The organism is Bacillus sp. PK6-025 (genome assembly GCF_056530265.1).
In genome coordinates, this window is record NZ_CP096509.1 from 2,551,511 (window position 1) to 2,666,853 (window position 115,343).

77 protein-coding genes and 1 other annotated feature (2 of these 78 running past the window's edge) are annotated in these 115,343 nt (G+C 46.6%); of the genes, 18 read left to right on the forward strand and 59 right to left on the reverse strand.

Translation table 11 applies throughout. The features are described 5' to 3' along the window. On the forward strand, positions 1-421 hold the 3' portion of the coding sequence (locus M1D67_RS13180) for an esterase/lipase family protein (RefSeq protein ID WP_023855948.1). 206 nt of this gene lie to the left of the window's left edge; 421 of the gene's 627 nt are visible here — the last part of the coding sequence; its start codon lies beyond the left edge, outside the window; it ends in the stop codon at positions 419-421. Between the two features lie 149 nt (positions 422-570). Here M1D67_RS13180 and M1D67_RS13185 read toward each other — a convergent pair whose 3' ends face one another. Next, positions 571-783 (reverse strand): hypothetical protein, encoded by a 213-nt coding sequence (locus tag M1D67_RS13185; protein WP_023855949.1) that lies wholly within the window; start codon positions 781-783, stop codon positions 571-573. Positions 784-1,052: 269 nt separating this feature from the next. Here M1D67_RS13185 and nikA point away from each other — a divergent pair, with 269 nt between their 5' ends. From nikA to M1D67_RS13215, 6 genes are read left to right on the forward strand one after another with little or no spacing between them, the layout of a single operon-like run. Further along, positions 1,053-2,582, forward strand: a complete 1,530-nt coding sequence (nikA, locus tag M1D67_RS13190) for a nickel ABC transporter substrate-binding protein (RefSeq protein ID WP_309539387.1) — start codon at positions 1,053-1,055, stop codon at positions 2,580-2,582. Then, positions 2,579-3,520 (forward strand): nickel ABC transporter permease, encoded by a 942-nt coding sequence (gene nikB / locus M1D67_RS13195; RefSeq protein ID WP_020452058.1) that lies wholly within the window; start codon positions 2,579-2,581, stop codon positions 3,518-3,520. The genes nikA and nikB overlap by 4 nt, the downstream gene beginning before the upstream one ends. After that, the gene (gene nikC, locus M1D67_RS13200; RefSeq protein WP_479831330.1) at positions 3,517-4,347 is read left to right on the forward strand and encodes a nickel transporter permease; all 831 of its coding nucleotides are present in this window, start codon (positions 3,517-3,519) and stop codon (positions 4,345-4,347) included. The genes nikB and nikC overlap by 4 nt, the downstream gene beginning before the upstream one ends. Position 4,348: 1 nt before the next feature. Beyond that, positions 4,349-5,188 (forward strand): ATP-binding cassette domain-containing protein, encoded by an 840-nt coding sequence (locus tag M1D67_RS13205; protein WP_023855951.1) that lies wholly within the window; start codon positions 4,349-4,351, stop codon positions 5,186-5,188. Beyond that, the gene (locus tag M1D67_RS13210; protein WP_020452061.1) at positions 5,188-5,973 is read left to right on the forward strand and encodes an ABC transporter ATP-binding protein; all 786 of its coding nucleotides are present in this window, start codon (positions 5,188-5,190) and stop codon (positions 5,971-5,973) included. The genes M1D67_RS13205 and M1D67_RS13210 overlap by 1 nt, the downstream gene beginning before the upstream one ends. A 15-nt stretch (positions 5,974-5,988) precedes the next feature. Continuing rightward, positions 5,989-7,317 carry an MATE family efflux transporter gene (locus tag M1D67_RS13215; protein ID WP_025811203.1) on the forward strand — a complete coding sequence of 443 codons (1,329 nt, stop codon included), beginning with the start codon at positions 5,989-5,991 and terminating at the stop codon, positions 7,315-7,317. A 50-nt stretch (positions 7,318-7,367) separates the two neighbouring features. Here M1D67_RS13215 and M1D67_RS13220 read toward each other — a convergent pair whose 3' ends face one another. From M1D67_RS13220 to M1D67_RS13230, 3 genes are all read right to left on the reverse strand, one after another. Next, on the reverse strand, positions 7,368-8,009 hold the full coding sequence (locus tag M1D67_RS13220; protein WP_020452063.1) for a FusB/FusC family EF-G-binding protein: 642 nt from the start codon (positions 8,007-8,009) through the stop codon (positions 7,368-7,370). Between the two features lie 211 nt (positions 8,010-8,220). After that, positions 8,221-8,559 carry a YolD-like family protein gene (locus tag M1D67_RS13225; protein ID WP_020452064.1) on the reverse strand — a complete coding sequence of 113 codons (339 nt, stop codon included), beginning with the start codon at positions 8,557-8,559 and terminating at the stop codon, positions 8,221-8,223. A gap of 15 nt (positions 8,560-8,574) precedes the next feature. After that, a complete protein-coding gene (locus M1D67_RS13230) occupies positions 8,575-9,837 on the reverse strand; it encodes a Y-family DNA polymerase (protein WP_195258087.1) in 1,263 nt (420 codons plus the stop codon). Positions 9,838-10,112: 275 nt separating this feature from the next. On the opposite strand from M1D67_RS13230, the gene M1D67_RS13235 reads away from it, so the two are divergent. Beyond that, positions 10,113-10,325, forward strand: a complete 213-nt coding sequence (locus M1D67_RS13235) for a YqzH family protein (RefSeq protein ID WP_023855954.1) — start codon at positions 10,113-10,115, stop codon at positions 10,323-10,325. 84 nt (positions 10,326-10,409) lie between these two features. Further along, positions 10,410-11,648 (forward strand): MDR family MFS transporter, encoded by a 1,239-nt coding sequence (locus M1D67_RS13240; protein ID WP_023855955.1) that lies wholly within the window; start codon positions 10,410-10,412, stop codon positions 11,646-11,648. A gap of 51 nt (positions 11,649-11,699) precedes the next feature. On the opposite strand, the gene M1D67_RS13245 is transcribed toward M1D67_RS13240, so the two are convergent. From M1D67_RS13245 to M1D67_RS13335, 19 genes are all read right to left on the reverse strand, one after another. Further along, positions 11,700-12,083, reverse strand: coding sequence for a VOC family protein (locus tag M1D67_RS13245; protein ID WP_023855956.1), 384 nt, complete (start codon positions 12,081-12,083; stop codon positions 11,700-11,702). Between the two features lie 14 nt (positions 12,084-12,097). Then, positions 12,098-13,057 carry a type I pantothenate kinase gene (coaA, locus tag M1D67_RS13250; protein ID WP_020452068.1) on the reverse strand — a complete coding sequence of 320 codons (960 nt, stop codon included), beginning with the start codon at positions 13,055-13,057 and terminating at the stop codon, positions 12,098-12,100. A 242-nt stretch (positions 13,058-13,299) separates the two neighbouring features. Continuing rightward, complete coding sequence (locus M1D67_RS13255; RefSeq protein ID WP_479831331.1) at positions 13,300-14,265, reverse strand: ABC transporter permease; 966 nt, start codon at positions 14,263-14,265, stop codon at positions 13,300-13,302. After that, complete coding sequence (locus M1D67_RS13260) at positions 14,243-14,905, reverse strand: ATP-binding cassette domain-containing protein (protein WP_023855958.1); 663 nt, start codon at positions 14,903-14,905, stop codon at positions 14,243-14,245. Before M1D67_RS13260 ends, M1D67_RS13255 begins: the two co-directional genes overlap by 23 nt. Before the next feature lie 115 nt (positions 14,906-15,020). Beyond that, positions 15,021-15,509, reverse strand: coding sequence for a hypothetical protein (locus tag M1D67_RS13265; protein WP_023855959.1), 489 nt, complete (start codon positions 15,507-15,509; stop codon positions 15,021-15,023). Between the two features lie 491 nt (positions 15,510-16,000). Continuing rightward, positions 16,001-16,612 carry a bacitracin resistance undecaprenyl-diphosphatase BcrC gene (gene bcrC / locus M1D67_RS13270; protein WP_023855960.1) on the reverse strand — a complete coding sequence of 204 codons (612 nt, stop codon included), beginning with the start codon at positions 16,610-16,612 and terminating at the stop codon, positions 16,001-16,003. Positions 16,613-16,733: 121 nt separating this feature from the next. Beyond that, entirely contained in the window at positions 16,734-17,420 is a 687-nt protein-coding gene (gene bcrB / locus M1D67_RS13275) for a bacitracin resistance ABC transporter permease subunit BcrB (protein WP_229029997.1), read from the reverse strand. A gap of 40 nt (positions 17,421-17,460) precedes the next feature. After that, complete coding sequence (bcrA, locus tag M1D67_RS13280; RefSeq protein WP_023855962.1) at positions 17,461-18,381, reverse strand: bacitracin resistance ABC transporter ATP-binding subunit BcrA; 921 nt, start codon at positions 18,379-18,381, stop codon at positions 17,461-17,463. Between the two features lie 79 nt (positions 18,382-18,460). Then, a complete protein-coding gene (locus tag M1D67_RS13285; RefSeq protein WP_479831332.1) occupies positions 18,461-19,495 on the reverse strand; it encodes a sensor histidine kinase in 1,035 nt (344 codons plus the stop codon). Then, positions 19,482-20,198 (reverse strand): response regulator transcription factor, encoded by a 717-nt coding sequence (locus tag M1D67_RS13290; RefSeq protein WP_025811198.1) that lies wholly within the window; start codon positions 20,196-20,198, stop codon positions 19,482-19,484. The genes M1D67_RS13285 and M1D67_RS13290 overlap by 14 nt, the downstream gene beginning before the upstream one ends. A gap of 158 nt (positions 20,199-20,356) precedes the next feature. Then, entirely contained in the window at positions 20,357-39,436 is a 19,080-nt protein-coding gene (gene bacC, locus M1D67_RS13295) for a bacitracin non-ribosomal peptide synthetase BacC (protein WP_479831333.1), read from the reverse strand. A 113-nt stretch (positions 39,437-39,549) separates the two neighbouring features. Continuing rightward, positions 39,550-47,364, reverse strand: a complete 7,815-nt coding sequence (gene bacB / locus M1D67_RS13300) for a bacitracin non-ribosomal peptide synthetase BacB (protein ID WP_479831334.1) — start codon at positions 47,362-47,364, stop codon at positions 39,550-39,552. A 117-nt stretch (positions 47,365-47,481) separates the two neighbouring features. Continuing rightward, positions 47,482-63,246, reverse strand: coding sequence for a bacitracin non-ribosomal peptide synthetase BacA (gene bacA / locus M1D67_RS13305; RefSeq protein WP_479831335.1), 15,765 nt, complete (start codon positions 63,244-63,246; stop codon positions 47,482-47,484). A 335-nt stretch (positions 63,247-63,581) separates the two neighbouring features. Beyond that, positions 63,582-64,286 (reverse strand): thioesterase II family protein, encoded by a 705-nt coding sequence (locus tag M1D67_RS13310; RefSeq protein WP_025811196.1) that lies wholly within the window; start codon positions 64,284-64,286, stop codon positions 63,582-63,584. 46 nt (positions 64,287-64,332) lie between these two features. Further along, positions 64,333-65,598 (reverse strand): MFS transporter, encoded by a 1,266-nt coding sequence (locus M1D67_RS13315; RefSeq protein ID WP_105980396.1) that lies wholly within the window; start codon positions 65,596-65,598, stop codon positions 64,333-64,335. Between the two features lie 459 nt (positions 65,599-66,057). Next, positions 66,058-66,567, reverse strand: a complete 510-nt coding sequence (locus M1D67_RS13320) for a DUF3189 family protein (RefSeq protein ID WP_023855132.1) — start codon at positions 66,565-66,567, stop codon at positions 66,058-66,060. Between the two features lie 53 nt (positions 66,568-66,620). Next, positions 66,621-67,343 carry a poly-gamma-glutamate hydrolase family protein gene (locus M1D67_RS13325; RefSeq protein WP_026579336.1) on the reverse strand — a complete coding sequence of 241 codons (723 nt, stop codon included), beginning with the start codon at positions 67,341-67,343 and terminating at the stop codon, positions 66,621-66,623. A 427-nt stretch (positions 67,344-67,770) separates the two neighbouring features. Then, positions 67,771-68,553, reverse strand: coding sequence for an SDR family NAD(P)-dependent oxidoreductase (locus M1D67_RS13330; protein WP_025811193.1), 783 nt, complete (start codon positions 68,551-68,553; stop codon positions 67,771-67,773). A gap of 9 nt (positions 68,554-68,562) precedes the next feature. Further along, complete coding sequence (locus tag M1D67_RS13335) at positions 68,563-69,516, reverse strand: MBL fold metallo-hydrolase (RefSeq protein ID WP_023855135.1); 954 nt, start codon at positions 69,514-69,516, stop codon at positions 68,563-68,565. 145 nt (positions 69,517-69,661) lie between these two features. After that, positions 69,662-69,863 (forward strand) — a binding site (T-box leader). 44 nt (positions 69,864-69,907) lie between these two features. Between M1D67_RS13335 and proC the strand changes: the two genes are divergently transcribed. Then, a complete protein-coding gene (gene proC, locus M1D67_RS13340) occupies positions 69,908-70,729 on the forward strand; it encodes a pyrroline-5-carboxylate reductase (protein ID WP_025811192.1) in 822 nt (273 codons plus the stop codon). A gap of 63 nt (positions 70,730-70,792) precedes the next feature. Here proC and M1D67_RS13345 read toward each other — a convergent pair whose 3' ends face one another. Then, the gene (locus M1D67_RS13345) at positions 70,793-72,397 is read right to left on the reverse strand and encodes a M20/M25/M40 family metallo-hydrolase (protein ID WP_245117945.1); all 1,605 of its coding nucleotides are present in this window, start codon (positions 72,395-72,397) and stop codon (positions 70,793-70,795) included. A gap of 136 nt (positions 72,398-72,533) precedes the next feature. Here M1D67_RS13345 and namA point away from each other — a divergent pair, with 136 nt between their 5' ends. Both namA and M1D67_RS13355 read left to right on the forward strand, forming a co-directional pair. Beyond that, positions 72,534-73,604: an NADPH dehydrogenase NamA gene (gene namA, locus M1D67_RS13350; RefSeq protein WP_479831336.1), complete on the forward strand. Its 1,071-nt coding sequence runs from the start codon at positions 72,534-72,536 to the stop codon at positions 73,602-73,604. Between the two features lie 119 nt (positions 73,605-73,723). After that, a complete protein-coding gene (locus M1D67_RS13355) occupies positions 73,724-74,485 on the forward strand; it encodes an alpha/beta fold hydrolase (RefSeq protein WP_033155092.1) in 762 nt (253 codons plus the stop codon). A gap of 36 nt (positions 74,486-74,521) precedes the next feature. Here M1D67_RS13355 and rpmG read toward each other — a convergent pair whose 3' ends face one another. Together rpmG and rnz are read right to left on the reverse strand one after the other, a co-directional pair. After that, positions 74,522-74,671 (reverse strand): 50S ribosomal protein L33, encoded by a 150-nt coding sequence (rpmG, locus tag M1D67_RS13360; protein WP_003183271.1) that lies wholly within the window; start codon positions 74,669-74,671, stop codon positions 74,522-74,524. Between the two features lie 116 nt (positions 74,672-74,787). Next, on the reverse strand, positions 74,788-75,711 hold the full coding sequence (rnz, locus tag M1D67_RS13365; RefSeq protein ID WP_020452090.1) for a ribonuclease Z: 924 nt from the start codon (positions 75,709-75,711) through the stop codon (positions 74,788-74,790). 232 nt (positions 75,712-75,943) lie between these two features. Between rnz and zwf the strand changes: the two genes are divergently transcribed. Next, a complete protein-coding gene (gene zwf / locus M1D67_RS13370) occupies positions 75,944-77,407 on the forward strand; it encodes a glucose-6-phosphate dehydrogenase (protein WP_031304722.1) in 1,464 nt (487 codons plus the stop codon). A 37-nt stretch (positions 77,408-77,444) separates the two neighbouring features. Here zwf and M1D67_RS13375 read toward each other — a convergent pair whose 3' ends face one another. The 12 genes from M1D67_RS13375 to M1D67_RS13430 all read right to left on the reverse strand — a co-directional run bounded on the left by M1D67_RS13375 (position 77,445) and on the right by M1D67_RS13430 (position 91,080). Next, on the reverse strand, positions 77,445-79,409 hold the full coding sequence (locus tag M1D67_RS13375) for a TRAP transporter permease (RefSeq protein WP_479831337.1): 1,965 nt from the start codon (positions 79,407-79,409) through the stop codon (positions 77,445-77,447). After that, entirely contained in the window at positions 79,402-79,920 is a 519-nt protein-coding gene (locus M1D67_RS13380) for a DUF1850 domain-containing protein (protein ID WP_479831338.1), read from the reverse strand. Before M1D67_RS13380 ends, M1D67_RS13375 begins: the two co-directional genes overlap by 8 nt. A gap of 101 nt (positions 79,921-80,021) precedes the next feature. Beyond that, entirely contained in the window at positions 80,022-81,011 is a 990-nt protein-coding gene (locus M1D67_RS13385; RefSeq protein ID WP_023855143.1) for a TAXI family TRAP transporter solute-binding subunit, read from the reverse strand. A 245-nt stretch (positions 81,012-81,256) separates the two neighbouring features. Continuing rightward, positions 81,257-81,970, reverse strand: coding sequence for a GntR family transcriptional regulator (locus tag M1D67_RS13390; protein ID WP_020452095.1), 714 nt, complete (start codon positions 81,968-81,970; stop codon positions 81,257-81,259). 119 nt (positions 81,971-82,089) lie between these two features. Next, positions 82,090-83,505 carry a glycoside hydrolase family 1 protein gene (locus M1D67_RS13395; RefSeq protein ID WP_023855144.1) on the reverse strand — a complete coding sequence of 472 codons (1,416 nt, stop codon included), beginning with the start codon at positions 83,503-83,505 and terminating at the stop codon, positions 82,090-82,092. 15 nt (positions 83,506-83,520) lie between these two features. After that, on the reverse strand, positions 83,521-84,837 hold the full coding sequence (gene celB / locus M1D67_RS13400; RefSeq protein ID WP_035338357.1) for a PTS cellobiose transporter subunit IIC: 1,317 nt from the start codon (positions 84,835-84,837) through the stop codon (positions 83,521-83,523). A gap of 39 nt (positions 84,838-84,876) precedes the next feature. Continuing rightward, complete coding sequence (locus M1D67_RS13405; protein ID WP_145930192.1) at positions 84,877-85,209, reverse strand: PTS sugar transporter subunit IIA; 333 nt, start codon at positions 85,207-85,209, stop codon at positions 84,877-84,879. 5 nt (positions 85,210-85,214) lie between these two features. Further along, positions 85,215-85,523 (reverse strand): PTS sugar transporter subunit IIB, encoded by a 309-nt coding sequence (locus tag M1D67_RS13410; RefSeq protein ID WP_020452099.1) that lies wholly within the window; start codon positions 85,521-85,523, stop codon positions 85,215-85,217. A 147-nt stretch (positions 85,524-85,670) separates the two neighbouring features. Beyond that, the gene (locus M1D67_RS13415) at positions 85,671-87,332 is read right to left on the reverse strand and encodes an alkaline phosphatase (RefSeq protein WP_479831339.1); all 1,662 of its coding nucleotides are present in this window, start codon (positions 87,330-87,332) and stop codon (positions 85,671-85,673) included. A 139-nt stretch (positions 87,333-87,471) separates the two neighbouring features. Continuing rightward, positions 87,472-88,257 (reverse strand): glucose 1-dehydrogenase, encoded by a 786-nt coding sequence (locus tag M1D67_RS13420; protein WP_020452101.1) that lies wholly within the window; start codon positions 88,255-88,257, stop codon positions 87,472-87,474. Between the two features lie 115 nt (positions 88,258-88,372). After that, on the reverse strand, positions 88,373-89,782 hold the full coding sequence (gndA, locus tag M1D67_RS13425; protein ID WP_020452102.1) for an NADP-dependent phosphogluconate dehydrogenase: 1,410 nt from the start codon (positions 89,780-89,782) through the stop codon (positions 88,373-88,375). An 86-nt stretch (positions 89,783-89,868) separates the two neighbouring features. Beyond that, on the reverse strand, positions 89,869-91,080 hold the full coding sequence (locus M1D67_RS13430) for a DNA polymerase IV (RefSeq protein ID WP_229029996.1): 1,212 nt from the start codon (positions 91,078-91,080) through the stop codon (positions 89,869-89,871). A gap of 125 nt (positions 91,081-91,205) precedes the next feature. On the opposite strand from M1D67_RS13430, the gene M1D67_RS13435 reads away from it, so the two are divergent. Together M1D67_RS13435 and M1D67_RS13440 are read left to right on the forward strand one after the other, a co-directional pair. After that, positions 91,206-91,493 (forward strand): hypothetical protein, encoded by a 288-nt coding sequence (locus M1D67_RS13435; protein WP_020452104.1) that lies wholly within the window; start codon positions 91,206-91,208, stop codon positions 91,491-91,493. Positions 91,494-91,583: 90 nt separating this feature from the next. After that, complete coding sequence (locus M1D67_RS13440) at positions 91,584-92,369, forward strand: membrane protein insertase YidC (protein ID WP_229078641.1); 786 nt, start codon at positions 91,584-91,586, stop codon at positions 92,367-92,369. A gap of 134 nt (positions 92,370-92,503) precedes the next feature. Here the strand turns inward: M1D67_RS13440 and M1D67_RS13445 are convergent, their stop codons facing one another. After that, positions 92,504-93,622 carry a tripeptidase T gene (locus tag M1D67_RS13445; protein ID WP_023855148.1) on the reverse strand — a complete coding sequence of 373 codons (1,119 nt, stop codon included), beginning with the start codon at positions 93,620-93,622 and terminating at the stop codon, positions 92,504-92,506. 19 nt (positions 93,623-93,641) lie between these two features. Next, positions 93,642-95,171 (reverse strand): acyl-CoA carboxylase subunit beta, encoded by a 1,530-nt coding sequence (locus tag M1D67_RS13450; RefSeq protein WP_020452107.1) that lies wholly within the window; start codon positions 95,169-95,171, stop codon positions 93,642-93,644. A gap of 90 nt (positions 95,172-95,261) precedes the next feature. Here M1D67_RS13450 and prli42 point away from each other — a divergent pair, with 90 nt between their 5' ends. After that, positions 95,262-95,363, forward strand: coding sequence for a stressosome-associated protein Prli42 (prli42, locus tag M1D67_RS13455; protein WP_230368212.1), 102 nt, complete (start codon positions 95,262-95,264; stop codon positions 95,361-95,363). Between the two features lie 141 nt (positions 95,364-95,504). On the opposite strand, the gene M1D67_RS13460 is transcribed toward prli42, so the two are convergent. The 5 genes from M1D67_RS13460 to M1D67_RS13480 all read right to left on the reverse strand — a co-directional run bounded on the left by M1D67_RS13460 (position 95,505) and on the right by M1D67_RS13480 (position 99,434). After that, entirely contained in the window at positions 95,505-96,464 is a 960-nt protein-coding gene (locus tag M1D67_RS13460; RefSeq protein ID WP_020452108.1) for an aromatic acid exporter family protein, read from the reverse strand. A gap of 72 nt (positions 96,465-96,536) precedes the next feature. After that, complete coding sequence (gene artM, locus M1D67_RS13465) at positions 96,537-97,259, reverse strand: arginine ABC transporter ATP-binding protein ArtM (protein WP_023855151.1); 723 nt, start codon at positions 97,257-97,259, stop codon at positions 96,537-96,539. Further along, positions 97,252-97,914 (reverse strand): arginine ABC transporter permease ArtQ, encoded by a 663-nt coding sequence (artQ, locus tag M1D67_RS13470; protein WP_020452110.1) that lies wholly within the window; start codon positions 97,912-97,914, stop codon positions 97,252-97,254. Before artQ ends, artM begins: the two co-directional genes overlap by 8 nt. Before the next feature lie 86 nt (positions 97,915-98,000). Continuing rightward, positions 98,001-98,768, reverse strand: a complete 768-nt coding sequence (gene artP, locus M1D67_RS13475) for an arginine ABC transporter substrate-binding protein ArtP (RefSeq protein WP_023855152.1) — start codon at positions 98,766-98,768, stop codon at positions 98,001-98,003. Between the two features lie 228 nt (positions 98,769-98,996). Continuing rightward, positions 98,997-99,434 carry a BrxA/BrxB family bacilliredoxin gene (locus M1D67_RS13480; RefSeq protein WP_023855153.1) on the reverse strand — a complete coding sequence of 146 codons (438 nt, stop codon included), beginning with the start codon at positions 99,432-99,434 and terminating at the stop codon, positions 98,997-98,999. A 184-nt stretch (positions 99,435-99,618) separates the two neighbouring features. Here M1D67_RS13480 and M1D67_RS13485 point away from each other — a divergent pair, with 184 nt between their 5' ends. Beyond that, complete coding sequence (locus tag M1D67_RS13485; protein WP_020452112.1) at positions 99,619-100,521, forward strand: YegS/Rv2252/BmrU family lipid kinase; 903 nt, start codon at positions 99,619-99,621, stop codon at positions 100,519-100,521. A 25-nt stretch (positions 100,522-100,546) separates the two neighbouring features. Here the strand turns inward: M1D67_RS13485 and M1D67_RS13490 are convergent, their stop codons facing one another. The 8 genes from M1D67_RS13490 to M1D67_RS13525 all read right to left on the reverse strand — a co-directional run bounded on the left by M1D67_RS13490 (position 100,547) and on the right by M1D67_RS13525 (position 110,619). Continuing rightward, entirely contained in the window at positions 100,547-101,827 is a 1,281-nt protein-coding gene (locus tag M1D67_RS13490) for a dihydrolipoamide acetyltransferase family protein (RefSeq protein WP_020452113.1), read from the reverse strand. A gap of 23 nt (positions 101,828-101,850) precedes the next feature. After that, positions 101,851-102,834 carry an alpha-ketoacid dehydrogenase subunit beta gene (locus M1D67_RS13495; RefSeq protein ID WP_020452114.1) on the reverse strand — a complete coding sequence of 328 codons (984 nt, stop codon included), beginning with the start codon at positions 102,832-102,834 and terminating at the stop codon, positions 101,851-101,853. A 12-nt stretch (positions 102,835-102,846) separates the two neighbouring features. After that, complete coding sequence (locus M1D67_RS13500) at positions 102,847-103,839, reverse strand: thiamine pyrophosphate-dependent dehydrogenase E1 component subunit alpha (RefSeq protein ID WP_020452115.1); 993 nt, start codon at positions 103,837-103,839, stop codon at positions 102,847-102,849. Between the two features lie 22 nt (positions 103,840-103,861). Next, a complete protein-coding gene (lpdA, locus tag M1D67_RS13505; RefSeq protein WP_020452116.1) occupies positions 103,862-105,283 on the reverse strand; it encodes a dihydrolipoyl dehydrogenase in 1,422 nt (473 codons plus the stop codon). Next, entirely contained in the window at positions 105,273-106,379 is a 1,107-nt protein-coding gene (gene buk, locus M1D67_RS13510; protein ID WP_020452117.1) for a butyrate kinase, read from the reverse strand. The genes lpdA and buk overlap by 11 nt, the downstream gene beginning before the upstream one ends. Before the next feature lie 38 nt (positions 106,380-106,417). Beyond that, complete coding sequence (gene bcd, locus M1D67_RS13515; RefSeq protein ID WP_020452118.1) at positions 106,418-107,512, reverse strand: branched-chain amino acid dehydrogenase; 1,095 nt, start codon at positions 107,510-107,512, stop codon at positions 106,418-106,420. 3 nt (positions 107,513-107,515) lie between these two features. Then, positions 107,516-108,427 carry a phosphate butyryltransferase gene (gene yqiS / locus M1D67_RS13520; protein ID WP_023855157.1) on the reverse strand — a complete coding sequence of 304 codons (912 nt, stop codon included), beginning with the start codon at positions 108,425-108,427 and terminating at the stop codon, positions 107,516-107,518. 125 nt (positions 108,428-108,552) lie between these two features. Beyond that, complete coding sequence (locus M1D67_RS13525) at positions 108,553-110,619, reverse strand: sigma-54 interaction domain-containing protein (protein ID WP_103749551.1); 2,067 nt, start codon at positions 110,617-110,619, stop codon at positions 108,553-108,555. Positions 110,620-110,772: 153 nt separating this feature from the next. Between M1D67_RS13525 and M1D67_RS13530 the strand changes: the two genes are divergently transcribed. Beyond that, entirely contained in the window at positions 110,773-111,027 is a 255-nt protein-coding gene (locus M1D67_RS13530; protein WP_075213165.1) for a DUF2627 domain-containing protein, read from the forward strand. A 110-nt stretch (positions 111,028-111,137) separates the two neighbouring features. Here M1D67_RS13530 and M1D67_RS13535 read toward each other — a convergent pair whose 3' ends face one another. From M1D67_RS13535 to spo0A, 6 genes are all read right to left on the reverse strand, one after another. After that, positions 111,138-111,863 carry a glycerophosphodiester phosphodiesterase gene (locus M1D67_RS13535; protein ID WP_075213166.1) on the reverse strand — a complete coding sequence of 242 codons (726 nt, stop codon included), beginning with the start codon at positions 111,861-111,863 and terminating at the stop codon, positions 111,138-111,140. 134 nt (positions 111,864-111,997) lie between these two features. Next, a complete protein-coding gene (locus M1D67_RS13540; protein ID WP_020452123.1) occupies positions 111,998-112,618 on the reverse strand; it encodes an N-acetylmuramoyl-L-alanine amidase family protein in 621 nt (206 codons plus the stop codon). 35 nt (positions 112,619-112,653) lie between these two features. Further along, complete coding sequence (locus M1D67_RS13545) at positions 112,654-112,959, reverse strand: membrane lipoprotein lipid attachment site-containing protein (RefSeq protein ID WP_025811172.1); 306 nt, start codon at positions 112,957-112,959, stop codon at positions 112,654-112,656. A gap of 499 nt (positions 112,960-113,458) precedes the next feature. Further along, positions 113,459-114,028, reverse strand: a complete 570-nt coding sequence (locus M1D67_RS13550; protein ID WP_020452125.1) for a serine O-acetyltransferase — start codon at positions 114,026-114,028, stop codon at positions 113,459-113,461. A 129-nt stretch (positions 114,029-114,157) separates the two neighbouring features. Next, positions 114,158-114,454 (reverse strand): antimicrobial peptide LCI, encoded by a 297-nt coding sequence (locus M1D67_RS13555; RefSeq protein WP_020452126.1) that lies wholly within the window; start codon positions 114,452-114,454, stop codon positions 114,158-114,160. A 341-nt stretch (positions 114,455-114,795) separates the two neighbouring features. After that, positions 114,796-115,343: the 3' portion of a sporulation transcription factor Spo0A gene (gene spo0A / locus M1D67_RS13560; protein WP_003183361.1), read on the reverse strand. It continues 253 nt past the right edge of the window; 548 of the gene's 801 nt are visible here — the last part of the coding sequence; its start codon lies off the right edge, out of view; it ends in the stop codon at positions 114,796-114,798.

A 115,343-nucleotide genomic window follows, 5' to 3' on the forward strand; every position in this document is an offset into this window, starting at 1 on the left:
CAACTTTATCGATAAAACAGGAAATAATAAAATTAATGCGCCGACATTATCCGAATACATCAAGCATGTGCTGAATCAAACAGGAGCATCAAAAGTCGATATTGTCGCCCACAGCATGGGCGGGGCCAATACGCTCTATTATATTAAAAATCTGGACGGAGCAGATAAAGTCGGACATGTCGTTACCCTTGGGGGTGCTAACCGGCTGGTTACAAACACGGCGCCTCAGGGAATCGCTCCGAATGACAAAATCTCATACACTTCGATTTACAGCACAAGCGACTATATCGTCTTAAACAGCCTCTCCAAACTTGGTGGTGCAAACAATGTGCAAATCTCAGGCGTAAGCCATGTCGGCCTTTTGTTCAGCAGCAAAGTGAATGCCTTGATTAAAGACGGGCTGACCGTCAACGGGAAGTAAAAGTGAAGGAACCTTGAAGAGCTAAATTTCTTCAAGGCTCCTCCTCATTTATCGGGACTGTCTTCCCGCCCGGCAAAAATAAAAAGGACTCTAAATAAACGCCATTTCCGATCGTTCATTCAGTGTCCGTCAACCCCGTCGATATATGATTATTCCACAATGATTTCAAAGACTCTTTGTTCGAGATTGTATTTAGCGTCTTGGAATGTAAATTTATAATCATCTGCGTCGGCATCAGGTGAAAGCCAAGCTCCGTATTTTCTGATCGTCTGGACGATGCTTTCGAGTTCAGCAGGAGTGAAGTCACCTATGTCTGTGCCTTCGGTTTCAGCGGTATGGCGTATTTTTACTGTAATCATCATCGCTTTATGGCTCCTTTCACTTGCTGTTTGAACATCTTATTAACAGCATATTTTTTTCCCCTGTAAATCGTTCCATTAACTCCCTTGTTTCAAATTATTCGGGCTTTCTTTTTTGCAGACCTATTTTATATGGAAAAGCTGGCCGGGCTCCGAAAAATTTGTCCCCGCACTTTCGTCAAACACGAACAAACATTCCTTTACAACAAAGGAAATATCCCCTATGATAATGAAGGTAAATCGAAATCATTACTACTTGGGGGTATTAACCGATGGCTTACATAGCAAAACGCATGATCATACCGATTGTTTTTCTCTTCATTCTCGCTTCCTGCTCCGCCGGAGGCGCTGACTCAGCGAAAGGAGATGAGAAGAAACTCACCTTTCTTTTCAATATTCCAAGTCAAACCCTTGACCCGAATCTCGATGTCAATTATACGGCTGTCCGCGCCGGCATCAGCGAAACGCTCGTCAAAATCAGCGCTGACCTTTCCATCGAACCTTGGCTTGCCAAGGATTGGGAAAGTAAAGACGGACAAACATGGGTCTTCACCCTTAAAGACAATCTGACGTTTCAAAATGGCAAAAAAGCGGATGCCAAAGCGGTAAAAGCGTCTTTAGAACGGACGATACGCGAGAGCAAAGCGATGAATAACGCCTTAAAAATTAAAGAAATCAAAGCTGCAGGACAAACATTGACGATTACAACAAAGGAGCCTTTTCCCGAATTCCCTTCAGAATTGGTTCATCCAAACACATCGATCATTGACGTCAGCGCAGCAAACATTTCTCAACAGCCCGTTGGGACGGGCCCTTTTCAAGTTTCCTCTTTTGAGGCCGGCCATAAAATAGAGTTAGAACGGTATGACGATTATTGGGACGGCAAACCGAAGCTGAAGCACGTCACATTTTCGTTTAATGAAGACGCAAACGCCCGCGTCATGGCTCTCCAATCAAAAGATGCCGACATTATTTACAGACCGAGCGTGGAGGATATTGACCAAATTCAAAAAGATTCATCGATTACCGTTAATTCGGTGCCGAGCTTGCGCGTTCACCAGATTCTCTACAATACAAAGAAGGATCATTTCGCTGACCGTCACCTGCGCCGCGCCTTCGACGCATTACTGGACCGCAAAGAAATCGCTGAAAGCATTTTGAACGGGCATGCTCAGCCGGCAGACGGACCTTTCTTAGCGGATTTCCCGTTTTCCGCCGGTACGGTTCAAAAGCCGAGCGGACTGGAAGCGGCAAAAGCTGAGCTGAAAAAAGCCGGCTACGAGCTTGAAAACGGCAAAGCCGTGAAGGACGGAAAAGCCTTATCTTTTACACTGCTAACCTATCAGTCTCGTCCGGAATTGCCTTTAATCGCACAAATTCTTGAATCAAATGCGAAGGAACTGGGCATTTCGATTAAGATTCAACAAGTCGAAAATATCGATGAGTATTTGGCGAAGAACGATGATTGGGATTTGGCGACATACAGCTCGATGACCGCGCCCAGAGGCGATGCCGGCTATTTGCTGAACACCGCCTATATGCCGAATGGCGCTTTAAACTACAGCGGCATCGAAAATCAAACCTTGATCAAATGGATTGAGAAATTCAACCGCACAATCGACAAAGAGAAGCGGGACCGCCTTGCTAAAAAAGCAGCTGAATTGATCGAGAAGGAGACATTGAACTCTTTTATCGTCACTCCCGAAAACATCACGGCATACCGAGACGGTGTATTAAATTGGGAAACGAGCAAAAGTGAGTATTATATGCTGACGAAAGATTTGGATGTGAAAACGAAATGAAGCAGATCGCTAAGCGGCTGTTTGAACTGGTTCTATTCTTATTCCTGCTTTCGTTTATCAGCTTTGTATTTATGAAAGCGGCTCCCGGTGATCCGGTGAAACAGATGCTTCGCGTAGATGATGTAGCGGTAACAGACGAGCAGATCGAGGCATTCAAAGAGGAGCTCGGTTTGGACAAACCGGTTTATATTCAATATTGGAACTGGTTTAAACGCTTTTTCCAATTTGATTTGGGAAAATCCTATACAACACACGAACCCGTCATCGACGAGCTCAGCCGGAAATTCCCGGCGACATTGCTTCTGACCGGCGCATCGCTTCTCGTCATGCTGCTGATCGCCGTGCCGGTCGGAACGCTTTCCGCTTTATACCGGGATCGGTGGATCGATCATCTCGGCCGCTTGCTCGCTTTAGTGGGAGCCGCGCTCCCAAGCTTTTGGCTCGGATTGATACTGATCGATCTCTTCTCCGTCAGGCTGAATTGGCTGCCGTCGATGGGAGCCGGAACGTTTAAACATTTGATTCTCCCCTCTCTCACGCTCGGGATCGCGATGTCGGGCGTTTATGTCCGCCTTGTACGGTCAAGCTTGATCGAAAGCCTTGGTCAGGATTTCATCAGATCAGCCAGGGCGCGCGGTATCAGCGAGGCGAGAATTTTCTTCTTTCACGCGTTTCGCCACTGTCTTGTCCCTGTCATCACGATATTCGGGGTCAGCCTCGGCAGCCTGCTCGGCGGCACGGTGATTATTGAAGTCCTGTTTGCATATCCCGGCGTCGGCAAGCTTGTCGTTGACGCCATCGTTCAGCGTGATTATCCGATCATTCAGGGGTACATTCTTTTCATGGGGATCACGGTTGTCCTGATCAATCTTTTGGTCGACCTCTCCTATCGGTACCTCAATCCGGAAATTCGCTTAAAGGAGGCTGGACGCCGATGAGAAAAAACGTCAAACTTATATTCCGAACCAAAATAGGACTGTGGTTCGTGCTGCTGTTTTCCGCGGCGCTGTTCACCGTTCCCTTCTTTTTGCCGTTCGATCCGCTCCGCACAGATATGGCCAACCGTCTCCAGCCGATCAGCTTGCAGCACTGGCTCGGGACAGACCATTTGGGCAGAGATATATTTTCCCGAATGATCGCCGGTGCGAAAGCGACGGTCGGCACCGCCTTGGCCGCGATTCTGATCTCCGTTTTCATAGGCGTTCCCGTCGGGCTTGTCTCCGGCTTTTTCGGCGGACGGCTGGATCGGATGATCATGAGAATCGTTGACGCGGTCATGGCGTTTCCGGACTATATTGTCGCGATTGTTTTAAGCGGTTTGCTTGGCCCCGGTCTGATGAACTTAATATTGGCCGTCGTCGCTGTCAAATGGGTCGGCTATGCAAGGCTGGTCCGCAGCACGGTGTTTTCGGAAAAACAAAAAGATTACATCGCCTTGGCCGAGCTGACGGGCTTAGGCTCCGGGGCGATTTTAAAAAAGCACTTGCTGCCCCATGTTCTCGGCAACGTTTCCGTACTTGCGACACTTGATATCGGAAAAACGGTGTTAATGATTGCTGCCCTGTCCTATATCGGACTGGGTGCTCAGCCTCCATACCCGGAATGGGGCGCCATGCTGAATGACGGAAAACATTACTTTTTGCATGCGCCTCAGCTTATGGTGATTCCCGGTCTTGCGATCATGTTCATCGTTCTGTTGTCCAACCTGTACGGTGATCGTTTAAGGGACAGGTTTGACGTTAAACACAAGAAAGGAGTTTCTTAGCATGCCGATGTTATCCATTGAGGGCTTATCAATCAGCTCCCGACAGCACACCATTGTCAAAAATGCCTCCTTCTCGATCCATGAAGGGGAATGGTTCGCGCTGCTCGGGGAAAGCGGCAGCGGAAAAAGCCTGACCGCTTCGGCCATAGCCGGGCTGCTTCCGGACGGACTAACGGTGTCCGGCGGAGATGTGATATTTGAGGGCCGCCAGATGCTTCAAGCCGGCCGCAAAGCGCTCCGACGCATGCGCGGAAAGGATATCGCCTGTATTTTTCAGGACTGTCACGGAGCATTCACCCCTTTTATACGGATCGGCAAACAAATTGACGAAATGGTCAAAACGCATACCGATTGGTCTAAAAACAAGCGAAGAGAAGCGATTCTCCGCGCTTTTCGGGAGGTTTCTCTGCCGGAAAACAGAGTATATGAAAGCTACCCGTTTCAATTGAGCGGCGGGCAGCTCCAAAGGGCCGCGATCGCTCAAGCGATGGTGCTCCGCCCGAAGCTTCTCATCGCAGACGAACCGACAACGGCTTTAGACAGCATCACGGCCGCGGACGTCTTGCAACAGCTCACCGTGATGCGCGCCAAAACAAACTGCGCCATCCTTTTTATCACTCATGACCTCCGGCTTGTCAAAAGGTACGCCGATCAAACCGCTGTCATGCAAAACGGAGAAATCGTCGAAAGCGGCTTAACCGCTGATTTAATCAGACAACCGGCACATGAATGTACAAGACGTTTATTCGCAGCCGTCCCGCCGCTGAAAAATCCTCCGCCGAGGCTGACAGCCGCGCCTGAAACAAAGGAAGCGGCGCTGGCGGGAACAGGAGGTGCGTGATGACCCATTCAGCAGAAACCGTTCTTTTTGTCAGCAATCTGACAAAACATTACGCTTGCGGCCACAAAGCCGTTGACAATGTATCGTTCTCCATTCGAAAAGGCGAATGCCTCGGGCTCGCCGGCGAGAGCGGCAGCGGGAAAAGCACCCTCGCGCGCTGCCTTCTCCTGCTCGAAAAAATCGATCACGGAGAGATTCGGCTTCATCAACATCCGCTTCCCGGCATAAACAAAAAAGAGACCCGAAGACTGCGCCGAAAGCTGCAGGCTGTTTTTCAAAATCCGGCCGCATCATTGAATCCAAAGCTCAATATTATCGATTCAGTTATGGAGCCGCTTGATGTTTCCAAACAAGACATACCGCCATTTTTAAAGGACTTCCAAGGCAGCCGCCGTCTGACGGCTGAGCGTCTGTTCTCAATGGTCGGCCTTCCCTCGAGCCTCCTTGACCGCTATCCGCATGAATTAAGCGGCGGGCAGCTCCAAAGGGCCTTAATCGCCAGAGCCATCAGCACTCACCCGTCTTTAATCATCTTTGATGAGCCTACGGCAAGCCTGGATGTCACCAGTCAGGCGAAGATCCTCGACCTCCTCAAAGATTTGCAGGATGATATGGGGCTTTCCTATTTGTTTATTTCCCATGATCTGGCCGCTGTCCACTTTATGAGCCATCGCATCATGGTCATGAAAGACGGGCAGATTGCCGATCAATTTAAAAAAGAAGAGCTTTTTTCTGCCGAAAGGCACCCATATGCCAAAAAGCTGCTTCAGGTGTTTGAATCCTAAGGGGGGTCATAAGAGATGAATCACAGACATTATCTAGCACTCGCCGTTCCGCTGATCATTTCAACGATCACCACTCCTTTGCTGGGGGCGGTCGATACGGCGGTAGCCGGGCAGCTTTCCTCCCCTGCTTACATCGGCGGTGTTGCAGTCGGAACGATGATTTTTAATACGATGTATTGGCTCCTCGGCTTTTTGCGGGTGAGCACATCGGGGTTCGCTGCTCAGTCGCTCGGCTCCCAAAACAGATCAGAGAGCGTTTTGGCTCTTGCCCGGCCTGTTTGCATCGCGGTTTTTGCCGGACTGATGTTCATTCTCTTGCAAAAACCGCTTGAATACGCAGCGCTGACGCTGATACAGCCTGACCGCCATACCGCTGAATTCGCCTCGCAGTATTTTTCGCTGAGGATTTGGGGCGCTCCATTTGCTTTAATCAGCTATTGCATTCTCGGCTGGCTGATGGGAATGTCCCTTATCAAAGTGACATTGCTTTTGCAGATTTCGATGAACGTCTTGAATATCGTGCTTGACATCGTTTTTGTCTACGTCTTTCACATGGAAGTATACGGCATCGCTCTAGCCACTTTGATTGCGGAAGTGACGGGCTGCCTGATCGGCTGCTGGCTTGTGAAAACGAATGCCGCCATGCGGTTTAAGCTGCCGTCCGTCAAGGTTTTGTTCGACCCGAAACCGTTTAAAAAAATGATGGTTGTCAACCGCGATCTATTGATTCGGACATTGTGCCTTTTAACGGTTTTTAATTTGTTTACGGCTAAAGGAGCCGGCTTCGGCGCTGAAGTTTTGGCCGCAAATGCGATCTTAATTCAAATTCATTATATGATGGCTTATGTGTTTGACGGATTTGCCAATGCATCGAGCATTTTTGCCGGGAAAGCCGTTGGAAGAATGGATCGGGAACTTTATTCCCGTACGCTTTCCCTTTCGATCCAGTGGTCGCTGATCTCGGCCGCGCTGCTTTCAGTCGGCTACTTTCTTTTGAAAGGTGTAATCCTTCCCTTGTTTACACCGCTTGAAAGCGTTTTGGAAGCAGCGAAAACCTACGATATTTGGATCGCTCTCTTTCCTTTGGCCGCAAGTTTCGGACTCGTTTTTTACGGGATTTTTACAGGAGCGACTGAAATAGGCCCGGTCAGAAATTCAATGTTCTTGGCTGTTCTCGTCTTCCTGGCCGCCTTTTTTACCGCTGTGCCCGCTTTCGGAAACCATGGGCTGTGGCTCGCTTTTCTTTTATTCAGCCTTGGACGTTCCGTATTCTTATGTATGGCTGTTCCCGGGCTGACCACCCGTCTCTTCGGAGAGCGAAGTGCTGCGAAAGAGGCAGGCTAAAAGCCAAATCATAAAACCCCCCGGCTAAAGCTTAGCCGGGGGGTTCTCGTTTATTCTTTCGTTAATTGTGCGACGAAATGGTTCAGATGATCCAGCGTCATCACATTTTGATTGCATGTTTCACTGTCACAGCAAATATAATTGCCTCTGTCTGTATAGGTTTCTTTCCCGCTTTTCACCCGGGCCATGAACAGTCCGATCTCTTCGGTCCTGTTGCATATCGCGCAGATTCCTTTTTTATTGCTGGATTTGATGGTGCCGTGTATTCCGGTCAGCTTTCCGCCGGCATCCACAATCATGTACTTTCTGCCTGATCCTGCATCATTCCATCCCAGGTAGGAATATCCGCTGAAATCCATCTGTTCAAAATCGGGCGTCTTTAACTTCTTCACTTTAGAAAATAGCTTTTTAGCGGTTTTTACTGTTATACGCTGAAATGGAATGACATGAGGCTTTAATTCGGCTAAAAAGCGCATCGCTTCACCGCTGTCTTCCACTTCTGCCATCTTCTGCAGCAAAGACTTTTGATCGCTGCTGAGATCAGGAAACAGGTTGAACACTTGATCGAGCGCATTGCATTTCAAAGCGTCAAGTACGTTTTCGTCATTGATGTTCGCATGTCCCTGAACAAGGCTGTCCGTTTGAAACTTAATAAAATTATATTGGTCATTTCTGATAAAAGGTGTCTTCATTTCTGCCAGCTCCTTATTTATGGATCTATATTTAAAAATAAGGTGCAAAGCCGGATGATCAGAAATGATACCTTGCTTTTTTTAGGCGATTTGTTGATAACCCCGCCTCATGCAAAGTATCGCCTTTCAAGATAACAGGCTTTGCATGAGGCGCTGCAGTCGGCAAATGAATGTCATTTACCATTTTATCCACCTCCGAATACTGATTCTATTATAAACGACAATCGTATTCAATCTCAATGATATCCTCCATCTTTAAAATGCATATTTCATCCGCCCGGCTTACGATCCGCAGCTCCCTTTTCAGGGCGTCGGCATAGTGAATCCGGCCGGCCAGCGTTTTCACTTCCCCCTGCCGATAATAGGCAAATTGCAACATTCTGTTTTCTGCCATCGCTTCACAAATGATTTCATTAAATTCTTCATATTTTTGTTCATCCAGGATCGGTTTTTTGAGTTTTTGAAGGCTTTCATGATATTCCCTGAGCAATTCCACGTGCTCAGGCAGCATCATGGAAACCCATTTGATACTGCCTCTGTCGCGAAGCATAAATGATTCTCCTTTCTATGCCTGATGGCCTCCGACCAATTTTGACCGCAGCCGGGCCGTCCCGGCGTTTGTATAGGAAACAGCCCGCAAAAGCGCTGTTGATCCGTGCCGTTCTCTGATGCCGTCCATCACGTACCCGAGCTGCCGCTTCTTTTCCTGATCGGGACGAAAAAGATCAAGCTGCATATTGGTGTCGTCTTGAATATTGGAAAAAGAGACGGAAATTTTCCGAACCGTTTTGCCGGCATAAAACCGCTCGAACAATGCCAGACATGTATGGTAGAGATCAAGGGTGACATTTGAAGGGCTTTCCATTGTTTTTGAACGGTAAAACCCGCCGCCAAGCTCATCGCGGCTGTATTCGACGCCAAGACTGACGGTCCGGCCGGCCTGGCGGTGGGCGCGCGCCCTTTTGGCTACTTCTTCACACATTTCAAGAATGACATGCTTGACTTCCTCCGGATTCGGATAATCGCGAAGCAAAATCTGGCTTTTTCCATAGCTGACCTGCCCCTCCAAGAGCGGCGCTCCGATCGCTGAAAGGTCGATGCCCCAAGCGTGATAATAGAGCTGGTTTCCCATCACCCCGAATGTTTTCTCAAGCCGCTTGAGATCATAGTGAGCCAGCTGACCGACTGTAAAAATCCCCATCCGGTTTAACGTCTTTTCCAGCCTGGAGCCGATTCCCCACATGCGGCGCAGCGGAGACAGCGGCCACAGCTTCGTTTTCACGTCTTCGTAGCCCCAAACGGCCACTCCGTCTGCTGATTTTTTCGCTTCAAGGTCAAGGCACAGCTTTGCCATCAGCAGATTCGGTCCGATTCCGACAGCACAGGGAAGGCCAAACTCCCTTTCCATATCATCTTGAATTTTCATCGCAATCGTTCGGGCGTCTCCCCACATGCTCTCAACACCGTCCACCTGAATAAAGCTTTCATCCACGCTGTACGTATGAATGGCATCAGGCGGCACATAGCGGCAGAACAGCCGGGTGAGCTCTGTAGAAACACGGACAAACAGCCCCATCTTTGGATTGACCAGCTTGATGCGCGGATCATCCGGCAGCTGATAAAGCCTTGTTCCCGTTTGCACGCCGAACTCTCTTTTCAGAGCCGGAGAAGCAGCGAGAACGATGCTCCCCTGCCGCTCCGTGTTTCCGACAACCGCCAGCAGGCAAGTCATCGGATCAAGTCCGAGCAGGACTGCGGCACAGCTTGCATAAAAGCTCCGCATATCAACGCACAAAACCGAACGCGACGGATATTGACCGTAATCCATCTCTCTCCCTCCAAAAAGAACTGATGTTCGCACAATTAGTGTATGAATACTATACTCCGAATATACGTTCGATTTCCAGGCGTAATTTTATCCAAAGAAAATCCTGGCTGAAAGCAACAAAAAACACCTTCTTTGGAAAGAAGGTGACATGGCGGATCATTCCAGTTCGGAATGCTGCCGCATCCGGTTTAATGGCTCAAATTGAAAGCTCCCTTGAGAACCTCGTTTTTTCCTAGTAAGATAAAAGAAAAAGCGCTCCTAAAGGAGAAAGACAAATGGATGAGAAACTGATTGAAAAAATGCTCGGACAGGCGCTGAAGCAGTACGGACGCAATGTTGCAACCGATCCGCTCAGCCCCGGCGAAAAAGAAATCCTGAAGCTGGCTTTGCAGGAAAGGCGGATCGAGGAACCGAATGAGGGGCTGCATGCCCATATCGAAGATGTCATCTATGATTATGTCACAAATCAAGGCTTGTTCTCCTTTTGATCACCCAGCATATAGAAATTCCTCTATTCACCGCCATTTGTTTCATGTATGATAAACAAATAAAAACGTAACGGAGAGTTTATCATGAAACAAAAATGGCAGAACATCCACCCGCTCAGCTGGACTATTATTGTCGGAACCATTTTCGGACGTATGGGCACAGCCATGAGCATCCCTTTTTTAGCAATTTATTTGACACAAGTGAAAGGCGCCTCTTCCGGCTTTGCCGGCGCCGTTATTGCAGCGAGCTCTCTGATCGGAATTGCGGCAAGCTTTTACGGCGGGTACTTATCAGACAGGTTCGGCCGGAAAACCATCATGCTCGTTTCGATTTTCGGCTGGACATTCGTGTTCGCCGGTTTCGCGCTCGCCGATCATGTCTGGACATTCTTTGTCATGAATGCCTTAAACGGATTATGCCGCGCTTTGTTTGAACCGACTTCAAGAGCGCTGCTTTCAGACGTATCCAAACCCGAAACGCGCCTTTTCGTCTTTAATCTCCGCTATACCGCGATCAACCTCGGCGTCGTCTTCGGTCCGCTTTTAGGCCTGTACCTCGGATCTTCGAAAACGACGCTGCCGTTTTTCATTGCGGCTTTCATTTATTTTATTTATGCGGCGGTGCTGGTCATTCAATTTAAACACCACACCGTACCGGCAACTGAGCGGAATAAGCGTATAAAAGTGCGGGACGCGCTGGAGGTGACAAAAAAAGACCGGGTATTTACGATTACACTAATCGGTTCGATTCTTTGTTTATTCGGGTATTCCCACTTCACATCCACGCTCGCACAATACATGGCGGCCAGCCCGTTCATCGAAGACGGGACGAAAGTGTTCGGTATGATGCTGACGCTGAATGCCTTGGCCGTGCTTGTCGTACAGTACCCGATCGTACATATCGCCAAACGGTTTTCACCGATTTTATCGCTGATTGCCGGAAATGTGCTGATTAGCGGAAGCCTGTTCAGCCTCTCGTTTTTCCACGATCTATGGTCCATCGTCTTGATCATTATCGTGTTTACGATCGGGGAAGTGCTTCTCTTTTCGATGATGGATTTACTGGTCGACCGGATTGCCCGGCCTGAGCTGAAAGGCACTTACTTCGGGGCTATAGGCTTCACCCAGCTGGGAAGCGTGATCGGCCCTTGGGCGGGGGGAATGCTGCTGGACGCCTTTGGAGCGGAAAAGCCGTTTTTCACTTTTGCAATCCTGTCCGCTGTCACCATTTGCGGCGTTCCTTTCCTGGTGGCAGCCTTCCGGAAGCTCAAAATAGATGAAGCAAAAGTCAAATTAAGTTCGAAAAAAACGATGCAGCATTAATTGAAAACAGGCCGGCTCGGTCAAAGGCCGGCCTTCCGGCGGACGCCCGCCTCAAGGCGCCGCAAGTTCGACTTTGATGCGGTCGGGATCTTCGGTATATAAGGCATAATGCCCGCTTCCGCCGGCAAACGGATGTCTGTCTTCATATAAAATGCGGCATCCCCGCTCCCTCAGTTTCATTGTCATTTCGTCGACCTGTTCTTTGGATGCCGCGTAAAAAGCAAGATGGTTTAAACCGACGCGGCACCTGTGATAACCTGCTTTGACAAACTGCTCTTTCGCCTGCACAAGCACGAGATAGGCGCCGTTTGCTTTCCAGCTGATCCCGTCTTCCCATTGTTGAAAAACCTCATAGCCGAGCTCTCCGAGAAACCAGCCCCAAAAGCGCTTCGACGCTTCCAAATCTGAAACATACAGTTCAATATGATGGATCATGCAAGCCTCCTCTTCTACACCCGTCTGACGAGAATCTCTTCCACCTTGTGGCCTTCGCCTTTTCTCAAGATTAAATCAGACCGGAATTTTGTAGGCAGAATGTTCTCATACAAATTCGGACGGTTGACGGTCTCCCATATTGACTTTGCCATATGGTCCGCTTCTTCGTCCGCAAGGTCTTTGAATTTATGGAAATAAGAACTCGGATCTTGAAAAGCCGTCTCTCTGAGCATGCGAAAGCGTTCAAGATACCATTTGATAATGAGGTCTTCTTCGGCATCCACATAAATTGAGAAGTCAAAAAAATCGGAAACGAAAACCCGCGGTTTTGTCCGGTCGTCTTCGATCGTCGGTGTCTGCAGCACATTGACGCCTTCGATGATGACGATATCCGCTTGTTCAACCGTTTCGTAAACCCCTTCCAATCTGTCGTACGTTAAATGGGAATAAACGGGTGCGCGAACGATTTCCTTGCCGGATTTTAAATCGTTTAAAAACTCAAGCAATGCTTTGACATCATAGCTTTCCGGAAACCCCTTCCGCGACATCATCTGTTTTTCTGTCAGCACCGCATTGGGATAAAGAAAACCGTCGGTTGTGATCAGACTGACTTTCAGCCGTTCCTGCAAACGGGAGAGCACCGTCTGAATGATGCGGGCCGTCGTGCTTTTTCCAACCGCGACGCTTCCGGCAATCCCGATGATGAACGGAATTTTGGCCGCGTGAGGATGGTTCAAAAAACCGTTCACCCGGGTGTTCCGTTCATATTGAGTTGTCCGGTGTAAATAAAGCAGCCTCGCCAGCGGAACATAAACGGTTTCGACTTCTTCCAAAGACAGATAGTCATTTAAACCTTCAAGCCTTTTTACTTCCTCTTCGGTCATTTCTACCGCCATATGCCCGCCGAGATTTGCCCAGGCATCGCGGGTATGACTCGTATATAACGTGTGCAAATTCAAATCCTGATTCGCCATTATACTCACCTGCCCTCTGTTCAAAAGCTGTTTACTAAAAAGTGCATGAATTCCTGAGACCGCTTTATTATTATATAGAATTTTTCGAATATTTACGAGGAACAAGGTTTCAATCAAAACAACCGCCTCATCCAGAGACGGCAGATTCTGTTGTTCCAACTATTTGACACTCGCCTGCCAAACCTGAGCCAACGGGCATCCGTCGCTTGCAAAAAAAGAGCGCAAGTGCCTGCGCTCTTTTTTCAAACGACATATTTGCTTTGCCTGTGCGCCATATAATAAGTAACCGCAGACAGCAAGCCGACAGATGCGGCTAAAATGATGACGACCGGAATCATGTCCACCTTCACCGGTGTAAACAGTTTAAAGCCGCCGCTGAAACTGAAAACCGCATGCCCGAGATTAGACAGCAGGTTTTTCAAATCGAATCTCCCCAAAGCAGGGATAAGCAGGCTGTAAACGATATACAGCAAAGCAGGCGTAATAAAGCTTCTGAAGAGGACGCCCAAATAAAATCCGACCGTCGAAAAAATGAAGCTGACCGCCAGAACGACAACGAGCTGAAGCGGGATATTGCTTTTTGAAACAGCGGGTATTGTGAACTCGCCGACCGGTATGGCCCTTGAAGCCAGGGAATAAAAGACGAAGCTTGACACATATGCCGTACATACAACGGCGATCACGGCGGCAGCCATCACCATGTAAACCGAACACTGTTTGGCCAGCAGAACGGATTTCCAATCATGGCTGACAGCTTTCACTTTCACCGTCTTGAACCTGATGTCGTAAGAGGAGATATAGATGGCATACAGCGTAAAAGCCAAGGGAAAAATGATGAAGCCCATCAGCTCAAGCGTCATGATAACCGACTGCTTGGGCTCCAGATGATGGAGGGACAAGACGAAATTCTCATAGTCAAACCTTAAAATATTTTCGACGATCTCTCCGTCGCCATCCTGGCTTTTCAGCTCCCCTTCCTTCACCTTGACGGGCGACGCCAGCGCCTGTTTAATATCGATGCCGAGTTCTTTATATTCGTCTTCAGTCTTTTTAAACTGCTGATAGCTGTCAATTGTATTTTTATAATGTACATATATGTATCCGGATGAAATGAATAATAGAGGAAGCAATAACATGACGAGCATTTTAGAATATGATTGAAATGCAAGCTCTTTTTTGAAAATATTATAAATATTCTTTATAGACATCGCCCAATTCTGCTCCATTCGTTTTAAAATTGTCTATGTGGATAGCTGAACCGTCTTTCAACACGTATAATTGATCGACGATTGAAGAATAAAACTCAAACTGATGGCCGGCGGCAACAATCGTCATCCTGCTCGACCAGTCATTGATCAGCGCCTGAAGCTCCATCATGGACCGGTAGTCAAGCCCGTTTGATATCTCATCCAAAAACAAATATGACGGTTTGTTTAATGCAGCGATCATTAAGGCCAGCTTTTTCTTTTGTCCGTATGAATAGGTCTTAACCTTTTTTTTCAGCAGCGCCCGGCCGAGGAACTTTTGCGATAATTGTTCCAGCTCTTCTTTGCCGGCAGGTTTATTGATCAACAGTTTAATATTTTGATATCCGCTCAGATGATCGTAAAACGGGGAATCGTCATAGATAACGTGCACTTTGCTCCTGACGGCTTCAAGCGGCTCTCCGTCGTACAGAATGCCGCCTTCGAAATGTTCCAGCTTGAGCAGGCATTTCAAGAGCGTCGTTTTCCCGGCGCCGTTTTCCCCCATCAGGAAGGTGACTTTGTTTTTTTCGATATTCATGTTGAGACGGTTGAATACCTTTTTGCTTCCATAAGATTTCGTCAGGTCATCGATTTTGATCAATTTAAAAAATCCTTTCTTGCATCAGGATGGTGTTGCAACATTCTCCATTATACAACGCTGCCATTAATTTCAAAATAGTCTTTTAGCAGCGTTGTATGAAATGGCTTACGGCAAATTAATCGTTTCCGTATTTTCCTTTTTTATTGACCCACCTTCTGTCTGTAAAGGTTGAGCTGGCGAATTCAACATCTCCCCACGGTGTAACGGTCCCGAAGCTCAGCGTTTTTTTCGCTCTCCATTTGTGAAGTCCTGAAGACTTGTAATACCTTTTAATCCCTTTTGCTCTCACGACATTCGGAAAGACGTAGCCGACATCCTGCGATCCGCTGCTTTTCGATACTTTTTTGCCGTTGTAGTACCAGTCGATATAATCTTTCGACCAGGCGAGGAAGCTTCCTCTTTTAATTGTGAGCCTTTTTCCTGCATATGCCGTCACACCGCTTTGGACAGATGCCTGTTCAGGAAGTGACTGCACGTATTCTGTCTTGGCTTCAAGCAGTTCTTTTTGCTCACTTGTCAGCTGCCCGTCCCCAGCAGCCGCAGCGAATGAGGATGGAACCAGGAGCGCCGCAGACAAAGAAAACCCTAAAATCGCTTTTTTCATTTCGTTTCCCTCCGTATTTTTGATAATTCGTATGTACGTCTTCAGCTGCCATCCATAAGCTACTGCCGCATCCAAAACAATTTAAGGTCCGAGTTCTCTCATTTTAATGGATGAAAAAATAGATTTCTAGCAGAATGGACCATTTTATCATTACCTATTGGAAATTATCACCTCCTACGTATTTGATATTATACCATATTTTTACTTATATTCAATTCCTATTATTTGGAATTTTCGTCATGGATAGCCCGCATCTTTTATAATGGGGATGAAAAAAGGAGGAAGAAGAGGAACCTATATACCTGGAAAGCGATTCTACAGCTGTTATTCGTACAAAAAAACAAAGCACCCGACAGACCGTCTACCTTCATGGAGACGGTCATATACTCTTGCTGTCGGGAACCGCCTTCGATTTGGAGGATGAAGAAGCCGATCGTTTATTTGTGAGTGCACATAGCAAAGGCTGCCTAAATCCAAGGCAGCCTCATCCTTTAAAAGTTCTTCGATTTATCGTTCGATTTGCTTTTGGAAGGAACAATCCGGTGTTCCACCTTTTCATAAAGGGACAGCATTTGATGAATAAAAGACAGCTTTGGTGCTGTCCAGAATACAAACAGAGCTGACAACACGCCAAGAAGGGCTCCCGCCGCAACATCGAGCGGATAGTGAACGCCCGACCAAATGCGGGAAATGCCTACGGCAAACGCAAGCACAAGCCACAGCCAGCCCGTCTTTTTGTGAAACAGGAAGATTAAAAAGCCGATTGAAAAAAACAAAATCGTATGGTCGCTCGGAAACGAATTGTCAATTTCATGCTCTATCAGCTTGTTGACATTCGGAAGCGTGGCAAACGGTTGATAGTTGGAATGCAGAAAGCCCATGATTTTCCCAAGAATTTCGGCAATCACAAATGCGATGACTGCATAAATGACCATCAATCTGTTTTTTGTCGTCCGGGTCAGCCAATAAACGACAAGACCCAACGCGAGGAAGTACATCATATATTCGGCCAGAAAGTAAACGACCGGATTCAGCATCGAATACTCTTTTCCCAAATCATTAATGAAACGAAAAGCATCAATATTTAATTCTGAAAAAGACATGTTCTATTCTCCTTTTTTATACTTTTATCCTAAATATATCCATCAAAATTGTGCAATAAGCCTTTATTGGGATTAGGAATGTACAAACATGTGTTGCACATTCCCTTAGACTCCTCCTGCATCAATGAATATCGATTTTTTTAAAGTAAACGATTGTCGCGGCTAATCCAAGAACGGTTGTGGCGGCAACACTGATAAAAGAATATTCGGGCGGATATTCCGGAAAGAACGTACCCGAAGCGATCACCCATACCGCCGACCAGGGGAGTAAAGCGCTGTACTCCGTGCCGTATACCATAATGCTGACCATTGATATAATGATTGTAAAGATAATGGTGGGCACGTAGTTTTTAAACAGCAGTGTCACAAATATAATTGGACTGACCAGGAAGAAAAGAAGTGCCCCGCCTATCATAAATTGTTTAAACCCATCTATTAAAACCGCCGAACTGAGCCCTTCAAACTGGCCGATCAGCCCAAACAGCAGCGTCAGCACCCAGGCAATCAACGTCAGCATCATGATCCAAATGAGGAGCAGAACCAATTTGCTGACAATCAGGCTGATTCTTGAAACAGGAATCGTCAATAGATTCTTTAGCGTGCTTTCAGCGTATTCCCGATTGAATAAATATGATGTAATCACGCCATACAACGGGACTCCGATCAAAAGCACAATATACAGGTTGGTATCGGAAAAGGTCTCACTGAAGCGAATCGGTACATCAGGGTACTTGGCTTTTTTAGCCAAAGACGATATAAAACAGATGAAAGGGGCTGCCGCCGCTCCCAGGATACTGACAAGAAACATCTGTGACCGCTTAAGCTTCAGCAATTCGGTATATAGCAAATTAGCCAATCGTCCCGCCCCCAATCAACTTCACGAAATAGTCTTCAAGACTGTCTTCGCTCATCGCAATCTTCAATACGTCTATTCCGTTTTCGACAAACAATTTATTGAGCTTTCCCTGCTGGCCCAAATGGGAGTATACCCGGATGATCCCGTCCTGGTGAACTTCGTAGTCATGAATATCAAAATGCTGTTCCATCAGAACGACCGCTTTATTTTGATCGGATAATTGAAATTCCAGATATTTGCGGTTTCTTTTTTTGAGATGGTCAAACGGAATTTCTTCAAGCAGTTTTCCTTCATGAATGATCCCGACATGATCGACGAGCTGTTCGATTTCAGACAAAATGTGGCTTGATATAAAGATGGTGATGTTTCTTTCTTTGGCGAGAGAATGAATGAGTCTTCTCATTTCTTTGATCCCGATCGGGTCCAAGCCGTTTGTCGGCTCGTCCAGTATCAACAGCTCCGGATAGTGAAGCAAGGCTCTTGCAATTCCCAGCCTTTGTTTCATGCCCAAGGAAAACTTGCCGACGAGCTTTTTCGTTTCATGCTGCAGGCCCACGATCTCCAATACTTCATCGATCGCATTTTTTTTATGGATACCTATGATTTTCGCATTGATCAGCAGGTTTTCCCTTGCCGTCAAGTTCGCGTAAAAGCCGGGCACTTCCACGATAGATCCGATTCTTCTTAAAATTTCTTTTTTATTCTTGAAAAAATTCTCTCCGAAAATTTCTATCTGCCCGCTGGTCGGTTTGATCAGACCCAGCAGCATTCTGATCGTCGTCGTTTTGCCGGCGCCGTTTCGTCCCAAAAATCCGTATATATCTCCTTGTTTTACATTGATATTGAGATGGTCTACAGACTTTTGCGGCCCGTACATTTTCGTGAGATCCGTCGTTTTAATAATTGTGTTCAAAGTTGATCCACTCTCTTTCACTCGCCTTATAACTACATCATAAACAGAAGGATTTAACTTCTTCTTAACCAATTCTTAATTAATTCTTAAATGATTGGAGATGGTTTTGTTTAGGCAGCGAAAAACCAAACGTCGTTTTTTCCCACGGGACGCTCTGTGCCCATATGCGTCCGCGGTTTTTTTCGACGAGCGATTTGGCGATGGCAAGCCCCAGGCCGCTCCCGTCATCAAGGCTTCTCGACCGGTCTCTGCGGTACATTCTATCAAACACGTTTTCAATATCGTTTTCCGGAATTCCCGGACCTTGATCCCAGATGAGAAGCTGATATTCATGTTCTGATTCCGTCAGTTCGATTCCAAGTACTTTTCCTTCTTTTCCATAATGAATGCCGTTTCTCACGATGTTTTCGATCACGCGGATCAAGCTGAGCCGATCTGCAATAACAGAGCATTTCTTTTCCGGGATCTGTACATTCAAATCAATGTCATGTTTTTTCAGTTCCGGCAAAAAGTCGATCAGCGTTTCCCTAGCGACTTCGGCCAGGTCAAAAAACTCTGTTTTCAACTGGACTTCATTCGCGTCCAATTTCGCCATGTTGAATATTTCATCGATCAATTGCTTGAGGCTGTTGGATTTTTTAGAAAGGATATTGAGATATTCCTGTTTCTCTTCTTCCGAAGACGCGACCCCGTCTTTTAATGCATCAACATAGCCAATAATTGATGTGAGCGGCGTTCGGATATCGTGGGAAATATTAGACAGCAGCCGTTTTCTGGCCGCTTCCGATTTTGCGGCGTTGATTTGAACTTTTTCAAGCTGCTCTATCAATTCGTTAATGGAAAAAATGATTTCATTAAACGGCTGACCGCCTTTCGCCAGCAATCTTCTTCTTAAATTTCCATCCGCCACGCGCTTCAGCTCGGTTTCGATCAGCTTTAAGCGATCGATGAAGCGAAGCCTCATCGTAAACAGCAGCGCGGTAACGGCAAACAGAAAAATAAACAACATTGTGCTGAAAACCCCAAAGTAAGCCGTTTTCATATAGATGAACAAAAGTGCTGCAATCGCCGCACATTGCAGAATGAGAAGCAGCAGCTTTTTATCGGTCAGCATCTTTCTCACCTACAAACTTATAGCCAATTCCCCAAACAGTTTGAATAAATTGTGGATCGGAAGGGTCCGGCTCTATTTTTTTTCTCAGCCTTCTGATATGCACCATGACCGTATTGTCATCTTCTATGTATTGATCGCTCCATGCGTTTCGAAACAGCTGCGTTTTCGTAAATACCTGCCCCGGATTTGAGGCGAAAAACTTCAGCAGTTCAAACTCCTTCGCCGTCAGAGAGATCTCCTGTCCGCCCGCGGTGACCGTATATGTTTTCAAGTCGATGGTCAATCCTTTAAATTGAATCAGCGATTGTTCATCGGAGCGGCTTTCGCTTCCGAGGACCAAAAAGCGCCTCAGCATGGCTTTGATCCGCGCAAGCACTTCGTTTACGCTGAAGGGCTTTGTTATATAATCGTCGGCGCCGATGGACAGTCCTAAAATTTTATCGCCTTCAAGGTCTTTGGCGGTAAGCATCAGGATCGGAACATTCGTATGATTCCTCATCCTTCTGCAGACCTCGATGCCGTCGATTTTCGGCATCATGACATCCAATATCACGAGGTGGTAATGGTTTTGTTCAAACAGCCTTAACGCATCTTCTCCGTCAACTGCCACGTCAACCTCATAACACTCTCTTTTTAAATAGGTTTTCAATAAATCTCTGATTTCTTTTTCATCATCCGCTATGAGCACTCGAATGGTTTCCACTTGGTTCACCCGCTTTTATTTTGTCTTGATAGATGTTCACACCGCAGCACCAGCTGCTGCTTGTTTTTTGAAATATTTCCTCTCTTTTCTTTGCCTTTCATTATAACAGAGAGTTGATAAGGCAAACAAAAGGCACCCTGAAAAGGATGCCGTTTTGTTCATATTTTGACAGTCTTATTGATGATATCATGGATCAATCTTGCATTTCTTTCAAGAATGTCGGGATGGGACTTGGAGATCATTTGCATATGGGTTCCGGCTCCTTGAACGACTGTAAAGGTTTTGGACGCCGCTTTTTCCCACATCATCATATTTTCATCCCGCTGATTGTCGCTTGACTTGATATAGCTGATATGTCCGTCAATTGCGCCGGTTGTAACTGTGTTTTGTATATATACATAAGACTTCATCACCAAGTCCACTAAATAGTCGCTCAATAATTTCTCTGCATCGCGGTATTTCTCAAGTTCAAATGTTTTGGATATCTCTTCTCTGTATTCCTCCTCTGTGAACTGATGTTTCTCGGCTTTTGTCCGATATTTTGAATCGATGATGATCAAATCTTCGACTTCATATCCTTGCCGGTTCAATTCTTTCGCCACATCAAATGCCAGGATTCCGCCGGATGAATAGCCGATTAATGTGTACGGCCCTTCACCTTGAATGTTTTTAATGATATCCGCGTATTTTCGAACCCTGTTTGCGGATGGAATGAAGTTGAAGCTGTACACCGAATGCTGCTTTAGAAACTTGGCCAAGCCCATGTAGGCAATGCCCATCGACGCGGCCGGCGGAAAGCAGAACAGGTTTTTGCCGCCTTCTTCCGCCCTGGTCAGCTGCATGCAATCATCTGTGTAGTCTTTCAGCAGGTCTTGTGCATGCTTCAGAAAATCAGACAGCTCTTTAATGGTCGGCTTGGAGAAAATGTCCTTAAACGGAACTCTGAAGCCAAGCTCTGCATATAGCCTAGAGACAAATGACATGATGTTTAAAGAATTCGCTCCGATATCGAATATGTTGGCGTTGATGCCAATCAGTTCGATATTCAGGATGTCTTCCCAAATGGCGGCCATTTTTTCTTCCAACTCATGTCTTGGAGGCTCATATTCCAGTAAAGCGCCCGCGCTTCGATCTGGCTCTGGAAGGGCCTTCAAGTCGACTTTTCCGTTTGGTGTCAGCGGCAGCTCATCAAGCTTCAGCAAATAGGACGGCACCATATATTCCGGAAGCTCCTTCACCAAAAACGCTTTGATGTCTTCCTGTGTGATGTCTCTTTCGGAAACGACGTATGCGCAAAGAACTTGATCGTTGCTTTGATCTGTTTTGGCGGCAACCGCCGCTTCTTTTATATCGCTGTGCCTTAACAATTGATGCTCGATTTCGCCAAGTTCGATGCGGTAGCCCCGAATCTTGACTTGGTGATCGATCCGGCCCAGATACTCAATATGTCCATCCGGCCTCATCCTTGCAAGATCTCCTGTTCGATACATTCTTTCACCCGGTAAAAACGGATTTGGCAGGAATTTTTCAGACGTCAGTTCCGGTTTGTTCAAATAGCCTTTTGCGACTCCGTCTCCGCTGATATACAGCTCTCCGGCAATTCCGACCGGCTGTACTTCCTGACGCTCATCCAGAATATAGAGCTGGACATTGGAGGCCGGCTTGCCGATCGGGACAGAAACTTGCCGGTCCCGTCCGGCATCATATTGATAGATCATGCAGCCGACAACCGTTTCGGTCGGACCGTATTCATTGTAGATTTCAATGTTGTGATGAAATCTCTCCGTGATTTCTTTGGCCAGTTCCGTTTTTAAATCTTCTCCGCCGACGATCAGGCGTTTGATGCTTGATCCGCTGGCACCCATGTCTTTGACAAGGCTTAAATGAGACGGGGTTAATTTGACAATCCCGGCTTTTTGGTCTCTGAACACTTTTCGAATCAGCGGTTCCCCGTCCCTGCTATGATGATACACAATCACCCGGTTGCCTGAGATTAATGGCGTAAATATCGATGTCACCGTTAAATCAAAGGCAATGGATGAGTAGAGGGCAAAATCAAGCTGTTCGCCTTGGACATATACACGGGCAGCCCAGGTAATATAGTTAACCAGCCCTCTTTGCCTGATCATGACCCCTTTTGGTTTTCCTGTGGATCCTGACGTGTAGATGATATATGCAAGGCTGTCGGTGTTACCCGCCAGTTCCAGATTGTCAGCCGGATAACTGCTGAAATCTCCGGTTAATTCGACGGCTTCCTGATGAAGTGTGCCCAAGTCCTGCTTGTGATCCACAAGGATGATGGCCGCTCCGCTGTCTTCAAGCATATACTTGATCCTTTCTTCCGGATAATCGGGATCAATCGGCAAATAGGCTCCTCCGGCTTTCAAAATGCCCATGATTCCGACCACCATTTCCGGTGAGCGTTCTGCCATGATGGCGACAATCGTATCCTCTTTGACTCCTTTGTCCCTGAGGTATCTGGCAAGCTGATTTGATTTTTCATTGAGCTCACGGTACGTCAGTTTGTCATTTCCTGAGACAACCGCAGCAAGCTCAGGGGTTTTTTCGGCTTGTTCCTCAAACAGCCGGTGAATCGTCTGATTCGGATATTCCGCTTTCGTGTCATTCCATTCGTACAACAGCCTGTTTCTTTCAGCTTCCGAAAGGACTGTGATGTCGTTTAATGACTGATCTTCATTTTGGACGACCTGTTCCATCACTTGTTGAAGGTGTCCTTTGATACCGGCGATGATGTGGTCATGATAGATATTTCCGTCATAAGTCAATTTGATGACCAAACGTTCGCCCGGGACGGCCACAATATTAAATCCGTAATTTGTTTGTTCTTCGGCGTGAATTTCTTCAAAGATAAAACCAGCACCGCGTTTGCCGCTTGTCTCAAATGCACTCTGATCAACTGCGTAATTTTCGAAAATCAGGATATGATCCAGCAGCTCTCTTTTTAATTCACTGAGCGACTGTACTTCCGACAGATTCATGTCATGATATGTCCTGCCTTCCAAAGCCTGTTCCTGAACGCTTTTGATGAGTTCCTTAAAGCTTTGGCTTTTTTCCAGTCTAATTCTCGTCGGTACAGTGTTGATGAATAATCCGACCATTTTTTCGATTCCGGCTACTTGTGCATCCCTGCCGGAAATGACTGTACCGAATACGACATCATCCGTTTGATTGTACCTTGCCAAAAGCATTCCCCAAATGCATTGTAAAACAGTATGGAGGGTGACATTGTTACGGCTGGCAAGCTCTGTGATCCGGCCGGTTAATTGTTGCGGGAATTCTATGACGGCCTCTTTTCTCTTATATTTCGCATGTCCGGAAGAACTCGCCAAAACCGAAATCGGCGATTTTTCGGTAAAGCCTGATAAATAGTTTTTCCAGTACGCTTTTGGAGCTTCTTTATCCTGTTGCTCTAGCCACCCGATATAATCGCTGTACGGTCTTGCCTCTTCAAGCTGGTGTTTTTGCCCGCCTTCTTTCATATGATACATTTGGAACAGCTCTCCCATAATGATTCCCCGGGACCAGCCGTCAAGCAGAATATGGTGGTTTGTCCATATGAACGTATAACTGTCATCCTCGGTTCTCATTAGCGCGGCTCTGATCAATGGTTCGCTGTTTAAGCAAAAACCTTTCTCCCGATCTGCTTTGCGATACGTTTGAATCACTTGCTCCCGTTCCGCCGGACTCTGCTTTCGCAAGTCATGATAGTCAAGATTGATCTTTCTGTCCTTGATGATCACATTTCTTGGTTCATCCGTTATTTCATACTCGATCGAGGCCCTTAGAATCTCGTGTCTTTCCATGATGTCATTGAACGTTTCTGCAAACAGACGCTCATCGATCAATCCTTTCATATCGATGGCCATTTGTTCAAAGTACGCCTGTGATTCCTTGTCTTCGAGTGCGTGGAACAGCATGCCCCTTTGCATGTTGGCAAGCGGATAGATTTTTTCGATTTCCATCCCTTTATATTTCAGTTTGATTTCCTCAAGCTGATCTAAGCTGATGCCTTTGTCTCCGTAATCGGACGGCGTTTTTTCCGTCTCTTCTCGTTCCGCGCAGTGGCGAATGACCGCTTTCAAGGCTTCTTTATATTTTTGAGCAAAAGTTCTGACGACGTCTTCACTGTATGCTCTTGTGTTATAGATCGTTTGAATGGCCAGTTGTCCCCTGAAGACCACCGCATTGATTTCGAGTGGATGTTCTCTAGTGATGCCCTTTCCGGCTGCTTCTCCCGGCGACAGGTGTGATGAAGAAAATTCTCCGCTGTTGATGTCTTCATCAAGCTGTCCCAGGTAATTGAACAAGATTGGTGATGTTGCGCCTTTTGCGATCTCACTGTCCCGGGTGAGATACTTTAAAATTCCGTAGCCGATGCCTTTGTTCGGCACGTTTCGCAAGTGCTCTTTCACCATTTTAATCGTTCTGGACATGTCTGTTTCTTGTCCCAAATCGATGAATACCGGGTATTTCGAGGTAAACCAGCCGACCGTTCTGCTGATATCGATGCCATCTGCCACCTGTTCTCTTCCATGCCCCTCCAGCGTGATTCTTAATTTATTTTGCCCGGTCATATCTCTTGCCGCCACCAGAAGCGCAGCGATCAGAAGATCGTTGATTTCGGTACGGTAAGCTTGGTTTGTTTCTCTTAAAAGCCGCGCTGTCTCCTCTTTTTCGAGTTCCGTGCTGAATGTTTTGCTGTCCTCAACTTTGAAGACACCTGCATCTTCATTCATTTCCAGGAATTTGACGTCTTCACAAACGGCCTTCAGCCAATACTGTTTTTCACCAAGCAGTTTTTCAGTTTTTGAATATTCCGTGATGTGATGTGCATATTCCTGGTAGGAAGCTGTTTTGGGATAGAACTCGACTTTTTCCCCATTTGATAACTGACTGTACCCCAGCGCCAAATCTTCAAATAATATTCTCCAGGAGATACCGTCGACCACAAGGTGATGGATGATGATCAGCAGGTGATCCCCATTATTCGTTTTGAAGAGCGCCAGTTTAACCAGAGGGCCGGTTTTAATATCGATGCTTTGCTGAAGCTCCGTTGCCAATTGGTACACTTTCTGTGGCTGGTCGTTTTCGCTCGAGACATCATAGACAAATAGGTCAAACAGCTTTTTGCCCGGTCCCCGGTTGTACTGAATGATCTTTCCGCCTTCTTCTCTAAACACCGTCCGGAGTGCATCGTGATGTTGGATGATTTCTCTGAATACACGTTTGACGATACTCTCGTCGAATCCGTTTTTCCTATAAAGTATAACCGCATGGTTGTAATGGTTCCTGTCCGTTTTGTTCAACGAGAAATACTCTTGTTGAATCGGAGTCAAGAGAACCTCGCCCTCTACCGTTTCATATGATGCTGATTTGTCGGTTTCGGCCTTGACATATCGGCTCAAAGACTTGATTTGCGGATTTGCAAACAGATCTTTCATTTCTAGCGACAGGCCTTCTCTTGATAATCTTGAGATCATTTGCAGCGCTTTGATGGAATCGCCGCCTGCTGCAAAAAAGTGATGAGTGATCCCGATCTTGTCAATGCCAAGCACATCTTCCCATATTTGAACAAGCTTTTCTTCCGTCTCGTTCCGCGGCGGTTCGTATTCCGTCTCTTTTCCCGGCTGCGGTTCAGGCAATGCGGTTGTATCGATCTTTCCGTTGGCTGAAAGCGGCATCTTCTCAATTTGGACAAATGAAGACGGAATCATATATTCTGGAAGCTCGCGCATCAGATACGTCCTGATGTCCTCGAACGGTAATTCGGCGTTTGCTGTGAAATAGGCGCACAGCTGTTTTGCACCTTTATGGTCTTCCCTTGCAGCAATAAAGGCTTCCTTGATATCATCATGAGCCAACAGCCTGTTTTTGATTTCTTCCGGTTCTATTCTGTAGCCCCTTACCTTTACTTGGCTGTCCATCCGTCCTGCAAGTTCGATATTTCCATCGCTCAGCCTTCTGGCAAGGTCCCCGGTCCTGTACATTTTTGTATGCGGTGCAAACGGATCTTCGACGAATTTTTCTTTCGTGATATCCGGTTTGTTTACATAGCCGCCTGTCACTCCGGCGCCTGCGATGCAGAGCTCTCCGTACACACCTTCCGGAAGCAGTTTCATATTTTCATCAAGCACATATGCATTCGTATTATGGATCGGAGTGCCGATAACCGGATATTCTTTGAAAGAATTGAGGTGTTCCGGGTCGATTACTTTAAAGACTGAGCCGATTGTCGTTTCCGTCGGGCCATAATGATTCATGACTACATGATCGGGATATTGGTTGTAAAATGTCTCAACATCCCTTGTATTGATCATCTCCCCGCCCAAGACGACCAGCCTGAGAGAAGCGCAAGGTTTTTCGGCGGAAAAGCCCGGATCATTGACAAAAATGTTAAACAGAGACGGCGTCAGTTTGATATAGGTGATGCCGTTTTCTTTGATATACTTTAAAGCCCGGTGCGCATTTGTATAGCATTCTTTTCGTGCGATATGCAGTTCGCTTCCGCTTAACAGCGCCGAAAAGATGCTCGTATAGCCCAAATCGAACGCATATGAAGACACAAGCATGGCTTTGTCGTTTTCTGTAAGACCCGCTTCCTTCATAAACCATGCTGTATAATTCACCACATTCCCGTGTCTGATAAATACGCCTTTCGGCTTTCCGGTGGAGCCTGATGTGTATATAATATATGCATTCTGATCGGCTGCACCCGATGTAGACAGGTTTGACGCGGCCTTCGCATCAATCAAACCGTCGGCAACATTGACGATTTCTCCAGCGAACGCGACGTTTTCTTTGACAGAGCCTTTGACAAGCAATATTGCAGCTCTGCTGTCACTTAAAATCTCATTCGTCCGTTTGGCCAATTGCTCCGACTCGATCGGCACGTAAGCCGCTCCGGCTTTCAGTACCGCCAGCATGGAAATGATCATCTCAAGCGATGGTTCAATCATGATCGCTACAGGCGCACCGGCGCTTGCTCCTTTGTCTCTCAAAAGCCTTGCCAATTGATTTGCTTTTTCGTTCAGTTCCCTGTACGTCAGCTTTTCATCCGCAAAGACCACCGCTGTTTGCTCCGGCGATTTGCCAGCCTGATGCTCAAACAGCTGATGAACCGTTTGATCTTTAGGGTAATCTGTTTGTTGTCCTTGATTCTGATCCCGAAGCACTCGCATTTCTTCATCTGACAGCATGTTCACGTCGCTCAACGGCATTTGCGGATCGTTTGCCGCTTCCTTTAAAATATTGATCAAATGGCCCGCCATTCTTTCAATCGTGGACCGCTTAAACAATTTTGTACTGTAGTTGAAAACACATTGAATGCCTTCATTTGTCTCAGCGGCTGTCAGCGTCAAATCAAATTTTGAGATGTTCACCTCGGTTTGGAGTGGCTGGAATATCAAGCCATCGATGTCCGCTTCATCGCCGTCGAAGTTTTGCAGAACAAGCATGGTATCAAACAGCGGGTGTCTGCTCATATCCCGTTTGACATCAAGTTTTTCAACCAGTTCATCAAATGGATAGTCTTGATTTTCATAAGCTTTCAGCGCCGTTTCTTTAACCTCTTTTAAATAATCGGCAAATGGCATGTCTCCTTTTGGATGGTTCCTCATCGCCAGCGTGTTGATAAACACTCCGATGACATGTTTCAAATCGCTGTGATGCCTTCCCGCGATCGGTGAGCCGACAACGATATCCTCCTGGCCTGTATACTTCGCCAAGAGCGTTGTGTATCCCGCCAAAAGCAACATATACATCGTCGCGCCGTTCTCTTTCGCCAGTTTGTTCAGCATGGCGGACGTTTCGCCGTCTATTTCAAACTGAACGATATCTCCTTCAATCGAACGCTTTTGCGGACGTTTTTCATCCGCCGGCAAATTCAGCACCGGCACTTCACCTTGAAAAACGTTGAGCCAGTAGTCTTCCTGGCGTTTAATCTCATCTTTTTGATAAAAAAGTTTTTGCCATTCTGAAAAGTCTTTGTACTGAATCGTTAACGGCTGCAATGTTTTCCCCTCATACAACTCGGCCAGTTCTCTTGTGAAAATGGCCATGGATACCCCGTCTGAAATGATATGGTGCATGTCGAACATCAGTACATGTTCATCGCCACTCGCTTTTAATACTTCCACTCTTAAAAGCGGCGCTTTTTCCAAAGCAAACGGCTTGATGAACGCTTTGATTTTTTCTTCCAGCCGGTCCTGTCCGAGTCGTCCGTACTTCACTTTAAAATCGACTTCTTTTTCGATTTTTTGTACAGGTTCGCCGTCAACCATCACAAAGGCCGTCCTCAAGGCTTCATGTCTTTCTATCAATTGCCGAAAAGCATCCTCGAACCGGTCGACATCAAAATCTCCTGCAATTTTCATGGCGAAAGGCATGTTGTAAGAGAGGCCGCCTGGTTCGATTTGATTAAGGATATACAGCCTTCTTTGTGCGGATGACAATGCGTAATACTCTTTCTCTTCCGCTTGTGTGATGGACGCATAAGGGCTTTCTTTCATGGATTCGATAAAATCACCGATGTCTTTGATTGTTGGTGTTTCGAATATTTGTCTTAAAGGGACTTCAATCTTCATTTCTTTATGCAATTTTGCAGTCAATGCCGCAGCTTTTAAGGAATGGCCGCCAAGTTCAAAGAAATTGTGGCTGATTCCGATGTTTTCGATCCCTAAAACGTCCTCCCAGATTGAGACAAGCTTTTCCTCTGTGCGGTTCCTCGGTGCTTCGTACGTCGCTTCACTGATTGTGCCGCTAGGTTCAGGGAGCGCTTTTCTGTCGATTTTGCCGTTTGCCGTAAGCGGCAATTGATCGAGCTTGACAAAGTATGACGGCACCATGTAATCCGGCAGTTCCTTTAACAAGCATTTTCTGACGTCTGCAACGCCGGCCGTTTTGTCCGCGACGATATATGCGCATAGGTATTTTCCGCCGGCTTGATCTTCCCGCGCCATAACTGCCGCCGCGTCAATGCCTTCTATTTTCAGCAATTGGTTTTCGATTTCGCTCAGTTCGATTCTGAATCCGCGGATTTTGACTTGGTGGTCGATTCTTCCTAAATATTCGATTTGGCCATCAGGTAAAAATCTTGCGAGATCCCCCGTCCTGTACATGTTTTCTCCTGGAACAAACGGGTTTGGAACAAATTTTCCAAGCGTGAGGTCAGGTCTGTTTAAGTATCCGCGGGCAAGGCCTTCCCCGCTCAGACAAAGTTCACCGGGTGTGCCCAACGGCAGCAGTTGCTGGTTGTGATTTAAAATATAAGCCTTGTGATTGCTGATCGGCCGGCCGATGACGACTTTTTCGTCATCTTTTTGCAGCTCGCCCCGCGTTGAGCAAACGCTGTTTTCCGTCGGTCCGTATTCATTAAACAATTTGACGTTCGGCAGCTTTTCAAAATGCTGCCGGATCAGACTTTCATTGAAGCCTTCCCCTGCGACCGTGATAAATCTTAAATCCTCTAAAGGCTGCTCAATCGTGTCGAGCAGGCTTAGATAAAAGCTCGGAACGGCCAGCAAGTTTGTCGCTTTATGCGTTCGCAACGCACCGATGATCTCACGCGGATTCATCCGCAAATCTCTAATTAAAACCAGCTTCGCCCCAGATATAAGCGTCGTGAAAATATCTTCAACAGAACTGTCAAATGAAAAGGACGGCACTTGAAGTGTGGCATCGGCTGTACTGTAGCCATACGATTGTTTCCTCCAATAAAGCGTATTAACAATTGATTGATGGTTGACCATGACACCCTTCGGCTTTCCGGTCGAACCTGAGGTATAGATGACATAAGCCATGTCAGAAGAACCGCTCGTGTGCTCTAAGTTCTCTGTGGCTTTGTCTTTTGTCAGCCCTTTTTCGTTCATATCGATACAGGTGAGATCAACGTCAATCTGTTTGTCCGCCTTTTTCAGCAGGATGCTGATGCCGCTGTCTTCGATCATGTATCTGATCCGGTCTTCCGGATATTCGGGATCGATCGGCAAGTATGCGCCTCCGGCCTTCAGCACCGCCAGCATTCCGACAATCATCTCCACAGAACGCTCCGCCATAACGCCGACGATCATGTCAGGTTTTACGCCTTTTTCCCTTAACAGTCCCGCCAGCTGATTTGACCTTTCATTCAGTGCTTTGTACGAGAGCTTCTCCTTTTCAAATACGACCGCAGTATGCCCAGGCGTCCGTTCCGCCTGTTCTTCAAATAATTGATGGATCGTTTTATTCCTTGGATAATCTGCGTTTGTCCGGTTGAACTCATATAGAAGCGTCTTTCTTTCTTCCTCCGCCAGCATGTCAATCTCTGCGATTTTCCGGTTCTCATTTGCCGTCACTTGCTCAGCGACCCTTTTGATATGACCTTCGATATTGTTGATGATATCCCTGTCATAGACATTGCCGTCATATGTCAAAACAAGGGTGAGCTCTTCGCCAGGAGTCACCGACATGCTAAAGCTGTAATTGCTTTGTTCCGCAGCGCTGATCTCATTCACCTTAAAGCCTGTCTTCATTTGACTCTCTTCAAAGTCCTGTTCATCAGTTTCATAGTTCTCAAATACGAGAATATGATCGATCAGATCTTTCTTTAAGCTGCTCAAAGCCTGGACTTCAGCGAGATTCATATAGTTGTAGCGGTTGCTTTGAATCGCATCTTCCTGAACCTTTTGCAAACATTCGTTAAAACGCGCCTGCTCATTGAATCTGATTCTTGTCGGGATGGTGTTGATAAACAGACCGATCATGTCTTCGATTCCGTCTACGTTTGCTTCCCTGCCCGATACGACCGTTCCAAACACGACATCATCGATCTTATTATATTTCGTAAGCATCAAGCCCCAAATCGTTTGAATCACCGTATGAAGCGTAACGCTGTTTTTAGCAGCGAGCGCCTTCAATTGTTTTGTCAGCTGTTTTGACAAATGGATGACCTTCTCCCGGCGGTCATACAGGCTGCTTTTTTTGCGTTTTGTTAATGTAGGCAGCTGTGCCTGTTCCTCATACCCTTTTAAATATTCGCGCCAATATTGACGGCCCTCTTCCTGATCCTGTCTTTCAAGCCACTTAATATAATCGCTGTACGGCTTCGTCTCCTTTAATGGACTGGCTTTGCCGTTCATCCGGTTTTCGTAGATGACAAACAGCTCACGCATGATGATGCCAAGGCACCAGCCATCGAGTAAAATATGGTGATGGCTCCAGACAAGCCGGTACGAGCGCTCCGCCGTTTTCAGCAAGTAAACCCTCATTAACACATCTCTGCTTAAATCAAAGCCTTTTTTTCGATCTTCATTGATCAATCTCTCAATGAACATTTCCTGTTGCTGTGCGGAGCTTTTCGCGATATTGAAATAGGTGAAATCGATGCTGCGGTTTTCGATGATGATCTGCCTCGGTTCTTCAACAATTTCATATTCATAAGAGGCCCTTAAGATTTCATGCCGTTTCATGATGTCATTAAAGCTTGCCTCAAGAATCGCCGGATCGACATATCCTTCAATATCCATGACCGTCTGCTGAAAATATGCATCTGAGGTATGATCCTCGATGGCATGGAACAGCATACCTTTTTGCATGTTGGCAAGCGGATAGATTTTTTCAATGACGCCTCTGTATCTTCCTTTGATTTCTTCAAGTTCGTCTAAACTGATATTTGTATCTCCATAGTCGGACGGCGTTCTTTCGCTTTCCGTCTGTTGCGTGCAGTGCTTAATGATTTGTTCCAGGCGTTCTTTTAATTGATGATTCAGCCGGCTGATCGTATCTTTTTCGTATTCCATTTGATTAAAGGTTGTATGAATCACCAGCTCATGATGAATCACGATGGCGTTGATTTCGATAGAATGACTTCTCGCGATTTTTCCGCCGATGCTTTCCCCTTCGGAGAAGCTTGAGCCGGAAAATTCGCCGCGATTCATGTCGGCATCGATCTCGCCTAAATAGTTAAATGAAATCCGGGCCTTTTCTTCGTTGATAAAATCCGGGTCTTCAGCCATATACTTTAAGAGCCCGTAGCCGATTCCTTTATTCGGTATTTTTCTCAACGTTTCTTTGACCATTTTGATATGTTGGGAGAGGGCTTTTTCTTCTCCTGCATCAAGAAGCACCGGATACATCGTCGTAAACCAGCCGATTGTTCTCGTGATGTCAACGCCTTCTAAAATATCTTCCCTGCCGTGGCCTTCCATCATGACCTTCAGTTTGTTTTCCCCTGTGATGTCCTTTGCTCCGGTTAGTAATGCCGTTAACAAAATATCGTTGATTTCGGTGTTGTAGGCTCTGTTCGTGTTTCGCAAAAGGTCCGCTGTTGCCTCTTTGCCGAGCTTGATGCTCAACGTCGTGCTGTTTTCGTATACATCTTCCTTTAATATGTTCTTTGGCGGAATAAACCGGACACGTGCCTTGGCAACGTTCCGCCAATACTTGGCTTCCTTCAATAAGGTTCGGCTGCGGGCGTATGCTTTTAACCTGCGGGCGAATTCTTGATAGGAATCCGTTTTGTAGCCGATCTCGAGCGTTTGCCCCTTTAATGCCTGACTGTACAATGTTTCGAAGTCCTCAAACAGTATTCTCCACGATACACCGTCGACGACAAGGTGATGGATTACAATGAGCAGGTGGTCGCCCTCATCAGCCCGGAAGATGCCGAGATGAACAAGTTTTCCTTTTCTGATCGATGTTTGTTTTTGAATGCTTGTCGCCAGCTCATACACCTTTTCCGCTTGACGATCAAGCCCTCTTACATCATAAACATCCAGGTCGAACAGGTCTTTCTGAAAGCTTCTGTTGTACTGAATGAAGTCCCCGCCTTTTTCCTCATAGATCATCCTTAACGCGTCGTGCTGCTCCATTATTTTATTGAAAGTCTTTTTAACACAGCTTTCGTCAAATCCGCCCTTTCTGAAGAGCACAAATGACTGGTTAAAGTGATCCAGCTCTTCTTTGTTATTAGTAAAATACCATTTTTGGATCGGAGTGAGTTCTGCATGTCCCGTGACGATTGTATTGGCATTTTGCCTCTGTGATTGTTTTTTAACATACTTGGAAAGATCCTTGATTCTCGGATTGGCGAACAGATCCTTCATTTCAAGCTTCAGGCCAAGCCTGGACAGCCTTGAGACAATTTGCAACGCCTTGATCGAATCTCCTCCTGCTGCAAAGAAGTGATGGCTGATACCGATGTCTCCGGCACCGAGAACATCCCTCCAGATGTCAACGAGCTTAGCTTCTGTGTCATCCCGCGGTGCTTCGTATTCCGCTCCTGTTGCGACATGTCTGTCAGGTGCAGGGAGGGCTTTTCGATCGACTTTATCGTTTGCGGTGAGCGGCAGCTTATCCAGTCTGACAAAATAAGCCGGAATCATATAGTGAGGGAGCTCTTTTTCGAGCCATTCACTGAGCTCGGTTGATGTCCAGTCTTCTTTGGAGACGATATAAGCGCACAAATAATCGCTGTTGTCATCGTCCTTCCTGGCTATAACCGCCGCTTCGTCGATTTTGTCAAGCTTGAGCAATTGATTCTCGATTTCTCCCAGTTCAATCCGGTATCCGCGTATTTTCACCTGATGGTCTATTCTTCCTAAAAACTCGAGATGTCCACCGGGCAGCCATCTGGCCAGATCACCCGTCCGGTACAATCTTTCCCCTGATACAAACGGATGTGAAATAAACTTTTCGGCTGTCAGTTCCGGCCGGTTTAAATACCCGCGTGCAAGACTGATTCCGCCGACGCAAAGCTCTCCAACAACGCCTGTCGGCACAGGCTTCTGGTTTTGATCCAATACATATACGTTTGTATTGTCAATCGGACTGCCGATATGAGGACGACCGGATCCTCCGTAAACCCCCGCCGTTGCACAGACCGTCGTTTCCGTCGGTCCGTAGGCATTGATAAACAGCCGATTTCCGAACCACCTTTTTGCGAGTTCTTCAGTGCAGGCAGAGCCCGCGGAAACGATCACTTTGAGGTTTTCCAATCTGAATTCAGCCAACACATTCAGAACGGTCGGCGGCAAAGTCGCATGAGTGATGTCATACTGTCTTAGAAAGCTTGTTAACGGCTGCCCCGGCATCATTTCCTCCTGCCGTCCCAACACTAAAGCCGCCCCGGCTGCCAGCGCCGGAAAGATTTCAAATGCTGACGCATCAAATGATAGTGAAGCAAATTGAATCACTCTGCTGTCCGTGTTTAAATGCATCAATTTGACAACTGCTGAAACAAGATTGCTCAGCCCTTTTTGTTCGATTAAGACGCCCTTCGGTTTTCCTGTGGACCCTGAAGTATAGATGATGTAAGCCAAATCCCCACTATGGCTGACAGTCTCCAATTGAGCCGCATCCAGTGCGGCAATTTGTTTGTCGTGAATATCAATGTTGATCATGCCAGCCTCTTTGATAAAGGACCGTTTTTTGATGAGCGCCTCTTCCGACAGAAGAAACTTTGTTTGGCTGTCGCCTAGGATGTATTTGATCCTGTCTTCAGGATATGCCGGATCAAGCGGCAGGTACGCGCCTCCGGCCTTCAAAATTCCCAGAAGGCCGATGATCATCTCGGGAGAGCGGTCCACCATGATGCCGACGGCTGTGTCCGGTTTAACCCCTTTGTCTCTTAAAAACCGGGCCAGCTGATTTGACCTCTCATGCAATTGTCGATATGTCAGCTTTTGATCTTCAAACACGACCGCGGTTTGGTCAGGCGATGTCTCCGCCCGCTCCGCAAACAGCCGGCAAATGGTTTTGTCTGTTGGAGCATCAGTTTTCGTATCATTAAACCGGTATAACAATGTGTTTTTTTCGTCTTCTGACATGGCCTCTATTTGATCAAGCCGCTTGTCCGGCCGATTGGAAATATCCTCTAAAGCACGGACGAAATGCGCCGCCATCCTTTCGACCGTTTCTCTTTTAAACAGCTTTGTACAGTATTCCAAATCAAATTCGATCTTCGAGTCTTTTTCGATTGCCGATAAAGTGAGGTCAAATTTTGAAATATGGATGTCGCTTTCAAACGGTTCAAATGTGAGCCCTTCTATTTCAGCATCCGCTTTTTCCAAGTTTTGCAGGACAAACATCGTATCAAACAGCGGATTTCTGCTCATGTCGCGTTCAAGGTCAAGCTGTTCGACAAGATCGTCAAATTGATAATCTTGGTTTTCATACGCCTTCAGCGCCGTCTCTTTTACATCTTGCAAAAATTCAGCGAATGTCTTGTCGCCCTTCGGATGATTTCTCATCGCCAGCGTATTGACAAACATTCCGATTACATGTTTCAGCTCGTGATGTTTTCTTCCTTGAATCGGCGTTCCGATAATCAAATCTTCCTGTCCGCTATATGTTCTAAGCAAAACCGTATACGCCGCCAGAAGAAGCATATACATGGTCGCTCCGTTGTTTTTGGCGATCCGCTTGAGCTTCTTCGTCAATTCGCCGTCGATTGCAAAACCGATTCTATCGCCTTCAACACTGTGCATTTGCGGCCTCGGGTAATCCGTCGGCATGTTGAGGACTGGAATCTCGCCTTTGAAAATATTGAGCCAGTACTCTTTTTGCCTTTTCATCTCATCTTTTTGATAAAAAGCCCTTTGCCATTCTGAATAGTCTTTATATTGGAGGCTGAGCGGCTCCAGTTCTTTTCCGCCGTACAAATCGCAAATTTCTTTTGTCAAAACCCCCATCGATGCGCCGTCTGAAATGATATGGTGCATATCAAACAGAATGATATGTTCCTCGTCGTCAACCTTGACCACCTCTGTTCTAAAAAGCGGGGCCTTTTTTAAATCAAACGGTCTGACAAATTGTTTGATGATCTCTTGAATGGATAGAGACTCTATTTCGCTGGATTTGATGCTGAAATCTACTTCTTTTTCAATCTTTTGAACTGGCTCTCCATCCGCCATCAAGAAGGACGTTCTAAGCGCTTCATGTCTTTGAATGACAATTTGCAATGCGTTCTCAAACCGGCGTATATCGAAGGAGCCCTTGACTTTCATGGTAAAAGGGATGTTGTAGGACAATCCGCTCCCTTCGATTTGACCTAGAATGTACAGTCTTTTTTGCGCGGATGAAAGACGATAGTATTCTTTTTCTTCCACTTTTTTAATAGATGAATCAACACTATCTTTTGTCGATCTGATATATTCTCCCAATCCTTTGATTGTCGGCGTTTTAAAGATTTGCCCAAGAGGGATTTCCGCTTTGAGCTCCTTTCGGATTCTTGCCGCCATCGCGGCCGCTTTGAGAGAATGTCCCCCCAGCTCGAAGAAATGATCGTTGATACCGGCCTTTTCCACCTTTAAAATATCACGCCAAATTGCTGCCAGCTTTTCTTCCGTTTCATTTCGCGGCGCCTCATACTCACTTTCCGCTCCCATCGTTCTGTCCGGCTCAGGCAGGGCTTTTCTGTCCACTTTCCCGTTTTTGGTGAGCGGCAGCTTGTCCATGTTCACGAAATAGGCGGGAATCATATAATCCGGAAGCTTTTCACCTAAAAACCCTTTCAGCTCATCAAGGGAAATCTCACGCTTTGCCGTGATATAGGCGCAAATGTACGGGCGGTTCTCTCCGTCTTCTCTGACGGTAACGATCGTCTCGTTGATGTCTTCATGCATCTCCAGCCGGCTTTCGATTTCGCCGAGTTCGATCCTGAAGCCGCGGATTTTCACCTGATGGTCGATTCGGCCGATGAATTCGATGTTGCCATCAGGCAGCCATTTCGCTAAATCGCCCGTCTTGTACAGCCTTTCTCCCGGCATAAACGGATGCGGGATGAATTTTTCCGCCGTCAGTTCCTCGCGGTTTAAATATCCTTTGCTTAAACCATCGCCTGCGATGCACAGCTCTCCGGGAACCCCGATCGGCACGAGCTTGTCGGCTTCATCCATGATCAAGACCGACGTATTCGCCAGCGGGCTGCCGATCGGGATTGTATCGGCTTTTTCATCTATTTCATTGATGAAATAATATGTCGCATATACCGTGCTTTCCGTCGGGCCGTAAACATGAATCAATTTATCCCGGCCGGCATGATCCAACACTTTTCTCACATGCGGTATCGACGCTCTTTCCCCGCCGAAAAGGATTTTCCGCAGCTTGGCAAGGCAGCCGATATTGATGTCGGCGAGCGTATTGAACAGCGCTGTCGTAATGAACATCACGCTGACTCGTTCTTTCTCAATCACTTCGGCCAGCTCATGTGTATTCAAGACTGTCTCTTTTTCGATCAGGACGAGTGAGGCTCCGTTTAAGAGAGCGCCGAAGATGTCGAACACCGATCCGTCAAACGAATAGTTGGACAGCTGGAGAATGGCGTCATCTTCAGTGATGTCGATATAATTGGTGTTTTTAACGACTCTTGCCGCACTGTAATGCGGGGTGACGACGCCTTTTGGCATTCCCGTAGATCCTGATGTGTAGATGATATAGGCGGTATCGCCGGAATCATTGACAGAACTGAGCGGTTCTTTACTGAATCCGTCTGAAGCCCCTTTGTCCAGATGAACGATGTCAGCCTCACAATCGATTCCGTCTGCCGCTTTTCCTTGTGTAAGCAGTACCGCGGCTTTTGTGTCTTCGAGCATGAAGGCCATTCTGTCTTTAGGCGTTTCAGGGTCGATTGGCAGGTATGCGCCGCCCGCTTTTAAAATCCCGATGATGCCGATGATCATTTCAAAGGAGCGGTCCGCGATGATCGCCGCAACCGAGCCTCTGCCGATACCCTTTTCCCTGAGGAGTCTCGCGGTTTGGTTTGCTTTCTTATTCAGCTCTTTATAGGTCATGCGCTGAGCACCGAACACAAGAGCCGTCTGGTCAGGCGTCTTCATGGCCTGTTCCTCAAAGAGCTCATGAAGCGGCTTGTCTTTCGGATAATCCGTTTTTGTATCGTTGAATGTGTGTAAAATCCTCTGTTTTTCTTCTTTTGACACAAGGTTGATGTCTTGTAATGTTTGTGCCTCATCTTCCGCCACTTGTTCTGCGACGGTGATGATATGCTTTTCTAATGTTTCGATGATGGTGTCGTCATATACATTTTCATCATAGATGAAGAGCAGCTTTAATTGATCGTCAAGAGCCGCGGAAATGCTGAAATGATAATTGGTCTGTTCTTCCCCGCTGACATTCACCATTTCAAAACCTACATCATTTTTTTCTTCAAACGCTTTTTGGTCAACGGCATAGTTTTCAAAGACCATGACATGGTCGATCAAATCATTTTTCAACTCGCTTAGCGCTTGAACCTCCGCTAAATTCATGTAATTGTAGCGGCTGCTTTCTAAAGCGTCGGCTTGGGTTTGGCGCAGAACATCTTTAAAAAGCTTGTCTTTGCCCAGCCTGATTCTGGTCGGGATGGTGTTGATGAAGACGCCGACCATTGTTTCTATACCTTCCACTTCGGCATCTCTGCCGGAAACAACGGTTCCGAACACCACATCCTCGCTGTTGTTGTATTTCGCCAAAATCACGCCCCAAATGCTTTGCAGCACGGTATTGATCGTTACATGATTCTGGTTGGCCAATTTGATCAGGCGATTTGTCAATTCTTTGGAACATACAATTGTTTTTTCTCTTCTTTTAAAACCCGTCTCAGAAGGTGTGCGGAGCTTTGGAAGTGAATTTTTTTGATCATAGCCGCTCAAATAGCTCTCCCAATAGCTCTGAGCTTCTTTTTTATCCTGATCCTCCAGCCATTTGATATAATCGCTGTACGGCCTCGGGTCTTCCAATTGATGATGTTGGCCTTTCCGCTTCATTTCATATATCGTCAACAGCTCATCCAGGATGATGCCAAGGCACCATCCGTCAAGCAAAATGTGATGATACGTCCAGACAAATTGATACGAATCGTCAGACGTTCTGATGAGACAAGCTCTCATCAACGTATCTTTGGCTAAGTCAAAACCCTTTTGTCTATCTTCTGCCAAATATCTCTCCAAAACGCCGTCTTGATCATGCCGGCCTCGTATATCAAGATAGTCAAACTTCATGTGCCGATCTTTGATAATGACGTGCAGCGGCTCATCCAATCTGTGATGAAATGATGCTCTTAGGATCTCATGCCTTTTCATGACTTCATTTAGGCTTTCTTCAAACATCCGCTCATCCACATCACCTTTTAATTCAATGATGAACTGCTCAAAATATGCGTGTGACGCTTCGTCTTTCATGGCATGAAACAGCATTCCTTTTTGCATGTTTGATAACGGATATATTTTCTCAACTTTTGTTTTCATATCGTCATCTCATCTCCTAGAATTCCTTTTGTTTTCAGATCCACATGGGCCGCCCATTTTTAAGCAGCAGGTTAACCATTTCAAGGGGGCTTCTTTAGCTTTTTTCATGATGTCTAGCTGTCGATAGATTCATATTCATTTAATAATTCTTCAAGATCTTCCAACGAGAGTTTGTCATAACCGTAGTCAGAGGACGTTTTTTCGGTTTCATTTTTGCCCGTACAATGGCTGATGACCATTTGCAAACTTTCTTTGAATGCTTGATTCAATTCGCTGATCGTATCTGGAGAATACTCGTATTCGTTAAATGTCGTACTGATCATCAATTGCCTGCCGACAACAACTGAATCGATTTCAACAGAAGCATCTCTTGCACTTTTTTCTCCGATGCTTTGACCTGTTGAAAGCTTTGACGATGAAAATTGTTCAGTCGTCAGATCATGATCGAGCTCACCAAGATAATTGAATAAGATCGGAGGCTTTTCATCCTTTATAAGCCCTTCGTCTTTTCTCAAATACTTGAGGATGCCGTATCCAATTCCGTTATTCGGTATTTTCCGCAAAGTTTCTTTCACGATCTTAATCATCACAGACAAGTCTGTTTCATCTTCTAAGTCGATGAATACCGGATACATTGCGGTGAACCAGCCGACCGTTCTCGTAATATCCACATCTTGCAAAATATCATCTCTTCCATGGCCTTCCATAAGAATTTTCAGCCTGTTTTCCCCCGTCAGCTGCCTTGAGGCGATCAACAAAGCCGTTAAAAGGAGATCATTAATCTGCGTATTGTATGCTTTATGCGCCTCTTTCAGGAGCTGTTCCGTCTCCATTTGGCTGAGGGATATTCTGAGTGTTCTGCTATTTTCATAGTTATCATGTACCGCTTGGCGATGTTTAGGGAGGAATGCCATCTTTCCTTTGGATATCTCCCGCCAATATTCTTGTTCTTTCAGGAGCTTTTTGCTGCTTGCGTACTCAGCCAGTTTTTCGGAAAACGTTTTGTACGAATCCGTTTTATAACCGAGCTCTATCGGTTTGCCTTGCAGGGCTTGACCGTATGCCGCTTCAAAATCCTCGAACAATATTCTCCAGGACACGCCGTCTACCAAAAGGTGATGGATCGCAATCAGCAGATGGTCTCCCTCCGTTGTTTTAAACACGCAGAGCTTGATCATTTTGCCCTCGCTGATGGATATGTCTTTTTGAATATTCGTCGCTATCTGATAAACAGTTTCCTCGAGATTTTTTTCCGTTTTCAAATCATAGACATTCAGATCGAAGACGCTGTCTTCCAAGCCGCGGTTATGCTGAATGATTTCACCGTTCTTCTCCCGATAGACCATCCGTAATGCATCATGGTGTTCTGTGAGTTTACGGATAACCTTTTCGACGATCCTTTCAGCAAACCCGTTTTCCCTGTAGAGCATAAACGCTTGATTATAATGGTTTTGCTCCCTTTGATTCGCTTCAAAAAACGACCTTTGCACAGGAGTCAGCGGCACTTGCCCTTGCACGATTTCGCTGGTGCGAGCTTTCGTTTCTTTTTTGACATATTTACTGAGGTGTCTGATGGACGGATTGGTAAACAGATCTTTAACCTGAAGCTTGAGATCGGCTCTTGATAATTTTGAAACGATTTGCAGAGCCTTAATTGAATCTCCCCCGATTTCAAAAAAATTATCGTTGATTCCGATTTTGTCCCTGTCCAGCACCTCCTGCCAAACAGCGGCCAGCTTTTCTTCCGTTTCATTGCGCGGCGCTTTATATCCGCTTGCCGCTATGGCGTCTCCGGCAGGTTCAGGAAGCGCTTTTCGATCGATCTTTCCGTTTGGCGTGAGGGGCATCTTGTTGATTTGAATAAAATAGGAAGGGAGCATATAATCCGGTAAATGATCGGACAAATATTCCCTCAGTTCATTTGCGTTTGTTTTCGCTCGAGCGACAATATAGGCGCACAGGTACTTATGTCCTTTCTTGTCTTCCCGGTCTATAACGACAGCTTCGCTGATGTTTTGATTTTCCAAAAGCTTCGTTTCAATTTCGCCTGTTTCTATTCTGAAACCGCGAATCTTGACTTGGTGATCGATTCTCCCGAGGAATTCGACATTTCCATCAGGCAGCCACCTTGCCAAGTCTCCCGTTTTATACATCTTCCCCCCGGCGGCAAAACGATTTGGAACAAACCTTTCCTTCGTGAGTTCCGGTTTGTTTAAGTATCCCCTCGCGACCCCTTCACCGCCGATGTACAACTCACCATAAACGCCGACCGGCTGCGGGTTTAATGAGGAATCCAATATATAAAATGCTGTATTGTCCAGCGGCTTTCCTATCGGCGTATTCGCAATCTCTGGAATCCGATCCAAAGCTTCTTCATAATAGCCGGAATCGACAGAAGCTTCTGTGACGCCATAGCTGTTGATGATTCTCATCCTTTGTCCGAACCGTTCAACGAGCCACTTATAATCTTTGATCGTGCAAGTGTCAGAACCCATGATCAACAGCTTCATGCTTGAAAGGTCAAGCTTGTGATGATCGATATATTTCATCAAAGGAATGATCAGGCTTGGCGTCGATTCCAACATATGAATGCCGTATTTGTTGATCATGTCATACAGCAGATTCATTTCCAGTTTGACATCATCCGGGACCATATACATTGTTCCGCCGTTGAGAAGACTGCGGCATAAATCTCCTGCGAATACATCAAACGACATGCTGGCAAGCTGGAGCAGGTTAACTGAAAATGCCAATTCATAGTGCTTTCTCCAAGTATAGTGGGCATGAATGATATTGCGGTGCTCGACCATCACGCCTTTCGGGTTTCCCGTCGTACCCGAGGTATAGATGACGTATGCCAAATCACCGGGGGAATTAAGATGCTCCAGATTGCTTCCATCCGTGTCGTAAGCATCGGCCTGATCGATTTGGATGATTTCTCCGGCAAAGCTGATGCTGCCAATAAGCTGATGCTGGGTCAGCAATAGATCAGCTCCGCTATCCGTGATAAGATATTGGATGCGCTCTTTCGGAAGCCCCGGATCGATCGGCATGTACGCCCCGCCGGCCTTTAGAACCGCCAATATGCCTGTCACCATTTCCAACGAACGCTCCGCCATGATTCCGACTACTGACTCCCGCTGAACCCCTTTTTTCCGCAATGTTCTGGCCAATTGATTCGCTTTTTCATTTAATTCGCGGTATGTCAACATATGATCTTTGAAGACCGCCGCCGGATGATTCGGTGATTTTTCGGCCTGCTCTTCAAACAGCTCAGAAAAAATTCCCGACGGGTGTTCGGCGTTCGTATCATTAAATTGATACAGCACTGTGTTCCTTTGTTCCTCTGAAAGCATGCTGATTTCGTTTAACGGCTTCTGCGGATGATCGGAAATATCTCTTAGGATATTCACGAAATGCTGCGCCAGCGTTTCGGCGGTTTCTTTTTTATACAGCCTTGTGCAGAATTCCAGGTGAAACGTAATGACGCCTGCGGACTCTGCTGCTGCCAGCGACAAATCGAATTTTGAAATCTGAAACTCCAAATCAACGGGTTCAACATGCAATCCCTCTATATCAGGCTCTGCATCATCCAGCGCCTGCATATCAAACATTGTGTCAAATAAGGCATTTCTGCTGATGTCCCGTTCCAAATCTAATTTGTCTACGAGTTCATCGAAAGGATAATCTTGATTTTCATAGGCGTTAAACGTATTTTCTTTTACATCTTGCAAATACTCAATGAATGTCCTGCCGCCTTTCGGATGGTTTCTCATCGCAAGGGTGCCTACGAACATCCCGACCGTCTGTTCCAACTCCTCCCGGGTTCGCCCCGCAATCGGCGAACCGACAATGATATCTTCCTGTCCGGTGTATTTCGAAAGCAGTATTGTATACCCGGCCAACAGCAGCATATACATCGTGACTCCGTTTTCTTTCGCTGTTTTTTTCAGCTTATCCGTCAGCTCTCTTTCGATTGCAAATGCGATTCGATCTCCTTCATAGCTTTGCATTTGCGGCCTTGGAAAGTCCGTCGGCATGTTCAGAACAGGGATGTCGTCTTGAAAAACGGATAGCCAGTATTCTTCCTGTTTTTTCAACCGGTCTTTTTGACAGGACTCTCGCTGCCACTCGGAATAATCTTTATATTGGATCTTTAACGGTGCAAGTTCCTTTTCTTCATATAAAGCCGCCCATTCTTTCATCAAGATCCCGATTGATACGCCATCGGAAATGATATGGTGCATATCAAGCAGGAGAATGTGTTCGGCTGCGTTCACCCTCACCAGCTCCGCTCTCAGAAGAGGGGCTTTTTCCAGGTCAAACGGTCTGATAAATTGATTCATCCGTTCCCGAAGGCTGCAATTGTCAAGCTCCCGGTATTTCATTTCAAATGTGACCTCTCCGTTTATATTCTGAACGGGTTCGCCATTGATGGTCACAAAGGATGTTCTTAAGCTCTCATGTCTTTTGATTAGCGTTTTGAAGGCCTTCTCGGCCTTTTTCGTTTGGAGCCCACCTCTTATTTTCATCGCAAAAGGCATATTGTAGGCGGTTTGGCCTTCTTCGATTTGATTGAGGATGTACAGCCTTTTTTGAGCGGAAGAAAGCGGGTAGTATTCTTTCTTTTTCGCTTTTAGAATGTCGGATTGAACTTGTTTTTGTTTTTGTACGATATAAGCTGCGATGTCTTTAATCGTCGGATGGCTGAAGATTTCCTTTAGCGTCACTTCGACTTTTAATGCCGCTTGAATTTTCGCGGCCATTGAAAAAGCTTTTAACGAGTGTCCGCCGATGTCAAAGAAATGGTCGTTAATCCCGATCTGTTCCGCTGGCAAGATATCCTGCCAGATCGATAAAAGTAAGGCTTCCGTTTGATTGCGCGGGGCTTCGTAGCGGGCTTGGGCAAATGCCCCTCGATCCGGCTCCGGCAATGCCTTAAGATCAGCCTTTCCATTGATCGTGCGGGGAATTTGATCAAGCTTGATAAAGCAGGACGGAATCATATACTCCGGAAGGTCCTTCGCCAAACGTTCTTGAACCTGCTCAATATCTGCGTTTTTGTTATTGAATGCGATGTAGGCGCATAGATATTTGCTGTTTTCCTGATCTTCCTTCGCCACCACGATGGCTTCATTGATATCGTCGTTCATCAGCAACCGGTGTTCGATTTCTTCCAGTTCGATCCGATAGCCGCGGATTTTGACTTGGCTGTCGATTCTCCCTAAAAACTCGATGTTTCCGTCAGACAGCCATCTTGCTAAATCGCCTGTACGATATACTCTCTCGCCTGATTCGTCCAGTACAAAGGCCGCTTTTGTCAATGTTTCATGATTCAAGTATCCCCTTGCGACCCCTTCGCCGCCGATCAATAGTTCGCCCGGTACTCCAACCGGTTGCGGCCGGCCGTATTGATCTGCAATGTATACTTTATAATTGCTTAAAGGCTTGCCGATAGGAATGCTCGTTTTTTTGCGGTCTGCGCTGCTTAGTTGATAATAGGTTGCACAAACTGTCGCTTCCGTGGGACCGTAAGAATTGTAAACGTCGGCGCCTTTGATGATATTTTCGACGTACTCAAATTTTAATACGTCGCCTCCACTGATAAATTTCATCTGCGGATGAAAGGTTAAGTGCTGATTTTTATCGATTTCATTCAATAGAAGCGGGGAGCAGCTGACAAGTGTGACACGATGCTTCCCGATCGTTTTCACCAGTTCATCAATGTTCAGATCGCTTACTTTTCTGCTGATCACCAAGCGCCCTGAGCAAGCTAAAATAGGGTAAACTTCTTCAGAAAATGCATCAAATGAAAAGGATACGACTTGCAAAACTGTATCATCTTCGCTCAAAGGGATCCTTTTCGAAAAAGCATCAACATAATGAACGACATTGCGGTGAGTCGTCATGACACCTTTCGGCCTGCCTGAAGAACCCGAAGTATAAATCACATATGCCAAATCAGAAGCCTTATTGACATTTGGGAGATTTTCTTTGCTGAAAGATCGGGTGTCTTCGGCGGTTATCAGTTGACGCCCGTCTATTTTCGATTTAAAGGGCTCCTGGATGACGACCATATCAGCCCCGCTGTCTTCCAGCATATATTTGACTCTGTCCTCCGGATAATCCGGATCAATTGGCAGATAGGCTCCGCCGGCTTTTAAAATTCCGATAATTCCGATGATCATCTCGAATGAACGGTCTGTCATGATCGCGACAATTGTATCCGGCTTTACGCCCTTCTCTCTTAAAAGCCAGGCCAATTGGTTGGCTTTTTCGTTCAGCTCTCTATATGTCAATTGCTGATCTTCGAATATAACAGCGGGGTGATCCGGTGTTTTTTCAGCCCGCTCTTCAAACAGCCGGCTGAGTGTCTTGTTTTTCGGACCATCTGTCTTCTCATGATTGAATGTATGTAAGATGATGTCTTTCTCCTCTTCCGACATCATCCTAATCTCGCTTAACGCCAGTTCAGGGTGATGAGCAGCGTCTTTTAAAACATTCAAAAAATGTCCGGCCATTCTTTCAATCGTTTCTTTTTTATACAGATCCGTGCAATATTGAAAATCAAATTTCAGGTTGTCTCCATGCAAAAATGCCGTCAGGCTTACATCGAATTTCGCGACATGAAATGGAATATCATACGTGTCAAAATGCCCCCCGCCGGCTTCAGATGCGAAATCATCCGCATGCTGCAGATCAAACATCGTATCAAACAGCGGATTTCTGCTCATGTCCTGTGTCAAGCCCAGATGTTCGATCAATGCATCAAATTGATAATCTTGATTTTCATAGGCGTTCAATGTATTGTTTTTGACCGTTTGGACATATTCGCTAAATGTCATGTTCCCCGTTGGCCGGTTTCTCAGCGCAAGGGTGCCGACAAACATTCCGATTGTCCCGTTTAAATCGGCATGCGGTCTTCCGGCAATCGGCGAGCCGACAATGATATCCTCTTGTCCGGTGTATTTTGACAGCAGAATGGTGTAGCCTGCCAAAAGAAGCATGTACATTGTAACGCCGTTTTTTGCGGCTATCGTCTTCAGTTTTTTTGTGGTGTCCTGATCCAATTCCACAACCGTTCTGTTCCCTTGAAAGCTTCGGATTTTCGGTCTCGGAAAATCAAGCGGCATATTCAATACCGGAATGTCTCCCCGGAAGGTGTTAAGCCAATACGCTTCCTGCTTCTTCAACCGGCTCTGCTGCTCGATGTCTTTCTGCCACTCTGAATAATCTTTATACTGAACCGCCACCGGAGGTAATTCTTTGCCTTCACAGCAGTCGGCGAATTCCTTCATTAATATTCCGATAGAGATGCCGTCTGAAATGATATGATGCATATCAACGATCATCATATGCTCAGCTTCATCCACTTTTACGATTTCCGCTCTTAAAAGCGGGGCTTTTTCTAATTGAAAAGGTTTGATGAAACGGCTGATTTTCTCCTGAATGCTTTGATCCCCCAACTCGCTGTATTCAAGTCGGAACTCGGCTTCCTGTTCGATTTTCTGCACCGGTTCGCCATCGAGCATGACAAAAGAAGTTCTTAACGATTCATGCCTTTTGATGAGCGCTTTCCAAGCCTGTTCAATTCGGCTGATTTGAACTTCACCGTTTATTTTTACAGCCAGCGGCATGTTATAGGCCGTTTTGCTGTCATCAAGCTGATTTAAAATGAACATCCTTTTTTGTTCTCTTGACAAAGGATAGGTTCCGCTTTTAGACGGCGCCGCTTTCGGAAAGCTTCGCTCAATGTCCGTTTCGCACGCTTCCAGCGCGGCGATGATGTCTTCTTTATACCGCTTGATTTGCTGTTTTAAGTCAGCCGTCAATAATTCTTGAGGACCGATGATTTTGATTTTTCCCTTGTTATGGTATAAGGTGATATTTTTCTTTTTCAAATCATTTATGAAGTCCATTATGCTCATACTCATCTCACTCCATTCGTCAGACTTGCGGCCAATATCAGAATCATTTTTTTTGCGAAAAATGGGGCAGCTGTACAATCTATCATTTCAAATGATAGATTGTACAGTGCAATTCCATCACACTTCCTCTTCCGCGTACTCCTCACTAACGGCCGATTCGGCTTCAGCGGTTAATACAAAACGCGCTAATGATTTTGCAGTCGGATGTTTAAAGAACGTGCTGATCCTCATATTAAGGCCAAACGTTTTGTTAATGGAATGAACAGCTTGCATCGCTTTCAGCGAATTCCCCCCCTTGTCGAAGAAATGGCAGGAAATACCCATCCGCTCTGTTCCGAGTACGTCCTCCAAGATGGAAATGATGCGCTGTTCGACATAGTTTCTTGGCGCTTCGTACTCTGCTTCAGTTCCTGCGCTTCTGTCCGGCTCAGGCAGGGCTTTTCTGTCCACTTTCCCGTTTTTGGTGAGCGGCAGCTTGTCCATGTTCACGAAATAGGCGGGAATCATGTATTCCGGGAGCTTTTCACCTAAAAACCCTTTCAGCTCATCAAGGGAAATCTCACGCTTTGCCGTGATATAGGCGCAAATGTACGGGCGGTTCTCTCCGTCTTCTCTGACGGTAACGATCGTCTCGTTGATGTCTTCATGCATCTCCAACCGGCTTTCGATTTCGCCGAGTTCGATCCTGAAGCCGCGGATTTTCACCTGATGGTCGATTCGGCCGATGAATTCGATGTTGCCATCAGGCAGCCATTTCGCTAAATCGCCCGTCTTGTACAGCCTTTCTCCCGGCATAAACGGATGCGGGATGAATTTTTCCGCCGTCAGTTCCTCGCGCTTTAAATATCCTTTGCTTAAACCGTCGCCTGCGATGCACAGCTCTCCGGGAACCCCGATCGGCACGAGCTTGCCGGCTTCATCCATGATCAAGACTGACGTATTCGCCAGCGGGCTGCCGATCGGGATTGTATCGGCTTTTTCATCTATTTCATTGATGAAATAATATGTCGCATATACCGTGCTTTCCGTCGGGCCGTAAACATGAATCAATTTATCCCGGCCGGCATGATCCAGCACTTTTCTCACATGCGGTATCGACGCTCTTTCCCCGCCGAAAAGGATTTTCCGCAGCTTGGCAAGGCAGCCGATATTGATGTCGGCGAGCGTATTGAACAGCGCTGTCGTAATGAACATCACGCTGACTTGTTCTTTTTTTATCACTTCGGCCAGCTCATGTGTATTCAAGACCGTCTCTTTTTCGATCAGGACGAGTGAGGCTCCGTTTAAGAGAGCGCCGAAGATGTCGAACACCGATCCGTCAAACGAATAATTGGACAGCTGGAGAATGGCGTCATCTTCTGTGATGTCGATATAATTGGTATTTTGAACGACTCTCGCCGCACTGTAATGCGGGATGACCACTCCTTTTGGTGTTCCGGTTGAGCCGGACGTGTAGACGATGTACGCTGTATCGCTTGAGCTATTTACACGCGGAAGATTCTCTTCGCCTAGTAAGTGCAACTCGTCCGAACGCAAATCAACGGTTCTTATATCAAAAGGTTGAAGAAGCGAATCTGTTGTTACTAACAATGCCGCACCGCTATTTTTCAACATATAATCGATTCTGTCTCTAGGCGTTTCAGGGTCGATCGGCAAATACGCACCTCCCGCTTTTAAAATGCCAATGATGCCGATGATCATCTCAAAGGAGCGGTCCGCGATGATCGCGGCAATCGAGCCTCTCCCGATCCCTTTTTCCCTGAGGAGTCTCGCGGTTTGGTTTGCTTTCTTATTCAGCTCTCTGTAGGTCATGCGCTGAGAACCGAACACAAGAGCCGTCTGGTCAGGCGTCTTCATGGCCTGTTCCTCAAAAAGCTCATGAAGCGGCTTGTCTTTCGGGTAATTCGTTTTTGTGTCGTTGAATATGTGTAAAATTCTGTGTTTTTCTTCTTTTGACACAAGGTTGATGTCTCGTAATGTTTGTGTCTCATCTTCCGCCACTTGTTCTGCGACGGTGATGATATGCTTTTCTAGTGTTTCGATGATGGTGTTGTCATACACATTTTCGTTAAATGTCAATTTGAGCTTCAGCTGCTCATCTTCTAAAACGCCGGTCAGATTAAAATCATAGTTGGTTCGTTCTTTTCCATGAACACCTTCCAGTTCAAAACCGCTTTCCCCGGATTGGCTTCTGAACAGCTCTTCATCAAACGCATAATTTTGAAAGGCCATGACATGGGTGATCAGCTCTCTTTTCATTTCACTCAGTTCCTGAATTTCCGATAAATTCATATAGCTGTATCGATTGCTTTCGATAGACTCGGCTTGTGTTTTCTTTAACACCTCTTTAAAGCTTCTTGCGCCTTCAAAGCTGATCCGGGTCGGTATTGTATGAATAAACAAGCCGACCATCTCTTCGATGCCGTCAACAGGAGCCTCCCGTCCCGAGACGACGGTTCCGAATACGACTTCATCGGTATTGTTGTATTTGGCGAGAATCATGCCCCAAATTCCTTGAAGAACCGTATTGATGGTGACATGATGCGTCTTGGCGATCCGGGTGATTTTCGTTGTCAGTTCTTTTGAAAACGATATGACTTTTTCTTTGCCGCCATATTCTTCTGACGTTGCGCCGCGATTGAACGCCGGAAGTTCAGACCGCGACTCATACCCTTTTAGATAATCCTTCCAGTATGCCGCCGCTTCTTCTTTATCTTGTTCTTCCAGCCATTTGATATAGTCTCCATACGGCTTCGGCTCTTTTAATCGGCGGGATTCACCTTTCATTATTTTTCCATATAGACTGAACAGCTCGCTCAAAACAATACCCAGACACCAGCCGTCCAGGAGGATGTGGTGATGACTCCAAATCAGCCGATACGATTCGTCATTCATTCTGATCAAACAAATCCTCATGAGGGCTTCACTGCTCAGATCAAAGCCTTTTTCCTGATCTTCTTTTAAATATGTTTCTATGAACCTATGCTGGCGAGTCCGATTTTCGCCTGTCAGATCTATTGATGCGAAAGGCGTTTTCCGTTCTCTAGCTATAATCTGTCTCGGTTCGGATGTGATTTCATATTCAAAAGACGCCCTTAAGATTTCATGCCTCTTCACGATCTCGTGAAAGCTTTCTTCTAAAATGTCCGGATGGACACGTCCTTTTAATTCGATGACAATTTGCTGGTGGTATGCCCCTGATGTCTGATCCATAGCGTTATGAAATAGCATTCCTTTTTGCATGTTGGCCAGCGGATAGATCTTTTCGATTTGAAAAGCGCTGTACTTATCTTTAATACGCTCCAGCTCTTCAAGACCAAGTGAGACATCGCCATAATCGGAAGGCGTCATGTCCGATCCTTCTTTATCAACGCAATGATCGACGATCTTTTCCAGGTTTTCTTTGAATGATTGATTGAGTTGTTCGATTGCGCTTGTTTGGTATTGGTCCTGGTTGAACGTCGTATAGATTGTCAATTCGCCGTTTAAAGAGATCGCATTTATTTCGACGGCGCAGTGCCTAGCGATCTTTCCACCGATGCTTTCGCCCGGTGAAAATGGCGACTGGGAAAATACTTTTCTATTCATATCATTGTTCATTTCTCCAAAATAGTTAAAAGAAAGCGGAGCCTGAGTTTGTATTTTCTGAAGCTCTTCTGTCATGTATTTTAAAACGCCGTAGCCGATTCCTTTATTCGGTATTTTTCTCAACGTTTCTTTGACCATTTTGATATTTTGCGATATTTCTTTTTCTTCTCCCAAATCGATAAAGACCGGATAAACCGTCGTAAACCAGCCGATCGTTCTCGTGATGTCAACACCGTCTAAGATGTCCTCCCTGCCGTGCCCTTCCATCATGACCTTCAATTTGTTTTCTCCGGTGATATCCCTGACTGCGGCGATTAATGCCGTCAGCAAAATATCGTTGATTTCCGTGTTGTAGGCTTTGTTTGCGTTTCGCAAAAGTTTTGCTGTCACGTCTGGGCTGATTCTGATGCACAAGGTCGCGCTGTGTTCAAACGTGTCTCGTTCAAGCTTTTCAGCAGGAATAAATGGAGCATCCGCTTCCAGGGCCTTTTGCCAATACTCCCTTTCCTTTAACAGCCTGCGGCTTTGGGCATACTTCTTCAATTGACGGGCGAACTCTTGGTATGAATCCGTTTTGTATCCGATGTCGAGAGGTTTGCCTTTCAATGCCTGAAGGTACAATGTTTCAAAATCCTCGAACAAAATTCTCCACGATACGCCGTCAACGACAAGATGATGGATCGCAATGAGCAGGTGATCGCCCTCATCAGCCCGGAAGATGCCAAGATGAACGAGTTTTCCTTTTCTAATCGATGATTTTTTTTGAATGCCTGTCGCCAGCTCAAACACCTTTTCCGCTTGATTGTCAAGGCCTCTTACATCATAAACATCCAGGTCGAACAAGTTTTCACGATAGCCTCTGTTGTATTGAATGATGTCTCCGTCTTTTTCTTCATAGATCATTCTTAACGCGTCATGCTGCTCCAGTATTTTATTGAAGGCTGTTCTGACGAAGTTTTCGTCATAGCCGTCTTTTCTAAAGAGCATAAATGACTGGTTGAAGTGGTCAAGCTCCTCTTTGTTGTTCGCAAAATATCTCTTTTGGATAGGAAGCAGTTCCGTCTCACCTGTAACGGGTTTGTTATGTTTGCGATGTCTCGTTTCTTCTGTGATCAATCGGCTGAGATCCTTTATTTTCGGATTGGCGAACAGCGCCTTCATCTCAAGTTTCAGGTTCATCTTTGCCAGCCTGGAAACGATCTGGAGCGCCTTGATCGAGTCTCCCCCTGCCGCAAAGAAATGGTGGCTGATCCCGATGTCCTCGGCACCGAGAATCTCTCTCCAGACTTGCACGAGTTTTCGTTCGATTTCATTTCGGGGCGGATCGTACCGAGTTCCTTCTATTAAATTTCCGTCCCCCTCAGGCAGTGCGCTTCTGTCCACTTTACCGCTTGGGGTGCGCGGGAGCCTGTCAAGCTTAACAAAATAGGACGGAATCATATAATCAGGCATTTCCCTTTCAAGAAATTGTCGTACATCAGCTGCAGGCAATTCCTGATCAGACGCGAAATAGGCGCATAAATAGCTGTTGCCGTTTTGATCCTTTCCTGAGATCACCGCCGCTTCTTTAATCTTCTCATGTGACAAGAGCTGCTGTTCCACTTCGCCAAGCTCTATTCGATAGCCGCGGATTTTCACTTGATGATCGGCGCGTCCCAAAAACTCAATCTGTCCATCAGGAAGCCACATCGCCAAATCTCCGGTTTTGTACATTTTTTTGCCCGGCTCAAATGGATGGTCGACAAACTTTTCCGCCGTAAGCTCAGGTCTGTTTACATACCCTCTGGCAACCCCTTCGCCTGCTATGCATAGTTCTCCGGCAATCCCAACCGGCAGAGGGTGGAGGTCTTTGTCCACAATATAGATGCTTGTATTGAGAAGCGGTCTGCCGATCGGAATGGACGGTGTTTGCGGCACTTTTCCCGATTCGATTTGATGTGAAGCAGCATCAACACAGCACTCTGTCGGGCCGTATACATTCGTGATATTGCATGACAGATTCGGGAATTTATGAAATAGGCCGCCTATGACATCAGGTGTTAAAGCATCTCCGCCGACAATCAATTCCTTCAGATCGAATTCGAGTTCCGTTTTGTCTACATACGCCAGCATGTTTAAATGAGCAGGCGTCATGTCCGATACATTGATGTTGTTTTTCGAATAATACTCAATTAAACTCATCGCATCCCAAGCTGTCTCGCGCGGGACGATGCAAAGGGTATGCCCGAAGAGAAGCGCTGCGAATATTTGTTTGACAGAGGCATCAAATATATAAGGCGCAACCAGTGCTACATTTAAATGAGCATCGAGATGATGGTAAATTCTTTCATTTAATCCATGAACAAGATTGTTCACACTATGATGCTCGATCATGACGCCTTTCGGTTTTCCAGTGGATCCCGATGTATAGATGACATATGCCAAATGCTCCGGCTTGATGTCATGCTTAAGGTTTTCCACGTGGTCATTTTGTCCGGTTTGATCAATCCGGATGATGTCTCCGGCATAAGCTTCACCCAGATCCACATCGCCTGCCGCGCATAATACGCTGACATCGCTGTCTTTTAACATGTAGCTTATTCTTTCCTGCGGATACGCCGGATCGATTGGCAGATAGGCTCCGCCAGCTTTCAAAATACCCATAATACCGACGATCATTTCGATTGACCGTTCTGTGAGAATCCCTGCTATCACATCAGGGCCTACTCCTTTTTGACGCAAGGTGAAAGCCAGGCTGTTCGCCCTTTCATTCAGCTCCCTGTAAGAAATCGTTTCATCCCCGAAGGCAACCGCCGGATGATCAGGCGTTTTTTCCGCCTGCTTTTCAAACAGCTCCGGTATCGTCATCTCTTTGCAGAACACACCGTCTGTTCGGTTAAAATCATACAGAACCCGATGTCTTTCACCCTTTGTCAGGACATCTATCTGATTGATGGCAATGTCCGGATGATCCGCCGCTTGTTCCAACAAGCTGATCAGGTGTTCAGATAGTCTTTCCATTCTTTCCTTGTTGAATAGCGTCGTTGAATACTCAACTTCCAATCTTAATCCGTCTGCCGCTTCACTCGCAGTCACTGTGATGTCAAACTTGGAAATGCCGCGCTTGATCTCCACCAGTCTGCTTCTCAGCCCCTCTGCTTCAAACGGCTTTACGTCTGTGTTATGGTACACGAGCATCGTATCAAAGAGCGGGTTTCGGGCCATGTCCCGTTTGATGTTTACTTTTTCTACAAGCTCTTCAAACGGATAATCCTGGTTTTCATAAGCCTGAAGCGTGTTTTCTTTTACCTCTTGCAAATAATGTCTGAAAGTCTTTTTCCCTTCCGGATGGTTTCTGATCGCCAAGGTATTGACAAACATGCCGATGAGATGTTGAATATCCTCATGATTTCTCCCTGCAGCCGGAGTCCCGACGATGATATCTTCCTGACCTGTATATTTGGAAAGCAGCGCTGTATAACCGGCCAACAGAAGCATGTACATCGTAACGCCGTTTTCTTTCGCCATATGCTGAAGCTTGCGGAATGTTTCACTTTCGATTGCTGCAGTGACGGTGTCACCTTCAGAGCTTTTCGTCAGCGGCCTTTTATGATCTGTCGGGAGATCAAGGACCGGGATATCGCCTTTATACGTCTTCAGCCAGTATTCTTCCTGTCTTTTCAGCTCCTCGCTACGGGCATGGCTATTTTCCCATTCTGCGTAATCTTTATATTGAATATCGAACGGTTCCAGTGATTTCCCTTCATACAGTGCTCCCAGCTCTTGAATGAAGATGTCGGTGGACACGCCATCGGAAATGATATGGTGCATATCGAACATCAGCAAGTGCTCACGTTCATTCACTTTGACGACCTCCGCCCTTAAAAGCGGTGCTTTTTCCAATTGAAACGGCCTGATAAAGCTTTTGATTTTTTCTTCGGCACTTTCTTTGCCGATGTCACTGTATGCGACTTGAAAATCGATCTCGTTTTCAATCTGCTGCATCACTTCACCGTCGATCATGACAAATGAAGTTCGAAATGATTCATGTCTTTTAATCATATTTTTGAATGTATTCTCAAATCGGCGGATATCAAAATCGCCTTCGAGCGTCATGGCAAAAGGCATGTTATATGCAACATGACTGCCTGCTTGAGAAAGGATATAGAGCCTTTTTTGCGCTGAAGACAATCGGTAATATGGTTTTTCTTCCGTTTTTCCTAACGATGTAAAAGTACTTTCCTTCGCCGCACCGATATATTCCCTCAGCCCTTTAATCGTCGGGGTATCGAATATTTGTCTTAAAGGCAGCTTGACATTCAGTTCTTTATGAATAGTTGATACCAAAGCGGCGGCTTTAAGCGAATGCCCGCCGGCTTCAAAGAAGCTGCTGTTGATTCCGATTTTATTGATTCCTAAAGCCTCTTCCCATATGGAAACAAGTTTTTCTTCCATCTGATCCCGCGGCGCTTCATAGCAGCGATCCATTGTGATGCTCCGTTCCGGAACCGGAAGGCTTTTCTTGTCCACTTTTCCATTCACGGTAAGCGGCAGCCCGTCAAGCTGGACAAAGTGCTGAGGAATCATATAATCCGGAAGGCTTTTCTTTAAAAACGCTCTGATCTTTTCCGGTTCTACTTCCTTTTTAGCCGTTACATATGCGCAAAGATACGGGTCATGATCTCCGTCTTCTCTTGCGATGACCGCCGCTTCTTCAATCTTTTCATATTTAAGCAGCTGGTTCTCGATCTCGCCGGGTTCGATCCGATAGCCGCGAATCTTAACCTGCTGGTCAACCCGTCCCAAAAACTGAATGTTTCCATCCGGCAGCATTTTGGCAAGATCACCTGTGCGGTACATTCTTTCCCCGGGTGCAAACGGATTTTCGATGAATTTTTCCCGAGTCAATTCCGGTCTGTTTACATACCCGCGGGCCAGCCCTTCCCCGGCGATGCAGAGCTCACCGCTGGCTCCGAGCGGACAAAGCTGAAGGTCTTTGTTCAATATATACACTTTGACGTTATCGATCGGTTTTCCGATCGGAATATTTTGATACGATTTGTCGATTGGAAAACTTGTAGCAACGACTGTATTCTCCGTCGGTCCGTAATTGTTTACGATTTGATAGCTTTTTTCTTTAAAGACGTTTAATTTATCTCCGCCCGTTAACAGCGTTCTTAACGAATGATTGTCAAGCGCTGTAAATTGTTCGCAGACTGGTGTCGGCAAAAAGCTGATCGTAATATGATGGTTATGAAAATACCGGTTCAGCTTTTCAACATCCAGCCTTGTCTCCTGATTGAGGACATGAACGGTGGCTCCCGCTGTTATATAAGGGAACAGCTCCCAGACAAAAGCGTCGAAGCTGATGCTCGCATAAATCGAGCTGTTGTCGTTTTGTCCGACTTCAAAACAGGATTGATGCCAGCGGCACAAGTTGATCAATGATTGATGCTCGATCATCACGCCTTTTGGCTTTCCTGTTGAACCCGACGTATAGATGACATATGCAAGGTCGCCGCTTTGATTGACATTGTCAATGTTTGACCGATCCTGCCCGGCAATCCTCTCATCATCCATATGAATCAACTCGATCGATTCCGCCGTAAGCTCCTCGGCCAGCGGAACGTCAGAGATGATGACTTTGACTTCACTGTCAAAAGCCATGTATCTCATCCGCTCCAGAGGATACTCAGGATCAATCGGCAAATAGGCGCCGCCTGCTTTCAGCACACCGAGAACCGCTGCAATCATATCGGACGACCGCTCCATCACGATCCCGACGAGCGTATCCGGCTTGACACCTTTTTCTCGCAACAGCCTTGCCACTTGATTTGCTTTTTCATTCAACTGTCGGTACGTCAGTTTTTGATCTTCAAAAACAACCGCAGTGTGATCTGGTATTCGATTCACCTGCTCCTCAAACAGCTGGTGGATTGCTTTTCCTTTTGGATATGCCGTCTTTGTATGGTTGAAGGACTCTAAAAGTGTCCGTTTTTCTTGACGGGATATCATATCGATTTGATGTAAAGTAACATCAAGGTTTTCTGAAACTTCCTCTAAAATCCTGAAATAATCTTCCGCTATCTTTTGAATCGTCTCTTCCTTGAAAAGGTTTGTCGAATATTCAATGTTCAATACGATCTTTTGTTCAAAATCCAACACATTAAAGATCATGTCAAATTTTGCATTGTCCAGTTCAAAGATGATCGGACTCAGCTTGACATCGCCTTTCTGTTTGGTAAACATCCTGGCATCTTCCAGAACAAACATCGTGTCGAACAAAGGATTGCGGTTAGACTCCCGTACACCATTGAGTTTGCGGATCAAATCATCAAACGGATACTCGGAATTGTCAAAGGCCGCTATCGTACGCTCTTTCGTCTGCTGCAAAAATTCTTTAAAGCTGTTGGAAGTATCAATCTCGTTCCGCAAAGCAAGTGTATTTACAAAAACGCCGAATACATCTTGTAGATCAGGATGCAGCCTTCCCGCAGCAGCCGTTCCGACAACGATATCTGTTTGATTTGTATATTTATTTAAAAGCACATAATATGCGCTCAGCATCACCGTATAAAGAGTTGTTCCGGTGTGTTTCGCCAGCTTCCTTATATGATCTGACAGCTCCCGCTCCATTTCCAAAAACACGCTGCTTCCTTCAAACGTGTCGATATGATGACGTTTATAGTCATAAGGAAAGTCCAGCTTTGACGGTATATCGCGATAAACGTCAAGCCAATAAGCTTCCTGCTTTTTCATCGCGGCTGATTGATTAAATGTATGATTCCATTCCACATAATCTTTATATTGCACATTTACTTCCGGCAATGGCACATTGCTATAAAGTTCCAATATTTCATTCATCAGGATCCCTTGAGAAACCCCGTCACTGATGATGTGGTGAAAATTTATGACCAGTATATGCCTATTATCGTCGATTTTGATCAGCTTGGCCCTCATAAGAGGCGGCCTGCTCAAATCAAAAGGCTTAATGGATTCTTTACAGTACCTGCTTGTGATCTCCATTAAAGCATGCTGATCTGTAATTGAAGCGTCTAAGCACTCGTATTCGAGGCGGAATTCGACATTCTCATAAATTTTTTGGATGAGTTCATTGTTTTGAATTTCAAACCCGGTTCGCAAAACTTCATGTCTTTGCAAAAATGTCTTCAATGCGTTTTCAAGCTGTATGGCGTTTATCCGGCCTTCGACAAGAAGGGCCATCGGAATATGGTAAGCTCCCCTTTCATTTTCCAGCATCGACAGCATATACATTCTTTGTTGGGCAGGGGATGTCGGATAATACTCTTTTTCGTGAGCTGTTTGAATCGGATGTTCCATATCGCTTTCTTCTCTGTTTTTCAAATAGTGGTCCAAAGCGATGATTGAATCATTTTTAAAGATTTCGCTGATCGGCATCTCAACATTCATTCGTTTGTTGATTTCCGTGATGATGGATATCGCTTTGAGTGAGTCTCCGCCGATTTCATAATAGCTGACATGAAGATTGATGCTGTCTAGGCCAAATATATCTTTCCAAATCTCCAGAAGCATGGCTTGTGTTTCATTCTCCGGCAGCATCGATCCGCCTCGTTGACCTTCATCTGCGGTATGCTGTTCAGCCAAGTCATGGAGCGTGCGCTTATCGACTTTTCCGTTTACAGTTAACGGGATTTTGTCAATTTCCACGAATTTCGCAGGAATCATATAGTCAGGCAGCGTTTTTTGCAAAAATTCCTTTACATCTAATTGGCTGATCGCGTTCTCTGCTACAACAAAAGCGTATAAGTTTTTGATTCCATCCGGACTTGTGTAATCAATAACCGATGCCTTCGTAATCTCCTGATGGCTTACGAGAGTATTTTCAATTTCCCCCATTTCCACTCTGTAGCCTCTGATCTTCACCTGGCTGTCTTTTCTTCCGAGAAACTCTACATAACCGTCCTCTTTCAAGACGCCATAGTCACCCGTTTTATAGATGTAACCTAATTCCTGATGATGGATAAATGAATGATCCGTTTTTTCTTGATCATGAATATACCCGCTTGCTACCCCTGCTCCGCCTATGTACAGCTCTCCTTCGACACCGACGGGACATAATTGTTTATTCTGGTTCAATACGTATATTTTTTGATTGGCCAGCGGTTTTCCATAAGGAATGCTTTTCCAGTCTTCCTCTACTTTTTGAATCGGATAGTAGATCGACCAGATCGATCCCTCTGTTGCGCCTCCCAAACTAATCACTTCTGCGTTTTTAAACGTCTTCTTTATGGTTGCAGGCAACTGAAGCGGTATCCAGTCTCCGCTTAGCAGGATGAGTCTGAGATGATGATTGAGCTCGTTGGCCGGGTATACATCGGCCGTCATTCCCATAATCGCCGGAACAGAATTCCAAATTGTAATCCGTTCTTTTTCGACTGTCTCTTTCAGACTGAATACATCCCTTTGGTCATCAATGATGACAAGTGACGCCCCGCTGCTTAAAGCGCCAAACACGTCATAAACAGATAAATCAAAGCACAATGAGGAAATGCCCATTATGTTATCTTGTTCTGTGACGTTGAATTTTTCATTGATATCGAGAATGGTATTCGCTGCGGCACCATGCGTAATCTGAACGCCTTTTGGCTTGCCTGTGCTTCCTGACGTAAAGATGACATATGCCATGTCATCCAAATCGACTTTTCGGTCAACCGGCGCTTTTGAGAAGCGCTCGATATGTTCTTTGTCATACACGTCATGGCTGATGAAGAATTTGCAGTTGCTTTTTGATTGGATATACGCCTTTCTTTCTTCTGGATAATCCGGATCGAGAGGGATATAAGCTGCTCCAGTCTTCAATACAGCCAATAAATTGACAATCGTCCCCAGGCTTCTTTTGCCGATGACACCGATATAGTCGCCCCTTTCAACCCCTTTTCCAATGAGAAATCTTGCGACCTGGTTGGATTTTTCGTCAAGCTCCTGATAGGTCATCACCTCATCATGATGCTTGAGTGCCACTCTGTCAGGTCCATGTTTAACCTGGCCGGTAAACAATTCGTGCAAGGGCTCGGTATCGAAAGATTGATCTGTGTCATTATAGGCGCTGATCATCTGGCGGCTTTTTTCATTTATTTGGATGGTTGAAACGTCCTCGCCGGATACGGCTTTCTGGATGACTGCGATATACTCGTCAAACATCGATTCAATTACTTCATGTTCAAAAATTTGCTCCACATAGTCCCATGTAATATAAAGGCCGCCGTTTATTTCATATACTTGGTTGTCAATGTATACTTGCGACGTTCTCGTGCTAAAGAAATGAATGTTGTCAAAATCGACAAGACTGTCAAATGAGTCGTCGGGATTTTCACTCAGCACGCTTGTGAATACGATCGGCATGACCGCTTTTTTATTCATGCCATTCTTTTTGGCGATGTTTCTAATCACATCAACTCCGTCATAATGTCTGTGTTCCAGTGCTTCTAAAAGCGTGTCCTGAACATTTAAAGCAAATCTCCAGAAAGAGCTCGTGTTTTCTTCGGCATGGATGTCCAGCAGCATTAAAGAGGTAAAATCTCCGATCATGTTTTTGACATCCGGATGAAACGGGATTCTGTTAAATACGGTTAAATTGATAGCAAAGTGGTTTTGCCGGCTCCAATAAGCTAAAATATAGGCATATGCAGCACAAAGGACTGAGGTCGGCGTGAGATGATAATGCCGGGCTTTCTTTTTTAATTCATTCCATGTATGTCCATCCAAAAACGTTGAAAACTTCTTGAACGAAGGTTTCGCTACATGGGCTGGATCTGATTTAAGAGGCAGCTTAGGCGCACTTGGAAAATGATCCAGTTTATCCAGCCAATATTTTTGATCTTTTTGATATCTGCTTGTTTGCTTAAAATCGATCGAGGCCAAAACATAATCTCTGAAGCTGTATGCTAGTGAAGGCAGTTTGAGGCCGGGGTTTTCATATAGTTGTTTAAACTCCCTGATTAATCGTTTCATACTGCTGTCATCGCAAATGAGCGGGTCCACATTGAGGAAAAAATATTTTTTCTCTCCCGGCAGCATAAACGTTTTGAGTTCAAACAAAGGCCATACACTTGGATCAATGATCTTTGATGTCATCTTCTCCCGCTGTTCTAAAATTCTGGCGTTGATTTCTTCTTCTGTGAAACCTCTTAAATCCTGAGTTTCGATTGTATAACGTTGTGTTGCTTCGAGAATTTTTTGCGTTCCGTTTTCAAATACGATCGTGCGGAGAATCGGATGCCTGTCAATCAATTTTTGCAGTGTCAGCTGAAATCGATTCAAATCGACATCAGCTTCAAATTCGACAGTTAAATTCGTAGCGACTCCGCCGATTTCGAACGACTCATCTCTTCCAACTAAATAAGCCAGCTGAATGCCTGTAAGCGGGAATGTTTCATGGATATTTTCCGGATCGGCAGCCCTTGTCACGAAGCCGTCTCCCTTGTCTTCTTGTTGATTAGCTTCGATAAAAGCGCTCAATTCCTTTATGGTCGCAAGCTTAAATAGCTGATGCAGCGGAATTTCAACATTCATTTTTTCCTTTATTTTGGCGATGAGCTCCATCGCATGCAATGAATGTCCGCCCATTTGTGCAAAATGATCATGAATGCCCGCTTTTTCAACGTGCAAAACATCCTGCCAAACAGCTGCCAGCTTTTCTTCCGTTTCATTTCGCGGCGCTTCATATTCGTTTTCCACCCCCGCCGTTCTGTCCGGCTCAGGCAGGGCTTTTCTGTCCACTTTTCCGTTTTTGGTGAGGGGCAGCTTGTCCAATTTGACAAAATATGCGGGGATCATGTAGTCCGGAAGCTTTTCACCTAAAAATCCTTTCAGCTCATCAAGGGAAATCTCATGATTTGCCGTGATATAGGCGCAAATGTACGGGCGGCTTTCTTCGTCTTCCCGGACGATGACGATCGTCTCATTGATGTCTTCATGCATCTCCAGCCGGCTTTCGATTTCGCCGAGTTCGATCCTGAAACCGCGGATTTTCACCTGGTGGTCGATTCGGCCGATGAATTCGATGTTGCCGTCAGGCAGCCATTTCGCTAAATCACCTGTTTTGTACAGCCTTTCTCCCGGAATGAACGGATGCGGGATGAATTTTTCCGCCGTCAGTTCCTCGCGGTTTAAATATCCTTTGCTTAAACCATCACCTGCGATGCACAGCTCTCCGGGAACCCCGATCGGCACGAGCTTGCCGGCTTCATCCATGATCAAGACTGACGTATTCGCCAGCGGGCTGCCGATCGGGATTGTATCGGCTTTTTCATTTATTTCATTGATGAAATAATATGTCGCATATACCGTGCTTTCCGTCGGGCCGTAAACATGAATCAATTTATCCCGGCCGACATGATTCAGTACTTTTCTCACATGCGGTATCGACGCTCTCTCCCCGCCGAAGAGGATTTTTCGTAAATTCGACAGACAGTCGACATGAATATCTGCAATCATGTTGAACAGTGCCGTCGTAATGAACATCACGCTGACCTTCTCCTCATTGATAGCGCTTCCAAGTCTATTGATGTTCAATAACGCTTCCTTCTCAATCATGACCAGCGACGCTCCGTTTAATAAAGCGCCGAAGATGTCGAACACTGATCCGTCAAACGAATAATTGGACAGCTGGAGGATCACGTCGTCTTCTGTGATATCGATATAATTGGTATTTTGAACGACCCTTATGACACTGTAGTGCGGGGTGACGACGCCTTTTGGCGTTCCCGTGGAACCTGATGTGTAGATAATATAGGCGGTATCGCCGGAATCATTGACAGAACTGAGCGGTTCTTTACTGAATCCGTCTGAAGCCTCTTTGTCCAGCTGAACGATGTCAGCCTCACAATCGATTCCGTCTGCCGCTTTTCCTTGCGTTAGCAGCACCGCGGCTTTCGTGTCGCTGAGCATGAAGGCCATTCTGTCTTTCGGCGTTTCAGGGTCGATCGGCAGATACGCACCTCCCGCTTTTAAAATGCCAATGATGCCGATGATCATTTCAAAGGAGCGCTCCGCGATCATCGCGGCAATCGAGCCTCTGCCGATCCCTTTTTCCCTGAGAAGTCTCGCGGTTTGGTTTGCTTTTTCATTCAGCTCTCTGTAGGTCATGCGCTGAGCACCGAACACAAGAGCCGTATGGTCAGGCGTCTTCATGGCCTGTTCCTCAAAAAGCTCATGAAGCGTCTTGTTTTTTGGATAATCGGTCTTTGTGTTGTTAAAATGTAGGATCAGTTCTTTTTCATTCTCTGTCATTTTGTGAAATACCCCATTTTCTAATGAATGTTTAGCAACCATATAAAAATTCTCCTTTTTGATAAAATATTCACCATAATATTGGTCTGTAGTTGCTCTTTTACCGATTTTTTATTGAACCTCCGTCTTGTGAAAACAGATTATCAAAAATAATCATTATTTTCCATGGGAATATTGTTTAATAATGGTTAATTTTTTATGAATTGGATATTTTATATTTTACATTGTCGAAACACGTATTTATGAGACAAGATAAACAGCAACCAGATCAAAAGACCTAAAAAACACTGTTCCGATTATAATAAAAGTAATTTTCGAAGCGGCGGAGGAAGGAAAAATAGATTAGACCCGGGCTTGAATCTCGCCGAAATCGTAGGTTAAAACGTCCGGCTGGCTGTCAATGAATGATTGATGATGCCGGTGATCTTTTCAACGTGATGGTGCAAAAAGAAATGATTCCCCTCAAAGTAGTAGGCTGTAAAGTGTCCTGAAGTATGATGTTTCCAATCGGATACATCTTCCTTGCTCATAGCGTCTTCTTTTCCGTTGAGAACGGTAATGTCGCAATCTATTTTGCTGTTTCTTTCTTGATAGATATAGTTTTCTACCATTTTAAAGTCGCTTTTGAGAATGGGGATAAACAATTCAAATAGCTCTTCATGATTGATGAGCTCCTCAGGTGTTCCCCCGAGCTCGACAATTTTTTTCTTAAAAATAGGATTGGGCAAGGTATGCAGTTTTTCTTTCTTTCTGATCCTGTTTGGCGCTTTATAGCCCGAGAAAAAAATGTGAACCGGTTTTTCAGCTCCCGCCCCGCTCATTTGATAGTAAAGTTCATATGCCAAAAGGCTTCCCATGCTGTGCCCAAAAAGAGCGTAGTCGTCACCTTTTCGTTCAGCTTGAACCTGCTCAAAAATGTCTTGAACTGCTTCTTCAAGGCTTTCGTAACAAGGCTCGTTGAAACGCCGGCCCCTTCCCTTCAGCTGAATCGGACAAATCTCAATGTCGGGCTGCATATGGCCTTTCCAGGAATAAAATGCAGATTCGGATCCGCCGGCGTAAGGCAGGCAAAATAATTTCATTTCTATCATTCCCTTTCGTTGTAGATATTTTTTGGTGAATAAGCCGTTAATCGACAGATACGTCAGCCGTCCGATTCAGCGCTAAAAACTTCGGAAGGATAATCATGTAGAAAACGCCAACAGCAATCAGGCTTCCCCCGACTAGCCAATACAGGCTTTCAAGCGCGATCCATGCCGGGTAAAGCCACGCAATAAACAGAAGGGTCAGCGACTGTGAGAGCATCATAAGCGGATGAATCCACCCCTGCACCCTACCCATCATTTTCGGATTGACGATGTTTGGTATCCACCCTCCGATGGCAACGTTGATGCTTGGAAGCGAAACCGCGATAAAGCAGGAGCAGACCATATACAGCCACAAACTTTTAACCAGGGAGCCGGAAATCGTGGCACATCCGCAAACAATCAGCGCTAGGATCAAAAGTTGATAAAGCTTCAATTTTTGAGAAAGCAAGGATGCGGCGATGCTCCCCGCCAAAAACCCCGCACCGAAAACAATGCCGAGTACAATCGACATCTCTTCATAGTTTCCAGGTGCAAGCTTGTATTTTAATATAAACACCTGCATGACCGAGAGCCCCCCATTGACAACTCCGAAAAGGACGAATCCGGACACGAGGGCAAGCAGCAATTTATGGTTGAGAATATAAGTAAAACCAAGTGTGAAATCTTTCCATATACCAGCGATATTCAGCTGTCTAATGGAATGTTTTCCATTTGGCATGCGGACGGCATCGGAAATCCGGCAGGCTTGAATTAAAAGCCCGCTCAGTGCGAAGCTGGCTGCATCAACCATAACGGCTCCTTCAACTCCAAGCGTCCAATAACAAAATACGCCAAGCCCGTTTCCGAACAGCATAAATAAACTGGCTACCATTTGATTCAATCCGACGGCCAGCGAATATTCGTTTTCAGATAATATTCCTTGAATAAGAGAAGTTTGGGCAGGGGTGAAAAAACTTTTAACGGCATTTCTTAAAAAAAGAACGGCAAATGTAAACGGCATCCATTCAAGATAGAGAGACAGCAGTAATACAATCGATAGTCCCATACAGATCCAATCGCAGTTTTTGGCGATTTTCTGCCGGTCAAACTTATCCGCGAAAACACCGACGAGGAAAAATACAGCCAATGTAGGCAATGACAGCATCAGCTCGGTCATTGTGGCATATGCAGGCTGATTGGAAAAACGGTCTAGCAGGTAAAACAAGAGGGCAGTGAGTCCGATGATCCCTCCCATTTGTGAGGTAAAGGATGCGAAGAACAGCAGCGCATAATTTTTATTTTGAAAAATAGAAAACATTTTTTTCATAGGCGCCTCCTAATTTGTATTGAGACAGACGGCTCCATTTGTTATTCTAAAAAAATAACATCATTCTAATTTTCCGTCTCTTATCACGCTGATTTTCATTTTCAAAACTACACTTCTATCATTTAAAGTGTCACAGATTGAATTTCCCAATATAAAATCGCTGCTTCTCATAACGATTGCAGCCGTCTTTTTAACCCCCCGTTTCTTCTTTCAGATAGTATTCTCTAGCAAAGTGGAAGGGAAATCCTTGATCTCTACCCTTCAAATTTACAAAGAAGTAAATTTATGAAAAGTAATTCTAAGGTTATAGATTCGTCCTATTTCAACAATATCCTCTATCTTATATTCAATTTTTTAGAAAATGTCCTTTTTAAAATACAATTACTATATTTAAAAAATAAAAAAACGCTTCCGATATGGAAGCCGAAAGACTCATCATACTGGAAGCTGTTTAGATGTTCATTTTTTTATGAAATTGTTATCCAGCACTTCGATCACCGAAGAAGTCGTTTTTGAACGGTCTTTTGTTTGCTGCACCAGTTTGATGATGTCTTTGTATGCCTGCTGCGCTCCGAGCACCAGCAAAGGAACCCCGATCGGATCGATTTTCAGCCTTCTTGAAAATAAACCGCCGAATGTCATCGCAATGGGCACAGTCGGAGACGTGTTTGAAAAAACGACTTTTTCCTGCAGTTTTCCGTTTTTTTCAAACAGCTCAAAAACGCCCAGCATGGCTGGAATGACCGCTTTTGATGATCCTCTGCCGATCGTGTACACCTGGTGGCCTTCTTCATCAAGACCGTGAAAGATTAATTTTCCCATTTCCTTCGGACTTAATTGATTAAAACAGTCGGTGCTTAAAATTTCGTTTTTCGACGGTTTTCTGCTGAATGGGAGCTTTTTCAGATGATAAGCGGCGGCAAGTGCAGAAGAATGAGTGCCGCCGTAACAGTTGTATATATAGATCAACATACTCACCCTCTTAAATGTCTTTAGTTTTAATGTGACCCAAATATACAATCTTATTTATACCGCGTTTCCAGAACTTCTTTAACAGCTGAGACATACGTTTGGAACGTCTCATTTTTAGAACTTGCCCGCGTCCACAGGCCGAACTCCGAAAAAAAAGCCTCTCGTTGAGGCGTGCTGATTTCCAATTGAATGCTTTGACCTGTTTTGCATTGATTATTGATATTTTCGGGATTTCCCCCTGCAAGCCGGTGGCTTGGGCTGACCAGCTCCGCTGAAAAACCTTGGTTGTGCAGCGCTCTGACAATCGCTTTCGCCCCTCCGGTATCCGTTCCTCCTACAAGCGTATGTTCAACGATGTCATGATATCCATGAAAAGCCAGCGTATAGTTGTGCTCTTTGACCGCTTTGACGGCCTGCGGTTCATCAAAATGATTGCTTGTGATGTGAAGATCCCAGTTTTGCGAGGGTTTGATTCCTTCGAATAAGTAAGTGGAATAATCGGCGCTGAAGGCGCGGACAAGTTCACTGACACCTCCTTCGATTCCTCCGCCGTGCGGCGAAAGAATCAGCAGTTCGGTGCCCATGTCTGTATATTCGATTTGATAATCTTCTCCTTCTGTTTCATGTTCGGCAAGCTCGGCAAAATTGGCGTATTTGTCTGCAGATGAAGCGACGCTCTGCAGCGGAAATTGAAAGATGACCGTTAAGCAAATCCCCGTGACTAACCAGATGATGCAACGATTTTTCATCAATGGGTTCCATTCTTCCTGCACCGTTAAGAAACTCCTTTTATCGTGTATTTTGTTGCGAGTATCACGTGATATCATGTTTCGGCCGGGATGAGAGAATTTCAATAAATGGTAAAATATTACTCCTTTTCGTCACCCAGTTGCCATTTTATATAAGAAGAACAGCATAACGAAAGCGACCTTTACCTTATTTTTCATCAGCGGCCGGCACGTGTTCCCGGAAGCACGGAATCTTTCGGCATACAGTATTTTTATATCGATTGCCTCAGACGGGACAGGTGCCTTCAGATCAAGCAAAGCCTATAGAAGGAAGCACAGGTTCGGTGCAGCGGTTTGAAGAGGGACAAAGTCTCCCTGTCTTTATATGATATTTTGAGCCTCTCTGACAGGAGATCATCTAAAAAAATGCAAATAAAAAAGAAACGGACGATTCCGTTCCTTTCAGAGACGATCATTTTTTATAGAAAGCGCTCCGGCCTGCTCGTTCAACCAGGGCTGGGAAGAGCTGATAGAGTTTGCTGACGCCGTTCATCCAGCCTGGAAGATTAATTTCTCGCTTGTTCGTCATCATTGCCGAGACGACTTTCTTAGCAACCTGATCCGGATCAAGCATCCATCTCTCGACGCTTTTGACATAATCCCCTCTTTTATCGGCCGTCTTAAAAAAGTCGGTTTGAATCGGTCCAGGATTGACCGTTGTCACGTTGACCCTCGTTTCGGCAAGCTCCATTCTCAAGCTGTTTGAATACCCGAGCACAGCATGCTTTGTTGCCGCATAAAGGCTTGACTTGGGCGTCGCTAATTTGCCCGCTTGCGAGGCGATGTTGATAATATGGCCTTTGTCTTGCCTGATCATATGCGGGAGTGCCATTTTCGTGCAGGCGATCAGACCGAATACGTTGACCTCAAACATCGCTTTCATATCTTCAAGGGAAGCGTCAAGCGCGTTTTCGAAAATACCGAATCCCGCGTTGTTCACAAGAATATCAACCGGACCGGCCTCTTGGAATGCCGCTTTTATGTCATCCGTCCGGCTGACGTCCAATGCGATTATGCGGCATTTTGCACCGGTTTCATCGGCGATGTTTTGCTTCAAAGCCATGAGGCGGTCTTTTCTGCGCGCAGCCAGAATGACCTCGGCTCCTTCCTTGGCGGCATGGTATGCGATCCGTTCCCCAAGTCCTCCTGAAGCTCCTGTAATCATCACGTTTTGCTCTTTCAACTTTTGCTGCATGTTCGTCACCTACTTTGCGTAATAGTACTCGATTCCATCGGCCGTTTCTGCTCCGATCCTCCCTTGGGATTCCAAATCGTCAAGCTGCCCAATCGTTTCTGACATCGTTAAAAACAGCTCTTTTTCATAGACTGCAGGGAACAGTTTTTGACATATCTGATAAGGTGAATGCGGTTTTTCAGTAAGGATGCGGTACACCTCTTCGGCTCTGTTTCGCTGCTTTTCCAGCCTTTTGGCGACAAGCTCATTCACTTTTGTGATGTCCTCCCCGTGGCCGGGATAAATAATGTTAAGAGGAAGCTCCCGCAGCCTGCCGAGCGATTTCAAATAGTCCAGCAGCGGAGTCGGGCGCCTTTCTCCTTTTTGCGGCACTTCAAGAAGCGGATTTGAAGAAGACGGCTTTAACAGCAAGTCTCCTCCGAGCATGCTTCCAAGCTCCTCATGATAAAGGACAATATGTGAAGCGGCGTGTCCGGGCGTCTCAAGAACCCTCCACCCTTCAAGCCCGTCAATTTGCGCGCCTTCTGAAACGGTCTCTGTCAAAGTCCGATTACAGGAAAACCGGTACGACGCTTTTACCGTAAGCCCCGGCGGCTTCATATCGCCGGGAACGCCGAATCGCTGATACAGGTATGTAAAAAAGGCCTTTTGTTTTTCAATAAAATCGGGATTTTGGCTGATATACGGTTCATTGAACGGATGGCCGATGATGTTGACCCCTGCGGGGAATTCGTCCAGCAGTCCGGCGTGATCAGCGTGATGATGGGTCAGAACGACCTGGTCAATATCGTTTAATGACAGTCCCTGGCCGGCCAGCTCTTTCTTCAAAACGGCGGCCGCCTCCTTTGTGTTGGGCCCGGCATCGACCAGAGTCAGCGCCTCGCCTCTGACCAAATAAATGTTGACGTCTCCGACTGCAAACGGAGTCGGCAGTGAAATAGGAATGATTCTTGCGTCTTTCATCGTTTGATTCTCCTCATCCTGCGAATTGATGTTGATCATATTTTACCTTTTTCTCCCGCGCATGTCATTTTTGCTTCAAATGCCTGTTGACATTTCATCATTCCTCATAGCATAATGAACAACAAATATATGCAGGTAAATGATTGAAGACGCAATGAAGAGGAATAGTAAACAAGCAATGGTGAAAGAGAGTGAAATCCACGGCTGAAAGATTTCACAGCCCGCTTGCATGTTGAACCTGCCCTCAGAGCGCTTAGGCAAACCTAAACGTATCCCGCGTTACGGGGCAAGAGCTGAGCATGTATATGCTAATGAAGGTGGTACCGCGAAACCTTTTCGTCCTTTGTGAAGACGGAAAGGTTTTTTTGTTTTTTAGAAGGAGGAATTCATAATGAAACGAATGGGATTTATCGGAGCCGGTTCGATGGCTGAAGCGATGATTAAGGGGCTTGTCAAAAGCGGTGCGATGGAGCCGGAAGCGATATTCGTTACGAATCAGTCGAATACGGCCAGACTTCGTGAGTTAAGCGAGACATACGGGGTGTGCGGAGAAGCCGATACGGCAAAAGTCGCCGCCCGTTCGGATACACTCGTTTTGGCGATGAAGCCGAAGGACGCGGCGGCCGGAATGGCCGCACTCCGCCCCTATTTGCGAAAAGATCAGCTGCTGATTTCAGTCCTTGCAGGCATTCCGATTCGCACGATCCAGCACTACGCCGGGCTTGATCTGCCAGTTGTAAGGGCCATGCCGAATACATCGGCCGCCATTCAAAAATCAGCCACAGCCTTTGCGGCAAGCCCGCTCGTGACGAAAGAGCAGATGCGGGAAGCAGCTGACCTCTTTGCGACAGTCGGAAGCGTTGCAATCGTTGAGGAATCTGCCCTTGATGCGGTGACAGCAGTAGCCGGAAGCGGCCCCGCTTTTGTTTATCGATTTGTCGAAGCCCTGCAGGCGTCAGCTGCGGAATTGGGACTTCCTGAAGAAACGGCGAAACAGCTGATTATCGATATGATGTCAGGTGCGGCTCAAATGCTTGAAACCGGCAGGAACCCTTCTGTCATGAGAAAAGAGATTACAAGCGCCGGAGGGACAACAGAAGCGGGCCTTCGGGTGCTTGACGACCATCAATTCGAACAGATCGTCATATCCTGCGTCAAAGAAGCGGCGAATCGTTCTGCGGAAATCAGGGATATGTTTGCGGCCAAAATTTAAAAAAACCGGGAGACAGCGTATCGCTTGTTCCCGATTTTTCCCCAAGCGGCCCCGTCCGTATACTTAGAGAAGCTTGTGTATCGCCAGCCGAAGGATATCGGGCAGCTTTCCGAATGAAAACGGCACATGGAGGCGTTCCGTCCATTTATGAGGGTCTTTGCCGGCCGGCCCGATATTGATGACCGGCACAAACAGTGCGTTTTCTCGTCCTTTAGGCAATGAATAGCCGTGTTGAAACAGCGGCATATTGGATGTGAACGCATCGACAGACTGCTTTTGCAGCTGAAGGTAGCTTAAATCGGACAGGCCGGGAAAATATTGGACTTCTGTAAATTCAATACCGTACCTGTCGGCCGCATACTGTTTCACATCTTTCATCACCTTTCGGATCAAAGGATCGTCCTTTGAAGAAACAGCCGGATAAAACGGCGGACTGTAAAACAGAACGATCATCGGAGCATCTTCTTTGCAGAGCGAAGCCAATTCAGACACGATTTTCGTTGAAAAATCGCGGTCTCCAAGCTTCCCCCTGTTGGCAAATGCAAAGTTGAGTATGCGCTCCGCCTCGGACTTCCCGGCCTTTTCCTTTGCTTTGTTCCACAGCTCCTCAAACGTCAGCACGGAAACGATCGGATTCATTGGCGTGAATGCTTCAAATCGCTGATATTCGGCCGTTTTACGCTCAATATTTGTTTGAATATTGGCGGCCGCTTCCTTGGCTGTGTCAAGCAGCATGTGATGGAGCTCGGCGGCGGAACGCTCCATCATCAGCACATTAAAGAGCGACACCGCTGCGTGAGGAGTCTGAACCGAGTACGCTTCCTTCAAATCTTTTTGCATCAGATTGGCCGGGGGAGGCGTCACTTCTCCATCCGCTTCTTCGCAATAGTCAACGTTTAATTCGAGCAGCCTGTTGATTTCGGACACCATTAAATTCGCATTCACCCCTGCAAACGGCTCGCCGACATGCGTCTCAATCCCTTTGCAGAAAAATCCGGCAAGCGCTTTGCCGATGCTGCCTGAATAGACGTATTGCTTCTGATCTCCCGGATGCTTTTCAAACATCGGCTCACAATTTAAGCATGATGTATAATGAAGGCCAAATTCCTCTTCTAAAGCTTTCAGTGCGGGTACAGCTTCAAGCATCCCCTGTGAGTTGACTTCTTCGTCCGGAACCGTAATTAATAGAAGGTTTCCGTCAAATTCTCCGTTCATCGCCCGTTCCAGCATCGAAAATTGAACAGCAAGACCCGCTTTCATGTCCATGCTTCCCCTTCCAAACAGCCACTCGCCGCTTTCCAAGTCACTTCTGACCCGTTCAGGCAAAAGTTCTTTTTTATCATTTAATACATCCATGAGTTCCGGGACTTTGCATGCCATATGTTTGAATTCGCCGTAGTCTGCCGTATCGACCACGTCAAAATGGCTCAAGAGGAGCACCGTATTTGATTTCTCTTCCTTTTTGACGAGGGCGGTTAGAAAATAACGCCCGTCTTCCATCGGGTGAAGCTTTAAATATTCAGGATTCTTTTGAAAGTACGAACGGTCTTTTAATAAATCATGCATATACTTCGCAAGCGCCACTTCTCCGGCCGTGTCTGAGATGCTTTCGTATTGAACTAGAGTAATGAGCAGCTGTTTCAGTTCTTCCACTGTCTGCCACTTCACAAAGCAAACCCCCTCTTTCGCTGTTTTCCGCAGGTGTATGCAAATATCGTATTTAGTAAAAAATAGAATGTGAACAACTTTATTGTACTGAACATTCTTACATATGGAAATGACTTGAGCAGTTTATATGACGTGAATGGGCAGAATTGGTATAATCGAGGCGAAAACTTACGGGAGGCGAAAAAATTTGAGTAATAGAAAACTGTTCACACCATGGAGTTTAAAAGGAGTTACACTAAAAAACCGGATTGTCATGTCGCCGATGTGCATGTATTCCTCCCATGAAAAGGATGGAAAAGTGCAGCCGTTCCACATGACCCACTACATCTCCCGCGCCGTCGGACAAGTCGGACTGATCATGGTAGAAGCTACCGCCGTCACCCCAGAGGGCAGAATCTCCGATCAGGATCTTGGTATATGGGATGACGCGCATATTGACGGACTTGCCGCATTAACGTCACAAATCAAGCCGTACGGCAGCAAAACGGCGATTCAGCTGGCACACGCCGGAAGAAAAGCCGAGGTCGAAGGTACAATCTACGGGCCTTCAGCTCTTCCTTTCGACGAAAATTCGCGAACACCTATTGAAATGACAAAAGAAGACATAAAAGAAACCGTTCAGGCTTTCAAAAAAGGAGCTGAACGCGCGAAAGCCGCCGGCTTTGACATCATTGAGATTCATGGGGCCCACGGATATTTGATCAACGAATTTTTATCACCGCTTTCCAACAAACGCGAGGATGAATATGGAGGATCACCGGAAAACCGCTACAGGCTGCTTCGCGAAGTCATCGACGCTGTAAAAGAAGTCTGGGACGGGCCATTGTTCGTACGCGTTTCAGCTTCAGACTACAAAACAAAAGGCCTTGATGTCGCCGATTATGTCGGTTTCGCCAAATGGATGAAAGAACAGGGCGTTGATTTGATCGATGTCAGCTCCGGTGCAGTCGTGCCTGCCGACATCAACGTCTTCCCGGGCTATCAAGTCGGCTTCGCCGATACAATTCGCGCCCAAGCCGAAATCCAGACAGGTGCAGTCGGGTTGATCACAAGCGGCCTTCAAGCTGAGGAAATCCTCCAAAATGGACGCGCAGATCTCATTTTCGTTGCGCGAGAGCTGCTGAGAGATCCATACTGGCCGAAAACCGCTGCCAAACAGCTGAACACAAAAATTGGAGGACCTGTTCAGTACGACAGAGCCTGGTAAGTTGCTGATATCCCGCCTCAAGGCGGGATATTTCTTTTTTTCAAACTCGTGAGAAACGAACATCCTTGTTCGTGCGTCTTTCCTAATAGAACACCATATACAGAGAGAGGATGACCTCTATGACCATAACGGAAAGAATATATACAGTTGAAGGATGCATGTTTTACACAAAGCAGAGAAAAGGAAAAAAGAACGCAACCATTATTTTTGAAGCGGACTACGGTTCTTCTTCAAAGACTTGGCAGCCCATTTTACCCGATATAGACGAAGATCTCGGCTTGTTTGCATACGACCGTGCAGGCCTTGGCAACAGCGGGCCGAGCAGCAGCAAAAGAACAGCGGATCAGATGGTGAAGGAACTAAAAGCGCTGCTTGCAGCAGCAGGCGTCAAACCACCATACCTGTTTGTTGCCCATTCGTTCGGCGCCGTCATTGCAAGGTTGTTTGCAAGCCGGTACAGCGATGAAGTCATCGGCATGGTGCTGCTTGATCCCGCTTGTGAAGATCAGGAGGAAACAGTGCTGCCTCTTCTTCCGGAAACATTAAAAGAAGACTACAGCAAACAGTTTTCGATCGAAGGGTCCCATGAGGACTTCCAACAAAGCCTGGACATTCTGAAGCAGGAAAAGAAACACCTCGGTTCGGTTCCTTTGCTCGTCCTTTCGGCTGGAAAAAGAACGGAGGCGGCGAAACAGGCTCATCACGAGTGGCTGAAGCTTCACAGCAGACTGCTGTCTCTTTCGCATCAAAGCGGCTGGATTCAAGCGAAAAACAGCTCGCATTTGATCCATCATGATGAGCCCCACATCGTCCAGCTTGCGATCTATGATGTGTGGTATGCCGCACAGCAGCAAACATACGCTTATCAAGCCGCCAATTAAACAAAAAAAACCAGCAGACATTCTGCTGGTTTTTTGTTATTTTGTTTCTCGGTGTATCGTGTGCCTTTTCAGACGCGGAGAATATTTTTTCAATTCCAGGCGATCCGGATTTGTACGTTTGTTTTTTGTCGTAATATAATTGCGGTCCCCTGTTTCAGTACACGCCAATGTAATTTTGACTCTCATGTTGTCCTCCTTATCAAAACGTAATGATTACGCTTTATTATACACCATTTTAAAACCGTGTCAACAAAAAAGCTTCCCGTCCCGCATTGCCGGAACAAAGAAGCTTCGAATGCCACTCAAGTTCTTTTGATCTCATGCTCATAAAAGTCAAAAGCTGCCACGGTATCAGGAAAGATCGCTTTCGCTTCATTGACCAGTTCAAGCACGTTTTCCCCCTGGTATCTTGCACTGATATGGGTTAAAATCAGTTCTTTTGCGCAGGCCTCCCGCGCTGTTTCCGCCGCTTGTTCTGAAGTGCTGTGATAATAGTCTCCGGCAAGCTCCCTGTCGCCTTTCGCAAATGTTGCTTCATGGATGAGGACATCGGCTTTTTCGGCAAGCTTCTTCACATTCTCGCATGGCCTCGTATCTCCGGAAAAAGCGACAATCCGCCCTTTTTTCGGCGGTCCGATAAAGTCTGCACCGCGAATCTTCCGGCCATCTTCCAATGTGACCGTCTCCCCGTTTTTCAGCTTTTGATAAACAGGGCCAGGCGAGACTCCGGTCTCTTTCAGCGCTTCGGCGTCAAGTGCGCCTGGAACATCTTTTTCCTGCACGCGGTATCCAAAAGCGGGGATGCCGTGAGATACGCTTCTCGCCGTCACGATAAACTGGTCATCTTCAAAGACTGTCCCTTCTTCAATCTCCTTAATCACAAGCGGATATGTGACATGCGTCCCCGATACGTCAAGCGCCGTTTCAAGAAACGTTTTGATTCCTTGCGGTCCGTACACGGTCAGCGGACCTTCTCCTCCCTGGAAAGAGCGGCTGCTGACAAGACCCGGAAGCCCGTATACATGATCGCCGTGAAGATGGGTAATAAAAATCTTTTCAATTTTTCTGGGCTTGATCGATGTATGTAAAATTTGATGCTGTGTGGCCTCCCCGCAGTCAAACAGCCAAACAGACCGCCTTTCTTCTAAAAGCTTCAATGCAACGGATGTGACATTCCTCGTTTTTGCGGGGATGCCTGCTCCCGTTCCTAAAAATAATAACTCCAATATCCTTTCCTCCTGCTAAAAACTTCATCTATCACAAGCATACAGGAAGTCTGAGAAAAAAGAAACGCCGGCTTCACGCCATGCTATGCAACTAAATACCCTGCCCGTTTTCAGTAAACTTTTCATACGATTCGATCTCAAATGTTTGCTTTAAGGGATTATTAGCTTTAAAATGAAGAAAATAAACTTAGCTTCGAATAAAGTGAGGTACGTTTAATTGAAAAAAGATCAAATGGAACCAAAAGCAGTTATCGTAATATTTGGCGCAACAGGGGATTTGGCAAAACGAAAACTATATCCTTCTATCCACAGGCTCTACGAAAACGGACAAATCGGGAATGAATTCGCGGTTGTCGGAGTCGGCAGACGCCCTTGGACAAATGAAGACTTTCGCAGTACCGTACAGCAATCGGTTTCGAAGTTTCCGTTAAACGAAAAGGATGTAGACGAGTTTACATCTCACTTCTACTATCATCCTTTTGATGTTACAAATTCCGGCTCATACCGGGAATTGAACGAACTTTTAGAGAAGCTGGAAAGTACATATGATATTCCGAATAACCGGATGTTTTACTTAGCGATGGCTCCTGAATTTTTCGGAACGATTGCAAAGTTCCTAAAATCAGAGGGTGTCACTTCAACAACAGGCTGGTCAAGGCTCGTGATCGAGAAGCCTTTCGGACATGATCTGCCGAGCGCAAAATCCTTGAATCAGGAAATTCGTGAAGCCTTTACAGAAGATCAAATCTATCGGATTGACCATTATCTAGGAAAGCAAATGGTGCAGAACATCGAAGTCATCCGCTTTGCCAACGCGATTTTTGAGCCGCTTTGGACAAACAGATACATCTCGAACATTCAAATCACGTCAAGTGAAGATTTGGGTGTGGAAGACAGAGCGAGATATTATGAAAAATCCGGTGCGCTTCGAGACATGGTTCAAAACCACATTCTTCAAATGGTGGCGCTGCTTGCGATGGAACCGCCGATCAAGCTGAACACGGAAGAGATCCGCAGCGAAAAAGTGAAGGTGCTCAGAGCCCTTCGTCCGATTCGAAAAGACGAAGTCGATCAGTTTTTTGTGCGCGGCCAGTATGACGCGGGTGTCGTTGACGAAAAACAGGTTCCAGCTTATCGCGATGAGCAAAATGTAGCAAAAGAGTCGAATACGGAAACGTTCGTTGCCGGCAAACTGCTGATCGACAACTTCAGATGGGCCGGTGTGCCGTTCTACATCCGGACAGGGAAACGGATGCAGAAAAAATCAACCCAGATTGTCGTCCAATTTAAAGACATTCCGATGAATCTTTATTACGGAAACGGCAACACGATGCATCCTAACCTGCTGGTGATCCATATTCAACCGGATGAAGGCATCACCCTTCATTTAAACGCAAGGAAGCTTGGAGGCGGCACTTTTGCCCAGCCGATCAAGCTCGACTACTGCCATAACTGCGGGGACGGCATCAACACGCCTGAAGCTTATGAAAAGCTGATTTTGGACTGTTTGCACGGAGACGCGACAAACTTTGCCCACTGGGATGAAGTTGCGCTTTCCTGGAGTTTTGTTGATGCGATTTCTCAAAACTGGGAGGAAAACAAAACCCTTTCCCCTAACTATGAGGCGGGCTCTATGGGACCGAAAGCTTCTGATGACCTGCTCGCAAAAGACGGCTTTCATTGGTGGCCGCTTTAATAAAAAACAGCCTTCACATTGAAGGCTGTTTTTTTATTTATGCTTTTAAGGCCTGCATTTCTTCTGGATGGCTTTTGTCCCGCTTCCACATCAGCTGAAGAACGAACAACAGAAGGAATATGCCGAGACCGATTATGTCGGAATAGCCCTCCGGATAAATCAGCAGAAGACCGCTGGCAGCCGCCATTATTCTTTCAAACCAGAACACTTTTCTCATCCAGAATCCAATCATGCCCGCACCGATGGCAATCATTCCGGACAATGCGGTAAAGATCACCCAGAGAATTTCATACCAATGTGCGTCAATCATGAGAAGCTCCGGAGACAGGACGAATACATACGGGATGATAAAAGCGGCAATCGCAAGCTTTGCTGAATTGATCCCCGTTCTGATCGGCTCTCCTCCCGCAACACCGGCGGCGGCAAATGCGGCCAAAGCAACGGGCGGTGTAATGTCAGCTACGATGCCGAAATAAAACACGAACAAGTGGGCCGACAGATCAGGAACATTCAGCAAAATCAAGGCTGGTGCGGCAATCGTTGACGTAATTACATAGTTTGCCGTCGTCGGCGATCCCATTCCGAGAACAAGAGCGGCGATCATTGTCAAAAAGAGCGAAGGCAGCAATGCGCCTCCTGCCAAATCGAGCAGGCCGTTTGCAAGTTTGAGGCCGAGACCCGTCTTTGTGACGACTCCGACGATGATGCCGGCAGCTGCCGTTGCCGCCGCAACGGAAAGCGCCATTCTCGCTCCTTCCGCGAGAGCCAGCACAATCCCTTTAAGACCCATTCGCGTTTCCCTGTTGAACAAACCGACCAGGATCGCCAGAACGATCGAATACAAAGCGGCATGCATGACTGTAATGCCCGACATTAACAAAAAGACGACCGAAACGATCGGAAGCAGCAAATAAATCTTTTTGAATACTTCCTTGCGGTTCGGCATTTCTTCTTTCGTTAAACCGCGCAAGCCGAGGCGCTTCGCTTCAAAGTGAGTCATAATCCAGATGCCCGTAAAGTACAAAACAGCCGGAATTATCGCGGCTTTCGCGATATCCCAGTACGTAATACCTCCGCCGATGAACTCAACCATTAAAAAGGCGGCGGCTCCCATGATCGGAGGCATCAGCTGTCCGCCTGTAGATGCGGAAGCTTCGACTGCACCGGCAAATTCTTTTTTATAGCCCAGTTTTTTCATCATCGGAATCGTAAACGATCCGGAAGTGACGACATTGGCGACAGAGCTTCCGCTGATCGTTCCCTGAAGCGCGCTTGAAAAAATCGCGACTTTTGCCGGTCCGCCAGTGCTTCGTCCGGCGATCGCCACAGCAAGGTCATTAAAATACTGCCCCACACCGGTTCTGACAAGAAATGAACCGAACAGGATGAACAGGAAGATGAATGTCGAAGACACAGCGAGCGGCGTGCCCAAAATTCCTTCCGTCGTAAAATACATCGTCTGAACGAGCCTTTCCAGCGTCAGGCCGTTGTGAGACAAAAAGCCCGGTAGATACGAGCCGTAAAGGCCGTACAAAAGAAACAGGCCGGCGATGATCGTAATCGGCAACCCGACAGCACGTCTTGTCGCTTCCAATACGAGCAGGACTGCCAACAGTCCGACATAAAAGTCCGTTTCCGTGATCAATCCGATCCCGCCTACAATCGTTTCATAATTGGCAACCCAATAAGCGCCGACGCCCGCTCCTAATACGGCTAAGATTGCGTCATACCAGGCGACTTTGAATTTGCCGGTCTTACGTAAACCTTTTGTCGCCGGAAACAATAAAAAAATCAGACCGAGCGCAAATCCTAAATGAACCGACCTTTGAATTTGAGCCGGAAAAACGCCAAAAATGGCTGTGTATAATTGAAACAAAGAAAAAGCGAGCAGGCCGACAAATGCAATGACCCCCGTCAACCCTTTGAGCTTTCTCGTCCCCGCTTCAGGATCGTATTTCTCCAGCAGTTCCTGCTGATCTTTTTCCGAAAGCTGCTCAGTCATTGATCTTCACTCCCCTCAGTTGTTGCAAGACATTTAGTTTTCGGACATTCATCCTTGTCCATGTGCCGGGGCGGATGTACCGCTTTAACTCATGTTCAGCGCCTGAATACTTGATCCTGTGATTCGCCCTCACCCTTCCGATCCGCATGTCAATGAACGGAAAGGTCCTCTTCATATCCGAAATGGTATAGACACCGTTATTGATGACGAGCCTTTCACCTTGCTCCGCGTTTGCCGGCATCCCGACGGCCGGATCATGATAGGTCAGAGCGGTCTGCCGAATCATTCCTTTTTCCCACACATACGATTCGATCACTTCTGTCCGATGGATGGAATGCGTATAGATCACATCAAAGCTTTTCTTCTTTTGGAGGGGAAGAAAAGCGATGATCTCGCCGCTGTCCTCTTTCTCGAACACGACAGCGGTCTGATAAGGAATCAGGCATGCCGCTGCAAAAGCGGCAATAATCAGCGCCGGCACAAGCCGTTTTACAATTTTAAATTTCCCCATTTTTCCAAATCCCCTGCCGAATAGAAAAACGATAGACCGATGTTTCATTGCAACGGTCTATCGATTGTCCGGGCTTGTTCATCGCTTATCTGCCTGCGGCTTTACGATTTTTCTATCCCTTTTTCTTTGAAATATTTAGCCGCTCCAGGATGAATTTCAATATCGCCCAATCCTTCAAGCGCGGTTTCAGGCTTGATAAATTCGCCTTTGGCATGATTGATTTTATCGGCTTCAAACAGCGCTTTCGTCATTTTATAGACGGTGTCCTCATCCATCTTGTCGGATGCGACGAGCATCGCTTTGACAGCGACCGTGTTCATATCGCTCCCGATGCCGTAGGTGCCTTTTTTGATCGTATCCTCAGCATAGAACGGATACTTTTCCATCAGCTTTTCCTGCTTATCTTTTTCAATATTTAAAATTTTTATTTTATTTTGCGCAGAAAGCCCTTCGACAGCCCCGGTAGGCGTTCCAGCCGTGATGAAGGCGGCATCGATCGCGCCTGACTGAATGCCGTCGGTCGACTCTTCAAAAGACAGGTTTTGCGGTTTGATGTCGTCAAAAGACATCCCGTGAACCTCCAAAATCTGCTTGGCATTAATGTTGACCCCTGCACCCGCAGCACCCACGGAAACCGTTTTGCCTTTTAAATCTTCAATCGAATTGATTCCGCTTTTTTCCGTTGTTACAATCTGTACAGTTTCAGGATACAGGGCGGCAATCGCCTTGATTCCTTCAATTTTTTCTTTAAACATTTCTTTGCCTTCTATGGCATAAGTGGCAATGTCCGTCTGAGAAAAAGCGACCTCAGCTTCCCCTTTTTGCAGAGTTGCCATGTTTTCAGCAGAAGCACCTGTAGTCTGCGTCGTAAATTTGTCTCCTGTTGCATCCTCCCAAAGGTTTGCAAATTGACCGCCGAGCGGATAATATGTACCGCCGGTTCCCCCTGTCAGCAGACTGTAGCTTTCTGATCCTTTTGACGCAGATCCGCCGTCCTTATTTCCTGATGCATTGCCGCTTCCGCACGCTGCCAATCCCATGACAAGCGTCAGCAGCAATACAATCCATGATAAGCTTTTCCACTTTTTCATTCATTCTCCCCCTTTGCTTGTTGGACAAATAACAATCCTATCGTACCACGAAAAATGTATTAGTTGTCAATATATTGTTTTATTTCTAATTATTTAGTTAATTTTATGAGCAGCTGGTTCTGAATATGCGCACGGCCTCGGAAATTCCCGTCCGCTAAAGCGATGGTAGCCCACGATCCCCTCGGAGGACAAGCGTGCTGGAAGATTGCATGACAAAACAAAAAACCCGCGGTTATGCAGGTTTTTCATTTCCGAACATGGACGCTGGAAAACACAAACTTGTCGTAGCGATGCCTTGCAAAAGAATATTCAAACGGTTCTCCCGTATTTAAAAAAGCGACCTGTTCAACTTCAAGAACCGGATCGTCAGGGGCGCATTCCAAGTACTCTCGGTCGAGCGCATTCGACTTATCCGCCCTGATCTTCCGGTGCGAGCCGGCGATTGTCAGTTTCAGCGTCTCGGTGATGTGCCGGTAAACGGAGCCGTGAAGAACGTCTTCATTTAATTCAGAGATGACATTCGAAGGCATATACGTTTCTTCAATGACATACGGTTCGCCTTCAACCTTTCTGAGCCTGATGATATGATACACCGGAACGGTCTTTTCGATTGACAATTGCTTAGCCACTTCATCTGAAGGGAATTCGACATCAAATTGAATGATGCGGCTTTCGATTTGTTTATTGGCGAGAAGCTTGGTCAGCCCGAGGTTTTCGCGGTCTGTCACACTGACGGGAAGCTGCTGAATCGATGATTTTACTATGAAGGTGCCGTGTCCGCGCTTGCGGTACAGCATGCCTTCTGACACGAGAATATCGAGGGCTCTTTTCATCGTCATTCTGCTGCAGGAAAATTCTTTGGCGAGAGAAAGCTCATCAGGTATGGGCTGATCAATCGGATAGTATTCTTCCTGAATCCGCCTCCTCATTTCGTTTGAAATATATTCGTATTTTCTCATGTTTTAACCACCATTACTAAGGATTCTGTATGCTTGTAACACCTTCCTTATCATTATATCGGTTTTGAAGCGGAAATAAAAAGATGGCCCAACAGACCATCTTTTAGCCCGAGTCCTTTTTAAAAACCGTTGTTCTCGGCAAGTTTCTTAAACCAGTATCCGCTTTTTTTAATCGTTCGTTCGCCGTTTTTGTCAAGGTTGACAGATACAAATCCGTAGCGGTTTTTATAGGCGTTCGTCCATGACCAGTTGTCCATGAATGTCCAAAGGTGATAACCTTTGACATTCGCTCCTTCCTGAATTGCTCTGTGCACCCATTTTAAGTGTTCTTCGATAAACGCAATTCGGTAGTCATCGCGGATTATGCCGTCTTCGCCGCGGAAACGCTCTTCTCCTTCAACACCCATTCCGTTCTCAGAAATAAAGCATTCAATATTTCCATAGTTTTCTTTGACATTCATTAAAATATCATAGATTCCTTTTTCGTATATTTCCCAGCCGCGGTGGCGGTTCATTTTTCGTCCGGGCATTTCATAATGGTCAAAAAAACGCTCCGGCATAAAAGGCGCGTCCGGATGAGGCATGTGCTCCTTCGCTTTCACCCGTCTCGGCTGATAATAATTGATGCCGAGCAGATCGACAGTGTGATTTTTGATCAGCTCCAAGTCTCCTTCTTCCATGACAGGCAAATAGCCTTTTTCTTTTAAAATATCTGTTAAAAGCTGCGGAAACTCACCCTTAACGGCAGGATCAAGAAACGACCGGTTAAAGAAAGCGTCAGCTATTTCAGAAGCTCTCACATCTGCCGGGTGCTGGCTTCGCGGATAGGATGGCGTTAAATTTAAAATGATGCCGATTTTGCCGTCGCCTCCGAGTCTGCGGTAGGCTTCGACCGCTTTGGCGTTTGAAAGAATTTCATGGTATGCGACCTGGACGGCCTTTTGAAAGTCGATGATGTTCGGATAATGAAAATCGTATAAATAGCCGCCTTCAGCAGGAACGATCGGTTCATTGTGGGTAAACCATTTTTTCACACGATCCCCGTACAGCCGGAAGCACGTTTCCGCGTATGAAACAAAGTGATCGACGACTTGCCTGTTTTCCCATCCGCCGATATGCTGGAGCGCAAGCGGCATATCAAAATGATAAAGGTTGACAAAAGGCTCGATCCCAGCCGCCAGCAGCTCATCGATGACTTGGTTATAAAAGGCAGCTCCTTCCTCGTTCAACCGCCCTTTTCCTTCAGGAAACAGACGGGCCCACGAAATGGAGAAACGAAAAGAGTTGTGGCCGAGCTCCTTCATCAGCTGAATATCTTCTCTGTAAGTCTCGTAAAAACGCGAAGTCTTCTCAGGGCCTACTCCGTCAAAAAATCGGTTCGGCTCTTTTTCGTACCAGTGATCCCAAATGTTCTTTCCTTTGCCTCCTTCAGCCGCCGCTCCTTCAGTCTGAGTCGCGGATGCCGCCGACCCCCACCAGAAACCTTTTGGAAAACGGTATTGAATTTGTTCTAGCTGCAGTTCTGTTTTTGACATGTCATCAATCTCCTTTTAAAGTCCTAGCGTTGTCTGATCTTGTTCCGCTGCATTGATTTCCTGCTCTTTTTTCATATTCATCCGGTCGATGAATTTCAAAAACGGGAACCAGATCATAAAGACAACGGCTAAATTCACAATCTGTAGAATGCCACCGGCAAGCGAATTGGTCGCCATCATTCCGCTGATAAAAATCGGCACAGTCCAAGGAATCGTGACCCCGGTCGGCGGCGGCACAAGCCCGGACGCCATTGCGAAATACGTAATTAAAGTGACGATCATCGGCGAGATCACCCACGGAATAAAAATGAGCGGGTTCATGACGATCGGCAGGCCGAAAATGATCGGTTCATTTACGTTGAAAATCCCCGGCGCTGCTCCGAGTTTTGCGACCTGCTTCATTTGCTTGCTCTTCATAAACAGCAGGATGGCAATAATCACGGCCAGTGTCATCCCGGTTCCGCCCATTCCGACGGTGTACACTTCCATAAACTGCTTATTGATAATATGCGGAACTTCCCCTGTTGCGGTATAGCTATTCAAATTTTCGATCGAAAGCGTATTCCAGATCGGATCCATAACAGAGTTGATGATAATTTGCCCGTGGAGTCCGAAAAACCAGAGAAGCTGAGTAAAAAATATAGCAATCAAGGTCGGAATGATACCGCTTCCAAGGCCGACAAGCGGAGCCTGTACCAGATTGTAAATTAAATCGTGCATATTCGTATTGAACGCTTGGGTCACAAGGATATTGATGACCAAGTAGACGGACAAGGTCATCACCGCCGGAATCAGCGCGGCAAAAGATTTAGCTACAGCAGGTGGAACGCCGGCGGGCATTTTGATCGTATAGTTTTTCTGGACAAAAAATCTGAAAATCTCCGCGGATGTAAAGGCGGTAATCATTCCGAGGAACATCCCTTTCGCACCGAGCCTGTCAATCGGGATGACGTTCGGAATCACCTCCCCTCCTTCGCCGTTTAATACAAACGGAGTCAGCAGAAGGAACGATGCCAAAGCGACGACTCCTCCAAAAACCGCTTCGACTTCATAAGTTTTGGATAAATAATACCCGATCCCGAACACGACGAAAACGGACATAATGCTGATCGTTGCGCTCGGCGCTATGCTTAAAGCCGACTGGAACGTTTCAAGCGCCGATTTGCTCATCATTTTATTGAGAAACGGCAAATTGGTTAAAACGACAATGATCGATCCGAAAATGGTGAGCGGAAAAGCCAGCATAAACGCATCCCTCAGCACGCCTAAATACCGGTTGTTATTCAGCTTCCCGGCAATCGGCACCAAGAGGTTGCTCAATTTTTCAAACATGGTCTCTTATCCCCCTTCGATTTTGCCATACAGTGCGAATCATAGATTTTTCTCTTTGAATAATTCCAATAATTCGGACACAAGTTCCTTCATCGTGAGCGTCGACATCAAATGGTCCTCCGCGTGCAAGAGCAGCAAAGAGAACTCACTTTTTTCCCCGCCCGCTTCTTTTTGAATCATTTGAAAGTGAATATCATGGGCCTGCTGCAAATCGGCTTCAGCCTGGTGCAGCAGCTCCTCTGCTTTCTGAACGCTGCCGGCGCGGTATGCCCTGATGGACTGAATGACTTTGCTGCGGGCGTTTCCGCTATGAAGAATGAGCTGAAAGCAAATTTGTTCGCCTGTTAATTTTTCGAGTTTTAATTTTCCCATCATCATCAATCTCCGATCAAGCTGAGCGCCTGTTCATAAGCTTTCTTTCCGTCTGCCATTCCGTAAGCCATCATATCAATCACATCAACCTTAGTACCGTACTGTTCTGCTTCTTTCTGCAGCTCGCCTTTTAAAAAGCTCATTTGCGGGCCGATGAGAACGACGTTTGCCTCTGCCATCTCTTTTTTTGCCTGGTCCTGTCCGACCGCCCAAATTTTTGCCTCGTCACCGATTGAATGCGCGTATTCCTCCATCTTGGTGACAAGGAGACTTGTCGACATACCCGAACTGCATGCAAGTAAAATCTTTTTCATCGTCATATCCTCCTTTATTAAAAGCGCTTTCACACAACTATTATTATATCTTTTTATTTTTATATGTCTAGACATATAAAAATAAATGTATGTATTTATTTTGAATAATAAAAACCCCCTCTTCTTTCAAGAGGGGGGCCAAACAAATTATCGGGCATATTTTTTGAACAGCTGAACTGCTTCCTTCGGCACGTAGAAGGATCCATTGCTTTCAACAATCACGCTGTCTAATTCATATTCCTTTCCGTTGATTCTGATGAGGTTTTTGTTCACCGGCATTTCGGCTTTCCCTTTTTTGCGCGATGCGACAAGAACTGGATTAGCCGGATCTTTCTGATCGATCGTTACGCTGGCTCCGGCTTTTTTAAATGCCTGTTTTGCTTCGATAAATAATTCGTTTGTTAATTTGTCTAAGTTGAAGCCCATTGCTTTTGCCATCGTTTTAGCGATGCCGGTGTTATCGACGAGCCCCTGCGGCTTTTCGGGACCGTACGAATACAGGAAGACATCTTCACCTGTATGACCGCCTGTTGTGAATCCGATGTTGGCTCGGTTGCTGAGCAGCTTGGTGAATAATGAAGCCGCTTCTTTTTTGTTTTTCACGCTTTTCAGCTGTTCCTTCTCTGCCGGCGTTAAATCATCAAGTCCGTAAAGCTTTGCCGCTTCTTCGATATTCGATAAATCGTCTTTTAATTTGCCGGTTGCGCCTTCCACCGTCATTTTAGCCTTTTTCAGCGGATCGATATAGGCTGATACCGGCGTTGTGTCATAGCCTTTCGTCGTGTTGCTGTTGCCGATGGAGATGCCGCTGTTGCCGTGGTCTGAGACGGCAATAACCATTGTATGTTTGTCTTTTTTAGCGAATTCAAGCGCTTCTTTCACCGCGTTATCAAATGCCAATACATCGCTGATCATGCCGATCGGATCGTTTTGATGCGCTGCCCAGTCAGGCTTGCTTCCTTCCACGAATAAAAAGAAACCGTCCTTGTCTTTAGAAAGCGTCTGAATCGATTTTTTCGTCATCTCCGCAATCGTCGGCTGCTCTGGATGCGTTGCACGGCGGTCCATGTCATACGCGAGATCGCGCTGTGAGAATGCGCCCCAAATTTTTTTCGATTTTGACTTGAGGAGCTGATCTTTCGTTTCAACAAAATCGTACTTTTTATCTTTGAGCACTTTGACAAGGTCTTCACCGTCTTTGCGGCTTTTATCCTTTGTCCCCGGCTGAAGCGATTCTTTTCCTCCGCCAAGGACAACGTCCATGTTTTGATAAACCTGCTGTTCACCGAGCACTTCAAAGTTATTGCGGTCCTTATGATGGCCGGAATAGCCGGCAGGCGTGGCATGCTGAATTTCAGAGGTTGCAATAATGCCAGTTGCTTTTCCCTTCTGTTTGGCGCCTTCGAGCACGTTTGCCACAGGCCGGTATTGATCTTTTTTACCGACCTTCTCGACACCTGGTGTATTCACCTTTGAAGGCAGCACTCCAATATAGGAAGAATTTGATTTTCGTCCCGTTGCCATCGCAGTTGCTGCAGGTGCAGAATCAGTGATCGCCGATTCTGCCGAATGCGTCCGGACACCGCCGCTGACAATCTGGTCCATCGCGAGCGGTTCGTCTTTATACCAGCGTGCCAATGTTGTTGCAGAAGAGCTTGTTCCATCCATGACCATCATGATCACGTTTTTGACCTTTGGTTGTTCCTTCTTTTTCGCTGTTTCCATTGCTGCACTGCCTGTTCCCGCTGATCCTAAAGCGACTGCGCCTGCCAGTGTAATGCCGACGATTCTGTTGCGTAAGAAACCCATTCTTATGTACTCCCTCCATAACCGCTTTTTGTTGACAAACCTACACTATCATTGCTATGTAAACAGCACTTTTGCTTTCTATTAATCTTATGTAAATTTTTTTGGGCTTATGATGAAAAGAAGGCACCCCGCCTTCTTTTCATCCTTTTCCAGCTTGGAATCCCGGGTATTTCGTCATTCCGCCGTCCACATACAGCGTCAGGCCCGTCACATAGCTCGCTTCTTCGGATGCAAGCCAGGCCGCGCAAGCCGCGACTTCCTCCGGCTTTCCGATATACCCGATCGGAATCAATTCAACAACGCCTTTTTTCAATTCGGGATCAGCGAATTTTTCGGCGTTAATCGGCGTATCGATCGCACCGGGTCCGATCGCATTTACCCGAATTCCTTTCGGGGCATATTCAAGGGCAAGGGTTTCCGTCAGCAGTTTTGCCCCGCCCTTGCTTGCCGCATAATGGACAAAATGCGGCCACGGGATTTGCTGATGGACGCTCGACATATTAATGACCGAGCCTTTAATATTATGATCGAGCATATAGCCGATCGCTTCCCGGCATCCTAAGAACATCCCTGTCAAATTAGTTGATATGACGCGGTTCCAGTCTTCCAGAGACAAATCCTCAGAAGGTACTTCATTTTCCACCCCAGCGTTGTTCACCATCACATCAACGGAACCGAATGAATCAACAGCCTGTCTAATCAGCGCTTTTACATTGTCTTCTTTTGAGACATCTCCTTGAACGGCAATCGCGCGCGCTCCACTGTTTTCTATTTTCTTCACCGTCTCTTCAGGATTTTCTTCTTCCTTGAAGTAATTGATCACTACATTGGCTTTTTCAGAACCGAAGCGAAGTGCCATCGCTTTTCCAAGACCTGTACCCGCCCCTGTAATAACCACCGTTTTTCCCTCTAAACTCGGATACATGGGTTAATTCCTCCTTATTGAAACTCTCTTTTGAGTAGGTTTCCACAGAAGCGCTTAAACATGCATCCTTCCGAAATCAAAAAACCGCAAGCTTTTCAGCTTGCGGTTTTACATCTTATTTCATCCACTCAGTGTGGAAAATGCCTTCTTTATCTGTACGCTCATACGTATGTGCGCCAAAGTAGTCGCGCTGCGCCTGAATCAGGTTGGCCGGCAATGTCGCAGTGCGATAGCTGTCAAAATAAGCGAGAGCGCTTGAGAAGCAAGGTACAGGAATTCCTTGTTCAACCGCAAGAGAAATCGTTTTGCGGAGAGCGCCCTGATAGCCTTCAACGATATTTTTGAAGTAAGGATCAAGAAGCAGGTTGTCAAGCCCCGGATCGCGGTCATACGCTTCTTTGATTTTTTGCAGGAACGCCGCGCGGATGATGCATCCTCCGCGGAAGATCATCGCGATATCGCCGTATTTCAAATCCCAGCCGTATTCTTCTGATGCGGCTTTCATTTGAGCGAAGCCCTGTGCGTAAGAACAGATTTTGCTCATGAAGAGTGCTTTTCTGACCGCTTCGATCAGCTCTTCTTTGTTCTCGGCGGCCGGTTTCGCTTCAGGACCTGTCAGAAGCTTGCTTGCTTTGACGCGCTCTTCTTTCATGGAAGAAATGAAGCGGGCGAAAACGGATTCCGTAATGATCGGAAGCGGCACGCCCAGGTCAAGAGCGCTTTGGCTCGTCCATTTTCCTGTGCCTTTTTGACCTGCTTTATCGAGGATGACGTCAACGAGCGGCTTGCCAGTTTCCTCGTCTTTTTTCGTGAAAATATCAGCCGTGATTTCAATCAGATAGCTGTCAAGCTCTCCTTTATTCCACTCGGAGAAGACTTCGTGAAGCTCATCTGAAGACAGACCGACAATGTGTTTCAAAATAAAGTATGATTCTGAGATCAGCTGCATGTCTCCGTATTCGATGCCGTTATGAACCATTTTTACATAATGGCCGGCGCCGTCTGGACCGATGTATGTCGTACACGGTTCGCCGTCTACTTTTGCAGAAATGGCTTCAAGAATCGGCTTGACAAGCTCATGGGCTTCTTTTTGTCCGCCTGGCATGATAGAAGGACCTTTCAGAGCGCCTTCCTCACCGCCGGAAACACCGGTGCCGATGAAGTGAATGCCGCTTTCGGCCAGCTCTCTGTTTCTTCTCTGCGTATCTTTATAATATGTATTTCCGCCGTCAATCAAAATGTCGCCTTTTTCAAGATGAGGCAGGAGCGATTGAATCGTTGCGTCTGTCGGTGTTCCAGCTTTGACCATCAACAGAATTTTGCGCGGTTTTTCAAGAGATTGAACGAACTCTTCAATGCTGTATGTACCGACAACGTTTTTGCCTTCGGCTTCTTTCAGAAACTCTTCCGTTTTCTCGCTTGATCTGTTGTAAACAGAAACCGTAAACCCGCGGCTTTCAATGTTTAGAGCCAAGTTTTTTCCCATTACTGCTAAACCAACTACACCTATTTGTTGTTTTGCCATGTCTAACGTCCCTTCTAAAGCGTTTAGCATTTTAGTTTAATTTTTATTTAAATTGAAATTACCACACTTTGACCTACATTTTCAAGCTATTGATCTTGTCTCTCGTCCTGGAAAAAATCTTTGTTAAAGCTTGTTCCGCTCGTCTTGCTTTCTTTTTTCACGATCCTGATCCCTTTTTTGATGAGGTCTGTTCCATATTTTTCATTCAATTCGGCCATCACTTTTTGGATCGGCTCATCTTTGGCATCCTCATGAAACGAAAATAAATCAAGCTGTTTGACGGCTTCCTTCCGATTGACGAGGTCTGTTCCCGTCACGCCTAAAAGTCTGACAGGACTTCCGTGCCAATGCTGCCTGAAAAGGGCTTTCGCTTCCTTCGCAATATCTTCTCTTGAATCGGTCGGATTCAGAAGGGTCTTGCTTCTGGTTATGTTTGTCCAATCCGCAAAGCGGATCATGATGAAAACTTTTGCTGCCATGACCTCTTTTCGCTTCAGCCTGTCGCTTACTGAGACGGAAAGCTTGTCAATCAGGCCGCACAATTCCTTCTCATCTGTGCTGTCATACGGGAGAGTCGAGGAATTGCCGACGCTTTTGAATTCGTATATCCTGTCGGGATTCACCTCTCCGGTGTCGATGCCGTTTGCCCTCCTTTTTAAACGGGGGCCGTTGATACCTAGGAGGCGCTTTAAAGCATACTCATCTGCGGCAGCCAAATCGCCGATCTTGCCGATATCAAGCGTCTTGAGCTTTTCAGCGGTTTTCCGGCCGACTCCGTACATCTCGCTGATGTCCATGGGCCAAAGAATCCGGGGCACTTCGCGCTTTCTCAATATCGTAATGCCGAGCGGTTTTTTCATATCCGAAGCCATTTTGGCCAGGAATTTATTCGGAGCGATCCCGATGCTTGACGGAAGAAGCAGTTCTTCTTGAAGGCGCTCTTGAATTTCCTTCGCCGTTTCATATGCCCGATTTCTGTATGGCGTGTCCGTTAAATCCATGTACCCTTCATCAATGGAAACAGGCTCGACAAGGTCCGTATACTCCCTGAGCACTTGAAACATTTCTCTTGAAGAGCTTCTGTAGCGGTCGAAATTCGGCGGCTTGACGATCAACTCGGGGCAGAGCCGCTTCGCTTCCCAAAGCGGCATAGGCGGTTTTACGCCGCGTGCTCTCGCCTCGTAGCTGCACGTGACGACGATGCCTTTCCGCTCCTTTGCATTTCCCGCGATGGCGAGCGGCCTGCCTTTCAGCGAAGGGTCATACGCCATTTCAACAGACGCGTAAAAGCTGTTCATATCGATATGAAAGATGACTCTTCCCTTTTGTTTATCAGCAGACAAAACGGCTCCCTCCTGGTACTCAGATTAGACATCCCGGCATTCATATAGTAAGATGTTAAATGAAACGGAAGTGATAATAGATGATTCTTGAATCTTTCAACGATGCTTTTTTACTGTTTGAGTTTTTCACAATCGTCCTTCCCGCACTGACGGCGATCGGTATCGCCCTCATCCTAAAGGACTGCAGTACGGGCGACAGCTGGAAAACGAAACGGTTTGAAGAATATCATGCAATACAGTTTGTTTCTGCAATCGATTTTCTTATCATCCTATATCATCGCATTACGGTATGGATAAGTAAAGTCATTCGCATGAAAGCTTCATCGAACGACGATGAAGACCACCGTTCCCTTCTTCTTTCAATTTAAACGGGAAAAGGTGTCCGGCAGACGGGCCCTTTTATTCAGAAGGAGGAGAACGTGTTGAACACGAAATTAAAACAATTGTTTGCGACTGCAATGTTTTTGATCATGACCATGTTTATAGGTGAACAAGCTTCGGCAGCCACCGGCAGTACCGGAGGAAGCGACAACTTCTTCCAACACTATGTCGTGGGGCCTTTTTCAGAGCTGATTAAAGGAATCGCCGGATTTTTCCACGGAAACTACGGACTGTCGATTATTTTTGTGACCATCATCGTCCGGGTTCTCGTCTTTCCGCTGTTTGCCAACCAGTATAAAAAACAGCGGGCCATGCAGGAAAAAATGGCGCTTGTCAAACCTGAGCTGGATGCGATTCAAAGCAAGCTAAAAAAGACGAAAGATCCTGTGAAGCAGAGGGAAATTCAGCAGGAGATGATGCAGCTTTACCAAAAGCATAACATCAATCCGCTGGCGATGGGCTGCCTGCCGATGCTGATTCAGTTTCCGATCCTGATCGGTTTTTATTATGCGATCCGCTCGACGCCCGAAATTGCTTCACACTCTTTTCTCTGGTTTAACCTCGGGCATTCGGATATTATCGTATCTTTATGCGCCGGGTTCATGTATTTTATCCAGTTCTATGTGTCTCAAAAGCTGAACGCACAGAACGCCCAAACAAATCCGGCGGCTCAGCAGTCCGCCAAAATCATGGGCTTCTTTTTCCCTGTGATGATGACGATCTTTTCGATCAACGTCCCTGCAGCCCTGCCGCTGTACTGGCTGACAAGCGGACTGCTTCTGACGATTCAATCCGTCGTTCTTCATCAAGTTTACCAAAAAAACAAAAAAGCCATTCAGCCTGCTGAATCGGCTACAAAATAAAAAAGCTTGCGCCTTTAAAGGCGCAAGCTTTTTTGCGTTTCCCTTCCATCTTCTCGATCGCGACTTCAGGTAGTGTGACCGTTTCCGCTGAAACCATCGGCTCGAGCTGAAACGGTCCCTGTAAAAACCCGCCTTTATGACGGGTTTGCTACTTCCTCAATAATGGCAACAACCATTTCTGCAGTTTTGACAAGTTCCTCAATCGGCATTTTTTCGTTTTTCGTATGGATTTGTTCATATCCGACTGCAAGGTTGACAGTCGGAATGCCGTGTCCTGCGATGACGTTCGCATCGCTTCCTCCGCCGCTCGTCAATAGCTCGTACGGACGGCCGATTTTCCCGGCGGCTTTTTTGGCGATTTCAACGACGAGATCCCCGTCTTTGTATTTAAAGCCCGGGTACATGACTTCGATTTCCACCTCGGCTCTGCCACCCATTTCAGCGGCGGCTGCTTCAAACGCCTGCTTCATTTTTTCGGTCTGCTTTTCCATTTTTTCCGGAACAAGCGAACGGGCTTCAGCGAGAATGTCGACCTGATCGCAGACGATATTGGTTTGCGTTCCGCCCTCAAAGCGGCCGATATTAGCCGTCGTCTCCTCGTCGATGCGGCCAAGCGGCATTTTGGCAATCGCTTTTGAAGCGATCGTGATCGCGGAGACTCCTTTTTCCGGCTCTACTCCGGCATGAGCCGTTTTTCCATAGACAGTTGCTCTAATTTTCGCCTGTGTCGGCGCTGCTACGATAATATTGCCGACCTTCCCGTCGGAATCAAGCGCATATCCGTAATCGGCTTTGATCAGCGATCGGTCTAAAGCTTTCGCTCCGACAAGCCCCGATTCTTCGCCGACCGTAATGATAAACTGGATCGTTCCGTGCGGAATGTTTTTTTCTTTCAGCACTTTTACGGCTTCGAGCATCGCTGCAAGGCCTGTTTTGTCGTCAGCTCCCAAAATCGTTGTGCCGTCTGTTTTGACATATCCGTCTTCAATGACCGGCTTCACGCCTTTTCCGGGCACGACGGTATCCATGTGGGATGTAAAGTAAATCGTGTCCGCCTCTTTCGTTCCAGGAAGCGTGCACACGAGGTTTCCCGCTCCGTGCCCCGTTTTTGGCGCGGTGTCATCCTCCACGACATCCATTCCAAGAGCAGCAAATTTTTCTTTCAGCACCTTGCAAATATCAGCTTCGTGTTTTGTCTCGGAATCAATTTGCACAAGTTCTAAAAACTCTTCTAACAGGCGTTTTTCATTCATGCTAGTTTCCCCTCCATTTTTAAAGCGGTATATTTCCATGCTTTTTGTCCGGCCGGATTTCTCTTTTGCTCTTCAGCATGTCAAACGTTTGGATCAGCTTCTTCCGCGTCTCTTTCGGATCGATGATATCGTCTACCATGCCGTATCTTGCAGCGGCAAAAGGGCTTGAAGCGTGCATGCATTTCCGGATTTTTTCCTCGCGGGCGGCCCGCGGGTCTTCCGACCGTTCGATTTCCTTCGCGAACAGCACATCTGCAGCTTCCGAGGCGCCCATCACTGCAATTTCTGCATTCGGCCAAGCAAACACGGCATCCGCTCCAAGCGCCTTGCTGTTTAAAGCGACATATGCTCCGCCGTATGCTTTTCTTAAAATGACCGTCACCTTGCAGACGGCGGCTTCCGCATACGCGTAAAGGATTTTAGCGCCGTGTCTGATCACCCCGCCGTGCTCTTCGCGTATTCCCGGAAGAAAGCCGGGGCAATCCACCAAAGTCAAAATCGGGATCTGAAAGGAATCGCAAAAACGGATAAACCGGGCGATTTTGTCAGCCGCATCCATGCTGAGGCTTCCGGCTAAATACTTCGGCTGGTTGGCCACGATCGCCGCCGTTTCCCCCGCTATCCTTGCAAAACCGATCACCGCGTTTTTGGCAAAGTGGCGCTGCACTTCAAAAAATGTTCCGCTGTCTGCGATTTCCGCGATGATCTGTTTGATGTCATACGGCCGCTGACCGTCTTCAGGCAGAATCGTCATTAAATCAGGCCTTATCTCATCGTCTTTCGCCTTTCTCGCCTTAGCCGGGGGCTTTTCTTCGTGATTCTGGGGGATGTAGGACAAGAGCTTGCGCACCTCACTGAGGACGGCCTCATCGGAATCCCCGGAAAAATGGGCATTCCCGCTGATTGAATTATGTATATAGGCGCCCCCCAATTCTCCGGAGCTGACAGCTTCGCCTGTCGCCGTTTTGATGACTTTCGGACCGGTAATGAACATCTGTCCGGTTTTTTCGTTCATAAAAACGAAGTCGGTCAAAGCTGGAGAATAAACCGCGCCGCCCGCACAAGGGCCGAGAATGACAGAGATTTGCGGAATGATGCCTGAGCAAAGGACATTTCGGTAAAAAATATGACCGTATCCATCTAATGATAGCACACCCTCTTGAATTCTCGCACCACCTGAGTCGTTCAGACCGATGAAAGGGGCCTTATTTTTGAGGGCAAGATCCATGACGGCCGCTATTTTTTTGGCGTGCATTTCTCCGAGCGCTCCGCCGGTGACGGTAAAATCCTGGGAAAACAGATAAACGGGCCGCCCGTCGATTTTTCCGAATCCCGTGACAACCCCGTCGCCTAACGGGCCGCCGGACTGCCGGCTTCTGGCAAAAGCATTCAGCTCAGTGAACGTTCCCTCATCAAGCAGAAGATCGATTCTCTCTCTGGCGGTGAGCTTGCCTTTTTGCTTCTGCCTGTCGATCCGTTCCTGCCCGCCCCCAAGCAAAGCTTGTTGACGGCTGTTGTTTAAATCGTCGACTCTTTCAAACATATTCATCGTGTTCTGCCCCTTCTCTATTTGATTCTTACACGAAACTTGTCCGATGAAAAAAAGCAGTATAAAATAATGGGAGATTAAAAAACAGAGGTGAAAAGCTTGTCTCGAAAATTCATCAAATTCATGGTTATTTTAATGATCGGCGTCATGGTGCTGACGACTCTGCTTACCGGACTCAGCATGATTTTTTAATACAAATCATGAAAGCAGGCGGCTCTTTTTGCGGAGAAACGCCTGCTTTTTTTCAAGCCCGGACTTCCGCAGGAATAGAAAAAACCGCACGGGTTTCCCCCTGTTCCATTAGATTGACCAATGAAGGAGAAACTCATGCGGTTATGCAGGAGATTTAATTCCTTTAAAGTAGCTCTTAATCACAAGATACTGTTCCATTTCGCCGAGAAAATTGAAAAGAGCAGCGCGCGCTTCAAATTCTTCGCGTGTCGTCGGCAGCTCCATCTCATCAATTTCCTCTCTCATTTTCACGAGCCGCTTCAAAAACTTATGAGCCGTATTGCCGGGATGGATGGCTCCTCTTAAATCATGAAGAAACGCTGCGATCATATGCCCCTGTTCAACCGTCATCGAAATCGACGTGATTTTCGGCAGGACCCTTTCGATAATTTCAAACTGCTTTTCTCTCATTTTAAAGTAGTGATAATAGAGATTTTCGTGCCTGAGAAAGTGATTTTCCACATCACGGTATGCCAGGGTCTTCGCTTCATTGATCAAACGGTGCGTCTCAGGAATCTCTTTTCCCGTCCAGTCCTGTTCCCCGGTCAGCAAATAGCGTTCGATTTCTTCAAAAATCTTGGCAAAGTTATCTTCGATTTTCTGCTGATACTGTTTGAGCTCTTTATCGAGGCTCGGCATGTACAAATTCATCAGCAGGGCAACGCCGATTCCCGTAATGATGATGAGGCATTCATTCCAAATGAGAGAAAGGGTGATCCCTTCTGACATATAAAGATGAAGAATGATGACCGAACTTGTGACGATTCCTTCTTTTATTTTCAGAAGAACGGTTGTCGGAATAAAGAACAGCAGCATCAGACCGATGACAGCCGGATGATAGCCGATCAGTTCAAAAAACGCGTATGAAAAAACGATCGCAAGAATGCATGCCGCAAACCGGGCCCATGATGCCTGAAGGGACCGCTTTTTCGTCACTTGAATACAGAGGATCGTGATGATCCCTGTCGACACAAAATTATGAAGGCCGAGCAGCTGTGCGATATAGATGGCCAATGCTGTGCCAAGCGCTGTTTTTAATGTGCGATAACCTATTTTAAACATCGTTAACCCCAATCTTTTCTGCTAGTCTTAGTGAATAAAAAAGAAGAAGATCAGCATCTTCTTCAGCTTATTTTATAGTATTTTCTCTAAAAAGTCTTGAGCTCTTTTCGATTTTGGAGAAGAAAAAAACGCTTTAGGATCATCGTCTTCGACAATGGTTCCTTCATCCATGAAAAGCACCCTGTCGGCGACTTCTTTGGCAAAGCCCATTTCGTGCGTCACGATCACCATCGTCATCCCGGTTTTCGCCAAATCCTGCATCACCTGAAGCACTTCTTTGACCATCTCAGGATCAAGGGCCGATGTCGGCTCGTCAAACAGCATGATGTCCGGATTCATCGCCAGCGCCCTCGCAATCGCAACGCGCTGCTTTTGCCCCCCTGATAAACGGTTCGGATAATCATCTTTTTTATCGATAAGCCCCACTTTCTCAAGCAGTTCTTCCGCTTTTTTCGTTGCTGCCTGTTTGCTTTCTTTTTTGACATGGACAGGTGCATACGTAATATTTTCAAGAACCGTTTTATGCGGAAACAAATGAAAATGCTGAAAGACCATGCCGATGTTCTCTCTGATTTTCAGCACATTTGTTTTCGGTCTTGTAATCTCTTGATCCTGAATGAAAATGCTGCCCTCCGTCGGCTTTTCGAGCATGTTTAAGCAACGCAGAAACGTGGACTTGCCTGAGCCTGACGGACCGATGACAGCGGCTACTTCGCCTTTTTCAAAGGAAACGGAAATATGTTTAAGCACCTCGTGCTTTCCGAAAGATTTTGAGAGATTGCGAACATTAATCATTGACATTCAGCTTCCTTTCAATCGCTTTGCCGACAAACGTCAGGATCAAAACGAGCACATAGTAGATGAGACCCGCAAACAGCATCGGCTCAAGCGGGCTGTAGATCGCCGCTCCCGCCTGATAGCTTCGTCTCATAATATCGCCGAGTCCGATGACGGTGACAACAGCCGATTCCTTTGTCAGTGTAATCGATTCGTTGATCAGCGCTGGCATGATATTTTTAAAGGCCTGCGGCAGCAAGAGATCCTTCATCATCTTTGCATACGGGACGCCCAGCGCCATCGCCGCTTCTTTTTGCCCTTTGTCGATCGCATTGATTCCGGCTCTGATGATTTCTGACACATAAGCGGCGGAATTTAAGCCGAATGCGATGACGGCCGCCCAGTAAGCATCAATATCGAAGCCCAGCACCTGAGGCAGCCCGTAATAGACGATCATCAGCTGCAGAACAAGCGGTGTCCCCCGGAATATGGAAGTGTAAAAATCGGCAATCCATGCGAGGGGCTTGATCGAACTGATTTTTAAAAGCGTAATCAAAACCCCCAGCAAAAATCCAAGCACGGCCGCAGCCGCGACCACTTTTAAGGTGACGCCCAAGCCTTCCAAAATGAAAGGCATCTCGGGTATTGTACTAGAAAAATCAAGAAAATTCATGTGACTCTCCCTCTCCCGCCTCATCATCAAAGAGGCGCACATCGCTTTAGAAAAAAAAGTTCAACAAAAAGTTGAACTTTTCACGCTTACTTTTTCGTTTCTCCGCCGAACCATTTTTCTTTCAGCTTTTCAAGTTCTCCGCTTTTCTCCATTTCTTCAAGCGCTTTGTTGAACTTCTCGGTCAAATCGCTTCCCTTTTTGAAGGCGATCGCGGAGCCGGCTTTTTCATCCGGTTCTTTCGGCAGATTGTAGCCAACCAGTTCTTCATTTTTATTAATATATTTTTCGGCAACGATATCCTCTATGATTGCTGCGTCAAAGCGGCCCGCTTTGATTTCTTCGGTTAAATCCGAAATGCGGTTGCGGTTTTCAACTTTTAAATTATAATCCGGCGTAAGCTCCTTCGCTTTTTCTTCCTGAATGGAGCCAAGCTGCACGCCGACCGTTTTTCCTTTCAAATCGTCAAGCGATTTGATGCCGCTTGATTTTTTTGTAACGATCATGTTGTGAGCCGTATAATAGACGTTTGAAAAATCGACCTGCTTTTTGCGTTTAGGCGTCGGCGTCATTCCTGAAAGCACGATGTCGACTTTGTTTGTTTTAAGAGCGGTCACCAGGCCGTTGAAGTCCATGTCTTTCACTTCGATTTCATGGCCCGTTTTTTTAGCCAGTGCATTGGCCAGATCAACATCAAAACCGACAATCTTATCTCCGTCTTTCGATTCAAAAGGCGGGTAATCGGCTGAAGTTCCCATCACCAATGTTTTTTTATCAGCAGAACTGCTGCTCGTCCCGCATGCAGTCAATGCAAATGTGACACATGCTGCCACTACCAGTAACATCCATTTTTTCATGTTGTGTATCCCCCTGAACCTTTTTTGAATATTTATTCGTTGATATGTATTTTAAACATTTTCTAGGCCAGATGCAATACCATTTTGAAAAATAACTGAAAAACCTTCAAACAAGCATTTAAATACCAATTGAAAGCCTGTGTTTTTATCTTTCTGATTGCATATAAAAAGAATTTTTATACATAAAAAAAGCCTGCCACTGTTTTGGCAGGCGGTATTTCCTTTACCTTATACTTCTTCACAGTATTCTTCAAACAATCCTTGAAGCTTAGTGATGACAGCCATCGGCTCATAGCCTTCAATTTCATGGCGTTCGACCATTTTTAAAATCTTGCCGTCTTTTAAAAGAGCGAATGACGGAGAAGAGGGCGGATATCCTTCAAAATATCCCCTTGCTCGAGCCGTCGCTTCTTTGTCTTGTCCGGCAAAAACGGTGACGAGATGATCCGGGCGCTTATCGTAATGAACCGCATGATGTGCGGCTGGTCTTGCAATTCCCCCTGCACAGCCGCAGACGGAGTTGACCATCACAAGCGTAGTCCCTTTTTTCGTGAGCGCTTCATCGACCTCTTCAGGCGTTTTCAATTCGGTGTAGCCGGCAGCCGTTATTTCCTGTCTGGCTTGGCGCACGACATCATTCATAAACAGATTAAAATCCATGTTCACTTTAAGATCTCTCCTTTTTAGCCGCCTTTAGCATGATGCTAAAGGCGCTGTTTGCTCATCTGTTCTAATGATACTTTGAAACCGTCCGAACCGCAAATCAGGCGATTCGTGTTCCTTCAGGTTTATGGCACGGGCAGCCCGGGGAAAAATAAGTAAAGACTCTATCAAATAAAGGAGCACCTTTATGAACCGAAAGAAAGCAATGCTGATTTACAACGGAAATGCAGGACAAAAAAATGTTGAAAAAACACTGGGTGCTGCCGTACCTGTTCTTTCACAGGCTATAGACGAACTCATCGTAAAACCGACGAGAAAGAAACGTGATGCATTCGAATTTTGCCGAAAGATCGGGGAGGATATCGGGCAATTGTTTATATTAGGCGGTGACGGAACGGTGCACGAATGCATTAACGGCATCAGCCAGCTTCAAACGAAGCCAGATATCGGCATTCTCCCGGGCGGCACATGCAACGACTTTTCGAGGGCGCTCCGCATTCCCCAGAACATTGAAAAAGCGGCGGAAGCGCTCGTCAATGGAAAACCTGTCCCGGTCGATGTGTTAAAAGCAAATGATCATTATTGTCTCAACTTCTGGGGCATCGGATTGATTACGGAAGCTTCCACCCATATCAATCAAACGGAAAAAGCGCTGCTCGGGAGAATCAGTTATTTTACAAGCGCACTGCGGACCATCTCCAATCTTGAGCCTTTCTCTTTCCGCCTGTCGATCGACGGAGAAGAGTTTACTGACGAAGCGGTCATGGTGGTCGTGCTGAACGGACCATTTATCGGAACAAACAAGATCCCCCTTCCGCAGCTGAGCATTAACGACGGAAAAGCGGACATCCTCGTCTGCCGGAATACGAATCTGGCTGCATTGAAAGAACTTTTTGCAATGGATGATCCCGAATGGGATTCCTTTGCAGGCGAGCTCTCCTATTATCAGGGGCAAACCGTTGAAGTTGAAACCGCCCTCCCAATGGAAGCCGATACAGACGGCGAAATCTGCACAAAAACGCCGGCTTCAATCGAGGTGCTAAACGGACATCTCCGCATGCTCGCCCCCTTAGAAAAAGAAAAGAGCTGACCCTTAACGGGCCAGCTCTTCTTTTTTAATAAATGGAAGTATGATCATCGATTTGTTCCAAAATCTCTTTCACACGGGCAAGGAATCTGCCGCAAACGAGGCCGTCAAGCACTCTGTGGTCGAGGGATAAGCACAGGTTCACCATATCTCTGACCGCGATCATGCCATGCTCCATGACGACGGGACGCTTGACGATCGATTCAACCTGCAGGATGGCCGCCTGTGGATGGTTGATGATCCCCATTGACTGAACCGACCCGAACGAACCGGTATTGTTGACCGTGAACGTACCTCCGCTCATATCCCCGCTCGTCAGCTTGCCGCTTCTGACCTTATGAGCCAGTTCGGAGATTTCTCTCGCGATGCCTTTAATTGTTTTTTCATCGGCATGCTTGATGACAGGAACGTACAGCGCATCGTCAGTCGCTACTGCAATTGAGATGTTGATGTCTTTTTTCTGAATGATTTTATCTCCGGCCCACATGCTGTTCATTTGCGGGAATTCCTTCAGCGCCTGTGCGACCGCTTTGACAAAGAACGCGAAAAAGGTCAGGCTGAAGCCCTCTTTCTTCTTAAATTCGTCCTTTATTTTGTTGCGGTAGCTCACAAGACTTGTGACATCCACTTCCATCATCGTCCAGGCATGAGGGATTTCATGCTTGCTTCTGACCATATTGGTCGCAATCGCATGACGGATTCCGGTCACAGGAATCTCGACGTCTCCAGCCGCACTCTGAGGCGGTGCAGCTTGAGGGGCGGCTTGCGCCGGCTTTTGGACGGGCTCACTCGCTCCCGCGGCATTTGTATCCGGCTGTTTTTCCGGCGCCGCATCAGCTTGAGGAGCAGCTCCGGAAGCAATGATGCGCTGGATGTCTTTTCTGGTGATCCGTCCGCCGGCACCGGTACCTTCCACCTGCTCCAAATCAATGTTGTGCTCACCGGCAAGTCTCAGCACCGCCGGGGAATAACGTTTTTTCTGAGATGTATCTTTTTCCTCCGGTTTGGCCGGCTCCGCTTCCGCTTGATCCAGATTGGAAGCAGCCTCAGCCTCCGGTTTCGCTTCTTCGTTTGTTTCGACTTTGCAGATGACGTCTCCGACTTGCAGAGTTTCGCCTTCTTTCCCGACAAGCTCGGTAATCGTTCCCGTGAACGATGAAGGGACTTCAGCATTGACCTTATCCGTCATCACTTCAGCAATCGGATCGTATTTGTTGACGTGATCTCCGACGCTGACAAGCCATTTGCTGATGGTTCCCTCCGTCACGCTCTCCCCGAGCTGCGGCATTGTCATTTGTTCCACTGCCATACGATATGTCCTCCTTCGCTATATTAAAACTCGGCCAATTCTCTCATTGCTGCTTCTGCTTTATCCGGATTGACCATAAAGAATTTTTCCATTGTAGGAGCATACGGCATTGCCGGGACGTCAGGGCCCGCCAACCGCTTAATCGGCGCATCCAAATCGAACAGGCAATGCTCTGAAATGATCGCGGCTACTTCACTCATAATGCTGCCTTCCTTCGTATCCTCGGTCATCAGAAGCACTTTGCCCGTTTTGGAAGCCGCTTCAATAATCGCTTCCTGATCGAGCGGATATACTGTTCTTAAATCAAGGATATGTGCGGAAATCCCGTCTTTGGCAAGCCGCTCGGCAGCCTGAAGGGCGAAATGGACGCACAATCCGTATGTGATGACGGTAATGTCTTCGCCTTCCCGCTTCACATCCGCCTTTCCGATCGGCAGCACATAGTCGTCACTCGGCACTTCGCCCTTGATCAGCCGGTACGCACGTTTATGCTCGAAGAACAGGACAGGGTCGTCATCGCGGATGGCCGCTTTCAAAAGCCCTTTGACATCATAAGGTGTCGAAGGCATGACGATTTTCAACCCGGGCTGGTTGGCAAATACGGATTCAACTGACTGAGAATGGTACAGCGCGCCGTGCACGCCTCCGCCGTAAGGTGCGCGGATGACGATCGGACAATTCCAGTCATTGTTGGAGCGGTAGCGGATTTTTGCCGCTTCTGAAATAATCTGGTTGACAGCCGGCATGATAAAATCTGCAAACTGCATTTCGGCGACCGGTCTCATCCCGTACATGGCAGCCCCGATTCCGACGCCGGCAATTGCGGATTCCGCCAAAGGCGTGTCCATCACCCGCTCTTCGCCGAACTGGTCGTAAAGACCGGCTGTTGCCTTGAACACACCGCCTTTTTTGCCGACATCCTCCCCTAAAACAAAGACGCGGGAATCCTTTTCCATTTCTTCTTTCAAAGCCAAAGTGACAGCATCTATATATGACATAACTGGCATTGTTCTTCCCCCTTACTCCGCATAAACATGCCGCAGCGCATCTTCCGGATCTGCATAAGGTGCATGTTCAGCATAATCTGTTGCTTCATTGACGATGGTTGTGATCTCATCCGACATTTGCTTCTCAGACTGGTCGTCCAGAAGGCCTGTTTCTTTTAAGTAATGCGCGAATTTGTTAAGCGGATCATTTTTCTTCGCCTCCGCCACCTCTTCGCGCTCTCTGTAGCTTCGATCATCATCATCGCTGGAGTGCGGGGTCAGCCGGTATGATATCGTTTCGATTAATGTCGGACCTTCGCCTCTTCCGGCACGTTCCCTTGCTTCTTTAACCGCTTTGTAGACTTCAAGCGGATCATTTCCGTCAACAGTCACGCCGGGCATGCCGTAACCGACGGCGCGGTCGGAAATGTTTTCACAAGCCACCTGCTTTTCGTAAGGAACCGAAATGGCGTATTTATTGTTTTCACACATGAAAATGACGGGAAGCTTATGAACGGCGGCAAAGTTCGCCCCTTCATGGAAGTCCCCCTGGTTTGAAGAGCCTTCACCGAACGTCACAAAAGTCGCGATGTCTTTCTTTTCAAGTCTTCCGGCAAGCGCTACACCCACCGCGTGCGGAACTTGCGTTGTCACTGGCGAAGAGCCCGTGACGATCCGGTTTTTCTTTTGACCGAAGTGGCTCGGCATCTGCTTTCCTCCCGAATTCGGATCCTCGGCTTTTGCAAACGCCGACAGCATTAAATCTTTTGCCGTCATGCCAAAAGCAAGGACAACGCCCATATCTCTGTAATATGGAAGCACATAATCGTTCTCACGGTCTAATGCAAATGCCGCTCCGACCTGGGCGGCTTCCTGTCCTTGACAAGAGATGACAAAAGGAATTTTGCCTGAACGGTTTAAGAGCCACATCCGCTCATCAAGTTTTCTGGCTAAAAGCATGGTTTTGTACATGTCGATTGCTTGTTCATCTGTTAATCCAACTGCTTCATGACGGTTATTGCCCATTTTTTTCACTCCTTCATGCTTTCTAAAAATGAATCGCCTTTCCATCTACGGCAAGGGCGGCTTCTCCGATCGCCTCCGACAGCGTCGGATGCGGATGGATCGTTTGTCCGACTTCCCACGGGGTGGCGTCAAGCACCTTTGCCAGACCGGCTTCAGATATCATGTCTGTCACATGCGGGCCGATCATGTGAACGCCCAAAATATCATCTGATTCGCGATCGGCGACGATTTTGACAAAGCCGTCCGTCTCACCGTACACGAGCGCTTTGCCAATCGCCTGAAACGGAAATTTGCCTACTTTGACGCTTTTGCCCTGTGCCTTCGCCTCATCCTCTGTCAAGCCGACCGATGCGGCTTCAGGACTTGAATAGATGCATTTTGAGACAAGCGAATAGTCGATGTCGTGCGGATTCTCGCCAGCAATGTGCTCAACAGCCGTAATCCCTTCATGGGAAGCAGCATGTGCAAGCTGAAGGCCGCCGATCACATCTCCGATCGCATAGATGTGGGATTCTTTTGTCTGGTACATGCTGTTTGTCGCGATAAAGCCGTTTTCCACTTGGATATCTGTGTTTTCCAGACCGATCCCTTCAACATTTGCCTGCCTTCCGACAGATACGAGCATTTTCTCAGCGGAATAGGTCTGTTTTTCTCCGTCTTTTTCCGCTTGAATGCTGACCGTATCGCCTTTCGCCAATGTGTCGGGCAGCACTTTCGCTCCCGTGATGATGGTGATGCCTTTTTTCGCCAGCTGCGTCTGCATTTCTTTAGAAATATCGGCATCTTCAGTCGGCAAAATCCGGTCTGCATACTCAATGACGGTCACGTCAACACCGAAATCGCACAGCATGGAAGCCCACTCGATTCCGATGACACCTCCTCCGACAATCAGCATGGAAGCCGGAAGCTGCTCAAGTTCAAGCGCTTCGTCGGATGACAGCACGTTTTCCCCGTCAAGCTCAAGCCCCGGCAGCGACCTGGGCCTTGAGCCTGTGGCGATGATGACGTTTTTCGGTATGAGCATCTCATTCTCATCCCCGTTTGCCATCTCAACGGAAACCGTCCCCGGCATCGGGGAAAAAATCGACGGCCCGAGAATCCGTCCGATTCCTTCGTAAACATCAATCTTTCCTTTTTTCATCAAGTGTTTGACACCGTTGTGCAGCTGGTCAATTATTTTTTGTTTTCTGCTTTGAACTTGAGAAAACCGCAGGCCGACTTCAGAAATGACCACTCCGAATTCGTCCGCCTTTTTTGCTGTCCTGTAAACTTCCGCGCTTCTTAGGAGCGCTTTCGACGGGATGCAGCCTTTATGAAGGCACGTGCCGCCGAGTTTCCGCTTTTCAACGACGGCTGTTTTCAGCCCCAGCTGCGAAGCTCTGATGGCAGCCACATAGCCGCCTGTGCCCCCTCCAAGAATCACGAGATCGTATTCAGTTGCCATGACTTTCCCTCCTCTGGTTCGGATACTGTTTCGCCTCTTCTTCGCCGTTCAATACGCGAAATGCACCTTCAGCCAATGCTTGAAGCTCATTTTCTCCCGGAAAGACGACGACATCCGAAATCCAGTCTATGTATTGTCTGATCGAGGTAACAAACGATTTTCCGTACGCCAGTCCGCCTGTCAAAATAATGACATCGACTTCGCCTTTTAAGACGGCGCTGGCCGCCCCGATTTCTTTGGCGATTTGATAAGCCATCGCTTCATAGATGAGCGCAGCCTTTTGATCGCCTTCCTTGATCATTTTCTCAACTTTAACCGCATCCGTCGTGCCGAGATAGCCGGCGAGGCCTCCGCCGCCGACTAGCATTTTCATCAGCTCGCCTTTCGTATACTTGCCGGAGAAGGCCATTTCGATCAGATCACCCGCAGGAATGGTTCCGGCCCGCTCCGGACTGAGCGGACCTTCTCCGTGGAGGCCGTTGTTGACATCGATCACCCGACCGTGGCAATGAACGCCGGTCGTAATGCCGCCTCCCATGTGGGTGATGATCATTTTCATATCTTCATACCGCTTTCCAAACTGCCAGGCCGCTTTCCTCGCGACAGCTTTTTGGTTGAGCGCGTGAAAAATACTGCGCCTTTCAATGGCCGGCGTGCCGGAAATTTTTGCGATAGGGGCCATTTCATCCACAACAACGGGGTCGACGATAAAAGCGGGAATATTTAATCCGTCGGCAATCTCCCTGGCGATGATACCCCCGAGATTTGATGCATGCTGCCCCGCATATCCGTTCTTCAAATCGGTGATCATCGCATCGTTGACTTCGTAAGTGCCGCCTTCAATCGGTCTGAGCAGCCCTCCCCGGGCGCAAACGGCAGCCAATTTAGAAATATTGATTCCCTGTTCATGCAGGGTTTCGAGTATCGCCTGTTTTCTGAACGAATATTGATCAATAATGGTTTGGTATTGCTGTAACTCAGCCTCGTCATGACGGATTGATTTTTCGAAAATCGAACGGTCATCATGAAAAACGCCGATCTTTGTAGATGTTGATCCCGGATTGATGACGAGAATACGTTTTTCCTGTACCTGCATTGATATAAAACCTCCAGTAGCGAATAGGGGTTATGATCTTAACGCCTGCTTAAAATGTGATGGCCGTTTTGCAAAAATTGACTTCTCGATTGGCGCATGCGCTCAATACGCTCTTCCGCCAGGCGGTCTGCGGCCAAGTATGTCGGAATGCGGTCGCGTTTTGAAATTTCAAGGACGCGTTCAATATTTCCGTAGATGCCTTCGACTTTTTTCAGCGCGCGCTCTGAATTATAGCCGTAAAGCTCGTCAGCGACATTGATGACGCCGCCGGCATTGATGACATAGTCAGGGGCATAAACGATACCCATGTCGTGGATTTGATCCCCGTGGCGCGTTTCTTTCAGCTGATTGTTGGCTGCCCCGGCAATCACTTTGGCTTTCAGCTGCGGAATCGTATCATCGTTGATTGTCGCTCCCAGAGCACACGGTGCATATATATCGCACTCCTGTGAATAAATATCATCCGGATCGACGGCACGGGCGCCGAATTCGGCGACTGCGCGTTCGACCGCTTCTTTATTGATGTCGGTCACGATCAGTTTCGCGCCTTCTTCGTGGAGATGACGGCACAGATTGTATGCCACGTTTCCGACCCCTTGGACAGCAACGGTTTTTCCTTCAAGCGAATCTGTCCCGAAGGCCTCTTTTGCCGCAGCCTTCATCCCTTTATATACCCCGTAAGCCGTTACCGGGGAAGGATTGCCAGATGAACCGAAAGCAGGCGAAATGCCTGTAACAAAATCAGTTTCGTCATGAATGATGTCCATATCTTCAACGGTTGTACCGACGTCTTCCGCGGTGATGTATCTGCCGTTCAGCCCTTGAATGTAACGGCCGAAAGCGCGGAACATTTCTTCGTTTTTATCTTTGCGCGGATCGCCGATAATAACGGTTTTGCCTCCTCCGAGGTTCAGTCCGGCCGCCGCGTTTTTATAGGTCATTCCCCGCGCAAGGCGCAGCGCATCTTCAATTGCGGCTTCTTCACTTTCATATGTCCACATTCTCGTGCCGCCGAGAGCCGGCCCGAGCGTCGTATCATGAATCGCGATGATCGCTTTTAATCCGGACTGTTTATCTTGGCAAAATACCAATTGCTCATAGTCATACTGTTCCATATATCGAAATAGTTCCATTTTTTATTCCTCCTCTTGTCGTGCTTCAGACGTACACAGCGCCAAAGCAATCGAATACAGCTTGTTTTCTGCGGAATCGGCCCTGCTTGTCAAGGCGATGGGCGCTTTTGCCCCTGCCAAAATGGCTCCCACTTTCGCACCCGCAAAATGAATCAATGATTTGTAAAGGACATTGCCTGTTTCAATTGAAGGAACAAGCAGGATGTCAGCCTCGCCCGCAACGATTCCAGAAATGTTTTTATGCCGGGCGGCAAGCGGTGAGATCGCGTTATCCAAAGCAAGAGGCCCGTCAACGATGCAATTTTTGATTTGGCCCCGATGATTCATCTGCGTCAAGGCAGCTGCATTTAATGTCGCTTCCATTGCGGGATTCACCGTTTCCACCGCGGCGAGGCAAGCGGCTTTCGGCATTTGCACGCCGACCGCTCTCGCCACGCCGACTGCGTTTTCTAAAATTTGTTTCAGCTCATCAAGCTTGGGGCTGATATTCATTGCCGCATCTGTTACATAAATCAGCCTCTCAAACCCGCTGACTTCAAAAGCTGCTACATGTGACAGTACATGCGAGGAACGGAGCCCGTACTCTTTATTCAAAACGGCTTTTAATAGCACGGCTGTCGGGACATTCCCCTTCATGAGAACATCAGCATTGCCGCTTTTGACAGCTTGAACGGCAATTCTCGCCGAATCCGCCGGCGATTCCGAATGAATGATATCCACGTGCCGTTTTGAAATGTTCTGTTCTGTCATCATATGCCTGATCTTTTCTCTGTGCCCAATCAGCAAGAACCGGGCAAATTGTTTGTCGACCGCAAGTTTGACTGCTTGCAGCACTTCGTCATCTTCTGCATGTGCGACGGCGACCGTTTTATTGTCAAGCTCCGCCGCTTTTTGCAATAATTGTTTCAGCTTCATAGTACCCACCTTTCTTAGCAAACATCCGCCCACTATATCATGCAAGTTTCGTGCCAGTATAAAAAAGCGGTTCGGTACTGTGATCCTGTTTTACAGTTTGCATGATTTTGCACTCGTTTTGCAATTTATTGCATGCTATCTTTTGCAAGATTGTATTTATCCATTTTGTAATAGAGATTGCGGATACTGATTCCAAGCGCTTTCGCCGTTTTCGTTCTGTTGTATTGATGCTTTTCAAGCGTTTCTTTTATGACATGAGCTTCAAACCGTTCAACCGCATCAGACAGCTTTTCCTCTTCAATCTCAGGGAAAGCTGCTCCGGCTTCCACCTTTTTTTTCGGACGGTCTGCTTCAGGCAGGTGTTCGAGATCAATCCATTCCATTTGCGGTTTTAAAAAGATCATCGCCCGCTCAAGGACATTTTCAAGCTCTCTGACATTCCCCGGCCACTTCCGTGCTTTTAACGATTTGAGTGCGTTTTTCGTGAGCCCCTTTACATTGCGTCCGTATTCTTGATTGATCTTCCCAATCAAATGCCTGCTCAAGGCTTCGATATCCTCTTTCCGCTGCCTGAGCGGCGGAATTGATATCGGATAGCGATTGATCCGGTAGTACAAGTCTTCGCGAAACCTGCCCTCAGCGAGCGCTTTTTCAATATTGACGTTTGTCGCTGCGATGACCCGGACGTTCACAGAAATCGGTTTGGTCCCGCCGACTCTGACAATTTCTTTTTCCTGAAGAACGCGGAGGAGCTTCGCTTGTGTGTTTTGCGTGAGCTCTCCGATTTCATCCAAGAAAATGCTGCCGTTGTTCGCCTCTTCAAAAAATCCTTTTTTGCCGCCGCGGCGCGCGCCTGAAAAAGCGCCTTCTTCATAGCCGAACAGCTCTGATTCAAGCAGTGATTCCGAAATGGCCGCACAATTGACGCGAACAAACTTATTATACTTTCGGTCACTTTCGTTATGTATGGCATGGGCAAAAAGCTCTTTCCCCGTTCCCGATTCGCCTCTCAGCAAAATCGTCGCAGGCGTCTTCGCCCCCAATTTCGCCTGTTCCAGCGCGACGAGCATCTGCTCGCTTGAACCGATGATGTCGGCAAATGTATATTTCGCCTCGAGTGTACGGATAATCTGGCGCGCTCTGTTCAGCTCGTTTGTGAGCGATTGAATTTCAGATACATCGTGAATAACGCCGACGCTCCCTTTTAAAATACCGTCAACGATAATCGGCGCGACATTGACGATCACTTCTTTTTTATTGGGGCCGACTTTCATTCTGACCCCTCTGACAGGGCGCCTCGTTTCAAGCACTTTCAAATGCATGCTTTCACCTTCGGATATGTCGGTATTGGCCGGCTTCCCGATCACCTGGTCTTTTGTCAGGCCCGTCATCTTTGTATACGCCCTGTTGATCATCATCCCGTTTCCGTTTTCATCAACGACCGATATCGCTTCATCCGAAGATTGAATGATCGCTTCAAGCATCGTTCTGACTTCCTTCAGGTTGGTCACCTCTTCAGCCAGCTCGACCGCATCGGTAATGTCCTTAAATATGCTAAGCGCCCCGAGCAGCGTCCCTCCGTCATCGATAATCGGAATTCTGGTCGTGACGATCTGCCTGTTCGGATGGAGAAATTGTTTTTGATGATACTCAGGCTCTCTCGTATTGAGAATGCGCGGCAGCTTCGTCGTCGGGATCACGCTTTGAATATGCTGGCCGATCGCTTCAGTGCGCTTTGTCCCGGTCATCACTTCCGCCATTTTGTTAAACAAAATGATCTCTTCGTTAATGTCGATAAAAATCATGCCGTCATTCATAGAGTTGAAAATACGGTCGTGTTTATACGTCTGCTCTTTTAACATTTGGATGAGCTGCTGCTTTTCGTTCATCAGCTGAGAGATGATATAAGCGAGCGATCCCGGCACCACGATCGTACTGTCGTACTTTTTTCGCATCAGTTGCTTTAATACGCCGGCGTCTCCGGTCGTTTCAATGATGATATCGATCAGTTCTGTGATGTACGGTGCCCAATCGAGCGCCGTTTCGATATCGTTTTTTTGCGCGATGAAAAGCCCGGGAGCTTCCGGATTTTTATCGATGACCGCCTCGATATGCATCGTCTTTGTTTTCAGCAGCACATCCAAGAGAGCGGTCCCCCCTTTTCCAGCACCAACGATCAGTACTTTTTGCATCATCCCTTTACCCCTTTGTATGAAAAATTTTGCACACTATCACGTTCACTTGCAACAATTTGCACAACATCTATGTTATCATGTTTTCCTTTCTTGACAAACTTTTTTTTCAAATAGACAATAAAGGTAAATCTTTGGTAAGGGGATTCGTGTATGGGGAGAATGATCGCACTGCTCGTTTTGCTGATACCGGGAGGCCTGGCTGCTCTCGGAATTAAATTGATGCGCGACACTGTTTTCGGCGTTTTGATCAGCCCGTTTCAGATCCTTTGGCTTCAGGGGCTGGCGGGGTTCATATGCTTCGCAGGCGGCCTTTATTTATTAGGCGGATTTATTCTATACAGAGACAGAAAACGCAACCAAGTAAGCCCCCGCTTCAGAAAAAAGCAGAGCAGCCGCGAGGTGTGATCTCTGCGAACGGAAAGCAAAAAGCCGCAGATATTGTCTGCGGCTTTCAGATTGTTGACAAAATCCCAAAACGACTTTTAGTTTTGGGATTTTGTAATCCTTTCAGCGTGTCACATCTCGGCTTTTATTTTTAACGCTTTTTCGGGAAAATCGGTGAAGAAACCGTCAATTCCTTCAGCAATCAGCTTTTTCATCTCCTCTTCACGGTTGATGGTGAACGGCCGGACCGCTTTTTGTTTCAAATGGGCGTTTTTGATCATGTCAACCGACATTGAACGGCGATACGGATGAAATCCTGTAGCCGGAATCATTTCAATGTACTCCTCCGGCTTGTAGATGACATCCATGTAAAGCGCGGCCAACTCGATACTTGGATTCAGTCTGCTGCATAACGCAAGGCTTTCATGATTGAATGATGAAAGAATGATCCGGTCTTGAAGGCCGTACGCTTCAATCATCGACATCACCTTTTCTTCCATTCCTTCATAACGGATAATGCTGTTTTTCAATTCCACATTGAGAAGAAATTCAGCATCTGCCGCCCACTCAAACACTTCTTCAAGGGTCGGTACCGGGACAGATCCGGTTTTTTCGGAAAAACGGTGGCTTGCGTCTCCGCGCTTGATCTCCGCATATGTAAGATCCTTTACATATCCTTTCAGCGAAGTCGTCCTGTCAAGCTTTTCATCATGTATTACAACAAGACGTCCGTCTTTTGCCATTTGTACATCCAATTCGATGCCGTCTGCACCGATGGCCGCCGCCTGCTTAAACGCCTCCATTGTATTTTCGGGAAAAGTGCCTGAAGCTCCTCGGTGTGCAAATATTTTCGTCATTTCTGGTTCACCTCTACAAGAATTGCAAGTTTATATCCCATTATGAAGGTCTTACTGTTTTCTTTCCACACATAAGGCCTTTTTTAACATAAACATAACACAAGAACCCCGGTCTTATACCGGGGCCCCTATTGTTATTCGTAATAAGCTGTGACAGCGTCAGCAATCGCGTCTGCCGCTTTTTCCTGATATTCCGGACTTTCGAGTTTAGCTGCATCAGTTTTGTTCGTGATAAAGCCGAGTTCGACTAAAACACTCGGCATTTGAGAATTTTTGATGACATAAAACCCTGATTCTTTTACACCTCTGTCCCGAGTGCCAAGCGCATCCGGAAGGCGTTCTTGAATGTTAGACGCCAGGCGTTCGCTGTCAGCGGCTTGATAGGCAGAATCGAAGTATGTTTCTGTACCTGACGCTTCAGGGACGGCCGAGTTTGCATGAATGCTGATCAGCAAGTCCGAAGCGTGCTTGCTCGCTTTGGCCACCCGGTCTTCCAGTGTCAAAAACGTATCATCCGTTCTTGAGGCGACTGTGGCAGCTCCCTCTTCTTTCAGTTTTTCATCAACCAGCTTTGCCACTTCAAGATTGACATCTTTCTCAAGCAGCCCGTTTCCGACCGCGCCGCTGTCTTCGCCCCCGTGACCTGCGTCAACATATACCGTCTTACCGGAAAGCGGCTCAGCTGCAAAAGCAGCTGGAAAAACCGCAATAAACGAAAACAGCAGCAAAACTAAACTCCTCATTAACAGTTTCACGATTAGTTCCTCCTACAATCCCTTTTTGCAAACGATCATTCTTTCTCTTTCATATCTTCAAGCTGTAATGTTCCGTCCTCTGTTTTCGTGTACTTCACTTCCACCTTTGTATCATCCTTGATCCCCTTATATTTATCCCGTTTTTCGGGAGGGACCTGAAACGTCGTTTCTTTACCGTCAATATTGACGGCGACGGTATGCTGATCCGCCAAACCGACAAAGGTGCCTTCTTTCACAAACGTTTCCCCGCCTGTTCCTTTTCGGATCTCATTATGTTGCGTTGTCCCGCAGCCTGCCAATAGCAGCATAGCGAACAAAACAAGGATGACTCCTTTTTTCATGTCGACCACCTCGTCCGCTGAATTTTTTACTCCCCGTACCTTATCTTTAATACCCGGCGGCTGTAAAGCAGGCCACTCCAGCAGATATTCGTCCGATTTACCCGTCCAACGCCCCAGGGATTTCCGAATTGTTAGAAGCCATCCGCTCAAAAACGTCTGTGAAAAACGGTCTACCCAAGGCGAAAAATGGTTGTCATCTGGAAGAAATCAGATCTATTTCATCATTTTTATTTTTTTGTATAAAAAAACGTCTTTTTTCATAAGAAAAAAGACGTTTCATGCGGCTTTCGCTTTATATGATTCAGTCTATGACGCCAATGCACCGGGCGTGAGACAAACTTTGAAAAATAGACGGATACACCGAAAGCTGGCTGCGTGCTATGTGGCTTTTATCAGAACTTGCAGGAATGCATTTTTTAAAGCCCGGCTGCTTCATGACAACATTTAGTCCTTCATAGCGGATGATTTAGCAGCGCTGCTCCTTCCGCAGTTCTCATGCCTATATTTGCTGCTGCAGAGCCTGCTTCCGGTCCATTGTTGACGGCGCCTCTTTAATTTTTTTGGCAGGCACACCGGCTATTGTAATGTTTTCCTCAGTGAAAGATTTGTTGACTACGGCGTTTGCGCCAATCGAAATGCCGTCGGCAATGTGAATGCTGCCAAAGAGCTTTGCTCCAGGCCCGATCCAGACATTGTCTCCGATTGTTGGAACATCGTGGTGAGCGTGATTTTGACCGATGTTAACTCCTTGATGAATGTCACAGTTTGCACCTATTTTTGCATTGCTGTTTACGATGAGCAATCCGTAATGGTTGATCCTCAACCCCGGACCGAAAACATTCACCGGGATGTCAAATCCGAGCTTCAATCCTCTCTTTTTATGCAGATACCGGTAAACATGCTTGAACACCTTGGAGTTGGCATTTGAGTAATATTCATGTTTGCGCAAGGCTATCTGATACTTCCAAATATCATCGCCAAACCATTTAGGCCTTTTTCGACTTGAGATTCCTAACGCTTTCTTGTCTTGTTCGAGATAATAGCGAAGATCTGTTTTCGTAAAGATCATCATACCACCTGCTTATTTCATACTTTTAACTCGAGATTGGCTTTTTCGAAAGGTTTTACATTCTCCGCCATCTATTTCCGTGAAATTACTAAAAGGAAAACAAAAAAAGGGGGAGCCCCCCTTTTTTGTTCATCCTTCGTAAAAACCAACCCAAGTGTTAAAAACATTACTGTAAAATTTCCCTTTGAAATACCATGTTCCATCGCTATCAGAAAATTTGTTACTGAAAACTCCTGAAGAAGATTTTACACATTTTGATGATTTGCTGCTTTTGAATGAGCTTGGCAAGTCACTTGGACAATTGATGTATTGAGCAGTCGGATGTGCAATCACCTCAGATGAATGCGGTGCAGCAAATACCGGCGCTGTAGAAATAAGTAAACCAACAGCCAGAGTCGTACCAGTTAATAATTTATTGACTTTCATTTTAAAACAACTCCTTTTCCATTTATTTCATTTCGATTTCATCATATAACAAACAGGCATGTCTAAAAAGTGCACAAATTACAATATTTTGGTATTTTTTGATGAGCTGTTAGGCTGACTTTACACAATACACACCGTGCTGAAACACAAACAGTACATTTAAGAGCAAAAAAACAGCCTCGTTTATAAAAACGAGACCTTCAAATACTGTATGAAACCCTTCGGATCGCAATTCATCGCAATAAGGGCGAAAAATTCATCGGAATTACGATAAACTATTCGTTAGAAAAAGGTCGGCAATTCAACGGTAAATCTTCGTCAAAACCGCGCCATGTCAACGTTTAAGAAGCCTTATGCTCCAGTCTCAGCTTGTCTGCGACCATCGCGATGAATTCTGAATTCGTCGGCTTGGCTTTTGACATGCTGACTGTGTAGCCGAAAAGTGACGAAATCGAGTCGATGTTGCCTCTGCTCCATGCGACTTCGATGGCGTGGCGAATCGCCCGTTCGACTCGGCTTGCAGTCGTGTTGAATTTTTTGGCGATATCCGGATAAAGCACTTTTGTAATGCTTCCGAGCAGTTCGATGTCGTTATACACCATGGAGATGGCTTCCCTTAAGTATAAATAGCCTTTTATATGAGCGGGCACGCCGATTTCGTGGATGATGGTCGTGATGCTGGCGTCCAGGTTTTTCTTCGGCGATTCCGGCTGCGGCCGAAGCACACTGCTTTGAGAAGACGGGGCACGGTGTGTCAATTGAGATCCGTTTCCGCTGACCTGGCGGATATGGCCGACTAAGTTCTCCATGTCAAAAGGCTTCAAAATAAAATACGACGCGCCCAAATCTACAGCTTTTTTCGTCACGTCTTCCTGACCGAACGCCGTCA

What these genes read in the sequence shown, in the direction of transcription:
- M1D67_RS13435 (WP_020452104.1), top strand. Translation starts at nt 91,206, where the DNA reads ATGATTCTTGAATCTTTCAACGATGCTTTTTTACTGTTTGAGTTTTTC.
- M1D67_RS13415 (WP_479831339.1), bottom strand. Translation starts at nt 87,332, where the DNA reads ATGGGTTTCTTACGCAACAGAATCGTCGGCATTACACTGGCAGGCGCA.
- nikC (WP_479831330.1), top strand. Translation starts at nt 3,517, where the DNA reads ATGAGAAAAAACGTCAAACTTATATTCCGAACCAAAATAGGACTGTGG.
- M1D67_RS13330 (WP_025811193.1), bottom strand. Translation starts at nt 68,553, where the DNA reads ATGCAGCAAAAGTTGAAAGAGCAAAACGTGATGATTACAGGAGCTTCA.
- M1D67_RS13375 (WP_479831337.1), bottom strand. Translation starts at nt 79,409, where the DNA reads ATGACTGAGCAGCTTTCGGAAAAAGATCAGCAGGAACTGCTGGAGAAA.
- M1D67_RS13285 (WP_479831332.1), bottom strand. Translation starts at nt 19,495, where the DNA reads ATGCTGACCGATAAAAAGCTGCTGCTTCTCATTCTGCAATGTGCGGCG.
- M1D67_RS13205 (WP_023855951.1), top strand. Translation starts at nt 4,349, where the DNA reads ATGCCGATGTTATCCATTGAGGGCTTATCAATCAGCTCCCGACAGCAC.
- M1D67_RS13225 (WP_020452064.1), bottom strand. Translation starts at nt 8,559, where the DNA reads ATGCTTCGCGACAGAGGCAGTATCAAATGGGTTTCCATGATGCTGCCT.
- M1D67_RS13185 (WP_023855949.1), bottom strand. Translation starts at nt 783, where the DNA reads ATGATGATTACAGTAAAAATACGCCATACCGCTGAAACCGAAGGCACA.
- artQ (WP_020452110.1), bottom strand. Translation starts at nt 97,914, where the DNA reads ATGAATTTTCTTGATTTTTCTAGTACAATACCCGAGATGCCTTTCATT.
- bcd (WP_020452118.1), bottom strand. Translation starts at nt 107,512, where the DNA reads ATGGAACTATTTCGATATATGGAACAGTATGACTATGAGCAATTGGTA.
- M1D67_RS13220 (WP_020452063.1), bottom strand. Translation starts at nt 8,009, where the DNA reads ATGAAGACACCTTTTATCAGAAATGACCAATATAATTTTATTAAGTTT.
- gndA (WP_020452102.1), bottom strand. Translation starts at nt 89,782, where the DNA reads ATGGCAAAACAACAAATAGGTGTAGTTGGTTTAGCAGTAATGGGAAAA.
- M1D67_RS13495 (WP_020452114.1), bottom strand. Translation starts at nt 102,834, where the DNA reads ATGCCAGTTATGTCATATATAGATGCTGTCACTTTGGCTTTGAAAGAA.
- M1D67_RS13380 (WP_479831338.1), bottom strand. Translation starts at nt 79,920, where the DNA reads ATGGGGAAATTTAAAATTGTAAAACGGCTTGTGCCGGCGCTGATTATT.
- lpdA (WP_020452116.1), bottom strand. Translation starts at nt 105,283, where the DNA reads ATGGCAACTGAATACGATCTCGTGATTCTTGGAGGGGGCACAGGCGGC.
- M1D67_RS13555 (WP_020452126.1), bottom strand. Translation starts at nt 114,454, where the DNA reads ATGAAAGTCAATAAATTATTAACTGGTACGACTCTGGCTGTTGGTTTA.
- buk (WP_020452117.1), bottom strand. Translation starts at nt 106,379, where the DNA reads ATGCAGGTACAGGAAAAACGTATTCTCGTCATCAATCCGGGATCAACA.
- M1D67_RS13545 (WP_025811172.1), bottom strand. Translation starts at nt 112,959, where the DNA reads ATGAAAAAAGGAGTCATCCTTGTTTTGTTCGCTATGCTGCTATTGGCA.
- M1D67_RS13310 (WP_025811196.1), bottom strand. Translation starts at nt 64,286, where the DNA reads ATGAAATTATTTTGCCTGCCTTACGCCGGCGGATCCGAATCTGCATTT.
- M1D67_RS13245 (WP_023855956.1), bottom strand. Translation starts at nt 12,083, where the DNA reads ATGATCCATCATATTGAACTGTATGTTTCAGATTTGGAAGCGTCGAAG.
- bcrC (WP_023855960.1), bottom strand. Translation starts at nt 16,612, where the DNA reads ATGTCTTTTTCAGAATTAAATATTGATGCTTTTCGTTTCATTAATGAT.
- M1D67_RS13525 (WP_103749551.1), bottom strand. Translation starts at nt 110,619, where the DNA reads ATGCAAAAAGTACTGATCGTTGGTGCTGGAAAAGGGGGGACCGCTCTC.
- bacB (WP_479831334.1), bottom strand. Translation starts at nt 47,364, where the DNA reads ATGAGCATAATGGACTTCATAAATGATTTGAAAAAGAAAAATATCACC.
- yqiS (WP_023855157.1), bottom strand. Translation starts at nt 108,427, where the DNA reads ATGAAGCTGAAACAATTATTGCAAAAAGCGGCGGAGCTTGACAATAAA.
- M1D67_RS13230 (WP_195258087.1), bottom strand. Translation starts at nt 9,837, where the DNA reads ATGGATTACGGTCAATATCCGTCGCGTTCGGTTTTGTGCGTTGATATG.
- M1D67_RS13210 (WP_020452061.1), top strand. Translation starts at nt 5,188, where the DNA reads ATGACCCATTCAGCAGAAACCGTTCTTTTTGTCAGCAATCTGACAAAA.
- celB (WP_035338357.1), bottom strand. Translation starts at nt 84,837, where the DNA reads ATGTTTGAAAAATTGAGCAACCTCTTGGTGCCGATTGCCGGGAAGCTG.
- M1D67_RS13420 (WP_020452101.1), bottom strand. Translation starts at nt 88,257, where the DNA reads ATGTATCCGAGTTTAGAGGGAAAAACGGTGGTTATTACAGGGGCGGGT.
- M1D67_RS13410 (WP_020452099.1), bottom strand. Translation starts at nt 85,523, where the DNA reads ATGAAAAAGATTTTACTTGCATGCAGTTCGGGTATGTCGACAAGTCTC.
- M1D67_RS13445 (WP_023855148.1), bottom strand. Translation starts at nt 93,622, where the DNA reads ATGAATGAAAAACGCCTGTTAGAAGAGTTTTTAGAACTTGTGCAAATT.
- M1D67_RS13265 (WP_023855959.1), bottom strand. Translation starts at nt 15,509, where the DNA reads ATGAAAAAAGCGATTTTAGGGTTTTCTTTGTCTGCGGCGCTCCTGGTT.
- artM (WP_023855151.1), bottom strand. Translation starts at nt 97,259, where the DNA reads ATGATTAATGTTCGCAATCTCTCAAAATCTTTCGGAAAGCACGAGGTG.
- bcrB (WP_229029997.1), bottom strand. Translation starts at nt 17,420, where the DNA reads ATGTTTCTTGTCAGTATCCTGGGAGCGGCGGCAGCCCCTTTCATCTGT.
- M1D67_RS13215 (WP_025811203.1), top strand. Translation starts at nt 5,989, where the DNA reads ATGAATCACAGACATTATCTAGCACTCGCCGTTCCGCTGATCATTTCA.
- bacA (WP_479831335.1), bottom strand. Translation starts at nt 63,246, where the DNA reads ATGGTTGCTAAACATTCATTAGAAAATGGGGTATTTCACAAAATGACA.
- M1D67_RS13385 (WP_023855143.1), bottom strand. Translation starts at nt 81,011, where the DNA reads ATGAAAAAGTGGAAAAGCTTATCATGGATTGTATTGCTGCTGACGCTT.
- M1D67_RS13405 (WP_145930192.1), bottom strand. Translation starts at nt 85,209, where the DNA reads ATGGGAAAATTAAAACTCGAAAAATTAACAGGCGAACAAATTTGCTTT.
- M1D67_RS13335 (WP_023855135.1), bottom strand. Translation starts at nt 69,516, where the DNA reads ATGAAAGACGCAAGAATCATTCCTATTTCACTGCCGACTCCGTTTGCA.
- M1D67_RS13500 (WP_020452115.1), bottom strand. Translation starts at nt 103,839, where the DNA reads ATGGGCAATAACCGTCATGAAGCAGTTGGATTAACAGATGAACAAGCA.
- zwf (WP_031304722.1), top strand. Translation starts at nt 75,944, where the DNA reads ATGGAACCAAAAGCAGTTATCGTAATATTTGGCGCAACAGGGGATTTG.
- M1D67_RS13450 (WP_020452107.1), bottom strand. Translation starts at nt 95,171, where the DNA reads ATGAATATGTTTGAAAGAGTCGACGATTTAAACAACAGCCGTCAACAA.
- namA (WP_479831336.1), top strand. Translation starts at nt 72,534, where the DNA reads ATGGGCAGAATTGGTATAATCGAGGCGAAAACTTACGGGAGGCGAAAA.
- M1D67_RS13440 (WP_229078641.1), top strand. Translation starts at nt 91,584, where the DNA reads ATGTTTTTGATCATGACCATGTTTATAGGTGAACAAGCTTCGGCAGCC.
- M1D67_RS13235 (WP_023855954.1), top strand. Translation starts at nt 10,113, where the DNA reads ATGGATGAGAAACTGATTGAAAAAATGCTCGGACAGGCGCTGAAGCAG.
- rpmG (WP_003183271.1), bottom strand. Translation starts at nt 74,671, where the DNA reads ATGAGAGTCAAAATTACATTGGCGTGTACTGAAACAGGGGACCGCAAT.
- M1D67_RS13460 (WP_020452108.1), bottom strand. Translation starts at nt 96,464, where the DNA reads ATGTTTAAAATAGGTTATCGCACATTAAAAACAGCGCTTGGCACAGCA.
- proC (WP_025811192.1), top strand. Translation starts at nt 69,908, where the DNA reads ATGAAACGAATGGGATTTATCGGAGCCGGTTCGATGGCTGAAGCGATG.
- M1D67_RS13390 (WP_020452095.1), bottom strand. Translation starts at nt 81,970, where the DNA reads ATGAGAAAATACGAATATATTTCAAACGAAATGAGGAGGCGGATTCAG.
- M1D67_RS13315 (WP_105980396.1), bottom strand. Translation starts at nt 65,598, where the DNA reads ATGAAAAAAATGTTTTCTATTTTTCAAAATAAAAATTATGCGCTGCTG.
- M1D67_RS13550 (WP_020452125.1), bottom strand. Translation starts at nt 114,028, where the DNA reads ATGATCTTTACGAAAACAGATCTTCGCTATTATCTCGAACAAGACAAG.
- M1D67_RS13395 (WP_023855144.1), bottom strand. Translation starts at nt 83,505, where the DNA reads ATGTCAAAAACAGAACTGCAGCTAGAACAAATTCAATACCGTTTTCCA.
- M1D67_RS13490 (WP_020452113.1), bottom strand. Translation starts at nt 101,827, where the DNA reads ATGGCAGTGGAACAAATGACAATGCCGCAGCTCGGGGAGAGCGTGACG.
- M1D67_RS13535 (WP_075213166.1), bottom strand. Translation starts at nt 111,863, where the DNA reads ATGACGAAAATATTTGCACACCGAGGAGCTTCAGGCACTTTTCCCGAA.
- M1D67_RS13240 (WP_023855955.1), top strand. Translation starts at nt 10,410, where the DNA reads ATGAAACAAAAATGGCAGAACATCCACCCGCTCAGCTGGACTATTATT.
- nikB (WP_020452058.1), top strand. Translation starts at nt 2,579, where the DNA reads ATGAAGCAGATCGCTAAGCGGCTGTTTGAACTGGTTCTATTCTTATTC.
- M1D67_RS13485 (WP_020452112.1), top strand. Translation starts at nt 99,619, where the DNA reads ATGAACCGAAAGAAAGCAATGCTGATTTACAACGGAAATGCAGGACAA.
- artP (WP_023855152.1), bottom strand. Translation starts at nt 98,768, where the DNA reads ATGAAAAAATGGATGTTACTGGTAGTGGCAGCATGTGTCACATTTGCA.
- M1D67_RS13355 (WP_033155092.1), top strand. Translation starts at nt 73,724, where the DNA reads ATGACCATAACGGAAAGAATATATACAGTTGAAGGATGCATGTTTTAC.
- bacC (WP_479831333.1), bottom strand. Translation starts at nt 39,436, where the DNA reads ATGAAAACAAAAGTTGAGAAAATATATCCGTTATCAAACATGCAAAAA.
- M1D67_RS13430 (WP_229029996.1), bottom strand. Translation starts at nt 91,080, where the DNA reads ATGAACAGCTTTTACGCGTCTGTTGAAATGGCGTATGACCCTTCGCTG.
- M1D67_RS13530 (WP_075213165.1), top strand. Translation starts at nt 110,773, where the DNA reads ATGGGGAGAATGATCGCACTGCTCGTTTTGCTGATACCGGGAGGCCTG.
- nikA (WP_309539387.1), top strand. Translation starts at nt 1,053, where the DNA reads ATGGCTTACATAGCAAAACGCATGATCATACCGATTGTTTTTCTCTTC.
- coaA (WP_020452068.1), bottom strand. Translation starts at nt 13,057, where the DNA reads ATGGCGAATCAGGATTTGAATTTGCACACGTTATATACGAGTCATACC.
- M1D67_RS13255 (WP_479831331.1), bottom strand. Translation starts at nt 14,265, where the DNA reads ATGTCTATAAAGAATATTTATAATATTTTCAAAAAAGAGCTTGCATTT.